This window comes from Streptomyces marispadix (assembly GCF_022524345.1).
Taxonomy (GTDB): domain Bacteria; phylum Actinomycetota; class Actinomycetes; order Streptomycetales; family Streptomycetaceae; genus Streptomyces; species Streptomyces marispadix.
Window position 1 is genome coordinate 5,721,372 of the sequence record NZ_JAKWJU010000002.1, and the last position, 115,343, is coordinate 5,836,714.

Annotated in this window: 87 protein-coding genes and 3 pseudogenes (2 of these 90 cut by a window edge); 59 read left to right on the plus strand and 31 right to left on the minus strand. The window is 70.6% G+C overall.

Features of this window, described 5'->3' with window-relative positions; genetic code table 11:
• The 3 genes from gcl to MMA15_RS23825 form a co-directional block, all read right to left on the minus strand.
• A protein-coding gene (gene gcl / locus MMA15_RS23815; protein WP_241062183.1) for a glyoxylate carboligase crosses the window boundary here: on the minus strand, positions 1–1,539 show its 5' portion. 180 nt of this gene lie to the left of the window's left edge; the window shows 1,539 of its 1,719 coding nt (coding positions 1–1,539); it begins with the start codon at positions 1,537–1,539; its stop codon lies off the left edge, out of view.
• Between the two features lie 3 nt (positions 1,540–1,542).
• On the minus strand, positions 1,543–2,448 hold the full coding sequence (locus MMA15_RS23820) for a 2-hydroxy-3-oxopropionate reductase (protein ID WP_241062184.1): 906 nt from the start codon (positions 2,446–2,448) through the stop codon (positions 1,543–1,545).
• 122 nt (positions 2,449–2,570) lie between these two features.
• Positions 2,571–3,407 (minus strand): TIM barrel protein, encoded by an 837-nt coding sequence (locus MMA15_RS23825; protein WP_241063420.1) that lies wholly within the window; start codon positions 3,405–3,407, stop codon positions 2,571–2,573.
• Positions 3,408–3,665: 258 nt separating this feature from the next.
• Between MMA15_RS23825 and MMA15_RS23830 the strand changes: the two are divergent.
• Positions 3,666–3,911, plus strand: a pseudogene (locus MMA15_RS23830) (hypothetical protein); the annotation flags it as partial.
• A 188-nt stretch (positions 3,912–4,099) separates the two neighbouring features.
• Positions 4,100–4,438 (plus strand): helix-turn-helix domain-containing protein, encoded by a 339-nt coding sequence (locus MMA15_RS23835; protein ID WP_241063421.1) that lies wholly within the window; start codon positions 4,100–4,102, stop codon positions 4,436–4,438.
• A gap of 58 nt (positions 4,439–4,496) precedes the next feature.
• On the opposite strand, the pseudogene MMA15_RS23840 reads toward MMA15_RS23835, so the two are convergent.
• Positions 4,497–4,652: pseudogene (locus MMA15_RS23840) on the minus strand (2Fe-2S iron-sulfur cluster-binding protein); the annotation flags it as partial.
• Between the two features lie 10 nt (positions 4,653–4,662).
• Between MMA15_RS23840 and MMA15_RS23845 the strand changes: the two are divergent.
• From MMA15_RS23845 to MMA15_RS23895, 11 genes and pseudogenes are all read left to right on the plus strand, one after another.
• Positions 4,663–4,809 carry a hypothetical protein gene (locus tag MMA15_RS23845; RefSeq protein WP_241062190.1) on the plus strand — a complete coding sequence of 49 codons (147 nt, stop codon included), beginning with the start codon at positions 4,663–4,665 and terminating at the stop codon, positions 4,807–4,809.
• 140 nt (positions 4,810–4,949) lie between these two features.
• Entirely contained in the window at positions 4,950–5,477 is a 528-nt protein-coding gene (uraD, locus tag MMA15_RS23850) for a 2-oxo-4-hydroxy-4-carboxy-5-ureidoimidazoline decarboxylase (RefSeq protein WP_241062192.1), read from the plus strand.
• Positions 5,474–5,910, plus strand: a pseudogene (uraH, locus tag MMA15_RS23855) (hydroxyisourate hydrolase). The gene uraD and the pseudogene uraH overlap by 4 nt, the downstream one beginning before the upstream one ends.
• 5 nt (positions 5,911–5,915) lie before the next feature.
• On the plus strand, positions 5,916–6,860 hold the full coding sequence (gene pucL, locus MMA15_RS23860) for a factor-independent urate hydroxylase (protein WP_241062193.1): 945 nt from the start codon (positions 5,916–5,918) through the stop codon (positions 6,858–6,860).
• A gap of 144 nt (positions 6,861–7,004) precedes the next feature.
• The gene (locus MMA15_RS23865) at positions 7,005–8,426 is read left to right on the plus strand and encodes an 8-oxoguanine deaminase (RefSeq protein ID WP_241062196.1); all 1,422 of its coding nucleotides are present in this window, start codon (positions 7,005–7,007) and stop codon (positions 8,424–8,426) included.
• A 536-nt stretch (positions 8,427–8,962) separates the two neighbouring features.
• Positions 8,963–10,315 (plus strand): nucleobase:cation symporter-2 family protein, encoded by a 1,353-nt coding sequence (locus tag MMA15_RS23870; protein WP_241063423.1) that lies wholly within the window; start codon positions 8,963–8,965, stop codon positions 10,313–10,315.
• A 174-nt stretch (positions 10,316–10,489) separates the two neighbouring features.
• Positions 10,490–11,065, plus strand: a complete 576-nt coding sequence (locus tag MMA15_RS23875) for a metallophosphoesterase family protein (RefSeq protein ID WP_241062197.1) — start codon at positions 10,490–10,492, stop codon at positions 11,063–11,065.
• A gap of 131 nt (positions 11,066–11,196) precedes the next feature.
• Entirely contained in the window at positions 11,197–12,051 is an 855-nt protein-coding gene (locus MMA15_RS23880; protein WP_241062198.1) for a maleylpyruvate isomerase family mycothiol-dependent enzyme, read from the plus strand.
• Between the two features lie 225 nt (positions 12,052–12,276).
• Complete coding sequence (locus MMA15_RS23885; RefSeq protein WP_241062200.1) at positions 12,277–13,392, plus strand: hypothetical protein; 1,116 nt, start codon at positions 12,277–12,279, stop codon at positions 13,390–13,392.
• A 151-nt stretch (positions 13,393–13,543) separates the two neighbouring features.
• Positions 13,544–14,125 (plus strand): putative glycolipid-binding domain-containing protein, encoded by a 582-nt coding sequence (locus MMA15_RS23890; protein ID WP_241062201.1) that lies wholly within the window; start codon positions 13,544–13,546, stop codon positions 14,123–14,125.
• Positions 14,126–14,277: 152 nt separating this feature from the next.
• Positions 14,278–15,177 (plus strand): MerR family transcriptional regulator, encoded by a 900-nt coding sequence (locus MMA15_RS23895; protein WP_241062203.1) that lies wholly within the window; start codon positions 14,278–14,280, stop codon positions 15,175–15,177.
• A gap of 19 nt (positions 15,178–15,196) precedes the next feature.
• On the opposite strand, the gene tgmC is transcribed toward MMA15_RS23895, so the two are convergent.
• The 3 genes from tgmC to MMA15_RS23910 form a co-directional block, all read right to left on the minus strand.
• Positions 15,197–16,333, minus strand: coding sequence for an ATP-grasp peptide maturase system methyltransferase (gene tgmC, locus MMA15_RS23900; protein ID WP_241062205.1), 1,137 nt, complete (start codon positions 16,331–16,333; stop codon positions 15,197–15,199).
• A complete protein-coding gene (locus MMA15_RS23905; protein ID WP_241062207.1) occupies positions 16,330–16,692 on the minus strand; it encodes an MvdC/MvdD family ATP grasp protein in 363 nt (120 codons plus the stop codon). Before MMA15_RS23905 ends, tgmC begins: the two co-directional genes overlap by 4 nt.
• A gap of 688 nt (positions 16,693–17,380) precedes the next feature.
• Complete coding sequence (locus MMA15_RS23910) at positions 17,381–18,625, minus strand: BtrH N-terminal domain-containing protein (protein WP_241062208.1); 1,245 nt, start codon at positions 18,623–18,625, stop codon at positions 17,381–17,383.
• Between the two features lie 542 nt (positions 18,626–19,167).
• Here MMA15_RS23910 and MMA15_RS28325 point away from each other — a divergent pair.
• Positions 19,168–20,664 carry a mannitol dehydrogenase family protein gene (locus MMA15_RS28325; RefSeq protein WP_241062209.1) on the plus strand — a complete coding sequence of 499 codons (1,497 nt, stop codon included), beginning with the start codon at positions 19,168–19,170 and terminating at the stop codon, positions 20,662–20,664.
• 260 nt (positions 20,665–20,924) lie between these two features.
• Here the strand turns inward: MMA15_RS28325 and MMA15_RS23920 are convergent, their stop codons facing one another.
• The 4 genes from MMA15_RS23920 to shiA all read right to left on the minus strand — a co-directional run bounded on the left by MMA15_RS23920 (position 20,925) and on the right by shiA (position 26,967).
• Positions 20,925–22,268 (minus strand): M14 family metallopeptidase, encoded by a 1,344-nt coding sequence (locus tag MMA15_RS23920; protein ID WP_241062211.1) that lies wholly within the window; start codon positions 22,266–22,268, stop codon positions 20,925–20,927.
• A gap of 274 nt (positions 22,269–22,542) precedes the next feature.
• On the minus strand, positions 22,543–23,799 hold the full coding sequence (locus tag MMA15_RS23925; protein ID WP_241062212.1) for an erythromycin esterase family protein: 1,257 nt from the start codon (positions 23,797–23,799) through the stop codon (positions 22,543–22,545).
• A gap of 394 nt (positions 23,800–24,193) precedes the next feature.
• Positions 24,194–25,240, minus strand: coding sequence for an extracellular catalytic domain type 1 short-chain-length polyhydroxyalkanoate depolymerase (locus MMA15_RS23930; RefSeq protein WP_241062214.1), 1,047 nt, complete (start codon positions 25,238–25,240; stop codon positions 24,194–24,196).
• 386 nt (positions 25,241–25,626) lie between these two features.
• Complete coding sequence (gene shiA / locus MMA15_RS23935) at positions 25,627–26,967, minus strand: shikimate transporter (protein ID WP_241062216.1); 1,341 nt, start codon at positions 26,965–26,967, stop codon at positions 25,627–25,629.
• A gap of 248 nt (positions 26,968–27,215) precedes the next feature.
• On the opposite strand from shiA, the gene MMA15_RS23940 reads away from it, so the two are divergent.
• Entirely contained in the window at positions 27,216–28,199 is a 984-nt protein-coding gene (locus MMA15_RS23940; RefSeq protein ID WP_241062217.1) for a zinc-dependent alcohol dehydrogenase, read from the plus strand.
• A gap of 293 nt (positions 28,200–28,492) precedes the next feature.
• Here the strand turns inward: MMA15_RS23940 and MMA15_RS23945 are convergent, their stop codons facing one another.
• Positions 28,493–29,431 carry an aldo/keto reductase gene (locus MMA15_RS23945; RefSeq protein WP_241062218.1) on the minus strand — a complete coding sequence of 313 codons (939 nt, stop codon included), beginning with the start codon at positions 29,429–29,431 and terminating at the stop codon, positions 28,493–28,495.
• A 1,242-nt stretch (positions 29,432–30,673) separates the two neighbouring features.
• Between MMA15_RS23945 and MMA15_RS23950 the strand changes: the two genes are divergently transcribed.
• From MMA15_RS23950 to MMA15_RS23985, 8 genes are all read left to right on the plus strand, one after another.
• Positions 30,674–33,574 carry an AfsR/SARP family transcriptional regulator gene (locus MMA15_RS23950; protein WP_241062224.1) on the plus strand — a complete coding sequence of 967 codons (2,901 nt, stop codon included), beginning with the start codon at positions 30,674–30,676 and terminating at the stop codon, positions 33,572–33,574.
• Positions 33,575–34,023: 449 nt separating this feature from the next.
• Positions 34,024–35,451, plus strand: a complete 1,428-nt coding sequence (locus MMA15_RS23955) for an aspartate aminotransferase family protein (RefSeq protein ID WP_241062226.1) — start codon at positions 34,024–34,026, stop codon at positions 35,449–35,451.
• A gap of 56 nt (positions 35,452–35,507) precedes the next feature.
• On the plus strand, positions 35,508–36,557 hold the full coding sequence (locus tag MMA15_RS23960; RefSeq protein WP_241063424.1) for an NAD-dependent epimerase/dehydratase family protein: 1,050 nt from the start codon (positions 35,508–35,510) through the stop codon (positions 36,555–36,557).
• A complete protein-coding gene (locus MMA15_RS23965) occupies positions 36,557–37,879 on the plus strand; it encodes an endonuclease/exonuclease/phosphatase family protein (RefSeq protein ID WP_241062233.1) in 1,323 nt (440 codons plus the stop codon). The genes MMA15_RS23960 and MMA15_RS23965 overlap by 1 nt, the downstream gene beginning before the upstream one ends.
• Positions 37,880–37,945: 66 nt before the next feature.
• Entirely contained in the window at positions 37,946–39,082 is a 1,137-nt protein-coding gene (locus tag MMA15_RS23970) for a glycosyltransferase (protein ID WP_241062234.1), read from the plus strand.
• Positions 39,083–39,105: 23 nt separating this feature from the next.
• On the plus strand, positions 39,106–40,131 hold the full coding sequence (locus MMA15_RS23975; protein ID WP_241062236.1) for a UbiA prenyltransferase family protein: 1,026 nt from the start codon (positions 39,106–39,108) through the stop codon (positions 40,129–40,131).
• 618 nt (positions 40,132–40,749) lie between these two features.
• A complete protein-coding gene (locus tag MMA15_RS23980) occupies positions 40,750–41,760 on the plus strand; it encodes a glycosyltransferase family 4 protein (RefSeq protein ID WP_241063426.1) in 1,011 nt (336 codons plus the stop codon).
• On the plus strand, positions 41,753–42,724 hold the full coding sequence (locus MMA15_RS23985) for a lysylphosphatidylglycerol synthase domain-containing protein (protein WP_241062237.1): 972 nt from the start codon (positions 41,753–41,755) through the stop codon (positions 42,722–42,724). The genes MMA15_RS23980 and MMA15_RS23985 overlap by 8 nt, the downstream gene beginning before the upstream one ends.
• A gap of 949 nt (positions 42,725–43,673) precedes the next feature.
• Here the strand turns inward: MMA15_RS23985 and MMA15_RS23990 are convergent.
• Entirely contained in the window at positions 43,674–44,957 is a 1,284-nt protein-coding gene (locus tag MMA15_RS23990; RefSeq protein WP_241062238.1) for an ABC transporter substrate-binding protein, read from the minus strand.
• 430 nt (positions 44,958–45,387) lie between these two features.
• On the opposite strand from MMA15_RS23990, the gene MMA15_RS23995 reads away from it, so the two are divergent.
• Positions 45,388–46,422 (plus strand): LacI family DNA-binding transcriptional regulator, encoded by a 1,035-nt coding sequence (locus MMA15_RS23995; RefSeq protein ID WP_241062240.1) that lies wholly within the window; start codon positions 45,388–45,390, stop codon positions 46,420–46,422.
• A gap of 149 nt (positions 46,423–46,571) precedes the next feature.
• Here the strand turns inward: MMA15_RS23995 and aceB are convergent, their stop codons facing one another.
• Both aceB and MMA15_RS24005 read right to left on the minus strand, forming a co-directional pair.
• Positions 46,572–48,197, minus strand: coding sequence for a malate synthase A (gene aceB, locus MMA15_RS24000; protein WP_241062241.1), 1,626 nt, complete (start codon positions 48,195–48,197; stop codon positions 46,572–46,574).
• 435 nt (positions 48,198–48,632) lie between these two features.
• The gene (locus MMA15_RS24005) at positions 48,633–49,268 is read right to left on the minus strand and encodes a nucleotidyltransferase family protein (RefSeq protein ID WP_241062243.1); all 636 of its coding nucleotides are present in this window, start codon (positions 49,266–49,268) and stop codon (positions 48,633–48,635) included.
• A gap of 246 nt (positions 49,269–49,514) precedes the next feature.
• Here MMA15_RS24005 and MMA15_RS24010 point away from each other — a divergent pair, with 246 nt between their 5' ends.
• Positions 49,515–49,853 (plus strand): DUF5955 family protein, encoded by a 339-nt coding sequence (locus tag MMA15_RS24010; RefSeq protein WP_308290585.1) that lies wholly within the window; start codon positions 49,515–49,517, stop codon positions 49,851–49,853.
• Between the two features lie 184 nt (positions 49,854–50,037).
• Positions 50,038–50,898, plus strand: a complete 861-nt coding sequence (locus MMA15_RS28330; protein WP_241062247.1) for a cellulose binding domain-containing protein — start codon at positions 50,038–50,040, stop codon at positions 50,896–50,898.
• 68 nt (positions 50,899–50,966) lie between these two features.
• Here MMA15_RS28330 and MMA15_RS24020 read toward each other — a convergent pair whose 3' ends face one another.
• Positions 50,967–51,800, minus strand: a complete 834-nt coding sequence (locus MMA15_RS24020) for an IclR family transcriptional regulator (protein WP_241062253.1) — start codon at positions 51,798–51,800, stop codon at positions 50,967–50,969.
• A 267-nt stretch (positions 51,801–52,067) separates the two neighbouring features.
• On the opposite strand from MMA15_RS24020, the gene allB reads away from it, so the two are divergent.
• From allB to MMA15_RS24035, 3 genes are all read left to right on the plus strand, one after another.
• Complete coding sequence (gene allB / locus MMA15_RS24025) at positions 52,068–53,417, plus strand: allantoinase AllB (RefSeq protein ID WP_241062255.1); 1,350 nt, start codon at positions 52,068–52,070, stop codon at positions 53,415–53,417.
• 106 nt (positions 53,418–53,523) lie between these two features.
• The gene (alc, locus tag MMA15_RS24030; RefSeq protein ID WP_241062256.1) at positions 53,524–54,702 is read left to right on the plus strand and encodes an allantoicase; all 1,179 of its coding nucleotides are present in this window, start codon (positions 53,524–53,526) and stop codon (positions 54,700–54,702) included.
• A gap of 62 nt (positions 54,703–54,764) precedes the next feature.
• Positions 54,765–55,193 (plus strand): guanyl-specific ribonuclease, encoded by a 429-nt coding sequence (locus MMA15_RS24035; RefSeq protein WP_241062258.1) that lies wholly within the window; start codon positions 54,765–54,767, stop codon positions 55,191–55,193.
• Between the two features lie 47 nt (positions 55,194–55,240).
• Here the strand turns inward: MMA15_RS24035 and MMA15_RS24040 are convergent, their stop codons facing one another.
• The 5 genes from MMA15_RS24040 to MMA15_RS24060 form a co-directional block, all read right to left on the minus strand.
• Positions 55,241–56,632, minus strand: coding sequence for a glycoside hydrolase family 30 protein (locus MMA15_RS24040; RefSeq protein ID WP_372498371.1), 1,392 nt, complete (start codon positions 56,630–56,632; stop codon positions 55,241–55,243).
• 253 nt (positions 56,633–56,885) lie between these two features.
• On the minus strand, positions 56,886–58,271 hold the full coding sequence (locus MMA15_RS24045) for a GH1 family beta-glucosidase (protein WP_241062266.1): 1,386 nt from the start codon (positions 58,269–58,271) through the stop codon (positions 56,886–56,888).
• Between the two features lie 339 nt (positions 58,272–58,610).
• Positions 58,611–59,624, minus strand: coding sequence for a carbohydrate ABC transporter permease (locus tag MMA15_RS24050; protein ID WP_241062267.1), 1,014 nt, complete (start codon positions 59,622–59,624; stop codon positions 58,611–58,613).
• Positions 59,617–60,627 (minus strand): carbohydrate ABC transporter permease, encoded by a 1,011-nt coding sequence (locus tag MMA15_RS24055; protein WP_241062268.1) that lies wholly within the window; start codon positions 60,625–60,627, stop codon positions 59,617–59,619. The genes MMA15_RS24050 and MMA15_RS24055 overlap by 8 nt, the downstream gene beginning before the upstream one ends.
• 9 nt (positions 60,628–60,636) lie before the next feature.
• Positions 60,637–61,956, minus strand: a complete 1,320-nt coding sequence (locus tag MMA15_RS24060) for an ABC transporter substrate-binding protein (RefSeq protein ID WP_241062269.1) — start codon at positions 61,954–61,956, stop codon at positions 60,637–60,639.
• A 138-nt stretch (positions 61,957–62,094) separates the two neighbouring features.
• On the opposite strand from MMA15_RS24060, the gene MMA15_RS24065 reads away from it, so the two are divergent.
• The 4 genes from MMA15_RS24065 (at position 62,095) to MMA15_RS24080 (ending at position 66,036) form a co-directional block, all read left to right on the plus strand.
• Positions 62,095–63,405: an ROK family transcriptional regulator gene (locus MMA15_RS24065; RefSeq protein ID WP_241062270.1), complete on the plus strand. Its 1,311-nt coding sequence runs from the start codon at positions 62,095–62,097 to the stop codon at positions 63,403–63,405.
• A 68-nt stretch (positions 63,406–63,473) separates the two neighbouring features.
• Positions 63,474–64,442: a sugar kinase gene (locus tag MMA15_RS24070; protein WP_241062271.1), complete on the plus strand. Its 969-nt coding sequence runs from the start codon at positions 63,474–63,476 to the stop codon at positions 64,440–64,442.
• A 48-nt stretch (positions 64,443–64,490) separates the two neighbouring features.
• Positions 64,491–65,147 (plus strand): bifunctional 4-hydroxy-2-oxoglutarate aldolase/2-dehydro-3-deoxy-phosphogluconate aldolase, encoded by a 657-nt coding sequence (locus MMA15_RS24075; protein WP_241062272.1) that lies wholly within the window; start codon positions 64,491–64,493, stop codon positions 65,145–65,147.
• A 349-nt stretch (positions 65,148–65,496) separates the two neighbouring features.
• A complete protein-coding gene (locus MMA15_RS24080) occupies positions 65,497–66,036 on the plus strand; it encodes a GNAT family N-acetyltransferase (protein WP_241062273.1) in 540 nt (179 codons plus the stop codon).
• Between the two features lie 73 nt (positions 66,037–66,109).
• On the opposite strand, the gene MMA15_RS24085 is transcribed toward MMA15_RS24080, so the two are convergent.
• A complete protein-coding gene (locus tag MMA15_RS24085; protein ID WP_241062274.1) occupies positions 66,110–67,339 on the minus strand; it encodes an L-talarate/galactarate dehydratase in 1,230 nt (409 codons plus the stop codon).
• Positions 67,340–67,657: 318 nt separating this feature from the next.
• On the opposite strand from MMA15_RS24085, the gene MMA15_RS24090 reads away from it, so the two are divergent.
• From MMA15_RS24090 to MMA15_RS24100, 3 genes are all read left to right on the plus strand, one after another.
• Positions 67,658–68,995 carry a gluconate:H+ symporter gene (locus MMA15_RS24090; RefSeq protein ID WP_241063428.1) on the plus strand — a complete coding sequence of 446 codons (1,338 nt, stop codon included), beginning with the start codon at positions 67,658–67,660 and terminating at the stop codon, positions 68,993–68,995.
• Between the two features lie 155 nt (positions 68,996–69,150).
• On the plus strand, positions 69,151–69,975 hold the full coding sequence (locus MMA15_RS24095; RefSeq protein WP_241062275.1) for a class I SAM-dependent methyltransferase: 825 nt from the start codon (positions 69,151–69,153) through the stop codon (positions 69,973–69,975).
• 800 nt (positions 69,976–70,775) lie between these two features.
• Positions 70,776–71,123: a VOC family protein gene (locus MMA15_RS24100; protein ID WP_241063429.1), complete on the plus strand. Its 348-nt coding sequence runs from the start codon at positions 70,776–70,778 to the stop codon at positions 71,121–71,123.
• Between the two features lie 70 nt (positions 71,124–71,193).
• Here MMA15_RS24100 and MMA15_RS24105 read toward each other — a convergent pair whose 3' ends face one another.
• Complete coding sequence (locus MMA15_RS24105) at positions 71,194–72,192, minus strand: Gfo/Idh/MocA family protein (RefSeq protein WP_241062276.1); 999 nt, start codon at positions 72,190–72,192, stop codon at positions 71,194–71,196.
• A 247-nt stretch (positions 72,193–72,439) separates the two neighbouring features.
• Between MMA15_RS24105 and MMA15_RS24110 the strand changes: the two genes are divergently transcribed.
• The 10 genes from MMA15_RS24110 to MMA15_RS24155 all read left to right on the plus strand — a co-directional run bounded on the left by MMA15_RS24110 (position 72,440) and on the right by MMA15_RS24155 (position 82,634).
• Positions 72,440–73,162 carry a GntR family transcriptional regulator gene (locus MMA15_RS24110; protein ID WP_308290628.1) on the plus strand — a complete coding sequence of 241 codons (723 nt, stop codon included), beginning with the start codon at positions 72,440–72,442 and terminating at the stop codon, positions 73,160–73,162.
• Positions 73,163–73,365: 203 nt separating this feature from the next.
• Entirely contained in the window at positions 73,366–74,376 is a 1,011-nt protein-coding gene (locus MMA15_RS24115; RefSeq protein WP_241062277.1) for a sugar ABC transporter substrate-binding protein, read from the plus strand.
• Between the two features lie 121 nt (positions 74,377–74,497).
• Positions 74,498–75,547, plus strand: coding sequence for a sugar ABC transporter substrate-binding protein (locus tag MMA15_RS24120; RefSeq protein WP_443732566.1), 1,050 nt, complete (start codon positions 74,498–74,500; stop codon positions 75,545–75,547).
• On the plus strand, positions 75,544–76,680 hold the full coding sequence (locus MMA15_RS24125) for an ABC transporter permease (RefSeq protein ID WP_372498295.1): 1,137 nt from the start codon (positions 75,544–75,546) through the stop codon (positions 76,678–76,680). Before MMA15_RS24120 ends, MMA15_RS24125 begins: the two co-directional genes overlap by 4 nt.
• Positions 76,677–77,618: an ATP-binding cassette domain-containing protein gene (locus tag MMA15_RS24130; protein WP_241062278.1), complete on the plus strand. Its 942-nt coding sequence runs from the start codon at positions 76,677–76,679 to the stop codon at positions 77,616–77,618. Before MMA15_RS24125 ends, MMA15_RS24130 begins: the two co-directional genes overlap by 4 nt.
• Positions 77,619–78,024: 406 nt before the next feature.
• Positions 78,025–79,179, plus strand: a complete 1,155-nt coding sequence (locus tag MMA15_RS24135; protein ID WP_241063435.1) for an ROK family glucokinase — start codon at positions 78,025–78,027, stop codon at positions 79,177–79,179.
• Positions 79,176–79,742 carry a hypothetical protein gene (locus tag MMA15_RS24140; protein ID WP_241062279.1) on the plus strand — a complete coding sequence of 189 codons (567 nt, stop codon included), beginning with the start codon at positions 79,176–79,178 and terminating at the stop codon, positions 79,740–79,742. The genes MMA15_RS24135 and MMA15_RS24140 overlap by 4 nt, the downstream gene beginning before the upstream one ends.
• An 81-nt stretch (positions 79,743–79,823) precedes the next feature.
• Complete coding sequence (gene pcaDC, locus MMA15_RS24145; RefSeq protein ID WP_241063437.1) at positions 79,824–81,071, plus strand: bifunctional 3-oxoadipate enol-lactonase/4-carboxymuconolactone decarboxylase PcaDC; 1,248 nt, start codon at positions 79,824–79,826, stop codon at positions 81,069–81,071.
• A 131-nt stretch (positions 81,072–81,202) separates the two neighbouring features.
• Positions 81,203–81,844, plus strand: coding sequence for an MBL fold metallo-hydrolase (locus MMA15_RS24150; protein WP_241062280.1), 642 nt, complete (start codon positions 81,203–81,205; stop codon positions 81,842–81,844).
• A 10-nt stretch (positions 81,845–81,854) separates the two neighbouring features.
• A complete protein-coding gene (locus MMA15_RS24155; protein ID WP_241062281.1) occupies positions 81,855–82,634 on the plus strand; it encodes an exodeoxyribonuclease III in 780 nt (259 codons plus the stop codon).
• 129 nt (positions 82,635–82,763) lie between these two features.
• Here the strand turns inward: MMA15_RS24155 and MMA15_RS24160 are convergent, their stop codons facing one another.
• Positions 82,764–84,584 carry an SGNH/GDSL hydrolase family protein gene (locus tag MMA15_RS24160; RefSeq protein ID WP_372498296.1) on the minus strand — a complete coding sequence of 607 codons (1,821 nt, stop codon included), beginning with the start codon at positions 84,582–84,584 and terminating at the stop codon, positions 82,764–82,766.
• A gap of 197 nt (positions 84,585–84,781) precedes the next feature.
• Between MMA15_RS24160 and MMA15_RS24165 the strand changes: the two genes are divergently transcribed.
• Complete coding sequence (locus MMA15_RS24165; RefSeq protein WP_241062282.1) at positions 84,782–85,222, plus strand: DUF6278 family protein; 441 nt, start codon at positions 84,782–84,784, stop codon at positions 85,220–85,222.
• 205 nt (positions 85,223–85,427) lie between these two features.
• Here MMA15_RS24165 and MMA15_RS24170 read toward each other — a convergent pair whose 3' ends face one another.
• Positions 85,428–86,213, minus strand: a complete 786-nt coding sequence (locus tag MMA15_RS24170) for a hypothetical protein (RefSeq protein WP_241062283.1) — start codon at positions 86,211–86,213, stop codon at positions 85,428–85,430.
• Between the two features lie 219 nt (positions 86,214–86,432).
• Here MMA15_RS24170 and ggt point away from each other — a divergent pair, with 219 nt between their 5' ends.
• The 7 genes from ggt (at position 86,433) to MMA15_RS24205 (ending at position 96,389) form a co-directional block, all read left to right on the plus strand.
• Complete coding sequence (gene ggt / locus MMA15_RS24175; protein ID WP_241062284.1) at positions 86,433–88,262, plus strand: gamma-glutamyltransferase; 1,830 nt, start codon at positions 86,433–86,435, stop codon at positions 88,260–88,262.
• Positions 88,263–88,403: 141 nt separating this feature from the next.
• A complete protein-coding gene (locus MMA15_RS24180) occupies positions 88,404–89,822 on the plus strand; it encodes a hypothetical protein (protein WP_241062285.1) in 1,419 nt (472 codons plus the stop codon).
• A 228-nt stretch (positions 89,823–90,050) separates the two neighbouring features.
• A complete protein-coding gene (locus tag MMA15_RS24185) occupies positions 90,051–90,893 on the plus strand; it encodes a nitrilase-related carbon-nitrogen hydrolase (RefSeq protein WP_241062286.1) in 843 nt (280 codons plus the stop codon).
• The gene (locus tag MMA15_RS24190; protein ID WP_241062287.1) at positions 90,893–92,233 is read left to right on the plus strand and encodes an aspartate aminotransferase family protein; all 1,341 of its coding nucleotides are present in this window, start codon (positions 90,893–90,895) and stop codon (positions 92,231–92,233) included. The genes MMA15_RS24185 and MMA15_RS24190 overlap by 1 nt, the downstream gene beginning before the upstream one ends.
• Positions 92,230–93,636, plus strand: coding sequence for a dihydropyrimidinase (gene hydA, locus MMA15_RS24195; protein ID WP_241062288.1), 1,407 nt, complete (start codon positions 92,230–92,232; stop codon positions 93,634–93,636). Before MMA15_RS24190 ends, hydA begins: the two co-directional genes overlap by 4 nt.
• 27 nt (positions 93,637–93,663) lie before the next feature.
• On the plus strand, positions 93,664–94,671 hold the full coding sequence (locus MMA15_RS24200) for a TIGR03842 family LLM class F420-dependent oxidoreductase (protein ID WP_241062289.1): 1,008 nt from the start codon (positions 93,664–93,666) through the stop codon (positions 94,669–94,671).
• A gap of 161 nt (positions 94,672–94,832) precedes the next feature.
• Positions 94,833–96,389 (plus strand): NCS1 family nucleobase:cation symporter-1, encoded by a 1,557-nt coding sequence (locus MMA15_RS24205; protein ID WP_241062290.1) that lies wholly within the window; start codon positions 94,833–94,835, stop codon positions 96,387–96,389.
• Between the two features lie 151 nt (positions 96,390–96,540).
• Here the strand turns inward: MMA15_RS24205 and MMA15_RS24210 are convergent, their stop codons facing one another.
• Complete coding sequence (locus tag MMA15_RS24210) at positions 96,541–102,510, minus strand: WD40 domain-containing protein (protein WP_241062291.1); 5,970 nt, start codon at positions 102,508–102,510, stop codon at positions 96,541–96,543.
• A 93-nt stretch (positions 102,511–102,603) separates the two neighbouring features.
• Between MMA15_RS24210 and MMA15_RS24215 the strand changes: the two genes are divergently transcribed.
• Positions 102,604–103,791 (plus strand): SLC13 family permease, encoded by a 1,188-nt coding sequence (locus MMA15_RS24215; protein ID WP_241062292.1) that lies wholly within the window; start codon positions 102,604–102,606, stop codon positions 103,789–103,791.
• A 51-nt stretch (positions 103,792–103,842) separates the two neighbouring features.
• On the opposite strand, the gene MMA15_RS24220 is transcribed toward MMA15_RS24215, so the two are convergent.
• From MMA15_RS24220 to MMA15_RS24235, 4 genes are all read right to left on the minus strand, one after another.
• Positions 103,843–104,832 (minus strand): inositol monophosphatase family protein, encoded by a 990-nt coding sequence (locus MMA15_RS24220; RefSeq protein ID WP_241062293.1) that lies wholly within the window; start codon positions 104,830–104,832, stop codon positions 103,843–103,845.
• A complete protein-coding gene (locus MMA15_RS24225; protein ID WP_241062294.1) occupies positions 104,813–105,511 on the minus strand; it encodes a hypothetical protein in 699 nt (232 codons plus the stop codon). The genes MMA15_RS24220 and MMA15_RS24225 overlap by 20 nt, the downstream gene beginning before the upstream one ends.
• A complete protein-coding gene (locus MMA15_RS24230; RefSeq protein ID WP_241062295.1) occupies positions 105,508–106,458 on the minus strand; it encodes a hypothetical protein in 951 nt (316 codons plus the stop codon). The genes MMA15_RS24225 and MMA15_RS24230 overlap by 4 nt, the downstream gene beginning before the upstream one ends.
• Before the next feature lie 121 nt (positions 106,459–106,579).
• Entirely contained in the window at positions 106,580–107,872 is a 1,293-nt protein-coding gene (locus tag MMA15_RS24235) for a PP2C family protein-serine/threonine phosphatase (protein WP_241062296.1), read from the minus strand.
• Positions 107,873–108,230: 358 nt separating this feature from the next.
• Here MMA15_RS24235 and MMA15_RS24240 point away from each other — a divergent pair, with 358 nt between their 5' ends.
• Positions 108,231–109,361 (plus strand): methyltransferase domain-containing protein, encoded by a 1,131-nt coding sequence (locus tag MMA15_RS24240; RefSeq protein WP_241062297.1) that lies wholly within the window; start codon positions 108,231–108,233, stop codon positions 109,359–109,361.
• Between the two features lie 193 nt (positions 109,362–109,554).
• On the opposite strand, the gene MMA15_RS24245 is transcribed toward MMA15_RS24240, so the two are convergent.
• On the minus strand, positions 109,555–110,355 hold the full coding sequence (locus MMA15_RS24245; protein ID WP_241062298.1) for an SIR2 family NAD-dependent protein deacylase: 801 nt from the start codon (positions 110,353–110,355) through the stop codon (positions 109,555–109,557).
• Positions 110,356–110,724: 369 nt separating this feature from the next.
• Here MMA15_RS24245 and MMA15_RS24250 point away from each other — a divergent pair, with 369 nt between their 5' ends.
• The 3 genes from MMA15_RS24250 to MMA15_RS24265 form a co-directional block, all read left to right on the plus strand.
• The gene (locus MMA15_RS24250) at positions 110,725–112,128 is read left to right on the plus strand and encodes a hypothetical protein (RefSeq protein WP_241062299.1); all 1,404 of its coding nucleotides are present in this window, start codon (positions 110,725–110,727) and stop codon (positions 112,126–112,128) included.
• Positions 112,129–112,472: 344 nt separating this feature from the next.
• The gene (locus MMA15_RS28065) at positions 112,473–113,690 is read left to right on the plus strand and encodes an oligopeptide/dipeptide ABC transporter ATP-binding protein (RefSeq protein ID WP_277400526.1); all 1,218 of its coding nucleotides are present in this window, start codon (positions 112,473–112,475) and stop codon (positions 113,688–113,690) included.
• 93 nt (positions 113,691–113,783) lie between these two features.
• On the plus strand, positions 113,784–115,343 hold the 5' portion of the coding sequence (locus MMA15_RS24265; protein WP_241062300.1) for a gamma-glutamyltransferase family protein. It continues 288 nt past the right edge of the window; 1,560 of the gene's 1,848 nt are visible here — the first part of the coding sequence; the start codon lies at positions 113,784–113,786; its stop codon lies off the right edge, out of view.

Consider the following 115,343-nt stretch of genomic DNA (forward strand, 5'->3'; position numbering starts at 1 on the left):
TGCCTCCATGAGCTTGACGTTGTCGGTGCCGAACTCGTCGTAGTGGATGTCGACTTGGTAGTTCATGCCGTAGCCGATCTCGGCCTGGCGGATCAGGCCCAGATACTCGTTGTTGAGCATGATCAGCACATACGGCACGTTGTACTGGGCGGCGACCGCCAGCTCCTCGACCAGGTACTGGAAGCCGTAGTCGCCGACGATGCCCACGACTTCGGCGTCCGGCCGGCCCATGCCCTCCAGTGCCTTCTTCACGCCGATCGCCGCCGGCACCTCCCAGCCCAGCGGCCCCGCCTGCCCGCACACCTGGTAGTGGCGCGGCAGATACGCCTTCTGATGCTGGCCGCCCCAGATCTGGTAAAGCCCGATCGCGGTGACGAAGTAAGTCTCCTCGTCGAAGGCCTCGTTGATCTCCTTGTACGCACGCGGCGCCTTCACCGGCGTGGAGTCGAAGTCCTCGCGGCGCACCAGCGTCCGCTTCAGCTCCTTGCAGCGCTCCACCCAACTCCCCACCTGCGCACGGGCCTTGCGCTTGCGCGCCTCGGCCAGCAGCGCCGAGAGGAAGAGGCCCGCGTCGGAGACGATGCCGAGGTCGGGTTCGAAGACCTTGCCGATCTGGCCGGGCTCGATGTCGACGTGTACGAAGGTGCGTTCACCTCGGTAGACGCCGATGTCGGCCCCGGTGTGCCGGTCGCCGAAGCGCGCTCCCACCGCGAGCACGAAGTCGGCCTCCAGGAAGGAGGCGTTGGCGTACCGCTGTGACGTCTGGATGCCGGTCGTGCCGAGGTTGAGTTCGTGGTCGTCCTCGATGACGCCCTTGCCCATCAGCGTCACCTGGAAGGGCACCCGCAACTCCTCGACCAGCTCCCGCAGTTCGCGTCCGGCGTCGGCGAGTATCACTCCGCCGCCCGCGAGGATCAGCGGTCGTTCGGCTGCCAGCAGCATGTCCAACGCCCGCTCCACACGCGGAAGATGGGGTTCGACGGCCGGTACGGGCAGCCGCGTGTCGATCTCGGCGTCGTAGGTGATCTCGCCCTTGGCCAGGTCGAGCGGCAGATCGATCAGCACAGGCCCGGGACGGCCCGTACGGGCCACGCGGAACGCCTCACGGAAGACCCACGGGATCTGCGCAGGCTCCTTGATCTGCACCGCCCACTTGGTGACCGGCCTGGCGATGTCCACGATGTCGACGGCCTGGAACGCCTCCTGGTGCAGCTTCGGCGAGACCGCCTGCCCCGTGAGGCACACCATGGGGATGGAGTCGGCCTGTGCGGTGTACAGCCCGGTGACGAGGTTGGTCGCGCCGGGACCCGAAGTGGCGATCGCGACGCCGACCTTGCCGTTGGTGCGGGCCCAGCCGTCGGCCATATGGGCCGCGCCCTCCTCGTGGCGCACCGTCAAGTGCTCGATACGGCCGTCCACTTCCATCGCCTTGTACAGCGGGAGGATCGCGGCGCCGGGGCAGCCGAAGGCGATGTCGACGCCCTCGTCGACCATGATGGCGACGGCGGCGTTCATCGCGGGCATCTTCTTCGGGGCCATGTCTCAGTCCTCCGTCTTCTCGCCGGACAGGCGCCTGACGCCGCGCACCAGCGCCGAGTGGTCGAGGCCGCCGTCGCCCTGCTGACGCAGCGCGCCGACGAGCTGGGCCAGCAGCGCACCGGCGGGCACGGCGGCGCCGACGTCGCGGGCGGCGTCGGTGACGATGCCCATGTCCTTGTGGTGCAGATCGACCTTGAAGCCGGGGCGGAAGTCGCCGGCGAGGATGTTCTGCCTCTTGCGGGCGAGCACGGTGGAGCCCGCGAGGCCGCCGCCCAGCACGTCGAGCGCGGCGGCCAGGTCGACGCCGGACTTCTCCAGGAAGACGACGGCCTCGGCTACGGCCTGGATGTTCACGGCGACGATGAGCTGGTTCGCGGCCTTCACCGTCTGCCCCGAACCGTGCGGTCCGCACAGCACGATCGTCTTGCCGAGCGCCTCGAACACGGGCTTCGCCGCGTCGAAGGTCTCCTGCTCGCCGCCCACCATGATGGACAGCGCGCCCTCCACCGCGCCTGCTTCGCCGCCCGATACGGGGGCGTCGAGCACTTCGACTCCCCTTTCCGCGGCGGCCTTCGCCACCTCGACGGACGTCTGCGGGGTGATGGAGGACATGTCGATGAGCAGGGCGCCGGAACGCACGTTCTCGAGGACGCCGCCGTCGTGCAGCACGACCTGTTCGACCTGAGGCGAGGCCGGGACCATCGTGATGACGACGTCGGTTTCGCGCACCGCCTCGGCGACGGAGGCGGCTCCCTTGCCGCCGTCCTTCACGAAGGCGTCGACCTTGGCGCGCGTGGGGTTGAACGCGGTCACGTCGTAACCGGCCCGCAGGAGGTTGCGCGCCATCGGCGCGCCCATGATGCCGAGGCCGATGAAGGCGACCTTGGTCTTTTCCGGGGTGTAGCTCATGGACTTCTCGCCTTCCGATTTCTTGGCGTACGGGGGTGGGGCGCGGGCCGGGGAGTGCGGCGATCCCGCCACCGGTCTCAAGGACCCGCCCGTGGAGGGGACTTGGACCGCCTCGGTCCGGCTCAGGCTCCGCGCAGTCCGCGCGGCAGCCAGCCGAAGCTCTCGGCGCTCGGCGCTTCGCCGGGCTTGTACTCCAGCCCGATCCGGCCCTCGTATCCGGCCTTGGCGAGGCGCTTCAGCAGGTCGGGGAAGTCGAGTCCGCCGGTGCCGGGAGCCCCGCGGCCGGGGCTGTCGGCGATCTGCACATGGCCGGTGCGGTCCGTGTAGGCGTCGATGACCCGGTGCAGGTCCTCGCCGTTCATGGCGAGGTGGTAGAGGTCCATGAGGAACTTCGTATTGCCCAGCCCCGTCGCCGAGTTGACCTTGTCGACGACCTCGACGGCCTTCGGCGCGCTGACGACCGGGTAGTGCGGCGACTCGACGGCGTTGAGCGCCTCCACGAGCAGCACGGCACCGACGTCGTGCGCGGCACGCGCCGCGAACACCAGGTTCTCCAGAGCGAGTTCGTCCTGCTCGGCGGGTGTGGAGCCCGTGACGCGGTTGCCGTAGAGGGCGTTGAGGGCGGTGCAGCCCGTCGACCGTGCGAAGTCCGCCGCGACGTCGACGTTCCTGCGGAACTTCTCCGACTCCTCACCGGGCAGGGACAGCGCACCGCGGTCAGGGCCGGGGAGCTGCCCGGCGTAGAAGTTGAGGCCGGTCAGCCGCGTTCCCGCGTCGGTCAACGCCCGCCGCAGCGCGTCCAGTTCGGCCTTCTCGGGTACGGGTGCGTCCACCCACGGCCACCACAGTTCGACGGCGTCGAAGCCCGCCGCGGCTGCCGCCGCGGGACGCTCCAGCAGCGGCAGTTCGGTGAAGAGGATCGACAGGTTGACGGTGTAGCGGTGATCGGTGCCGCCGATGCCGGCGAGTTCACTCAGGGGCGCCACGGCGATCGCTTCCCTTCGGGTCCGTGTGTTCGCGTCCGTGTGTTCAAGGTGCGGTCCGCTTGGAACCGGTGCACGGTTCCATGATGCCGTCCGCTGGGCGTTAGTTTCGTATCGTGGAAGCAGCTTTCTACTTTATGGAAGACTGCTCTTGTCCTCCCGGGTCTGTCAAGGGGATCGCCCTCGTGAACCGCTGGATGGCCGCCGCGGACGCCGTTCGCGTAGGTTGACGACGTGCGATTGCGAGTTGAGTTCACGACCGAGCCGTTCGATCTGGACGAGGCCCCGCAGCATGCGCTGGTGGCCCGTGAGGTCGTGCAGGGCGCGCCGCTGGACTCCGTGGACGTCGGACCGTTCGGCAATACGGCGGAGGGTCCCGCGGAGGTGGTGCTCCGAACCGTCCAGACCCTGCTCCACGACTCGCTGGACGCGGGCGCGACCCGGATCTCGCTCCAGCTCAACGTCCTGCCGGAGGGCGACGCGGCCGGGGACGACGACGCGGACGCGGAGAGGGGTACGGGGCCCGAGACGGGCTCCGTTGGCCCCGACGCGGACACCGCCGGAGGCGGCGCATGAGCGGCACCGGCGCGAACGGCGCACGAGGCGGAGACGGCGCGGACGCCGACGGCAGCGCCTTCGCCGACGCGGTGAAGCCCCTCGTGGACGCCATGGGCGGCGAGATGGTCACGCCGGAGGAGGCGCAGGGCGACGACGTGGTGCTCGCATGGGAGGGCCGTGACGTCGTGGCCGTACGCCTGCCCCACCTCTCCGAATCGCTCGACCACATCCTGGCCGAGCTGGAACGCCGCCACGGGATGCCGCTGGCCGAACTGGACCGCAAGACGAAGCAGTCGGTCGTGCGCATCCTGGAGACGCGGGGCGCCTTCTCCGTCCGGCACGGCGTGGAGACGGTCGCCGGCGCACTCGGCGTCAGCCGCTTCACGGTCTACAACTACATCAACGCCCAGGAGGAGAAGCGGGCGAAGAAGCGCCGCGGGGAAGGCTGACGCGTCGCGTCCCGACTGCGGACGCAGTCCGGGAACCTGCCGGTGAGCCACTCGACCGTCAGAGGTCGAGGACGAGCCGGGCGTCTTGGAGCGCCCGACGCAGATCATCATCGTTCTGCCCCGGGCGCGCTCCCGTTCGTCGAGGATTCGAGTCGCGGTGATCCGGCGTGGTCCCTTCGAGGACCCGGGTCTCACAGGTGCCGCAGAAGCCCTCAGGAGGACTGATGCGTGAGACGAACTCGCTGACCGTGCTCGACGGGGACGGGACCGTCTACGTCGCCCGCGTCCAAGGCTCCCGCATGCTCACCGTCTCCATCGCGGTCGGCACCCTGTCGTACGCGGTGCCGCCAGCCGCTGCGGGCCGCCCGTAGGGCCGCCCGCCCGCGGCCTCGCCGCATCCGCAGCCGCGTGGGCGGGCACGAGCCGTGGCACCGGAATTTCAACAAAGTGTTGACGTCATCTGTCGGCGCCGCTTAGCTGTTCCCAGCCCGAACACTCTTCGGAGGCACATGTGACGCCTTCCCAGCCGCCCCCGGCGACAGTTGCGGCCTGGCTCAACTCGGCCCCTGAGCACGACGTCCGCGCCGCGCTCCTCGACGTATGCGCGTCCCGTGAGTGGGCCGGTGCACTGCTCGCACGCCGCCCGTACGCGGACCTGGCCGGACTGCTCGCCGCGAGCGACGAGGCCATGGCGGAGCTGACCGCCGGGGACCTCGCCGAGGCCATGTCGGGGCATCCGCCCATCGGCCGGCCCCGTCCCGGCGACCCTTCGTCGGCACGCGAGCAGCGCGGCATGGCCGGAGCCTCCGACAGCCTCAAGGAGGAGATGCTGGAGCTGAATCTGGCGTACCAGGAGCGGTTCGGACACGTCTTCCTGATCTGTGCGACGGGTCTCAGCGGGGAGCAGATGCGCGACGCGGCCCGGGAGCGCATCGCCAACTCCCCGGACGAGGAACGGGAGATCGTCCGCACCGAACTGACGAAGATCAACCGGATCCGGCTGAAGGCACTGGCGGACAAGGAGACCGAACGAGCATGAGCAGCGCACCCCCCGGCACGGCGACGGAAGCGGACGCCGCCGCGGCGACGGTGTCGACCCACATCCTCGACACCAGCGCCGGCCGCCCCGCGGCGGGCGTCGCCGTCGAACTGTCCGTACGTACGGGCCGCGAAGCGCAGTGGTCCGCCCACGGCACATCGGTGACGGACGCCGACGGACGCTGCAAGGACCTGCCCGCACTGCCGCCGGGCGCCGCGCACGCCAGGCTCACCTTCGCCGTCGAGCCGTATCTGAAAGCGAACAGCCCGCGTGCGGCCGCACGTAGGCAGCCGCGGACGACACGCACGAAGCGGAGGAGCAGGACGGCTTCTTCCCGGAGGTGGCCGTGGTCTTCGCGGTCGCCGGGGGCGAGCACTATCACGTGCCGCTGCTGCTGAACCCGTTCGGCTACTCCGTATACCGAGGGAGCTGACATCCATGACGGTGCCGACCACGATTCTCGGCCAGAACCAGTACGGCAAGGCGGAGAACCGCGTAGTCAAGATCACCCGGGACGGGGCGACCCACCACATCAAGGACCTCAACGTCTCCGTCGCCCTCAGCGGCGATCTGGACGAGGTCCACTACTCCGGCTCCAACGCGAACGTCCTCCCCACCGACACCACCAAGAACACCGTCTTCGCCTTCGCCAAGGAGCAAGGCGTCGAATCCGCCGAGGAGTTCGGCATCGCGCTCGCCCGCCACTTCGTGGACGCCACCGAGCCGATCCGCACCGCGCGCATCCGCATCGAGGAGTACGAGTGGGAGCGCATCGACCTCGACGGGGGCGCCGCACCGCACTCCTTCGTACGCCGCGGCCAGGAGATCCGTACGGCGCAGATCCGCTACGACGGCACGGACGTCCAAGTCCTCAGCGGACTCAAGGGACTTACGGTCCTCAACTCCACCGACTCGGAGTTCTGGGGCTACATCAAGGACAGGTACACCACGCTCAAAGAGGACTACGACCGCATACTCGCCACCGAGGTCGGCGCGGTGTGGCGGCACGGCCCGGCGGGCTCGCCCGGCGCGGAGTCCGGCTCCGGCTCCGGCTCGACGGACACGGACTGGAACGCCTCGTACGGCGCCGTGAAGCAGCAGATGCTGCGTACCTTCGCCGAGACCTACTCACTCTCGCTCCAGCAGACGCTGTACCAGATGGGTTCCCAAGTGCTCGGCCACCGGCCCGAGTTGGAGGAGATCCGCTTCTCCATGCCCAACAAGCACCACTTCAAGGCCGACTTGGCGCCCTTCGGCATCGCGAACGAGGCCGCCGACGGCGCCGTCTACATCGCCGCCGACCGTCCCTACGGCCTCATCGAGGCCACGGTGCTGCGCGAGGGCGCGGAGGCGCTGATACCCCCGGACATGACCAACCTGTGACCGGCGCCCGTAGCCGGCGGGACCGGCCGGGCCCGAACTCCCGGCCTCACACGCCGACTCGGTGCCACCGGCGTGGCGCTACGAACCGACCCGCGCACACGAGCGACTCCGCGTATACGACCGGCAGCGAGGAACCCACCACCCATGACTGAACCGGCAAACGGCAACGGCCCCACACACGGCGACGGCCGCGTGCGGCGCATCGTCATCGAGAACTGCGCCGTCGCGACCGTCGACGCCCACGGCACCGAACACACCGACGGGCACGTCGTGGTGGCGGGCGATCTGATCGAGTCCGTGGGCGAGGGCCGCGCGCCCGCGGGGCTGGAGAACGTCGTACGGCGCGTCGACGGCAGCGGGCACCTCGTCACGCCCGGACTCGTCAACACGCACCACCACTTCTACCAGTGGCTCACCCGCGGACTCGCCCAGGACGCCAGCCTCTTCGACTGGCTCGTCGCCCTCTACCCGGTCTGGGCACGCATCGACGAGGACATGGTGCGCGCGGCGGCGCGCGGTTCGCTCGGCATGATGGTGCGCGGCGGAGTGACCACCGCCATGGACCACCACTACGTCTTCCCACGCGGCTGCGGCGATCTGCTGGGCGCCGAGATCGACGCCGCCCGCGAACTCGGCGTGCGCTTCAACCCCACACGGGGATCGATGGACTTGGGCGAATCCGACGGCGGGCTGCCCCCGGACTTCGCCGTCGAGTCGACCGACGACGCGCTCGCCGCCACCGAGGAGGCCGTCGACCGCCACCACGACCCGTCCTTCGGCTCGATGCTGCGCATCGGCGTCGCACCCTGCTCGCCGTTCTCGGTCACCACCGAACTGCTGCGGCGGGCAGCCGAGTTGGCGCGGCGCAAGGGCGTACGGCTGCATACGCACGGCTCGGAGACGGTGGAGGAGGAGAAGTTCTGCCACGAGCGTTTCGGCATGGGCCCCACCGACTATCTGGACTCCGTCGGCTGGCTCGGCGACGACGTATGGATGGCGCACTGCGTCCACATGAGCGACTCCGACATCGCCGCCTTCGCACGTACGGGCACCGGCGTGGCCCACTGCCCGTCCTCCAACGCACGTCTCGCCGCGGGCATCGCGCGGGTGCCGGACATGCTGGCAGCCGACGTCCCCGTCGGGCTCGGCGTCGACGGCACCGCGTCCAACGAGTCCGGCGAACTCCACACCGAGCTTCGTAACGCACTGCTCGTGAACCGCCTCGGCCCCCGCAAGGAGAAGGCCCTCACGGCACGCGAGTCGCTGCGTCTCGGCACCTACGGCGGTGCCCGAGTCCTCGGCAGGGAACGGGAGATCGGCTCCCTGGAGCCCGGGAAGCTCGCCGACCTGGTGCTGTGGCGCGTCGACGGGATCGGGCACTCCTCGATCGCCGACCCGGTCGCCGCGCTCGTGATGGGCGCTCCGGCTCCGGTGACGCTGTCGCTGGTCAACGGCCGTACGGTCGTCGAGGACGGCCGGCTCGCCAACGCCGACGAGGACCTGATCGCCCGCGAGGCGCGTAACGAGGCCGGGCGCCTCGCACGTGCCGCCGGAAGCGAGGGCTGAGAGGCCCGCGCAGGGCGGGCCCGCCACGACGCGGCACGCGGCGGCCCGCCCGCACGACAACCCACATACTCCGGCCGGGAGGGACGGCTCCCGGCCGGTGCCCAGCACCACCAAGCCGTTCCCGGGACGTGGCCCAACCCCTCACGCTCCCGGGACGGTCCGGCACCACCGGGCGTAACGGCAGCGCACAACACCACCGTCGAACGCGAACCGACGCGCACCGATGCGGAATCGACGCGAACGACGTGAGCCGACGTGAGCCGAGCGCGTTCTTGCGCGCTTCGACGCGACCTGTGAACACCGACAGGAGGACAGCCGTGACCGAGACGCCCGCACACGACGACCAGCCCCAGCGCAGTGACGATCAGCCGCAGCGCAACGACGACCAGCCCCAGCGCAACGACAATCCGCCGCAGCACCCGCACAGCGGCGACCGGCAGCCTCGGCGGCCGTCGGGGCCGGAGGCCGGGGGCCGGGAGGCCACCGCCTCGGACGCCGGAGACCCGCAAGGCTCCGCTCCGGACGGCAGGCACCCGGTGGACCGGACCCTCCCGCCGCTGAAACTGCTGACCACCGGTCTCCAGCACGTCGCGGCCATGTACGCGGGCGTGGTCGCACCGCCGCTGATAATCGGCACCGCCGTGGGGCTGTCCGTCTCCGAGCTGACGTTCCTCACCGGCGCGAGCCTCTTCCTCGCGGGCGTCGCCACGCTCCTCCAGACCCTCGGCGTATGGCGAATAGGCGCCCGGCTGCCGTTCGTCAACGGGGTCACCTTCGCGTCCGTCGCGCCGATGCTCGCCATCCATCACTCCGAGGGCTCCAAGGACGCCCTGCCCGTCATCTTCGGCGCCTGCATGGTGGCGGCGGCCCTCGGCTTCGTACTCGCCCCGTACTTCAGCAAGCTGGTGCGCTTCTTCCCACCGGTCGTCACCGGCAGCGTCATCACGCTCATCGGCGTCTCGCTGATGCCCGTCGCGTTCAACTGGGCGCAGGGCGGCGACCCTGAGGCCCCCGGCTACGGCGCCACCAAGAACATCGCCATGGCCGGCTTCACCCTCCTCGTCGTGCTGCTGCTGAGCCGCTTCACCCGCGGCTTCGTCAAGCAGATCGCGGTACTGCTCGGGCTCGTCGTCGGCACGGTGGCCGCCGTCCCCGTCGGCATCACCGACTTCGGCGCGCTGGGCGACGCGGGCATCGTCGGCTTCCCCACGCCGTTCCACTTCGGCGCACCGCAGTTCGCCGTGGCCGCCATCGTCTCCATGTGCATCGTCATGCTCGTCTCGATGACGGAGTCCACCGCCGACATGCTCGCCCTCGGCGAGATCGTGGACCGCCCCGCCGACGAGAAGACCATCGCCGCCGGACTGCGCGCCGACACCCTCGGCTCCTTCGTCAGCCCCTTCTTCAACGGCTTCCTGGCCACGGCCTTCGCACAGAACATCGGCCTCGTCGCGATGACGAAGATCCGCAGCCGCTACGTGGTCGCCGCGGGCGGCGGCATCCTCATCCTGATGGGGCTCTGTCCCGTCGCGGCGGCCCTGATCGCGACCGTTCCACAGCCGGTGCTCGGCGGTGCGGGCGTCGTACTCTTCGGCTCCGTCGCGGCGAGCGGCATCCGCACCCTCGCCCGCGCGGATCTCGCCCAGGACGGCAACATCGTCATCGTCGCCGTCTCCCTGGCCGTCGGCGTCATCCCGGTCGCCGCCCCCGACTTCTACGACGTCTTCCCGGGCAGCGCCCGCATCATCCTGGACTCCGGCATCTCCACGGGCTGCGTCACGGCGGTCGTACTGAACCTGCTCTTCAACCACTTGGGGAGGAAGGAGCCGGTGGCCGGTGAAGGCGCCGGTCCGGTACCGGGGCCGCGGGCGGGCGACGCGGCGGGGTGAGCAGACGTCGCGGGGTGATGCACCGCGGCAGGTGATGCGCCGCGGCGGGGTGGCGTCGTCGCGTGCCGTCGAAGGCGGAGCCTCAAAGCGCCCACCGTGCCGACCGCCGCTGAGGCGCGGCCCCTTTGAGCCGCCGTCGACGTGCAGGAGAAGACCTCCGTTATCGTCGCCGACGTGCGACTTCTGCTGACCTCCGACACCCATCTGCCCAAGCGCGCCAAGCGGCTTCCCGACCCGCTGCTCGACGAGTTCGACGCCGCCGACGTCGTCTTCCACGCCGGTGACTGGGTCGACACGGCCACCCTCGACCTGTTCGAGGCGCGCGCCCGGCGGCTCGTCGGCGTGTACGGCAACAACGACGGGCCCGCGCTGCGAGCCCGCCTGCCCGAGGTCGCCGACGCCGAACTCCTCGGCGTGCGCTTCGCGGTCGTCCACGAGACGGGCGAGGCACGCGGCCGCGAGCGCCGCTGCGCCGAGCGCTTTCCCGAAGCGGACGTGCTCGTCTTCGGCCACAGCCACATCCCCTGGGACAGCACGGCCGAGCGGGCGGACTTCCCGGCGGCGGCCGGGGCCGGACCGCCGGACCGCGTCCTGCGCCTTCTCAACCCCGGTTCGCCTACGGACCGCCGCCGCCAGCCCTACTGCACGTACATGACGGCCGAGGTCACCGACGACGGCCTCTCCCAGGTCCAGCTCCACCGGCTGCCCCGCCGCGTTCAGACGCCGGGCCGGCGCGACGCCGGGGCATGACGCAGCGCCGCGGTGGCATCACGAAGACGCCGACGCACGGCGGAGACGCCGCGACATGACCGGGCTGCTGCCGCCGGTCCGCCGGGTCATCGGAGGACGGATTGTCAGTGGTGCGCCCTACCGTTCCCGGTGTGAGCAGATTGAGCTACGACCGCCACTGTGCGGAGATCGTCACCCAGGCCCGGCTTCTCCGCTCCTGCATCGACGGAGCGGACCTCACCACGCCCGTGCCGTCCTGCCCCGGCTGGAACGCCGGGCAGTTGGTGAGGCATCTGGGCGGCGGCATGAGCTGGGTCGAGGAGATGGTGCGCACGCGCGCTGCCGCTCCGCTCCCGGACGACCACTTCCGCGACCTCTCCGCCTACGCCCATGAGGACCCTGCCGTCGTCGGCCCGTGGCTGGAGGCGAATGCGGAGCGACTGGCGGCGACGCTGCGGGAAGCCGGTCCGGACGCCGCCATGTGGACGCCGCTGTCCGGAGGGACCGTGCGGTTCTTCGCGCGGCGCTTCGCGCACGAGACCCTCGTCCACCGTGCCGACGCCGTCCTGGCGCTGGGTCAGGAGTTCACAACGGAGCCGGACGTCGCCGTGGACGCCGTCGACGAATGGATGGAACTCGGCTCGCTGCCCGAGATGTTCGACTTCCATCCCGAGCGCCGTGAACTGCTGGGCCCCGGCCGTACGATCCGCTTCCGTGCGACGGACGTGCCCTCGGCTGCGCACGCGGAAGCGGAATGGCCGCGAGCACAGTGGATCGTCGACCTCACCGGCGACGCGCTCTCCTGGCGCCGCCCGCCCAAGGACGCACCGGGGGAGCGTGCGGCCGTCACCGTAAGCGGTCCGCTCACCGCCCTGTTGCTGTTGATCTACCGCCGTCGTACGGCTCCCGCACAGCCGTCGATGCCCGGTGCCGCGGGGGAGGGCATAGAGGTCACCGGCGATGAGCAGTTGCTCCACTTCTGGCTGGACAGGGTCGGATTCAACTGATCCGCACCGTCTGTCGTGAATCCCCGGCGCCCTCCGGATGCTCTCTTTTGCCGATGACTCATCCGCAACGTGCGGCACGCCGCGGGCGAGTACGGTGACGTTTCACCGACCGACCCCGCGTTGGCTGACACCCCGGGGATTCATGGGGCCGGCACACCGGCTCCGCGGCTGAGGGCAGTGAGGAACGGTGTTTCGGTGACTGCGGACCATCAACAGGAAGATGTCATGCCAGAGACCTCACTCGAACGTGACGAGGGAGAGGCGGCCACCGTGCCCGCCGAGGCGGGCCCGCCCCCGGGTGCCGCACCTCCGCGGCCCGGTGCCGGTGCGCCGTCCAAGGACGTACCGGCGCAGTCCCGGGCGGGCCGTTCCGCAGGGAGAGCCCCTTCGCCCGGCGCGGGCGCGGCGCCCGAGGCGTCCGAGCCCCGCGAGGCGCGCGAATCACGTGAGGCAGGTGCCGCCCGCGAGACAGCCAAGTCCCCGGCGGGAGCGGGCTCTTCCGAGACCGCCGCGCCGCCCCCCTCCGCCCCGGGGCCCTCGCCGGTCCCCGTTCCCGCCCCCACCGGGGCCCCCGAGCGCGCGGTGCCCCTGAGACCAGAGGTGCTGTGGGCGCTCGCTGCCGCCGCCTCCTATGCGCTCACCCTCTTCGTGGCCAGCGACGACTTCGTCTTCCTCGCGATACCGGGGCTGCTGGGCTGCGTACTGCTGGAGATCATCGCGGTGCGCTACGTGCTGCGCAGGCCGTCCCGCGGCACCCCCGCCCCGTACGCCACCGACGGCACCGACCGCAAGGGCGCGGTGAACTTCCTCTACGCGGCGCTGCTGAAGCGCTATGTCGTGCTCGTGCTCTCCTTCCTCGCGATCATGGCGCTGCCGCTGGTCACCAGAAGCACATGGGCGACGTATCTGATCCCGCTCATCGGCGTGGGCCTGTTCGGCGTCGTACTGGCGACCATCTACTGGTTCGACCAACTCCGCTGGGTACGCCAGTGCGCCCGCGTACTCAACGTCTACGGTTTCGAATTCCGCACCCCCGTCTACGGATTGGACCTGTGGCGCAACGGACGGCGCTTCCTGGTCATGGGCTGCGACGGGCTGGAGTCCCCGGAGATGCACGCCCGTGAACCGATGGGCCATCCCCGGTGGCCGGACCGCATCGCCGAGGGCGCCTGGTTCGCCGGTGACGAGGTCTTCGGCGGGGTGCTGCTCGTGCCCGGCACGGGCGAACTGATGTGTATGCAGCCCCTGGACTGGGACGAGTTCAAGCCATGGCGGGACGAGGCGGGGGAGGAGCGTCAGGCGAGGGCGAAGCGCGCCGGACTCGACCGCCACTCCGTCTGACCGCGGCGCCCTCCGAGCCGTTCAAGTCCCAGCCGTCGAAGCGTCCGGTGCGGCGGCCTCCGTGCCGCCGCACCACTCGGCGAGCCGCCTCGGCGTGCCCATGGCCGCAGGTCAGGATGGTGCCCCGCGATCCAGGAGGAGGGCGCCCGGCATGGACTTCCGTGACCCGCCGAAGACCGCCGCGTGGCAGCACATCAAGGCCCGTTCGGGCTTCGAGGTCGTCTACTTCGAGCCGTCCGACGACGGTCTGAACATCTACGGCTGCACGACCGCCGTGGAGGACGGCCGTACCTGGATCGTCGACTATCAGCTCGAACTCGACGCCGCCTGGGCCGTACGCACCGCCCACATCTCCGGCCGCTCCGCATCCGGTCTCCGCAGGACGTCCATCGTCACGGACGGCGCCGGCCACTGGCAGATCGACGGCCGCGTCTCACCCGACCTCGACGGATGCCGCGACGTCGATCTCGAATCCTCCGCGATGACCAACTCGCTTCCCGTCCGCCGCCTCCGCCTCACCGACGGCTCCCCGACCCAGGCCCCAGCCGTGTACGTACGCGCGGCCGACCTCACCGCCGAACGCCTCGACCAGACCTACGAGCCCCTCAGCGCCAAGTCGGGCCACCACCGCTACGAATACGCCGCCCCCGCCTTCGACTTCGGCTGCCGCCTCACGTTCGACAGCTCGGGCCTCGTACGCGAATATCCGGGGATCGCGATTCGCGTCATGTGAGGCGGCCGGGCTCGTGGCAGCTCTGCACCGGCCCGTAGCAACGCATTCGCGCTCGTACGGCGGGAAGCGGAGCCCGTGGCAAAGGCCGCCGGGAAAGAGGGCCTGCCGCCGGGACTTGAGTCTCCAGTCGCTGGAAGGTCCACACTCCCCGTATGAGTGACGAACACCCGGAACCTCTCACGATCGGGCAGCTCGCCGACCGGACCGGCGTCGCCGTACGGACGATCCGCTACTGGTCGGACGTCGGCGTGCTCACACCCGAGGGGCGGTCCGAGGGCGGCTACCGGCTCTACGGCCCCGAAGCCGTCGCGCGTCTCGAACTCGTATGCACACTGCGCGAGTTGGGGCTCGGGCTGGACGAGGTCAGCCGGATCGTGCGCAGCGAGGCCACGGTCGCCGAGGTCGCCGCCGCGCATGTCGCCGCTCTCGACGCCCGGATACGCGCCCTGCGGCTGAGCCGGGCCGTCCTCTCCACCGTCGCACAGCGCGGTTCGACCGCCGAGGAGACAGCACTGATGAACCGACTCGCACGACTCTCAGTCGACGAACGCCGAAAGATCATCGAGGACTTCATGAGGGAGGTGTCCGAAGGGCTCGATATGGCACCGAAGATGGCCGACCGGCTGGAGCGCTCACCCATCGAGCTGCCCGAGAACCCCACCACGGATCAGGTCGACGCCTGGCTGCGTCTGGCCGAACTCATCCAGGACGAGGACTTCCGCGCGGGCATGCGCAGGATGCTCGAGCTGAGCCCGCCGCGCTCGGACGGCGGCCACATCTGGTTCACCAGACGCGTGGTGGAGGTCGTAGGCGTGGCCCGCGAGCGGGGCGTGGACCCCGAAGGGCCGGACGCGGCAGCGGTGTTGACCGACCTCTTCCGTGACGCGGATCGCGCCGAAATCCTCGAAGCCCTGGAGGCGGGCCTGGACGCGGGAGCGGAGCGCTTCCGGGAACTCTTCCTCACCGTGAGGGGGCGAGGTCCCCACTCGTCCCGAGCCGAGGAGTACGCCTGGCTGCGGCGGGCGTTGCGGGCGGAGCTTCAGCAGGCGTGACGGGGACCTTCGAGGTGGATCAGGTCGGAAGGCGCCACCGAGGGCCGTCGTCCGGATCGCCCAGCCAGACGGTCTGTTCCCACTCCGTGACGGTCATGCCGAACGCCGCCTGGTCCGGCGAACCCTGCTCCTGCCAGGCCGTCAGGGCATCCTCGACCTGATCCCACAGGCGTAACGGGCCGTCCTGGTGGACCTGCCATCCGTCGCCGTCGGGTTCGGTCCACGCCTGCGATCCGGACGCGACGTCGACAAGGGCGGCGCCGCCGTCGCTGGAACGCGTCAATTCGGCGGAGGGCGCGCCCAGTTGGGCGACGAAGTGCGCGGTCCAGTCGTCCAGCAGATCCGGCGCGATGTCCGTACGCCGGGTGGAGCCGGGATGTTGGTAGAACGTGGGCCGCGGCGGACGTTCATGCGGCCGGGCCAGCATGTATGTGACGGGATCGCCGGTGAACCGGCCCCGGGCGACGCCTTCTTCGTCGAGAGCGAGACGGATCAGACCGGAGGCGAGCATCCAGCCGCTGATGGTCGTGGTGATGCTGCCGCCGTCGTGAAGCTGCCAGAGCCACGACGGGGGAATGCTGCGGACGGCGCACGTTGCGATGATCGCGTGGTAGTCGGCGCCGTTCTGGTGGCCGCGCAGGCCGTCGCCGACCACGCAGTCGGGGAAGTACCCGGCGGAGTGGAGGCGTTGGGCCGCCGAACCGGCCAACTCGGGGTCGTACTCGACGGAGTGGACGAGCCGGTCTCCCAGTCTGTGGCTCAGGATCGCCGTGGAGTAGCCCGTGCCCGTACCGATCTCCAGCACCTTCTCCCCGGCGCCGACGCCCGCGAGTTCGAGCATCCGGACGACCAGCGACGGCAAGGTACTGGAGGAGGTCGGCCGCCCGGAGAGCGGTCCCGATGCCTCCGCGGCGCCGATGCCGTCGATCTGCGTGACCCAGGTGCTGTCCGAGTACGCCAGGCGCAGCCATTCCTCGTCGCCGAGCGCGTTACGGCGGAGGGGCTTCCACCGGGTGCCGTCGGGCCTGAAGACGGCGTCTCCGAGGAAGAGTTCACGGGGCACGGCCTCGACTGCCGCCCGCCACGCGGGATCTGTGAGGTGTCCTCGGGTCGCGAGTTCGTCGACGAGTTCCTGGCGCAGGGTGATGCTGCTCATGGGCGTTCCCGGTCCGGATGCTGAAGATGGTCGGCGATAGTGGCGGTGATCCTGCCGGTGATGGCGTCAGGAAACCAGGCGAACTGCCCGTTCGGGTTGCATTCGTACCAATGCCAGACACCCGTGGCATCGAGTCCGAAGTCGAAGGCGCCGAAGGCGAGACCGAAGACGTCCAGATAGTCGCGCACAGCCATCGCCACCTCCGGCGGCGTGCTGATCAGGGTGTAGGTGAGGTCGTCGTAGTGACGTCGCCAGTCCACACCCGGAGAACCATCGATCCGCACCGCGAACATCCGGTCGCCGACCACGGTCAGCCGGATGTCAGCGACCTTGTCCACGTACTGCTGGAACAGATGCATCGTGTGGCCGACTCCGGCGTCCAGTTCCGCGGGTTCGACTGCCTCGACCCAAACGGTGAGACCGTGTCCGTTCCAGCACGACTTCCGCGGCACTCAGAACAGCCGTGGCCGGAAAGCGCTTCATCCGGGTCAGCCCCCAGGGTCTGCGAGTTCGCGTACTCACCGGGACCTCCCGTCTCTGCCTGATATCCGAGGCCCCAGTGTGTGGCGTGGCGTGGTGCCGCGACAGGCCCCTTCCGGCCGATCACACCGGCCTCCGCACGGGCGCCTGCCCCCGTGGCGCCGGAGCTGCGGGGTCACGACTGGGACGCGTGCAGACGACGCTGCTTTGCGGGCAGATCGGGGAAGACGTGCCGTTACTGGACGAGAGATTTCCCGGAACTTCCGTCGCGAGCTGAGGGGGCGTCAAATAGCAGGACGCACGCTCACTTTGTCGCGAGAAGGCGTCACTGCCGCAGATTAGCGGAAGGGGACGCTGCTGAATGTGTACGGGACAAGGCGGCCGGATCTGAACTCCGGACCCGCTTCAGGTGCGGAATTGATCTTTCCGGGAAGCTGCTTGGTCCTGCTCTTCTCTTCCCTTCCCTGGACTTGTGAAGTCCCGTTACCCGGAGGGCGGCCGGCTTTGGACCGCGGCGCGGCCGGCCGCCCACGCTGGCAGCCCGGCCGCGCCGGCGAGCCCAAGCACTCAGCCTTCCGCCAGCACCCGCACCCCCTCCCGCTCCAGCGCCGCGCACGACTCGACGATGGCGGCCATCTCGTCGAACAGTTCGCGACGTGCCGCCTCGTCCAAGTGGCCCTGCTTCTCGGCGAGTTCGTCCGCGCGTAGCTCCAGGGCGCGGAGTCGGCCGGGGTCCGGGGACTCGTGGGACATCAGGAGGCGCATACGTTCCTCGCAGATCTCGGAGTAGTCGCCCGCCTCCGAGACGGTCTTCAGGGCGAGGGCGGCCAACTGCTCCCAGCCGCGGCCCGATTCGCGGAACAGCTTCGCAGCCTCCGTTCGGCCGGTCTGTTCCAGGAAGCGTGCGTACAGGGGGCGTGTACCGGCGGGGGCCGTGTACTCGGTCTCCAGGCACTCGTACAGGCGTTGTACGGCGCGGCCGAAGGGTGCCGCGCGGTTGAAGCGGCGTTCCCAGCCGGTCTTCGTGCTGGTGTCGCGGAGCTGGGCGGCGAGCTTGTCCATGCCGGAGAAGCCGAAGTTGGCGTCGAAGCTGTTGCCCAGCACAGGGCCGGTCAGATGTGCTGTCGTCGTCGCGACGGCGCCTGCGACGTCGGGCTCGCCGGTCGGCGGGCCCGTGGGCACGATCATCTGGTGGCGGCCCTTCTTGTGTGCCGACCAGGCAGCGCCGAACTCCTCGGTGCCGATGGTGTGCGGCGCCGCCGACTCGTCGTCGACGTACAGGGTGTCGCCCTCGTACCCGGCGAGCACCACGTTGTACGGGTCCTGTCCGAAGCCCGATTCCATGCCGTGCCACGGAAGGCGTGACTTGTCGACCGTGCAGAAGACCGGGTGGCCGTCGTCCAGGGCGGCACGTACCCGGTCCCAGCGGGGCTTGCCGCTGTGCTGCTCGGTGTAGGGGACGCCGAGGCGGTCGAGGGCGGCAGGGACCCATGGTTCGGGGTGGTGCTGGGCGACGATGGTCAGCATCGGCGGCGTGTTCTTGTACTCGAAGACGAAGTACATGAAACCGATGCCGCCGGCCAGCCCGGCGATCAGCGCCTCGTCGTGCGTGCTGCCGAGCGCATGGCGGATCAGGGACGCGTCGTGGTGCTGGTCCGTTCCGAACTCGGTGTAGAGCGCGCCGCCGGGCAGGGCGGGCGCCTGGGCCCGCGCGGCGTGGGCCAGTACGTGCCGGCGGGCGGTCGTGTACGTCTCGCCGGTGCGGGCCATCCGCTGCCGCACCAGTTTCTTCAGCGCTCGCTGCTCGGTCATCGCGGGTCCTTTCAGGGCGGACGATGCGAGCCCCTCACGCGAACCCGCCACCGTCGCCGAGGAAAGGAGTGGAGACAACGAGGCAGAGCGGAAACCCGCGATGACAGGGAGATCACCTTCGCCTCCGCGCCGCCCGGCAGCGTGAGTGCCGGGTCAGGAGGTCGGGCGCACGGGTGGCGCCGGGGCAGCAGTGTAGACAGCCGTTCCGGTGGAGCGCGAGGGTCTGTCCGTATCCGTTCGACCGGCCCCGAGGCGGACCGCTGGCGTGCCGCCCCTGATCACGCCGCGAAGGAGCGAGCTGCTGGGGAGCGTCGAGGACCGAGCGGCGCCCAGCATCGTTCAAGGCTCCGGCATCCCGGCATCCCGGGGGAGGTACGTCCATGGGGGCCGGTCCGTGACAGTGAAGCCCCGCCTGCGACGGTCGAACCCCCGGCCTGTAACGGCGAACCCGGCCCGCGACAGCGGACTTCCCACCCGCGACAGTGGACTCCCGCCCCGTGCAAGGCGACACAGCACCACCCACACGTCGATCCGGAGACCCCGTGACTGCCTTTCGACTCGACAACACCGCCTCCATCACCACCGGCGAGGAAGGCGCCCCCGAAGCACCGCGCTACGACCGGACTCAACTCACCGCGGGGATCGTGCACTTCGGCGTCGGCAACTTCCACCGCGCCCATCAGGCCATGGCGATCGACCGGCTGCTGGCCGACGGGCTGGCCCGCGACTACGGGATCTGCGGCGTCGGAGTCCTGCCCTCCGACGCACGCATGAGGGACGTCCTCACCGCGCAGAACGGCCTCTACACGCTCGAACTCCGCCATCCCGACGGCTCACGCGAGGCCCGGATCATCGGCTCCCTCATCGACTACCTCTACGCCCCGGACGACCCCGGCGCCGTCGTCGAGCGCCTCGCACGCCCCGAGGTGCGGATCGTCTCCCTCACCGTCACCGAGGGCGGCTACCACATCGACCAGACCACAGGCGAGTTCGACCCGTCCGACGAGAACATCCAGCACGACCTCGCACATCCCGGAGCCCCCCGCTCCACATTCGGGCTCATCGTGGCGGGGCTGCGCCGCCGCAGGGCCGCCGGACTGCCGCCGTTCACCGTCATGTCGTGCGACAACCTCCCCGGCAACGGCCATGTGGCACGCGGGACGATCATCGCCTTCGCCCGCCTCCAGGACGCTGACCTGGCCGACTGGATAAGCGCCGAGGTCTCCTTCCCCAACTCGATGGTGGACCGCATCACCCCGGCCACCAGCGACGCCGACCGCGAGCACATCCGAAGCGCCTACCACGTCGACGACGAGTGGCCCGTACCGGCCGAGCCCTTCTTCCAGTGGGTCCTGGAGGACGACTTCGGCAACGGCCGACCGCCGTTCGAGCAGGCCGGTGTCGAAGTCGTCGACGACGTCACCCCGTACGAGCTGATGAAGCTCCGCCTGCTCAACGTCGGCCACCAGGCCATGGCCTACTTCGGATATCTCGCCGGCCACAGGTACGTCCACGAGGCCATGGCCGACCCGGATCTGCGGGCCCTCGTCCGCCGCTACATGGATCAGGAGGGGACACCGACCCTGCCCGTCACGGGAGTCGACCTCGGCGCCTACAAGGACACCCTCTTCGAGCGCTTCTCGAACGTGGAGGTCGCCGACACGCTCGCCCGTCTCTGCGCGGAGGGCAGCGACCGCATTCCGAAGTGGCTCGTGCCGGTGATCCGGGAGAACCTCGCCGCGGGCCGCAGCATCCGCATCTCCGCCGCGATCTGCGCGAGTTGGGCACGCTACGCCGAGGGGATATCGGAGGACGGCGAGCCATTCGGGATCGTCGACCGGCTCGCCGCCGAACGCCAGGAGGCCGCACGGCGGCAGCGCGCCCACCCCGTCGCCTTCATCGAGAACCAGTCCCTCTTCGGGGACCTCGCCGCCGATCGGACCTTCCGCGCCGCCTACACCGACGCCCTCGCGATGCTGCACGGCGAGGGCGCGCGGGCGACGTACCGGAAGATCGTCCAGAGGGCGACCGGTTCGTGACGCGGTCGAGCCGGAAGCCCCCGGTGGGCAGGGCCGGTTCGCCCAGGCCGTTGCTCTGATCACGTAGGCGTACACCTCGTGCTCGGCAGCCTGGGGCCCGGCCACCCTCGACGCACGGCACGACCTGGCCAGGGCTCAACGGGAGGCCGGGGACCTGGACTACGCGGTAGCGCTGTACGAATGCGCTTGTGCCCGGCGAACGGACGAGGGGCCGGGCATGTGAAGCACGTGCCCGGCCCCTCGTCCTCGTCGCCGGCGACTCACTTGTCCTTGCAGTACTTGTCTTCCTTGCCGATGGACCGGTACATGCAGTCGGCGTTCTCGATCAACTGAAGCACCGCGTCCCGGTTGCGGCTCGTCTCGCGCTCGATGACCTCGTCGGGCGGGTAGAAGCCGCCGTCGCCGATGCCCGTCGGATACATCTCGAAGGTGTAGGCGAAGACCTTCTGGTCACCCCACAGCCAGTCGTCGATCGATCCGTCCGTGATGTAGAGGTCGCTGGACTGCTCGGCGGTGTACTCGTTGCTCTTGCCCATCTTCTTGCCCACGGCCTCGAACGCGTCGTGGTCGTCCTGGGTGAGGCCCTCGGCGGTGTCGTCCTTGGTCCACCCGTAGGGCCAGAGCACCAGCTCGCTGTAGGTGTGGAAGTCGATGGCCGCCTTGAGCTGCTGCTTGCCTCCGACCACCCGGGAGCGTGCGAAGTCGGCGACGACCTTCACCTCCGGTGCGGACTCGCCGGACTTGCCTCGGTAGGTCTCGTCGCCGGGGTCGTCCGAAGAGCCGCCGCAGCAGCCGAACTTGAAGTCCCAGTTGCGATTCAGGTCCGTGCCCACCTGATCGGAGCCGGAGTTGGGCTGCCGGTTCTTGCGCCAGCTCTCATAGGAACCGGACTTGATGTCGTACTCGCCGCCGTCCGGATTGAGGTCGGGGACGATCCAGATCTCGCGGCCGTCCACGGCCTTCTTTATCCGGTCGTCCGAGCCGTAGTCCTCACCGAACTCACGCATCAGGTAGAGCGCCATCTCGACGGTGAGGTGCTCGCGGGCGTGCTGGTGGTGGGTGAAGAGGACTTCGGGCTCATCCTCGTCCTTCTTGACGTTGTCACTGATCTTGACGGCGATGAGGTCCCGGTCCTCGTGGGACTTGCCGATGACCTTCTTGCTCATGATCTCGGGGTGCTGCTCGATGCGCTTGTCGATCTCTTTCATCGCTTCGGCGTACGTGTGATAGCCGGAGTCGTCGGGCGGGAAGTCGCCGGGCTTGCGGGCCTGTCCGCCTGTACGGGCCGGAGGCCCGCTCAGCTTCTTCAGCTTGTGCCCGAGCTTGCGCAACTTGCCGGCCTGGGCCGAGTCGGCGCTGACGACCACGGAGTGATCGTGGACTTCGTCCAGCGAGACGCCGGTGGCGGCGAGTGCCGTGCGGTCGGCGGCGCTGGAGGGCCCATGGATCTCGTACTGCCTGATGTCTTCGTCCGCGGCCGTGTTGGACGGCCGGTCCGGGGGCGAGGCGGTGGCGTTCGCGGTGGCTATGAGCGTCCCCGTGAGAACCACCGCCAGCAGCGCGATGAGGGTGTTGGTCGGTTTTCGGAATATGCGAAATCGCATTGCAACTCCTGGATCGGGAGTGGGGGGTGCCCCGAGGTGCGCGGATGGCGTCCGCGCGCTTCGGGTCTGGCGATGCGTGTCGTGCATAGATCCTGACTCAGAACAAGCTGCGGAGCAGCTTGTTCGAGGAACCGGCCATCGGGTCCTGGGCCTTCTCGCTCGTGGCGTTGGCCACGAGAGCGTCACGGAACTCGGTGGGGGAGGAGTCCGGGGGGCCCGGTAGAGAGCGGCGACGCCGTCCGCGCGGTGAGGGGATGGTGACGTGGCTGGCCGATCAGGACGTCTCTGCCCTGGCCCGCGCGTCCACCTCAAGTGCCGGGCCCGGCAGTGAGGTTCCGTTCGAACCCGAGCGCGTAAGCAGGTCCGACGCCTTGATGCGTTGCAGGTGGATCAAGACGTCGTAGGACCGTCCCAGCGTGACCATGTTCTCGGGGTCGGGGTAGTCCGTGCCGATGCTGCGGGTGGGCCGGGCTTGGTCCAGCCAGGCGCGTGCCGGGGCGGGCGCGGTGCGCATGTCGAGGAAGTAGTCCTGGGGACGCACCCGGTGCAGGGTGTGCTCGTTGTTGCCGGCCTTCGCGGGTCCGACCGTGAAGGGCTTCCAGTCACGGTCCGCTCCCATGGCGTTGAACGAGCCCTCGTTGAAGGTGAATCCGGCACTGACGTATCGCGTGCCGAGACGCTCGCGCAGGAAGGCTCCTTGCGTCTTGGGGTACCACTCGGGTCGGTCGCTCTGGTAGGCGACGTGTCCGTTGTGAGCGGACAGCAGAATCTTGTGCCCGGTCTGCCGATGCCACCAGACGGTGTTGTCGGCCATGGCCTCGTCGCGATACCGCAGGGCCCGTTTCAGCCCGTCCGTGGTCTCCAGATCGTAGGAAAGCCAGGTGGCGGTCTGGGCGATGGAACGCGCGTGCTGCACGGTCGAGGCGAACTCCTCCGGATCCGAACCCGGATACCGTTGCAGGAGTTCCAGCGCCTGGCGAACCCGACCGGCGATCGCCCGGCGCTGGAACAGCGGTTGGCGCAGGTATGCGTTCATGTCGGAGAAGGCTTGGAACTTCTTGTACAGGGTGTCGAACGCCGGCAGTTTCGTCGGCGCGTTGCGCTCGATGTAGGCGGTCACCCTGTCGACGAGTTCCTCACCCAGGGTGGGGTAGTTGATGTCGTCGCCCATGAACCGGACCTTGTTCCCGCTCCGGGCGTTGTGGGTGCGCATCCATTCGACGAGGTCCAGGTATTCGCGGGTGTTCCACGGTGTCTGTTTCGGGAACTCCTCACGCATGATCTCGCGCGGGTCGCCCTTTCCGTGAAGGACGTAGTCGTTGAGCCGTAGTCCCGCGCTCCAGCCCGTCTCGAGCGCGAACGTCGTGAACCCTTTCTCCTTGACCAGGTACCGGAAGACACGGTGCTTCATGGTGAAGAACTCCCGTGAGCCGTGCGTGGCTTCGCCCAGTCCCAGCACCGGGGCGTCACCGACCATCCGGCCGAGGGGCTCCAAGTCGCCGACGTCGCCGTCCGGTTCGGTGGATCGCAACGTGTGAGCGTGCCGGTTCAAAGCAGGCACGGGATCGTCCCCGGCAGGGCTCGCCTGTGCGGGGAGTACTGTCGCCACCATGCCCGTGCACGCCAGCACCGGTGTGAGCAGCAGCGGCAGGAACCGACGTCGGTCGAGCTGATACGGCATCCAATGCTCCCTGGTGTCGAGTCAAATCCAGCACCGTTTCCCCGGATTCGACTCCATTTCCCCGGCTTCGAACGCGATAGGGGAATCGGAGACGGAGATCCCATCCGGCGGCACCTGACGGCTGGATTTCGAGCGGGAACCCTGTCCTATTCGCGGTCTTTTTCGCGCTGGGCTCTGACGATCAGCCCGGGTCGCCCGGTGGTGTCCCCTGCCGGGTGCCGCCCGGCAGGGGACCGTCGACCGGTCAGCCTCCCAATCCCCAGTCCTTCGCGATGTACTGGCTGGAGCAGATGGTGTCGAAGAAGTTCGCGCCGGTCTTCCCGCACCCTTCGCTCGGCTTCACGGGGGTGCCGTGCGCCATGCCGTCGATGATGTAGCTGCGCACGACGACGTCACCGTTCCCGTCCTTGTAGTCGGACCTGGTGGTGCCGCCCGGCAGTGACTCGGTGCCGTCGGCCTCCTGATCGGCGCCGAGCACGTTCGTCCACTGCTTCACCGACTCCGTCGCGTTCTTCGGGACCACCTTTGTGTCCGCGGTGCCGTGCCAGATCGACACCTTTGGCCGGGGGCCCGAGTAGCCGGGGTCGGCCTTCTTGGCGATGTCGCCCCACTGGTCCGCCGACTTGCTGACGCCGGGACTCATGCAAGTCCACGCTTCCCCCGAGTTGTTGGCGCAGCCGTGCGGCAGTCCGGCTATCACGGCGCCGCCAGCGAAGACGTCCGGGTAGGCCGCCATCATCGACGCCGTCATGCCGCCGCCGGCCGAAAGCCCTGTGATGTAGACCTTCTTCGGGTCCGCCTTCAGATCGGAGACGGTCTTGTCCACCATCTGCTTGATCGACTGCGCTTCGCCCTTGTCCCGGCCGACATCGCCGGGCTCGAACCAGTTGAAGCACTTGAGGCCATTGTTGGTCAGTTCCTGCTGAGGTGCGACGACGGAGAACTTGCCGGCGTCCGCGAACTTCTGCCAGCCCGCGTTGTCGAAGTACATGGTCGCGTCCTGATTGCAGCCGTGCAGCGCGACCACCACGGGGCTGCCTTCGGGCAGTCCGTCCGGCTTGTAGCGGTACATGCTGAGCGCTCCGGGGTTGGAGCCGAAGTTGCCGACTTTCTCCAACCCCGCGGCTGCCTTCCCGTCCGTCACTCCCGCGTTGCTCGCATCGGACAAATCGGTGGACTGGCCACCGTCGGCTCCGTGGTTGACGGCCTGTGAGGTGCCCACCAGGGTGGCGAGTCCGACGGCTGTGACTGTGGTTATGAGCAGCGCTGCCTTTCGAAATGCGACTTTCATTGCGACTCCTTCTGTGGGAATCCCGTGGGGGGTTCGTGGTGACCGTAAGGGCTTTCCAGGTCGGGGCCGAACGTGGCGTACGTCCAAATGTGACGGGCCGTGAGTGTGGATCCGACACACTGGGCGGACAGGTGCCAGCTTGGCTCTGGGGCATGAAACCGCAGGTCACGCCCGCTCGAATCCCGCCTTCTCGGCTACGGTCGGCTACGGGCAGTTCGTCACAGCCTTGGTGGGGGACCGCGAACTCCCGGAACGACAGTCGGGAGGATGTGCGGTCTGAGTCGCCGTTGAACGGATCAGACGCGGACTTGGGCACTCTGGAGATCCGGTTGCGGGGTGTGGGCAGGTGAGTGGCTGCCGCCGGTTCAGTCAGGGTCCGCGGGTGGTCAGGTGTTGCTCGCCGGGACCTCGCCGACCGGGACGGTGGAGGTCCCCGCGGGTGCCGGCCTGCGGAGGGTCAGGGCGACGAGGGCGGATACGGCGCATCCCCCGCCGAGATATGCCGCTACCCAGTACCAGCGACCATCGCCGAAGGCGACGAGCGCCGTGGCGATGAACGGCGTGAAGCCGCCGCCCACCGCGCTGGCGACCTGGTACCCGAGGCCTGCGCCGCTGTAGCGGTACTCGGCGCCGAACATCTCGGTGAACAAGGGCTGTTGGACGCTGACCAGCATGTCGTGCGAGACGTTGACCAGGACGACGGAGGTGACCACGAGGAGGATGGCGGATCCGGATTCCATCGACATGAAGTAGGGGATGGCGCCCAGCACGCCCACTATGGCGCCGGCGAGGAAGACCGGCCTGCGGCCGAACCGGTCGGAGAGCCACGCGAACGCGGGGATGGACACGATCCCGACGCCGCCTACGAGCAGCCCGATGTTGAGCATGAACCCCGATTCGAAGCCGTGCTCGGAGGTGGCATAGGAGAGTGCGAAGGTCGTGACGACGTACATCGTCACCAGCTCGCCGAGGCGCATGCCGATGATCTGGAAGAAGGCGGCCGGCTGCTCGCGCAGGGCCTTCACCACCGGCAGCTTCGGCCGCTTCGCAGCCTTGCGCCCGACCTCTTCCTCGAACACCTCGCTCTCGGGGACGCCGATGCGAATCCACAGCGCGAGGACTACGAGCAGAGCGCTGATCAGGAACGGGACGCGCCAGCCCCACTCCTTGAATGCCGTCTCGCCGCCGATCGTTTCCATGAGGGCCACGGCTCCTGTGGCGAGGATCAGGCCCACGGAGTACCCGACCTGCACGCCGCTGCTGTAGAGGGCCTTGAGCTTGGACGGTGCGCTTTCGACTGCCATGAGGGCGGCGCCGCCCCACTCGCCGCCGACTGCGAACCCCTGGATGGCCCGGAGGATCACCAGAAGCAGCGGCGCCCACCAGCCGATGCTTCCGTAGGTCGGAAGCAGTCCGATCAGCATGGTGGAGATCCCCATCACCAGGACCGTCCACACCAGCATCCGCTTGCGTCCGAGCTTGTCCCCGAAGTGCCCGAAGAAGAGACCGCCGAGCGGGCGGCACACGAAGCCGACGCCGAACGTGGCGAAGGCGGCCAAGGTGCCGGCCAGCGGGCTGACTTCGGGGAAGAAGGCCTTGTTGAAAACGATGGCGGCGACGATTCCGTAGAGCAGGAAGTCGTACCACTCCACGACCGCCCCGATGGAGCTGCCGAGGGCGGCTCGTGTCTGCTTACCCGTCGTTGGCTGCTGAGTTGTGCTCTTCATCGAGACCCCTGTGCGCTTGGTGCACAAACGTGCGTGACTTGCACGGCATAGTGAACGGGCTTCTGCGGCAAGGTCAAGGGTTCGTTCCGGATGAACTGCCAGGTGGCAAATGTTGATCTCAGGCGGTGCATCGGATGCGTGGTTGTGCGGCGCCGGCTTGGCGGCACATCGGAGGGGATCAGCTACGAGACCCTCCGCTACCATGTCGCTATGCGTACGACGGTGCGTATAGCGCACAAGGAGGCTTGATGAAGGCAGCAGCACTCGTTGCCCCTGGCTGTGTCGAGACCATCGACGTTCCCTGCCCGGAGTACGGAGCGAGCGACGTCCTCCTGCGGATGACGGGCGTCGGCCTGTGCGGGACGGACGTCGCACTCGTCGGCGGCGCGCGGCTCGCGCCTGGCCTGCCCTGGATACTCGGGCACGAAGGCGCGGGCGAGATCGTGGCTGTCGGCAGCGCCGCCGGGGGACGTCGCGTCGGTGAACGCGTGGCCGTCGAACCGAACTACTGCTGCCGCCGATGTTCGGCGTGCACGCGTGGATTCACCTCCGGCTGCACGGACCGGGTGGCCGTCGGGCTCGCGACCCCCGGCGTGCTCGCGGAGTACGTCGCGGTGCCGGCCGCGTTCGTCCACGCGGCTGCCGACCACGTGAGCACCGCGGACCTGGTATGCGCCGAGCCGCTGACCGTCGCACGCACGGCGATCCGCCGCGCCAAGATCTCGAAGGGGGACAAGTGCCTTGTGGTGGGAGCCGGTTCACAAGGGCTGCTCGTGTGCGCCTGTCTGGCCGCAGCCGGAATCACGCCGTATGTGCAGGAGCCCCATGAGGGGCGCCGGGCACTGGCGGCGTCGCTGGGTGCCGTGCCTCTGGAACGTTCGGCATCGGACGTCGACCAGGTCTTCGAGACCTCAGGTGCGCCCGCGGCGCTGAGGGCGGCACTGAGGCACGTGGTGCCCGGCGGGCGCATCACGTTCATCGGGATGAGCAGCGCGTCCTTGGAACTCAGCCCGCACGAACTGGTCAGCCGGCAGCTGACGCTGACCGGCTCCTTGATCTACGACCACCCGCACGACTTCACCGGCACCATCGCGGCCCTGGAGGACGGCGCGATCAACCCGCACCGCGTACTGAAGGCGGAGTTCTCCCTGGAGGACGCCGGGGCCGCATTCGCCGCCGTGGCGTCGACGCCGGGCAAGTGCTGGATCAACTTCGGGAGTAGCGCGAACTGAAACGCGGGTTCACCGCCCGGCCGCCGCTCCATCGCAGGATGGCGCGGCGGAATCCGGCGATCGTGCGGGTCAGTTGCCTGCCGACGGCTCCCGTTTCCTTGCCGCGCCTTCCTTGGGACGGGAGGTTCGTCGGTTCGTTCAAGTCGCTTTTCTTTCTTGGGAGTTCTCTCAGTGTTGGTGGAGTCGAGCGTGGTCCAGCAGCGGTATCCAGGCGGTGCTTGCAGGTCGGCGACCAGCTCGGCCGTCGTGGTGGCCAGGTCAGCGTGTAGCTGGCGGTCGGCCTCGCGTCTGGCCTATGCGCTATCCAGCGCTGCCAGTTCATCCTCGGTGAGGACGGTGGATGCGCCTTCCACGGCCTGCTCGACCTGTTCGACGCTGCTGACTCCGACGATCGGGGTCAGCGCCGGGCTCCCGGAGACCAGCCACGCGAGCACCACCTGGCCCGGTCGGAGTCCGCGATCAGTGGCGACTCGGGTCAGCGCCGCCAGCCGTCGTTCGGTGCCGGGGTGGCGGTACTCGGTCTCGAGCGGGCGGTCGTCGCGGTCGTATCGGCCCTGGAGGGTGGCGGTGTAGACCCAGCCGTCGAACGACGGGTTGCGTCGCAGGAAGTCGAGGCCGTCCGGTGACAGCATTCCCAGCGGGATCGGCTGGCCCTCCACGGCCATGCCGCCGGCGGGCTGGAGGTAGGAGTAGCGCTCCTGGTACGCGTCTGGTTGCGGGTGACCGGCGTGTTCGGCGGTGGCCCGGATCCGTTCGAGCAGCCACGACGGGTGGTTCGACACACCCCAGCGAGCGGTCAGGCCGTCACGGACCAGGCCACCGAACGTCTCGACCAGGTTCTCCACCGGGACGGTCGGGTCTTCGACGTGTGCCCAGTACAGCTCCACACCGTCTACGCCCAGCCGTTCCAGGCTCTTTGCCATGGCTCCGCGAACGACGTCCTCGCGCAGCCCTTCTAAGTGGTCGGGGAACCCGCCGACCCGCGTGGGCTGGGCGCCGACCTTGGTACTGAGGCGGACGCGCACCCCGGGGTTGGACGCCAGCCAGCGGCCCAGCAGCGCCTCGCTCTGGCCGCCGAAGCCGGTGTCGGAGGTCCAGAAGCTGTAGTTGTCGGAGGTGTCGATGAAGGAGCCGCCCAGTTCGGCGTACCGGTCGAGAATCGAGAAGGCGGTCCGTTCGTCCACCTTGGTGCCGAAGTACATCGCCCCGAGGGCCATCTTGGGTGTGATCATGGCGCCAGCCTCGTGCTGGAGCGCGCTCCCGGTCAAGCAGCGAGTTCACGAGAGCTGCGGATTTGTGACGGAGGCTCAGGAAACGCGTTCTGTCGCCGTGACAGGCGGTGGCGCACTCTGGTTTGCTCACGGAAGTTGAGCCAGAACCGAAATCCGTGGGGCGAACCAGAGTGCGTCATCTCTGCTGCCGGGGCCCGTTGTTGAGCGCTCCTGATTGGTTCTCGGTTCGCACTTCGTGCAGCTTCCAGTCAGTCGGGCCGTTCCTCGCCAGTTCGCTTCGCGTCTGGGCACGAGTTGCTTGCTTTCAAGCGCCGGAGCTGATGCTCGCCATCGCCGGGCCTGTCGGGTGGCTCCCATTCATGGCGGTGGTGATCGCCGCCAACAGGCAGGTGAGCAGCGTGGCTTGGAAGGACCCGCCGGTGCGGTGCCGCTTCATCGAGGGGGCAAGTCGGCCTGGCGGGCCCGCACTTCCGGGACACCGAGGGTTCGCGGCCCCGTCACTGTCCCAGCATGCCCGGGTGTACTGGACGTTGTGCCGTATGTGATCTGCGGGCTGCTGGAGCGGAGCGGGCAGCAACCGGGATGCACAATCTCTCTCCCGCGGAGCGCGTCGCCAGCAAGCCCGGACACCTCCCTGGAATCCGGTTGCAGCGTGGCGTGCGCCCCTTGTAGGACAACGCTCATGCCTGACACTCCAGCGACTGGTCAGTGCCTGGGGCCGGTGGACACCGACCGGCTCGGCCGGTCACAACGACCCGTCACCGCAGAGGCGTTCACCCAGCAGGGCCGTCCTCACAGAGGAGTCGAGATCTCGCACGCCATGCCAACGAGTCCGGTCACGCTGCGATTACGAGACAGGACCCGTTGTTGTTCGGTAGGTTCTCCGGGCGTTCGGTCGCTCCGGTTCCGAATTCGGATGTCAGGGCCGCAGCAGCCTGTGCGGCGTGCGTGCCCGGTGTACGGGAGACGCGCGGCACAGGGCAGGGGGGCACGCGGAACTGCGCACGAAGTGCGCGAGGGCGGCTGAACGAGCCGGCTTTCCCGCACAGACGGCGGCCGGATGGGCGGAGGGGAGCGGGGCATCGGGACCCGGTGCACGGTCGGCTCCAGGTCGCCCGCAGCCGGACACAAGCATGAAACGGCAGATGTCAGTGCCGGGCATTAAAGTGCCATATTTCACGGGGGGACGGGGGTTTCTGCTCTATGCGCTCATCGGTTTCGGCCCCGCCTGGAGAGGCGGCGGTGTGCAATGACTTCGACTTCCGGGTGCTGGGGCCACTCGAAGTGGGCCACAGACAGGGCGTGGTGAAGTTACCCGCAGGCCGCCTGCGTGTGCTCCTGTCCTGCCTGGTGATGTCGCCCAACGAGGTCGTCTCCAGCGACACGCTGATCGATCGATTATGGGCGGACACCCCGGTGGAACGGGCACGGGGCGCGCTGCACACCTGCGTGAGACGGCTGCGCCGCCTGCTCTGCCCCGATCTGGTGCAGACGAGACCCGGCGGGTATGCCCTGGGGGTATCGGTCGACAGAGTGGACCTGCTGCGGTTCCGGGATCTCGTCCGGCGCTCGGAAGCCGCCGGAGACGACTCCGGCGAGAAGCTGGTTCTGCTGCGCGAGGCTCTGGCGCTCCGTCGCGGCGACCCGTTCGCCGATGTCGCCTCCCCGTGGCTGGACCACGAGGTGGTGCCCCGGCTGAACGAGGAATGGCAGAGCGCTCTGATGTGCCGCATCGACCTGGAGATGGCGGCGGGACGGCACCATGAGTTGATACCCGAGCTGCGCGAGCTGACGACCGCCCACCCGCTGCACGAGGCGAGCTGGCAGCGTCTGATCCTGGCCCTGCACCGGTGCGGTCGCCGCGCCGAGGCCCTGGAGGCGTACCAGCAGGTCCACGCGATCCTCCGGGACGAGTTGGCGCTCGATCCCAGCGACGAGCTGCGAGAACTGCACCGGTCCATCCTCGACGGCGGCGCGACCCCCTCACCTGGCGGCGGCGTGGGTGAGCAGGAGCCGGTCGCCGGCACCATCGTCCATCCCGCCGTCGATCCACCTGCGCAGTCGCCGCCGATACGCCCGCAGCAGCTTCCGCCGGGCATTCCCTGTTTCACCGGCCGCACCACGGAGCTGGCCACACTGGACGGCCTGCTGCCCGCCGAAGACGGTCAGTCCCCGCAGAGGACGGCGATCGCCGTGGTCGACGGGGCGGCGGGAGCCGGCAAGACCACCCTGGCGGTGCACTGGGCGCACCGCGTGCGCGACCGGTTTCCCGACGGGCAGCTCTACGCCGATCTCCGCGGCTACGGCATGGGCGCTCCGGTGGAGCCCACCGCGGTGCTGGAGATGTTCCTGCAAGCGCTGGGCGTCCCTGCTCAGCAGATCCCGCCGGAACTGGACGGCCGCTCCGCGCTGTTGCGCAGCACTCTGGCCGACCGGCGGGTGCTCGTGCTGCTGGACAACGCGCGCGACTCCGCGCAGGTGCGTCCGCTGCTGCCCGGCTCGCACTGCCTGGTCCTGGTCACCAGCCGCAGCCAGCTACGAGGGTTGGCCGTGCGGCACGGCGCCTACCGCGTCAGCCTCGACTGGCTGTCCGTCGAGGAGTCGGTCACCTTGCTCGCCGGTGTCCTGGGCGAGGACCGGATCGCGGCCGAGCCGGACACCGCCGTGCAACTCGCCGGTCTATGCGCTCATATGCCCCTTGCCCTGGCCCTGGCCGCCGAACGCATCCACCACCTGCCGGGCCCGGGTAACCGGACGGGCGCGGCGGCCGGGCACTCCGTCCCGCTGCACGACCTCGTCGCCGAACTCGCCGTGGAGCGGGACCGGTTGGACGTGCTCAGTGTGGGCGACGACGAGACCTCAGCGGTTCGCGACGTCTTCTCCTGGTCCTACGACGCACTCGACTCGGCGGCGGCCGCCGGCGCGTTCCGCGTCCTCGGTCTGCACTCCGGGCCCGACATCAGCACCGAGGCGGCGGCCGTGCTCATCGGCGTCGGCCCGGACCAGACGCGGCGGCTGTTGGAGGGGCTGGCTGACCGTGGCCTGCTGGAGCGGGCCAGCCGGGACCGGTACCGGTACCGGTTCCACGACCTGATGCGCCTGTACGCGGCGGAACGGGCCGAGGCGGAGGAGAGCGAGCCGACCCGGCTGGCCGCGCTGCATCGGGTCCTGTCCTGGTATATGCACACCGCCGATGCGGCCGAGCGGATACTCAACCCCGGCCACCAGCACCTTCCGCCCGACCCGCCCGAGGAGGGCTGCGAACCGCTTGCCTTCTCCTCGCACGAGGAGGCGCTGCGGTGGTGTGAGACAGAGCGCGCCAACCTGATGGCCGCTGTCCGGCTCGCCTTCGAGGTCGGCGAGTACTCCATCGCCTGGCGGCTCCCGACCGTCCTGTGGGGCTTCTTCAACCTGCGTAAACACTGGGGCGACTGGATCGAAAGCCACAGAGTGGGCCTCGCCGCCGCCCGTGCACAGGGTGATCGGTACGGCGAAGCCTCGGTGCTGACCAGCATCGGCCTCGCCCGGTGGGACCAGCGGCGGTTCACCGAGGCGCTGGAGTGGCTGGAGGAGGCGCTCGTGCTGCGACGCGAGATCGGGGACCGCTGGGGGGAGGGCATCGCGCTGACCAGCCTCGGCCGGGTCCGCGGGAACCTTGGTGAGCACGGGCGCGCGTTGAAGCACCACACGGAGGCTCTCGGCATCTTCGAGGAGATCGGGAACCAGTGGGGGCAGGGCATCGCCCTGGCCGGTCTCGGCCGCGTCTGCCAGGACCTGAATGAGTCCGAGCGTGCCCGCGAACACCTGCTGAGGGCGGTCGGCGTCTTCCGGAGGATCGGGAACCGCTGGGGGGAGGGCATCGCGCTGCGGGACCTGTGCCTGACGTACGCCGCCCTCGGCCGGCACGAGGAGACCATAGCCTGGTGCCGACGCGCCCTCGCGCCCTGCCACGAGACAGGCTCCCGGCACACCAGGGCCCGCATCCTCAACCTGTTGAGCCGAGCCCTGTGTCAGACGGGCCGGTCGGAGGAGGCGCGGCAGGTGTGGGAGCGGGCCACGGCCATCTTCGAGGAGCTGGGGGACTCGAACGCTGCCAGAGCAGGCGATCTTCTCGGTGCGGCAGCGGTCGGCGCGGGCTGGTGACGCCGTCATGTCGCTGACACATACCTGTCACCGGCTGCGAGGTTTCTGACAGCGGCCCTGTGCTCCACTGAGGCATCCGCGCAGGGGAACCGGGCCGCACACCTCCAAGGCACGGCAAGAGTCTCGTCCGCGGGGCGCCCGGTCACACATCCCCTGGGCCGAGGGACACGGGAACGGGGGCACATCGAGCCACGGATACACGGCGGTTTCTGATGCCCGGGGCCGTAACTCTCCGAAGCCGTCCGGAAGACGCGGCGGTGAGAGCGGCGGCCACGGGCGGGGACGGACGGCAGCGGGACACCGGCCTCCCCGGATTCCCGGCTCGTCGAACGGGGTGGCGCCGGGTGCGGAATCTCGCGGCCGAGGGCCGCAGTGACAGCGACGGGTCAGGGACACGACACCTTGACGTAGATGTCGGAGCGCCCCGAAAACGTCGATCGGAAGGACCCATGGCACATCTCATCAGCCTCGAAGAGGCCGAGAAACTGGACGTCGAGCACGTACACGACCTGTACCGCACGTACATCAACAAGAGTCAGGTCCGGCTGATGACCTCCTTCGGCTTCGGCCGGGAGCTCATCGACCACGCCGAGGGTGCCTACGTCCACACACGTGACGGTCGCAGCATCCTGGACTTCACCGGCGGTGTCGGTGTCCTCAACCACGGACACAACCACCCGCGCATCCTCGCCGCCCGCCGACGCTTCCAGGAGCAGCGGCGCATGGAGGTGCACAAGACCTACTTCTCGCCGTACCTGGCGGCGCTGGGGCACAACCTCGCGGCGGTCCTCCCCGGTGACCTGAACCGTTCGTTCCTGCCCAACTCCGGGGCGGAGGCGGTCGAGGGCGCCGTCAAGCTCGCGTACAAGTACCACGACGGGAAGCGGCAGACGATCCTCCGCGCGGACTGCAGCTTCCACGGCAAGCTGCTCGGTTCCGGCGGGCTCACGGGCAGCGCGCAGAACACCTTCGCGTTCCCCACGATCCCCGGCATCCGCACCTTCGAGTACGGCGACATCGCATCCGTCCGCGAGGTGATCGAGGAGACCCGCGGCGAGCGCGGACGCAGCGACGTCTACGCCCTGCTGATCGAACCGTTCAGCGCGTCCACGATCCGCTGGTGCTCCGAGGAATTCCTGCGTGAGCTGCGCGAGTTGTGCACCGCCGAGGACATCGTCCTGATCTTCGACGAGATCTACACCGGCTGGGGCAAGACCGGCAGCATGTTCCACTTCTCCCGGTACGAGGGCCTGGTGCCGGACGTGGTGACGACCTCCAAGTCGTTCGGCGGCGGCAAGTCCTCCGTCTCCGCGTACGTGGCACGCGAACCGGTCTTCCGCAAGGCCTACGACAACATGGCCGACGCCATGATGCAGAGCACGAGTACGACGTACTACGGCTTCGGCGAGGAGACCGCGACCGCCATCGAGGCCGTCGCCGTAGCGGTAGAGGACGACTACCCGGCACGCGCCCGCGCGCTGGAGGCCGTGCTCCGCCCGGGACTGGAGCGGCTCCGCGAGCGGTACCCGCAGCTGATCTCAGAAGTACGCGGCGCCGGCGCGCTGTTCGGGGTCTTCCTCGCCGGCGGCCCCAAGGTGCTGGACCTCATCGGCAAGCTGCCGGCGGGCGATCTGGCCAAGGACCCGCTGATCCGTACGAAGATCGTCACCGCCGCGGTGATCCACACCCTGTACCGCAAGCACGACGTGTACACCTACAACACCCTCAACGGCCGGAGCCCGCTGGTCGTGAGCCCGCCGCTGGTGGCGGAACCGGAGGACGCCGAGCGGTTCCTCAAGGCCCTGGACGCGACGCTCGGCGAGGGCATGAACCGGCTCCTCGCCCGCTTCGTACGCGAGCGGGTGAGCTCGTGGTGAAGGACACGGACGGCCCCGACAGACCGCCGTCGCCGGAGAGTTCGGACCTCCCCGGCCTGCCCGTCCATGTCGCCGTGACCGGCGCGGCCGGTGTGCTCGGCGGCCGTCTCGTGGACCGGCTGCTGGAATCGGGCGCCCAGCTCCGCGCGTTCGACCTGCGGGAGGTGCCCGCGAAACCCGGACTGAAGACGTTCACCGGCGACATCCGTGATCCGCGGGCGCTCGCCGAGGCGTTCGAGGGCGCAGACGCCGTCGTGCACTGCGCCTCTGCGCTGCCCAGCTACCCCGAGGCCGACATCCGGTCGATCGTCGTCGACGGCACCACCACGGTGCTGGAGGCGGCCCGTGCCGCGGCGGTGCCGCGGGTGGTGCACGTCTCCTCCACCGCCGTGTACGGGCTGCCGAAGCTGGTGCCGACGCCCGAGGAGCACCCGCGCGAGCCCGTCGACCCGTACAGCCGCGCGAAGGCGGCGGCGGAGGAGGTGGCCGAGCGCTTCCGGGCGGACGGGATGTGCCTGGCGGTGATCCGGCCGAAGACCTTCGTGGGGCCGGGCCGGATGGGCCTGTTCGACATGCTCTTCCAATGGGCCGAGGAGGGCCGGCACTTCCCCGTGCTCGGGAAGGGCGACGTCCGTATCCAGATGCTCGGACTCGACGACCTCGTCGACGCGCTGCTGGAGGTGCTGCGCGCCCCGGACGACGTGGCCTGCGACACGTACAACATCGCCGCCGCCGAATTCGGCACGCTGCGCGAGGACTTCCAGTGCGTGCTGGACGCGGCCGGGCACGGCCGCCGTGTGGTGCCGCTGCCCGCGGGCCCGGCGGTCGCCGTGCTGCGCACGCTGGAGCGGACGAGGATGTCCCCCGTGTACGGCCGGCTGGTCTCCAAACTGCTCGCCGACTCGTACGTCAGCGTCGACAAGGTCCGCGACAAGCTCGGTTTCCGTCCGCGACTGTCCAATCAGGACGCCGTGCTCCGTACCTACGACTGGTGGCGCACGCAGCGCGCGGCGGCCGCGGACGCCTCGGCGGGCAAGAGCGCCGGACGGACCAGTACGGACCCGTGGAAGCAGGGCGTGCTCGGACTAGTGAAGGTGTTCTTCTGATGGCCGCTTCGGACGCACCGGGCGGCGACTCGTCCGCACGCACGGCCGACAGGGCCACGCAGCGGGACACCGCACCGGAGCCGGCACAGAACTCGGAGCCGGCACAGGACACGGAACAGGAGCCGGAGTCGGCGGAGGAGCCGGCACAGGAACCGGAATCGGCGGGGGAGCGGGGCTCGGGGCCGGCCGGTGAGGAACCGGCCGCCCGCCGCTGGTGCTGGGGAACGCGACTGCTGGTGGCGGGCACGGCGCTCTGGGCGGCCTTCCTCGTCCTGCACATCACGCTCACCGGCCGCTGGCGGCCATGGCTCGTCGTCGAGATCGTCCCGCCGCTGACCGCGGTGGTAGTGCCTCTGCTGCTGCTCGTAGTCGTACCGTTCGCGGCGCCGGTGCGCCGCTGGCTCTCCGCGGTCCTGGTGCTCCTGCTGCTGGCCGGGGCGCATCTCGCCGGCTTCGGATGGACGGGCACCACCTCGGACAGCGCCCGTGGCGCGGAGGTCAAGGTCTTCGCCTGGTCCACGGACTACTGGCAGATGGCGGCCGGCGACAAGGACGCCTTCTACGACTTCCTGCGCCGCCAGGACGCCGACGTGTACCTCCTGCACGAATACCTCAACTGGAACTACTCGAACAGGGACGAGCAGCAGATATGCACCAGTCCCGTCCGCATCGACGACACGGCCCGGCTGCGCAGGGAGTTCCCCGGCTACCGGCTGCTAGTGCAGGGCGAGTTGCTCACTCTGACGCGGTTGCCCGTCGTCGCGGCGCCCGATCAGCGCGTCCCGGCCAAGGGTGAGGACTGGTACTGGAAGGGGTCGAAGTCCCAGCGCACCGATATTCGCGCGGGCGGGCGCACGGTCTCCTTCTACAACGTGCATCTGCCGATCCGCTTCCGGCCCTGCGACATCCGCTACGGGTGGGGCCGGTTCCGCCAAGCCTCCAAGGCCCAGGAGGACTGGTGGATCAGGGAGCTGCGCAGGCTGCGCGCGGATCTGCGCAGCAACTCCCACCCGGCCGTGGTGGCCGGGGACTTCAACGCGGCCTGGATGGATCGCTACCCGCTCGGAGCGGGCACGCGGCCCCACAGCCCGGGCGGCTCCCTGCTTCCCGCCCGCACCTGGCCCGCCTGCGAAGGCACCTGCTCACTGCCCCAGTCGTGGCGCGTGCTGCCCCAACTGTGGCGTTTCGACTGGCTGTTCACCAGCGGCGACCTGGCGGTCTCCAGCTACCGGCTCCGCGGCGGCGAGGCCCTCTCGGACCATGCGGCTCAGAAGATCCGCCTGGTCGTCCCGCGCAAGGAGTCGTCCGCGCACGCCCGATGACGTCCCGTACCGGGACCGCATCGCACCACTCCCGCGCCACATCCCATGACCAAGGAAGGGAACACCGTGCTGCAACCTGACAGATTCGACGTGACGGTGATGCTCGACTACTACACGCCGTACGTCAGCGGACTGACGGAGGCGGCACGGCTGACCGCGGAAGGGCTCGCCGCGCGCGGCTGGAAGGTCGCGGTCGTCTGCTACCAGCACGACCCCGAACTCGCCCGGCACGAGGTCGTCAACGGCGTCCACGTCTTCCGGGCGCCCGTGCTCGCGCGGATCAGCCGGGGCTTCATCAGTCCCCAACTCCCGTTGCTGGCAGGGCGGCTCGCGGCGCGCTCCGACATCCTGCACATGCATCTGCCCAACCCCGAGGCCGGGTTCGTCGCCGCGCTCAGGCGCCGGGCCCGGCTGGTCGTGACGTACCACATCGACGTCTTCCTGCCCGACAACCCGGTGAACCGCTTCGGGATGTGGGCCGTCGACCAGAGCTGCAAGTCGGCCGTACGCAAGGCGGACCTGGTCATCACCAACAGCGAGGACCAAGCGCACGGTTCGCGCATCTGGCCGACGATCCGGCACCGCCGACTGGCCCCGATATCCTCCCCGTGCGTGGACCGCACCGGCGGTACGCCCAGCATGCGGGACGGCGACGGGCTGCACGTCGGCTTCATGGGCCGGATCACCGTGGACAAGGGCATCGAGTACCTCATCCGCGCCTTCCGCTCCCACGACGACCCCGACGCGCGGCTGCTGATCGCGGGCGACTACGCGACCGTCGCGGGCGGCAGCAACATCGACCAGCTCCGGGCCGAGGCCGGCGACGACTCGCGCGTCCGCTTCACGGGGCTGCTGCGCGGCGAGGCCGTACGGGACTTCTACGCCTCGATCGACGTGTTCGCGCTGCCCTCGATCTCGGAGTCGTTCGGCATCGTCCAGGTCGAGGCGATGATGGCGGGAATCCCGCCGGTGAGCACCGAACTTCCCGGCTCCCGCTACCCGGTGGCGGCCACCGGCTTCGGCCGGCTCGTACCGCCGCGCGACCCGGACGCCCTGCGCGAGGCGATCGTGGAGCTGGCCCGGATGCCGGCCGAGGACCGGGAGGCCGGACGGGAGGCGGCGACGAAGCTCTTCGGCGGCGACGCTTTCCTCGACGCGCACGAAGAGGCGTTCCGCCAGCTCCTGAGCGGCAGCCGGTCGTGAAGCGGCCCGGCGGCGGGGACACCATGGGAGAGCGGCGCGGGCCGGCCGCGGCCGCCGTGCCCGGTCAGCGGCAGGTCGTCGTGCCGGCCATGGCGCTGGTCCCGGATTCCGTCCGCTCCGGGAGCGCTGCGCACGGTCTGTCGGAGGACGGCCCGTCCCTCGCCGCGGCACCCCGGACGCGAATACCCGCGGCGCTGGTGCTCTTGCGCCCCCGCCAGTGGGTGAAGAACGTCTTCGTGCTCATCGCGCCGCTCGCGGTGGATCCGGCGGCGGTCCTCCGGCATCTGACCTGGGCGCTGGCGACGGTCGTCACGTTCACGGCGGCGTCGGCGGCGGTCTACGTCATCAACGACTGGCTCGACCGGGAGCAGGACCGGCTGCACCCCCTCAAGCGGCACCGCCCGCTTGCCTCCGGGAAGGTCGGACCGCTGGGCGCGCTGCTGCTGGGCGCGGGCTGTCTGGCGACGCTGGCGGCCACCGGAGCGCTGCTGCCCCTGCCCGTGCAGGCCGCCGTCGGCGGGTACGCGGTGCTCAACCTGGCGTATTGCCTGATGCTGAAGCACTATCCGCTGGTCGACGTCAGCATCGTCGCCGCCGGGTTCGTGCTGCGGGCCGTCGCGGGCTGCCTGGTGGTGGCGGCGCCGTTCAACCCCGCCCTGATCATCTGCGTGTACTGCACCTGTCTGCTGATGTCGCTCGGCAAGCGGCGGCACGAACTGGAGACGGCGGCCCTCCGGGGGCAGGCGGCGGCGCAGCGGCCCGCCCTCTCCGGCTACTCGGTCCCGCTGCTCGACCAGCTCATGGCCGTGCTGCTGGCGGCCACGCTGATCAGCTACGAACTGTTCGTCCTCTCCGCGCCGCAACCGCACAGCTCCGTACTGGCCGTCGTCACCGTGCCGTTCGCCGTCTTCGCCCTGTGCCGATACGCGCAGCTGCTGGCGGTGGACCGCAGCGGCGGCGAACCCGGTCAGGACGTGCTCACGGACGTGCCGCTCCTGATCAACGCCGTGCTCTGGCTGGCCTGTCTGACCGTCGGCCGAGTTCTGTGAGCACACCGACTCGGTCCGGGCCCGCACGCATACCCGATCCTTCAGCGCGACCCGGCAACCGTACGGCGGACCGGCGCCTGCGGGCAGTGGCCTGACCGGCCCTCAGCGGTGCGTGTCCCCCAAGCCGATCAGACGTCCTCGGCCCGGCGGAGCCGGCGGAACTAGTGCGGGCCGTCGAACGGCTCACGCCACCAGCCGTGCACCCAGTGCGGCCGAGACGTCACAACCCCACCCGTGAGGGCTGCAAAGAGAGGATGGTCGACTTGAGTCGCCCAAGCCCGTCGAGTCACCCAACCCCGGGCCTCGGCACCGCCCCACCACGCTCCCCGCTGCGCCGGGTGGTGGTGGTCTGCCACCAGTACCCGCCCTGGACCGTGGGCGGCCTGGCGGAGTACGCGCAGCGGTTCGTCCAGTGCGTCCGACGGGAGCGCGACGACGTGCCACTGACGCTGTACACCCTGAACTGCCCGGAGAACCTCCCCCGTCGGGAGCGGAACGGCTCCGTGACGATCCGGCGGCCCTGGCTGCCGCGCTGGCTCAAGCGGCGCATCGTGGCGCCGAAGAACCATCTGGCGCCCAGCGGCCGGGCCCTGTTCGCGCTCTCCCTGCTCGCGTTCAATCTGGCGACACTGCCCACGCTCGTGCGAGCCCATGCGGCCGGGCACGGTGGTGGCCGTGCACGACTGGCAGAGTGCCGTCGCCGGAATTCTCGCGGCCACCGTGCTACGGCTGCCCGTGGTCTATCACGTCCACAACACCGAGATGACCATGGCCGAGCAGCCCGATGTGACCGATCCCTTCCGGCTGATCGAGATCAATCAGCGGCTGCTCGCCAGAGTCGCGGCCCGGGTCGTCGTGCCCACCCCGGAGCTGGGGCGACTGGCCGTCGCGCACGGCTGGCGGGCGGACCGCATCGACGTCGTCCCGCACGGCTGCGAGACCGGCGCCGTCCCGGCCGACGGGGACGCCGACGACGCGGAGCTCGACCACGAGCGGGAGCAGGCGCGAAGCGGGCTCCGTGCGGAACTCGGGCTTCCCCCCGACGCTCCGTTGTTGGTCTTCGCCGGCCGGCTCAGCTCGGTCAAAGGCGTGCCCACGCTGCTGCACGCCCTGCCCGCGATCGCCCGGAGCCACCCCGGCGTTCAGTTGGTGATGCTCGGCGTGGGCCTCGCCGGCACGGACCAGGACGCGGCGACGGACCGGCTGGTCACCGAGCTCGGCATCGGGGACCGGACGCACGTCTACCACCGCTATCTGCCCCAGGAGGAGGTGCGGCGCCACTATCTCGCCGCCGACGCCTGCGTTTTCCCCTCCCGTTACGAGCCGTTCGGGCTTGTCTCGGTCGAGGCGATGGCCCTGGCGGCCCCGGTGGTGCTCGGCTCCGGCTTCTCCGCGCTGATCTCCGAGGACGAGGGCCAGGGCGGTCCAGCGGCGCTGCGGATGCGCGGCGACACCCCCGACGAACTGGCCGCGCTCGTCTGCCAGTTGCTGGAGGACCCCGCCGCAGCCGCACGGCTGGCCGCCCGCGGCCGGGCCCACGCCCGTCAGAACTTCCGATGGCCGGACACCATCACCCGCACTCTCGGCCTGTACGAGAGCGTGACGCGCCGGGAGCCCAGCCGTGGATGACACCAGCCGCCGCGGGCGGCGGCCACGCTGGCGGCTGCTGGCCGGCTGGGCACTGGCCTGCGTCATCGTCGCCGGGCTCGCGATGGCTCTCCGCGGACAGGACTGGTCGGCCACGCGCCCCATGCTGACCCTCCAGGCGCTGCCCTTTCTGCTGATCTCCTGCGTGGTCAACGTGGCGGCACTGCTGTGCGCCATGATGTCCTGGCGCAGCGTCCTGGCCGATCTCGGGCATCCTCTGCCTCGCCGCACAGCGGCCGGTGTCTACTTCGTCGGGATGAGCGCCAAATACGCGCCCGGGGCGCTCTGGGTGGTTCTCACCCATGCGCGGCTTGCCCGGAGTGTCGGTGTCGGAGCGCTGGTCACCGTCGCTGTCTGGCTGCTCAACATTCCGATCGTGCTGCTGACCGGGATGGTCGTCGGGAGCCTGGCCGCGCCCCCGATGCTCGGCGACTGGAGCTGGCTGCTGCTGCTCCCGGCCGCGTCGCTGGCCTTCGTGCTGGCGCGGCCGTCGCTGGTGGGCCGGGCCGCGCAGGCGGGCGCCCGCCTGCTGCGCCGGGAACTGACCACATCCGGCTCGGGACAGCAGATCCGCGCGGCCGTCGGCTGGCAGGTCGCCTGCCGTCTGGTCTCCGGTCTCCATCTGTGGCTGCTCACGCTCGCCATGGGCGCGCCCGTGGGACAGTCCCTGGTGGTCAGCATCGGAGCCTTCGCGCTGGCCACGGGGCTCAGCTCGGTCGTCGTGGTATTGCCCGACGGCGCCCTGATCCGGGAGATGGTCCTGATCGGGACGCTCTCCCAGGTGCTGCCCGTCACCGCGGCCACAGCCGTGGCCGTGGCCAGCCGCGCTGTCTGCCTGCTGACGGATCTACTGGTCAGCGGCGCGTGCGCGCTGACCATGGTGTCCCGACGCTGGCGCCCCGAAGCCATCGCGGACGGTGCCGCCGAGCTTCCCCGCTCGGGGTGACGCAGGACGGCGGGCACGTATTCGCCGGCCGCCTGGGCGCGGGGAGCAGGGCCCCTGAGGAGCAGGCCGCCCCCTCCACCGTGTGCACCTGGCTGAGACCGTTCCTGCTGGCAGAACATCCGCCAACTCAAGGCTGTCTCCTGCGAGTTACGCGCCTGTGGGCCGCAGAGGGCGGGCCCGCCGGCCTGGCGGGCCTGTCTCCGGTATCGCCGAGGAGATGACCGGCGACTCGGCGAGCGGCATCGATGTGGGGGTGCGCGCCAATCGTGCTGAATCCTGGGGCGGTTGTCCTGCTCCCGGCTGCGGGGCGGCGTGAGGGAGTATCCACACCCAGGACGGCATGGGCCGGAGCGGGGGCCGACCGCTGGCGCAGTCGGCGGTCTTGCAGGCGCAGGGCGGTGGGGGCGCAGGATGGGCGGCGTGGGGGCGCACTTGGCCGCTGCCGGAGTCGGCCTCATGGCTGTCGAGGAGATGGCGGAGGTGCTCCGCAGTGCGATCAACGGCTGTTCAGCGGGTGTTGGTGGCGTAGGTAAGGTCCAGCGACCCGCGGCGGCGGGCCGAATCCGAGGCGCCGCCGCGGGCAGTCGGTGATCGAGACTCAGCGCGGCGGATGCCGCAGTGCGGGCTCCGCGTGGCGCGGCGGCTCCAGCCGATCGGCCAACGAGCGCAGCGAACGCGCCAGCGCTCGCCGTAAGAGGCGCGGTCCGCGGGGTGCTTCGTCAGCTACGGGCGCGTTCGGCAATGCAGAATCCGCCTCGTGCATCGCATTCACGATCATGGGGCCTTCGATGGGGATCATGTCATCTCCTCCAAGCCGAAGAAACGGGGTGGCGGCCCGGTCCGTGCCCGGACCATGAGTTCGAGGTCGGCCTGGAGCTGACGCAGGTCCGCCCGTACGCGTTCGCCGTTTGAGCGCAGCGTGTCCACGCGGGGCACCGCCACCGGCGGATCAGGGCTTGAGGGCGTCGAGTTCCTTCTGAAGGCTCTCAAGTGCCGCCGCGGAGCTCTTCTTTCCGGTCAGCGCGGCGTGCACCTCCTGCTGGATGACTTTGGTGGCATCTCCGTAACGCACCACGCGCGGTCTCGGCTCGGCGCCGACGATGGACTTCTTCAGCACCGGCAGCCACGGGAAGTCTTCCGCCAGCTTCGGGTCGTCGTACGGTTTCGCGAAGACGGGCGCCTGCGTCGCCTTGGTGAGCCGCAGCCGCGCGCCCTCCTCGCTGGTCATGTAGCGCATGAAGTCCAGCGCGGTGGCCTTGTTACGGGCGGTGGAGGACAGGGCGAGATTGTGTCCGCCCAGGGAGGAGGCTCCTGTGCCCTTCTCACCGGGTATCGGAGCGACGCCGAACTTGCCGACGACCTTGTTGCCCTTGGCCTTCGTGTTCGAAAGGCCATACTGGTAGGGCCAGTTGCGGTAGAAGAGCAACCGCCCCTTCTCGAAGTCCCGTCGGCCGTTCTCCTCCATGAACGTGATGCCGTTCTTGGGTATCGTGCCGTCGCGGAAGCCCTTGATCAGGTTGTCCAGGCCGCGCTTGGCCTCGGGCGTGTCCAGGTGCGGGTTCCCCTGGGCGTCGGTGACCTGGCCGCCCGCGGAGTTCACCGCCTCGGAGAAGTTGACGGTCAGCCCCTCGTACTTCTCGAACTGGCCCCCGTAGCAGGACATCTCCTTCTGCTTCGGCAGGATCTTGTCGCAGACCTCACGCATCTCGTCCCAGGTCTTGGGCGGCTCGACGTTCGCCTTCTCCAGCAGGTCCTTGCGGTAGTAGAGCATCGCGCCGTCCGAGGCGTACGGCATCGCGAACAGCTTGTCGCGGTACTTGACCGTGCCGTTGATGGGGCCGAGCGTCTTGTCGAACGGGAAGGAACTCTCGGGTATCTCGTCGATCCAGCGGTTCGCGGCGAACTCGGCGGTCCACACGACATCGAGCGTGAGCACCGAGTAGGTGTCCGCCTTCAGATGCGCGTTCCGGATCATTTTCGCCCGCTGCTCGTCGGAGTCCTCGGGCAGTCCGATGAAGGTCACCTTCTCGCCGGGGTGCCTGTCGTTCCAGCGGTCGATCAGCTTCGGGACCACTCCAGAGGTGTTCTTCCCCGAGACGAACGTGATGGGCCCGCGCTCCTTCGCGTCGACTGCGCTCTCGTGGCTCGCGGCGCTCGGACCGCAGCCGCCGACGAGCATGAGTGCGGCGGTGACGGCAGTGCACGGCAGCAGTCGTCCTTCGTTGGCACGCACATGATCTCCTCTTGCATTGCCGTGCCCTGGAGGTGTGCGGCTCGGCTCCCCTTCGCGGACGCCTCAGTGGAGCACAGGGCCGCTGTCAGAAACCTCGCAGCCGGTGACAGGTGTGTGTCAGCGACATGACGGCGCCACCAGCCCGCGCCGACCGCTGCCGCACCCGGGAAGATCGCCTGCCCTGGCAGCGTTCGAGTCCCCCAGCTCCTCGAAGATGGCTGGTATGCGCTGCTTGTACGCCGCTCGGCTCCCGGACTTCTCCGGCGCCGCCCGGCCCGCATCGACCCCACCTGGACCGCCGGCGCGAGCGCGGACGAACCGCCCGGAGCACGAACGGCGTTGCGGGGGAATTGTCGGCTCAAATTGGCATTGACACACATGAGATGTGCGGGTGATCATCGCCGATCACAATTCCTAGGGGGTCTGCTTCATGCCGTCGTTACGGGTTACACAGGCCGATGTCGCACGCCACGCGGGCGTCTCCCGGTCGGCGGCCTCGTTCGTGCTCTCTGGTCGAGAGGGCGTGCGCATACCGGTCGAGACGCGGCAGCGAATCATGGGAGCCGCACAGGAGTTGGGCTACCGCCCCAACCGCACCGCTCAAAGCCTGCGTACCCGCAAGACACAGACCATCGCTCTGATCTTCGACGACATCGGCGCCACCCACTACGCGGGGGAGATGATCCAAGGGGCACTTGAGGCCGCGCTCGAGCGGGATCACCTGCTCTACATCGCCGAGACCGGCAGCGATCCCGTGACGGAGGAGAAACTCGTCCAGGAAATGACCGACCGGCAGGTGGACGGAGTAATCCTCGCTGCGATGTCGACCCGCACGGTTCGTGTTTCCGAACAGATGCGGCGCAATCCGACCGTGCTGCTCAACTGTCTCGACGAATTCGGTGAGTTCGCCTGCGTCGTCCCGGACGAGGAGACGGCGGGCCGACATGCGGCGCGGCTGCTGTTGGACGCTGGTCACCGTGAAGGAGTCCACGTCGTCGGAGGTCACCACACCACCGGGGGCACGCCCGAAGGCGTATTCGCCGCGCAAAAGCGCATGAGCGGCATCGAGGCGGCGATGGAGGCGGCGGGGACCCGGCTTGCTGGAATCATCGAATGCGACTGGTCGGCCCCGGAGCACGGCTACCGGGCGACGCGATCATTGCTGGAGTCTGCTTTCGTGCCCACGGCCGTCATCTGTTGCAACGACAGGCTCGCCATCGGCGCATGCCAAGCCCTGCGGGAGAGTGAGTTGCGTATCCCCGAGGACATCTCGCTCGTCTCCTTCGGGGACCCCGGACTGGCCTCCTGGCTGCGGCCCCCCGTGACCTCTGTCGACCTGCCCCACCACGAGCTCGGCCGCACAGCGGTTTCCTTACTCCTGTCGGACGATGCGACACCGGCGATCCATCGGATACCTATGACACTCAGCCGACGGGGATCGATCACAGCCGCCAGAGATGCGTGACGTGAACTGCCCTGCCCCCAAAGGGATATCGCGTGTAGAGGTTGGTTCCGGCTCTCCAGGAGGCAGAGAAATACGCGGGCCTCCAAGCGCCTCCAAGCGCCGCCGTGCCGAGGCCGCGCACTCCCTGTGGTGCGTCGCTCTGCCCTGATCTAGAGCAGCTCGTACGCCGGTAGCGTCAGGAACTCCTCGTACTTCTCGTCCAGGGCGACCCGCAGCAGCAGATCGTGCGCCCGCTGCCACTCGCCCGCCTCGAAGGTCTCGTCGCCCAACTCCTCGCGCAACTGCGCCAGATCCTCCTGTGCGACTCGCCGCACCAGTTCCGGGGTGACGCGGACCTCGCCCTCGGGGGCGTCGGGCAGCACCACCTGGGCGTCCACCCACTGCCAGATCTGCGAACGGGAGATCTCCGCCGTCGCCGCGTCCTCCATGAGCCCGAAGATGGCGACGGCTCCCATGCCGCGCAGCCAGGCCTCGATGTAACGGGTGCCCACCTGCACGGCGTTGCGCAGACCCGCGTAAGTGGGCCGTGCGCCGGTCGAGTCGACGGCGATCAGCTCGGCGGCGGTGACCTCGACGTCCTCGCGCAGCCGCTCCTTCTGGTGGGGGCGGTCGCCGAGCACCGCGTCGAAGGACTCCTGCGCCACGGGCACCAGGTCGGGGTGTGCGACCCATGAGCCGTCGAAGCCGTCGGCGGCCTCGCGGTCCTTGTCGGCCCGTACCTTCGCCAGGGCCTGCTCGTTGGCCTCCGGGTCGCGGCGGTTGGGGATGAACGCGGCCATGCCGCCGATCGCGTGGGCGCCGCGCTTGTGGCAGGTGCGTACGAGGAGTTCGGTGTAGGCGCGCATGAACGGGGCCGTCATCGTCACCGAGTTGCGGTCCGGGAGGACGAACTTCGCGCCCGCGTCGCGGAAGTTCTTCACGATGGAGAACAGGTAGTCCCAGCGTCCGGCGTTCAACCCCGAGGCGTGGTCGCGCAGTTCGTAGAGGATCTCCTCCATCTCGTACGCGGCGGTGATCGTCTCGATCAGCACGGTGGCCCGTACGGTGCCCTGCGGGATGCCGCAGTAGTCCTGGGCGAAGACGAAGATCTCGTTCCACAGCCGCGCTTCGAGATGCGACTCGATCTTGGGCAGATAGAAGTACGGGCCCTTGCCCATGTCGATGAGGCGCCGGGCGTTGTGAAAGAAGTAGAGCCCGAAGTCGACGAGTGCGCCCGGCACTTGGGCGCCGTCGACGCGCAGATGGCGCTCGTCGAGGTGCCAGCCGCGGGGCCGCATGACGACGGCGGGCATCGTCTCGGCGGGCCCGAGGTCGTAGGTCTTGCCGGAGTTCTCGTCGGTGAAGCCGATGGTGCGCTCGTAGGCGGAGATCAGATTGAGCTGACCGCCGACGACGTTCTCCCACGTGGGGGCGGAGGCGTCCTCGAAGTCGGCGAGCCACACCTTGGCGCCGGAGTTGCACGCGTTGACGGTCATCTTGCGGTCGGTGGGGCCGGTGATCTCCACCCGGCGGTCCTGCAACGCCTCGGGGCAGGGGGCCACTTGCCAGTCGCTCTCGCGTACGTCCGCGGTGTGGGGCAGGAAGTCCAGCGTCGAGGTCCGGGCGATCTCCGCGCGCCGCTCGGCGCGCTGGGCCAGCAACTCGTCGCGGCTGGGCGTGAACCGGCGGTGCAGCGCCGCGAGGAAGTCGAGTGCCTCAGCGGTCAGCACCTCCTCCTGGCGCTCCACGGGAGTCGCATCGACGATCTCGACGGCGGAGGGCGCTCCTGCGGGCATGGTGGGTCACTCCTTAAGGCGGCGGCGTGCGGTCACGGCCGCCGGATCGCGTGCGTACCGGCACGGGGTGCCGCCTGGCGGGCGGCGCTCGTGGAAGCGGTCCTGACTCCCTCCAGGAGAGCCCAAACGCTTCTGAACAGTGGAGACTAGTTTCCTTATGGTGGAAGAATCAAGGGTCTGTTGACATCGAGACATCCCTCACCAGGTCATCGGGCTCAGGGATGGCCCGGAGTGCCAGCCCCGGCCGCGGCGGGGCGGAACGGCCGAGGGGCGCCGGGCAGAGCCCGTGCCCAACACCCTTGCGGATGCTGGGTTTCGCGAGCGGGGACGGCGAAACACCCGGGTCCGAAGCGACGGTCTTCCGTATGCGTGCCGGCGGCGTCCCGAGGGCTCTCCTACGGGCTTCGGAGCTCTACGGGCCACCTCGGCGACCGCTCACGGGCGGGCGCGCCTGAGCCGCTCCAGGTCCTGCGGGGTGTCGATGTCCGAGGGGTCGGCGATGTCCCGGCACTCGACCAGTTCGATCTCGTCCGGCCGGGCACGCAGATAGGCGCGCGCCCCCTGGTCGCCCTCCGCGCTCTTGGCGATCCCCGGCCAGTGGTCCGCCCCGAAGAGCACCGGATGACCCCGCCGCCCCTCGTACGACGCCGCGGCCAGCGTCGCGGTGGAACAGCACAGCGAACGCACCCGCGCGACCGCGCCCGACCCCACGCCCGGCTGGTCCACGAGCAGCACCAGCGCCGCATCCGTGCCCGTGCCGATGAGCGAGTCCAGACCGAGCCGCAGCGAGGAGCCCATTCCCGACTCCCAGTACGGGTTGTCGAGCACCGTGCAGCCGGAGAGTTCGGCCCGTGCCCGCACCTGCCCGGCCGCGGCGCCCAGCACCACGTGCACCTTGTCGCAGCCGCCCGCGCGCAGCGTCCGCACGGCGTGCTCGACCAACGGCCGCCCGCGCAGCGGCAGCAGCGCCTTGGGCCGCCCGCCGAGGCGCCGCCCGCCCCCTGCCGCCAGCAGCAGCCCCGCTACCACGGGGGCGGCCGAGCCCTCCGCCTCGTCCCGCTTGGTCGTCATAGGACCTCTCCTCGGTCGGCACTCGGGCTCCGGCGAATCCGATCCGGCGCTTTCCCCCTCGGCCCTCTATTCCGCCCGATTGTGTACGAGCAGTGCAAGGCGTTGCGAACTTGGCGCTGTGCGCCCCGAATTTCGCCCTCCGTGTGGCGCGGTGTGCGGAGAGTGGCGTTTACTTGGTCGGGCCGGTGGCGTTCGATCCTGTGGGGGATAGACGCACGGCGCCATCTCTGTGGGGGAGAAACTGTGGTGCGAAGCGATGCTGTGGGGCAGCGTGCTATCCGAGTGCCGGACGCCGCGGAGGATGATCCGCGCGTCTGCGGGCTGAGCGCTGCCGTGGCCCGGCTGCGGGCCGAACTGGACGCCTACCCCGCCCGGTTGCACGACAGGCGCACCGCCGAGGACGAACTGGACGCGCTCGACGTGCAGATCGCCGAAGGCGTCCCGTCGTCCGACGGTCTGCGCCACTCCCTGCTGCTGATCGTCGCTGCCGTCGGCTCGGTCAGCGCGCTCGCCGACGCCCTCTCAGGTCTGCGCAACGCGGTCGAACTCTTCGGTGAGGCACAGGAGTTCCGCCGGGTCAACTAGGACCTCGCGTGCCGTCCCTCGCCGTTCCCGGCCAGTCGACTACGTTCCCCGCCGGGAGACCATGCAGCGTTCGTGCGGGACAGGCTCCAAGGCGGCAGGGACAGACGTAAGGGATTCGTTCGAGTCCTTACACGCCGATGACGCGACAGGCCTGACGGGTAGTACCCGGCGAGCGGTTGGGCGAGTGTTCCGGACGGGGCAGGCGACGAAGGTCCGCCGCCCCGCGTCGCCCACGATCGTCTCGGTGCCGCCGGAGGGGCTGATGGTGATGGACGATTTCAGCGCCGGACACCCGTATCCGCACGGTGCCGGGCCGGACGGGGGCACACCCGCCCGACGAGGCGCCCTGCGGCGCAGGTTGAGCGATGGTGCCGCGCGCTGTGTGCGGGCGGTGCGAGCCGTGCCGGCGGGTGCGGTCGTCGCCAGCCTGGTCACGGTCTCGGGGATGACCGTGGTTCTGCAACTGGCGGGCGCTTGGCCGTTCGCCCCTCACGACGTGCCCGACTCGGTTCCCGGCGCCAGGCTGCCCCTGCCGCCGTCGGCCGTCGACGCCGGAGGCTCACCGTCCGGACGCGGGAGCGGCGAGGGGCGTGACGCGGACCGGCCCGAAGATGTGGGCGGCGGAGGCGGGAAGCAGACGAGTGCTCCCGCCGGGGCGGACGACGGGGACCAGGCGAAGGCTCCGCCGACTGCCGGGCAGGGCATGACAGGCCGTACAGGTGAGGCGGGCAATGGCGGCACGGGGAACCGAGGGTGCCGGGCCTCATGGCACGTGGACGGTCAGTGGGAGGACTTCAACGCCACCGTGACGGTCACCGCCACGGCCGGGGAGCGCCTGCGCGGCTGGGAGGTCACCTGGACATGGGCCGACGGGCAGCGACTGGTCAAGGGATGGAACGGGGAGTTCCGGACGTCGGGTGCGGAGGTCGGCGTGCGCAACAGCAGCGGCAGCGCGGGGATCTCACCAACCGGCGAGACCACGTTCGGTTTCCAGGCCACCGGGAGTGGAAGCCCCGCCCCGCGTCTGACCTGCCACTGCCGTTGAGCGCCAACCGTCGTGGAGGGGGCGGCGCTCCACGCCCCCCGGTCCCCTGCCGGACGCGGCGGCGGGTCTCAGCCGCCCGAAGTGCCGTTGCTCGCCAGGGCCTTGGACAACTGCTCCGCCACCTCGTGCATCAGCGGTACGAACTTGTCCGTGGCCGCCTCGGTGACGCGTCCCGCCGGTCCGGAGATCGAAATGGCCGCGGCCGTGGGGGAGTCGGGCACGGGGACGGCGATGCAGCGCACCCCGAGCTCCTGCTCGTTGTCGTCCATCGCATAGCCCGCGGTGCGCACGTGCTCCAGCGCGGCGAGGAAGCCCTCCGGCGTGGTGATGGTCCGCTCGGTCGCCGCGGGCATCCCCGTACGGGCGAGCATCGCGCGCACCTCCTCCGGCGGGTGGCCGGCGAGCAGCGCCTTGCCGACGCCCGTCGAGTGGGGCAGTACGCGCCGTCCGACTTCGGTGAACATCCGCATCGAGTGCCGGGAGGGCACCTGGGCGACGTAGACCACCTCGTCGCCGTCGAGCAGCGCCATGTTGGCGGTCTCGCCCGTCTCTTCGACCAGCCGCGACAGATAGGGGCGCGCCCAGGTGCCCAGCAGCCGGGAGGAGGACTCCCCGAGGCGGATGAGCCGGGGGCCGAGTGCGTAGCGGCGGTTGGGGTGCTGGCGTACATAGCCGCAGGCGACGAGGGTGCGCATCAGCCGGTGGATGGTGGGCAGCGGCAGTCCGCTGCTGCCGGACAGCTCGCTCAGCCCGACCTCGCCGCCAGCGTCGGCCATCCGCTCCAGCAGGTCGAAGGCGCGCTCAAGGGACTGGACGCCGCCGCTCGACGCGGCCGTGGAGGCGCGGGCGTCGCTGGAGGCGGGGTCGGCGGTGGCGGAGTCTCGCCGGTCGGACGACGGCACGTCGCGTTCCTTTCCTGCGGCTTGGGCGCATGCTACCGGCATGGCGGAGGCGGTCCCTTCGACCGCCGCCGGCGCTGATCTCCCGGCAGCGTCCGGCAGATCGCTCAGCAATCCGCGCGGTGGGTATCCGATAGCGGGCTGTGAATTCTGCAAAGTGGAATGGTACTTCCATTTCGTGGAATCTGCCATGCTCTGCGTCTTGACGAGGCGGGAATCCGGCAAGAGGATCTGGCGTCAACAGATTGTTGAAGCGAAGAAGGTGGTCAGGTGCCCGGCGTCCAACTCGTACTGCGCTCGTCACGCGTCGTCACGCCCGAGGGTACGCGGGCCGCCACGGTGAGCGTCGCGGACGGCCGGATCACCGAGGTCGGGCCGTACGACGCCCCCGTGCCGCCAGGGGCGCGGCTGGTGGACACCGGCGACGACGCCGTGCTCCCCGGACTCGTCGACACCCACGTACACGTCAACGACCCGGGACGCAGCGAGTGGGAGGGCTTCGCCAGCGCCACCCGCGCCGCGGCGGCGGGCGGCATCACCACCCTCATCGACATGCCGCTCAACTCCCTGCCGCCGACGACCACCACCGCCCACCTGCGTACGAAGCAGGAGACGGCCCGCCCGCAGGCGCACATCGACACCGGCTTCTGGGGCGGCGCGATACCGGGCAACGTCGGTGAACTGCGCCCGCTGCACGAGGCGGGAGTGTTCGGCTTCAAGTGCTTCCTCTCGCCGTCGGGCGTCGAGGAGTTCCCCCAACTCGGGCCGCGCGAGCTGGAGTCGGCGCTCACCGAGATCGCCGGCTTCGGCGGGCTGCTGATCGTCCACGCCGAGGACCCACAGCGGCTGGCCGCCGCTCCGCAGAAGGGCGGCCCCGCCTACGCCGACTTTCTCGCCTCCCGTCCGCGCGCAGCGGAGAACGACGCGATCGACCGGCTGATCGCGCTCGCCCGGCGGCTCGAAGCGCGCGTACACGTGCTGCATCTCTCCTCCGCCGACGCGCTGCCCGCCATCGCGGGCGCACGCCGTGAAGGGGTGGCGCTGACCGTGGAGACGTGCCCGCACTTCCTCACCCTCGCCGCCGAGGAAGTCCCGGACGGGGCGACGGAGTTCAAGTGCTGCCCGCCCATCCGCGAGCGCGCCAACCAGGACGCGCTGTGGCGGGGCCTCGCCGACGGCACCGTCGACTGCGTCGTCTCCGACCACTCGCCGTGCACCGCCGACCTCAAGGACGGCGACTTCGGCACGGCCTGGGGCGGCATCTCATCCCTCCAACTCGGCCTGCCCGCCGTCTGGTCCGAGGCCCGCCGCCGAGGGCACACCCTCGACGACGTCGTGCGCTGGATGTCCTTCGGGCCCGCGCGGCTCGCCGGGCTGGAGGGCCGCAAGGGCGCCGTAGCGCCCGGCCACGACGCGGACTTCGCCGTCCTCGCCCCCGAGGAGACCTTCACAGTCGACCCGGCGAGGCTCCACCATCGCAATCCGGTCACCGCGTACGCGGGCAGGACGCTGCACGGCGTCGTACGTGCCACCTGGCTGCGAGGCCAGCCGATAGCCGAGGGCGGCCGCCCGCTGCGGCAGGCCGGACGGCTCATCGAGCGGACCGGGGCGAGCGCATGACCCGACGGGACGCTCACCCGGCACGTCAGGGCCTGGAAGCCCCACGACTGCTGAGGACGACCGAGACGCCCGTGAGGACGACCCAGACGACCGAGAGGCGCGACGCATGACGGCCACACATCCAGCCGCCCCCGCCCCCGTACGCTTCACCGGCGACGCCAGCCCGTACGCGGGCGGCGACCCGTATGCCGACTACCGCTGCGCCGAACTGCCCTTCACCCACCACGTCGATCTGGCCGACCGCCGCCTCGGCGCCGGAGTCATGGCCGCCAACGACGAGTTCTTCGCCGAGCGCGAGAATCTGCTGGAGCCCGGCCGCCCCGAGTTCGCCCCCGAACGCTTCGGGCACAAGGGCAAGATCATGGACGGCTGGGAGACCCGTCGCCGCCGCGGGTCCCGCGACGCTCCCCATCCGGCGCCCGGCGACCACGACTTCGCGCTGATACGACTTGGCGCCCCCGGAGTCGTACGCGGAATCGTCGTCGACACGGCGCACTTCCGCGGCAACTATCCGCGTGCCGTCTCGGTCGAGGCCGCCTGCGTGCCGGGTGCCCCCTCACCGGAGGAACTGCTCGACGACGGTACCGAGTGGACGGTGCTCGTCCCGGAGACCGCCGTGGGCGGGCACGCGGCCAACGGCTTCACCGTCGACGACGGCCGCCGCTACACGCATCTGCGCCTCAACCAGCACCCCGACGGGGGCGTCGCACGGCTTCGCGTGTACGGCGAGGTCGCCCCCGATCCCGAGTGGCTGGCGGCGCTGGGCACCTTCGACGTAGTGGCGCTGGAGAACGGCGGCGCGGTGCTGGACGCCTCCGACCGCTTCTACTCGCCGCCCGGGAACACGATCCTGCCGGGACGTCCACGGCGGATGGACGACGGCTGGGAGACGCGCCGCCGCCGCGACAGCGGCAACGACTGGATCCACTACGCGCTGACCGCACAGTCGGCCGTACGTGCCGTCGAGATTGACACCGGATATCTGAAGGGCAACTCGGCGGGCTGGGTGGCACTTTGGGGCAGGGACGGTGAGAGCGCCCCGTGGCGTGAACTGCTGCCCCGCACAAGGCTCCAGCCCGACACCGTGCACCGCTTCCTGCTCGGCGAAGGCGCCGGCGCCGATGACGGCGACGCCGGGGGCGACGGCCCCGCGCCCGCCACCGAGGTGCGGCTCGACATCTTCCCCGACGGCGGCATCGCGCGACTGCGCCTGTACGGCTCACTCACCGCGGAGGGGGCGCGCGACCTGCGCGAACGCCACCGCAACCGAGCTGCGGGGACGTGAACTGCCGGGAAAATTCCCCGACTTGCCGTTGACATGTCATCTACGCGCGTCAGCATGGAGGCATGAGAATCCCCCCACGAATGGCGCGCGTCAGCGCCCTCAGCGCACTGTCCCTGACCCTCCTCATCGGCGGTCCCGCCGCGATCGCGCAGGCGACCGCGGACGCCCCGAAGGCGTCGGCTCCGGCAGCCGCCGCGCCCGCCGACGTCGGCAAGATCTGCGAGTCGAAGCTGCCGAAGGAGGCCCACGAGACCCTCGACCTCATCGACAAGGGCGGTCCCTACCCGTATCCGCAGGACGGGACCGTCTTCGACAACCGCGAAGGCATCCTCCCCGACCAGGAATCCGGCTACTACCACGAGTTCACGGTGGAGACGCCCGGCTCCCCCGACAGGGGAGCCAAGCGCATCGTGACCGGTGAGGAGAAGCAGGAGGACTACTACACCGAGGACCACTACGAGTCGTTCGACAAGGTCGACTTCACCTGCTGACGGCCCTTCGGCGGCCGTAGCGGCAGCGGTGGCAGCAGCAGTCGCGGTCAGCCGGTGGGTGCCGCAGGCCAGGTGAAGGTCGCCACGGCGCCTGCCGGAAGCTCGTACGCCAGCGAGTGACCGGACTCCGTCACGGAGAACTTCCGTGGCGAACCGGCGGAGTTGAGGACGACGGCGGCCCTTGAGCCGTCCGGGTTCTCGAAGACGACGTTCTCGACTCCGCCGGGCTGCTGCGTCGTCGAACCGATGCGACGGGCCCCTCGGTCGACGAACTTGGAGACGTGGCCCAGCGAGTAGTACTCGGCGTTCTTCGCGACGCTGCCGCCGTCGATCTCGACGACGCCGTTGCACCTGGTGCCGCAGTTGCCGAAGTGCGGTCCGCCGTTCTTGTCGAGCGCCATGTTCCACAGCACCACGGTCTCCGCGCCCGAGCGGAGGCTGCGCACGACAAGGTTCTCCGTCTGCCACTTCAGGCTGTCGGCGAAGGTGTTCGCGGGCTCGTCGCTGTCGGTGCCGGAGCACTCGGTGAAGAAGACCCGTCCGCCCGCGTCCCGCACCTGCTGCTGTGCCTCGGGCTCGCCGCCGTAGCAGTGGAACGCGGCGCCCTGCACCCGCTCGATGTCGTCCGTCTTCTCCAGGACTTCGAGCGGATACTCCGGCTTGTCCCAGTTGTGGTCGTAGGCGAACAGCTCGGTGTCCAGCCCCGCCGCGCCGAGCTTCTGGTCCAATACCCGCAGGAAATCGGCCTGTTGGGCCGCGGACATCCCCATCGACGGGTAGGTCGTCTCGAAGAGCGGCTCGTTCTGCGCGGTCAAGTCGTGTACGGGGACGCCCTCTTCGGCGTACGCCCGCACCGCCTTGACGAGGTAGTCCGCATACGCCTCGTAGTTCTCAGGCTTCAGGCTCCCTCCCTCCAGCTTTCCGCTGTCCTTCATCCACGCGGGCGCCGACCAGGGTGTGCCCATCACGCGGATGCCGGAGTTGATGCCGAGCGCCTGGCGCAGCAGCGGCAGGATCTCCTTCCTGTCGCGTTCGACGGAGAAGGAGCCCTGTTCGTCCTCGTAGCTGTAGTACGGGAGCCGGGCCACGAAGTCGGAGCCGCCCAGCGGCTGGCGCAGATAGTCGAGGCCGATGCCGTCTCCGTCCGTGGAGAACAGTCCCTTCATCAGCTTCTCCCTCTCGCCGCCTGGCAGTCGGGAGATCAGACCGGCCGACGCCTCGGTGAGGGAGGCGCCCGCGCCGGTGAACTGCTGCCCCCGTGCGGACGCGTCGACGGCGATGTCGACGTCCTGCTTGCCGCCGTCGAAGGAGACGTCCTCGCCGCGCTCCAGCCGTTTGCCGCCGTCGGCGGTTGTCACCCACACCTGGGCGGTGGCGGCGGCCTCCGGGGCGCCCCAGCGGGAGCCGTGGCCGTCGGCGTGTGCGGCGCCCTCGTCCACGAGGACGTGGGTGCCGGCGAGCAGCGCGAGTGCGGTCGCCGAGGCGGCGAGTCTCGGTCTGTGTGTCACGGTGCGGCTCCTTCGTGTGCGGCGGTCGGTCGGTCGTATGCGATGCGGGTGAGTCGTCTGCGGGGCGGGTGGGGGCGTTTGCGGGCGCTGCGAGGGCGGGCGCCTGGCGGGACCGTGGCCCGGCGAGGCCACGGTCCCGGGCCGGCGCCGTGCCGTACCGGCGTCCGGCTCTGCGGCTGCCTGCTCAGGCCGCGCGGCGTCCCCGGCGCCGGTGCCGGCGCACGATGTCCGCGTACCGGTGCCCGCTGCTCTTGATGGTGCGCCGCTGCGTCGCGTAGTCGACGTGGACGAGGCCGAAGCGCTTGTCGTAGCCGTAGGCCCATTCGAAGTTGTCCATCAGCGACCAGGCGAAGTAGCCCGCGAGGGGCACCCCTTGCCGCACGGCGTCCGCGCAGGCCGCCAGGTGCTCGTCCAGGTAGCGCACGCGCTCCGGGTCGTCGACCTGCCCGTCGGGCCCCACCACGTCGGGGTAGGCGGAGCCGTTCTCCGTGACGTACAGGCAGCGCGCACCGTAGTCCTCGGTCATCCGCACCAGCGTCTTGGTCAGGCCCGGCGCGTGGACCTCCCAGTCCATGTGGGTGCGGCGGGCTCCGGCCGGTACGACCTGGCGGGCGCGGGGCAGCGGGCCCGTGGGGTCGTCGGCGACGAGATTACGGAAGTAGTAGTTCAGGCCCAGCCAGTCCAGCGGCTCGGCGATGGTGGTCAAGTCGCCCGGCCGCTCGGGGAGTTCGACCCCGTACAGCTCCAGCATGTCCTGCGGGTAGCCGCGTCCGTGTATCGGGTCCATCCACCAGCGGTTGGTGTGCCCGTCGGCGCGGCGTGCGGCGGCCACGTCGGCCTCCCTGCCGGAAGCGGGCTCGCAGTGCGTCAGATTGTTGACGATGCCGACCTGGGCGCCGGGCACGGCGGCCCGTATGGCCTGCACGCCCAGCCCATGGCCCAGGTGCAGATGGTAGGAGGCGCGCACCGCGGCCTCGATGTCGGTGAGGCCCGGGGCCATGTGCCCTTCCAGATGACCGATCCACGCCGAGCACAGCGGCTCGTTGAGGGTGGCCCAGTGCTTGACGCGGTCGCCCAGGCGCTCAGCGACGAGCGAGGCGTACGCGGCGAAGCGCTGCGCGGTCTCGCGCACGGGCCAGCCGCCGCGCTCCTGCTGCGCCTGCGGCAGATCCCAGTGGTAGAGGGTGGGGAAGGGCGTGATGCCCTCCTCCAGCAGCGCGTCGGTCAGCCGGTCGTAGAAGGCGAGCCCGGCCTCGTTGACGGCGCCGCCGCCCTCGGGCACGACGCGGGGCCAGGCGATGGAGAACCGGTAGGCGTCGACGCCCAGTTGCTTCATCAGCGCGATGTCCTCGCGCCACCGGTGGTAGTGGTCGCATGCCACGTCCCCGTTGTCGCCGTTGGCCACCGCACCGGGCATGCGGCAGAAGGCATCCCAGATGGACGGGCCGCGCCCGTCCTCGAAGGCGGCGCCCTCGATCTGGTACGAGGCGGTGGCCACGCCCCAGCGGAAATCGGTGGGCAGTGCGAACGGCGCCGCGGTGGCGGTGGAGGCTTCGGTCGCTTCGGACACGGGCTTCCTTTCATACGGGACGAACCGGCGCCAAATGGCTTCGGCGGTACGGCTCGTGGCGGAACTGGATTTGTCCGGCGCGCACGAGGGCGTGACGGACCGACGGCACGGCTTCGTGCCGTGACGGTGGCAGGACGGGACGACGGGACGGGTGCTACGTCGGCCGGGAGGCCGTCCGCCGGGCCGGGGCGGCGGGGCCGAACGGCCCGGCGGTCGGGGTGGGTTGACGGTGCGAACCAGGGACCGGCCGCGTCACGGCGCTGGTTGGGAACGCGGCGCCCGATGAGGGGTCCGGCGTGGGTCCGGGCGGCGGTCCGGTCTGGGCTCTCTAGGCGTTGTTCACTTGACGGCTCCCGCGGTCAGGCCGGTGACGAGATACCGCTGAAGCAGCAGGAATCCGGCGACGATCGGCACGCTCGCGACGAGCGATGCGGCCATGACCTGGTTCCAGTAGACCTGTGTCTGTGTGGCGTAGCCCTGGAGCCCGATCGCGAGGGTGCGTGTGGTCTCGTTCGTCATCACCGAGGCGAAGAGGACCTCGCCCCACGCCGTCATGAACGAGTAGACGGCCACGGCGACGATCCCGGGCACCGCGGCGGGCACCACGACGCGCATCAGCGCGCCGAGCGGCCCGCAGCCGTCGGTGAGCGCCGCCTCGTCCAGATCGCGGGGGATGGAGTCGAAGTACCCGATCAGCATCCAGATGGAGAAGGGCAGGGTGAAGGTGAGGTAGGTGACGATGAGCGCGCCGCGCGACCCGTACAGCGCGATGCCCGTCGCGTTGCCGAGGTTGACGAAGATCAGGAAGAGCGGCAGCAGGAAGAGGATGCCGGGGAACATCTGCGTGGAGAGGATCGTCACCGTGAACAGGCGCTTCCCGCGGAAGCGGTAGCGGCTGACGGCGTAGGCCGCGAACGTCGCGATCAGCACCGAGCATCCGGTCGCCGCGCCCGCCACGATCAGCGAGTTGACGAAGTAGTCGGCCAGCGGGACCGTGCTCCAGATGTCCACGTACGGACTGATCGTCAGCACGCTGGGGATCCAGCGGAAGCGGTCCGTCACATCCTCCAGCGGCTTGAGCGAACTGCTCACCATCACCAGCAGCGGCGTCGCCGCGAACAGCGTGAGCAGGGTCAGCACGACCCGCCGCGTCCATACGAAGGACAGCGGCGGCGCCGTCGGGGAGGCGGCGCGGGAACCGGTGCGTCCATAGCCCCGGCCGCCGCGCGAGCCGGAGCCCCGCGCGGTGCCCGTTCCGCCGTCGTCCGCACCGGCCGCGGGTGCGGGACCGCCCGGTCCGGCCTCGTGCCGGGAGCCGCCCGCGGGGGCGGTCGTCGCCGTGGCCTCAGACATCGCGCTTCCTCCCCGCGCCGGTCGCCAGCAGATAGCCGCCCGTCACCAGCAGCAGGAAGAGCAGCAGCAGCACGGACATCGCCGAGCCGGAGCCGAAGTCCCAGGTGACGAAGGACGCTTGGTAGATGTGAATGGAGATCAGGTCCGCCGCCTCGGGTGCCGACTTGCCGAACAGGATGTACGGCACGTTGAAGTCGTTGAACGTCCACAGGAACAGCACCAGCACCAGTACCTGGTTGACGGGGCGCAGCGAAGGCAGCGTGATCCGGCGGATCTGCTGCCGTATGCCTGCCCCGTCGACCTGCGCGGCCTCGTACAGCTCCTTCGGGATGTTCTGGAGCGCGGCCATCAGGATCAGGAAGGCGAACGGCCAGGTACGCCACACCGCTACGACGACGAGCGCCACGAAGCTGTTGTCGCCGATGAGCCAGAACGGCTCGGAGTCGGTGAGCCCCAACTGGTCGTGTATGACGTGGTTGACCATGCCGCCGTCGCGCTGGAGCAGGAACGACCAGGTGATGACGGCGGTGTAGACGGGCAGCGCGTACGGCGTCAGGAACAGCGCGCGCAGCACGCCCCGCCCGCGGAAGGACTCCTGCATCAGGATCGCCGCGGTGACGCCCAGCAGCCAGGCCAGCGAGACGGCCAGCACCGTGAACGCGCAGGTGACGAGGAACGAGTGCAACAGGGCTTCGCCGACCGGGGCGTTGACGTCCACGGCGATGCGGAAGTTGTCCGCGCCGGTCCAGGGCGCCTCGCCCCAGTTGCGGATGTACTGCTGCGTCAGCTCCTTGAAGCTCATCACCACGCCGACTGCCATCGGCGCCAGATGGATGAGGAGTTCGAGGACGAGCGCCGGCAGCAGCAGGAGATACGGGAGTCCGGCCCGGCGCAGGCGGTCGGGGAGGATGCGCCTGCGCCGGGGGCGTGAGGGCCCGTCGTCGGCCGCGCCCGCCGAGGGGGCGGCGGCCTCGGAGCCCGGTGGGGGGCTGAGAGTGGTCATGGTTCCGGCTTACTTCCGCATCTGCTGCTGCGCGGCGGACAGTTCCTTCTTCACGGACGCGGTGGTCACCTTGCGTCCGGCCGCGGCGTCGGCGAAGAGTTCCTTCGTGGCGTTGCCGACCAGCGTCTCGAACTTCGACTCGTCGGGGACCTGCGGCAGCGGAGCGGAGGAGGAGCTGAGCACCTCGCGCAGCACCTTCAAGTCCGGTGTGTCGAACGCCTTGTCGCTGCGTGCGGCCTTCACCGGCGGGATCGATCCATAGGCGGCGTTGAGGGTCCGCTGCTCCTCGTCGGAGGTCATGAACTTCGCGAACTTCAGCGAGCCGTCGATGTTGTCGGTGTTCTTGAAGACGGCCAGGTTGATGCCCGCGACCATCGACCTGGTGCCCTTCTCGCCCGAGCCCTTCGCCTGCACGGGTACGGGGGCGACGCCGTACTCGTCGGACTTCATGCCGTTGGACTTCAAGCTGGTCGCGGCGGCCTGCCACAGCAGCATGGCGGCCTTGCCTGTGGCGAAGTCGCGTACGGACTCGCGCTTGGCGTACTCGGCGTTGCCCGGGGGCGCGATCTTCTCGGCGGCCAACAGGTCGACGTACTGCTTCACGGCCTTCACGGCGCCGTCGGAGTCGAACGTGGGCTTGCCGGACGGGTCGAAGAAGTCGTGGCCGTGCTGCTTGCCGAGGATGAAGGCGTGGTGGGAGTTCTCGACGGGGTCCCCGCCCTCGACGGCGATTCCGTACTTGCCGTCGCCGGTGAGCTTCTTGCCGTCCTTCACCAACTCGTCCCAGGTGGCGGGGGGTTCGTCGATCCCCGCGTCCTTGAACATCTTCTTGTTGTAGTAGAGCCCGTAGGCGAGGGAGTAGATCGGCAGGGCCGCGGGGTCCTTCTGCGGTGCTCCGGCGGCTGCCAGCGCCGACGGCTGGAAGCGCTCGGCGCCCCCGACCTTCTTCATGTGCTGCTCGTCCCAGGCCAGCAGCGCGCCCGTCGCCTGGAGCGACGCGGACCAGGTGTTGCCGATGTTGAGCACGTCGGGGCCCTGACCGGAGGACGTGGCCGCGAGGATGCGGTCCAGCAGGCTGTCCCACGGGATCACTTCGAGCTTGACCTTGATCCCGGTCTGCTTCTCGAAGCGCTTCAGCTCAGGTGTCAGCACCTTCTTGTCGTGGGCGATGCTGGTGCCCTGGTTGCTCGCCCAGTACGTCAGCTCCTTCGGGTTGTCGTTGCTGCCCTCTCCGTCGGTCGTGCTGCCGCCGCCGCAGCCGGCGGTGACGGCTGTGAGTGCGGCGGCGAGTGTGACGGCGGCTGCGTTGCGTGCCCGGCTTCTGCGCATGGCGACGGCCCCTCCCCGAGGCTCCTGCGTTCGGACCCTGAATGGTCCGAACCATTAATTTCACGGCGTGAGTTAAGTAGTGAGAGAAGTGGGCGTCAAGACTTCTGACAGAGGTAGATTGGCCGGGGAGGGCAGCACATGCGCGGACAGGACAGTCGTACGGTGCGCGACCTGCGGCGGAGCAACCGCGCGGCCGTGCTTCGCCGACTCTATTTCGAAGGCCCCCTCAGCCGGCAGGAGTTGGGCCCGGCGACCGGTCTCAGCTCCGGGTCGATAAGCAATGTCGTCACCGAACTCCTCGCGGAGGGCGTGCTGGAGGAGGCCGGGTCCGTCGGATCCGACGGCGGGCGCCCCCGCACACTACTGCGCGTAGCGCCGCACAGCGCCTGTCTCGTCGGGGTCGACGTCGGCGAAACCCGCGTGCGCGTCGAGCTGTTCGATCTGATGCTCAGTGAAGTGGCGCGCAGCGAACAGCCGTTGGACGACGGCGGGCACGACGCGTCGCTCGTCGTACGGCTCATCGAGAAGGGCCTCGCCGCGGTGCTCGCCAGGGTCGACGAGTCGACGGGGCCGCTGCTCGGCGTGGGCGTCGGCGTCCCAGGCATCGTCGAACGGCGCGCGCACCGCGGGGCGTTGGTGCACGGTCAGACCGTCGGCTGGGACGCCGTGCCCCTGGAGGAGATGCTGCGGGAGTCCGCCGGGCTCGCCGGGAGCGGCGGCGCGGGCAGTGTCCTCGCCGGGCTGGGCGCACCCGCCCGCCACGGCGCGCCGTCGGTCCCGCTGCACATCGGCAACGGCGCCAAGACGCTCGGTCAGGCCGAGATGTGGTTCGGGGCGGGCTGCGGGGCCCGTGACGCCGTGATCGCGCTGATCGGCTCCGGGGTGGGGGCGTGCGTGGTCACCGGCGGCGAACCCTACGGCGGTGCCTCCAGCGGCGCCGGGGAGTGGGGCCATACGGTGCTCGCCGTCGGCGGCAGGCGCTGCCGCTGCGGTGCGAGCGGTTGTCTGGAGGCGTACGTCGGAGCGGGCGGGATCATCGCGCGCTGGCGCGAGGCCGGGGGCGAACCGGCGAGCGCCGACGAGGAGTCAGCCCTCGCGGAACTGCTGGCCACCGGGCAGGCCGAAGGGCCGGAGGCGCGGGTCGCGAAGGCCGTGCTGGAGGAGACCGCGGAGTATCTGGGAGCGGGCATCGCCGATCTGGTCAACCTCTTCAATCCGGAACGGATAGTGATCGGCGGCTGGGTCGGACTGCTGCTGGGCCCACGCCTGCTGCCCGCTGTGCGTGCCGCCACGGACGCGTACGCTCTCCGGTATCCGGCTGCCCGTACGGCCGTGGAACTGTGCAGACTCGGCCCGGACGCGGTGACGGTGGGCGCGGCCACGCTGCCGCTGCGCCGATTCCTCGACGCGGGAGGAAGTCCGCCCCCGGGGGTGGCATTGTCCGTATGAACGGGTAACGTCTCCACAGAGAGTGATGCCATGGTGGCAGATGTGAGGAGACTTCTAGGGGGAAATGGGTGGTAAACGGACCGGAGGCCATTACGTGCGGTGAGGCGATGCTGCTGATGCTCGCCGAGCCCGGCATGCCGCTGGACCGCGCGACCTCCTTCCGCCGCTCCGTAGCGGGCGCCGAGTCCAATGTCGCGCAGGGACTCGCGCGCCTCGGCCACTGGGCACGCTGGATCGGCAGGGTAGGCGACGACCCGGCGGGCGAGGCCGTTCTGCGCGAGCTGCGCGCCGACGGAGTCGATGTCTCCGGCGCCGAGATGGACCCCACGGCCCCGACCGGGCTGCTGCTGCGTGACAGCCACGCACGGCGAGCGATCGACGTGCAGTACTACCGAGCGGGCTCCGCCGCCTCGTATCTCTCCCCGGACCAGATCCGCACGGAGATGCTGGAGGGGGCGCGGGTCGTGCACGTCTCGGGCATCACGCCGATGCTCTCCGAGCCCGCCGCGCAGGCCACTTGGGCACTTCTCGAGCGTGCCCGCCAGGTCGGCGCCGCGGTCTGCTTCGACCCGAACGTACGGCGGAAGCTGGGCACCGAGCACGAGTGGATCCGTACGGTGGGGCCCCTGCTGCGCGAGGCCGACCTCGTCATCGCGGGCGAGGACGAGCTGGAGCTGCTGCTCGGCGGCGGCGCCGAGGAGACCTCCAAGGCCCTGCTGACGATGGGCAGGGCCCGCACCGTCGTCGTCAAGCGCCGCGACCACTCGGCCGCCGCCCTCGGCCGCGACGGCGAGTGCACACAGGAGCCGTTCGACGTCCCGGTGAGCGACCCGGTCGGCGCGGGCGACGCGTTCGCCGCGGGCTGGCTCTCCGCGTGGCTGCGCGGGCAGGAGGCCGAGCAGTGTCTGGCCGAGGCGGCGTGCGTGGCGGCCCTGGTCGTCCAGGCCCCCGGGGACACCGACGGGCTGCCCACGGCCTCCGCCCGCGACCGTGCCCTCGCGGGATTCCGCCAGGGCTCAGACTCCGTACACCGCTGAGATCCCTCCCGGGCACCGCCCGGACGAGAAGAGAGGCGGCGAACTGCCGTGTACCGATGGGAAATCACCCGTTCCGCTCTTGAGCAGCGCGTATTCGCCATCGTCCGCAGCGACAGCTACGAGCGAGTCACGGCCCTCGCCGACACCCTTCTCGGCGCGGGCATCACCAGTCTGGAGATCTCGCTCACCACGCCCTACGCCCTGGACGCCGTAGCCACCCTGCGGCGTGAGACAGGCGAGGACTGCATCATCGGAGCCGGCACCGTCCTGGACGCCTCAGCCGCACGCGCCGCGGTGGACGCGGGCGCCCGCTTCCTCGTCTCGCCCGCGCTCGACGCGGAGGTCATCAGCACCGGCCACCGCTACGGGGTGCCGGTCTTCCCCGGCGTCGCCACCCCCACGGAGATGGTGCGGGCGCTGGAGCTGGGCGCCGACGCGCTGAAACTCTTCCCGGCCTCCGGGCACGACCCGGGGTGGCTGAGGGACGTACGGGCCGCGCTTCCGCAGGCGCCGCTGCTGCCGACGGGCGGCGTCACCGTGGAGAACGCACCGGAGTGGATCGCCGCCGGGGCCGTCGCCTGCGGCATGGGGTCCGCGCTGACGGAGGGCGACAGGGAGGCCGTGGCCAAGCGCGTCACGGTGCTGCTCCAGCGGCTGGAGGAGGCCGCCGTTCCGGACCGGGCGCGCGGCAGACGCGGGCACTGAACGGGGCGCCCGCGCCCGCCCGTGTGCCACCCCTGGTGCGTCCCACGGGCGGATCGCCCCTTCGGTCCGCCCGGAGCTCCGCTCCTTCGGTCCGCCTCAACGGGCCCGCGACGTACGGGACTTACGCACCCTTCGGCGCCGTTCGCACCCGTACCGGCGGGCGTCGAACCGTACCGCCGCTCCTGGTCGTCGAGTCCGTCCCAGGGGGCGGGCCATGGGTTCCGGACGTAGCCGGGCGCTCACCCTCCGACTGCCTGTACGACTCCACGACGGAGGACCCGCATGTTCCGCCTCACATGCCTCCCGAACCCCCACCTGACGGGCACATGAGCGACTTAGTCTGTGCCCAATGAGAATCAGGGAGTGCAGGGAAGAGGATGTGGCGGTGCTCGACGAGCACATGCCCTCTCCCGGTGCTGCCTCCGGCCACGCCTCCCGCTTTCTGCGCCACCGCGAAGGCGTCAGCACGCTCCTCGTCGCCTGGCGCGACGACGGACGCCCCGTCGGAAGCTGCGAGGTCCTCTGGGAGGGCTGCCAGGCGCCCGAGGTCAGGGCCGTACATCCGGAGTGCTCGGAGATCAGCGGGCTCGGCCTGTGGCCGGAGGCCCTGCGCTCGCAGTGCGTCGGCACCGCGCTCATCGACGCCGCCGAGCAACTCGTGCTGCGCCGGGGCCGGTCGAGCGTCGGCGTCGGTGTCGAGAAGAACAACCCGCGCACCCAGGACCTCTACAAGAGCCTCGGCTACCGCCCCTCGACGCCGTATCTCGACTGCGGTTCCTACGAGGACAGCGCGGGGCTCGTCCACCGGGTGGCCGACGCCTGTACGTTCATGGTGAAGGATCTTGCACCGGTGCCGTCCGGCGAGGAACCGGCGGTAAGGGGAACGTAGGACCAGCCGCGGGCCCCGCCGCCCCCGGGTGAGGACAACCCGGTCGTCCAAGGCGCGGGACCCGGGCGGCGATTCACGGCACGTCGCCGAACTCGCAGCGCTCGACGGTCCATTGACGCGCCTTCTCGCTGAGGCTGATGCCCAGCCCGGGGCGCGCGGGCAGCCGCATCCGGCCGCCGCTGATCTCCAGGCGCTCCTCGAACAGCGGCTCCAGCCAGTCGAAGTGCTCCAGCCATGGCTCGTACGGATAGGCCGCCGCGAGGTGCAGATGGATCTCCATCGCGAAGTGCGGTGCGAGCTGGAGGTGTCGATGCTCGGCGAGCGCGGCCAGCTTGAGGAACTGCGTGATGCCGCCGATGCGTGGTGCGTCGGGCTGGATGACGTCGGCCGCGTCGTTCCGTATCAACTCCCAGTGCTCGGCGACGGACGAGAGCATCTCACCGGTGGCGACAGGGGTGTCCAGGGCGGCGGCCAGCGAAGCGTGGCCCTGTGCGTCGTGGGCGTCCAGCGGCTCCTCCAGCCAGACCAGTGCGAACTCCTCCAGCGCACGGCCCATGCGCAGCGCCGTCGGGCGGTCCCACTGCTGGTTGGCGTCGGCCATCAACGGCACGTCGTCGCCGAGGCGTTCGCGTACGGCCGTAAGCCGCCGCAGGTCCTCGCGGTGGTCGGGGTGGCCCACCTTGATCTTGATGCCGCCCACGCCGTCGGCCAGCGAGGCCGAGGCGTTCTCCACCAGCTCCTCGACGGGTGCATGCAGAAAGCCGCCCGAGGTGTCGTAGACGCGGACCGAGTCCCGGTGCGCACCGAGCAGTTTCGCCAGCGGGAGCCCCGCACGACGGGCCTTGAGGTCCCACAGGGCGACGTCGAACGCGGCCAGCGCCTGGGTGGCCAGGCCGCTGCGGCCGACGGAGGCGCCCGCCCACACCAGCTTCGTCCACAGCCGGTCGATGTCGTTGGGGTCCTCGCCGATCAGGTCGGGGGCGACCTCCCGGGCGTGGGCGAACTGTCCCGGTCCGCCTGCCCGTTTGGAGTAGCCGAAGCCGATGCCCTCGTGGCCCTGTGCGGTCGTCAACTCGGCGAAGAGCAGGGCGACTTCGGTCATCGGCTGCTGTCTGCCGGTGAACACCTTGGCGTCGCTGACCGGCGTGCCGAGGGGCAGGCGTACGGACGAGAGCGTGACCGAGCGGATCGTGTCGGGGTGCGTGGCGGCGTCGCCGTCCGGCAGATCGGCCGCGTGGCCGGCCGCATCGTCGTCGGCGTGGTCGTCGGCGTGGTGCGTCGTGCGTTTCGTGTTCACGTTCATGTCCCGGGCGGCTATGGGGCGTTGCGCGCGACTGCCGACGCGCATCGTCTCCATATGTAGACGCTGTTTCATATCCAAGACAAGGGGGAGGCGCCGCGAACCCTCAGCCGCAGCGGTTCGGGCCCGCTGAACTCATGGGCGGCCGGCGAGCAGTTCACCATGCCGGGCCGGGACCCAGGCCCGTGGTCACGTCCCGATGGGCAGGAAGGCCGCCCATGCTCGAACTTCCGGTACGTGCACACCCATTGACCCGCCCTCACCACCCCCTTAGCCTCCATTCTCATACATGGACGCCATCCCGATATGGAGACAGTGATCATGCCTCTCGTCGTCGTCGGACTCGGTGTCCTGACACTGCTGTTGCTGATGACCCGGCTGAAGCTCAACGGCTTCGCCGCCCTCCTGCTGGTCGCCGTGGGCGTCGCCCTCTCGCAGGGCATACCGGCGGCCGAGATCCCGGAGGTGCTCGCGGGAGGCATCGGGGACCAGATCGGCGACACGATGCTGACCATCGGACTCGGCGCCATGGTCGGCAGGGTGATGGGCGACGCCGGAGCCGCCCAGCGCGTCGCCGGCAGGCTCGTCGAGGCCTTCGGCCCCGCCCGTGTGCAGGTGGCCATGGTCGTGACGGCCATGCTCATCGGCGTGACGATGTTCTACGAGGTGGCGTTCGTCATCATCGTGCCCGTCGCCTTCACCATCGTCCGTGTGACCGGCAGGAATCTGCTGTGGGTCGGTCTGCCCATGTCCATCGCGCTGTCCACCATGCACAGCTTCCTGCCGCCCCACCCGGGCCCGACCGCCGTGGCCTCGGCGTTCCACGCGTCGGTCGGAACGACCCTGTTCTACGGGCTGTTCATCGCCGTACCGCTGGGCGCGCTGATCGCCCTGGTGTGGCCGCGGCTTCCGTTCGTCAGGAAGATGGACCCCTCCATCCCCGAAGGTCTCGTCAGCGACCGGATGTTCACCGAGGAGGAGATGCCGGGCATGGCCTGGTCGCTGTCGGTGTCACTGCTTCCCGTGGTGCTCATCGCGGGCGCCGCGGTGACCGACATGGCCGTCTCCGGATCGAGCCCGCTGCTGCACTTCGTGGCCTTCATCGGATCGGCGCCGATCGCGCTGCTGCTGACGCTGGCCGTCGCCGCCTGGGCCTTCGGACCTCGAATAGGCCGCAGCCTGGCGGACGTCAGCGCCTCCTGCGCCTCGGCGGCCCAGGCGATGGCGATGATCCTGCTGGTGATCGGCGCGGGCGGCGCCTTCAAGCAGGTGCTCGTCGAGGGCGGCATCTCGGACTACATCAAGGACGTCACGCACGGCTGGTCCATATCCCCGATCATCCTGGCCTGGCTGATCGCGGCGATCCTGCGCATCGCACTGGGCTCGGCGACGGTCGCCGTCGTCACCGCCGCGGGAGTGGCGCTGCCGCTGCTCGCCGGAGGCGGAGTACACCCCGAGGTGATGGTGCTGGCCGTCTCCTGCGGCTCCATCGCCTTCTCACACGTCAACGACCCGGGTTTCTGGATGTTCAAGGAGTACTTCAACCTCTCCGTCGTCGACGCCATCAAGGCACGCACCACGTATACGACGGTGCTCGCGGTGCTCGGACTGGGCGGCGTACTCGTCCTCGAAGCGGTGCTCGACGCGCTGCACGTCTGAACGCGTCGCGGCGGCGTCCGCCACTGCGTCACTCCGTCAACTACGAGGCCCCGGCGTCCCGTTGTGGCATCATCACCGCGAATGAGAGCCCGTCAGGCGGTGCTCGCCGACGGCCCGGCGCGGCAGGCACGGCACGTGCGAGGAGATCCGACTGCATGCGAACGCCGTTCGACGCCGCCCTCGAATCATGGCGGGCCTGGCAGGACGCCCCGTGGGGCCGACTGCGGTACGCCACCGCGGAGTTCAACCTCGCCCGCCGGCTCGCGCCGCTGGGCGAGGGCCCGTTGAGGGTGCTGGATCTCGCCGGTGCCGACGGAGGCGACGCCGTACGGCTGCTGCGCCGCGGACACCACGTCACGATCGTCGACTTCTCCCCGGGGATGCTCGCCGCCGCTCGTGAACGGGCGCGCCGCGACGGCACGGACGCGGGGCTGGACACCGTAGAGGCCGACGTCCTGGATCTGCCGGAGCCGGTCACCAGCACCCGCTACGACCTCGTGCTGTGCCACAACCTCCTCCAGTACCTCGACGCTCCGGCGCCCGCGGTGCGCTCGGCCGTCTCCCTCGCGCGCCGGGGCGGCGTCGTCTCCGTCATGGCCCTCAACCGGCACGCCACGCCCCTCGGCCTGGCCGTGCGGTCGCTCGATCCCGCCGCGGCGCTCGACGCCCTGGACCGCCGGCGCTCGCACGGCGTGACCTTCGACGCCGAACTCACCCTGCACACGGCCGAGGAGATCGCTCGGCTGCTGACGGCCGCGGGCTGCGCCGCCCTGGAGCACTGCGGCATCCACAACGTCAACGACCACATCACCGACGACGGCCGCAAGCACGACCCGGAGTTCTACGCCGCGCTGGAGGCACTGGAGCTGGCGATGACCGACCGACATCCGTATCCGCACACGGCGAAGATCTTTCAACTCCTCGCCACGGCAGGCGGATCGGACGCCGGAGAGGCTCCCCGGCCCGGCGCTGAGCGGTAGGTTTCCCCGGGCGCCGCACCCGCGCGGGCGGCGCATGCCTTGGGGGAGGGGACATGGAGACCGTGTCGTTCGTCTCGGCTGCCGTGTCGGTGGCGGGGGCGCTGGCGAGCGTGGCGCTGGCCGGAGTCTTCGAGTGGCGGCGACGCCGCTCGGACCGGGAGCTGGCGCGGCGCGACCGGATGCGCCGCTACCGGGAGCCGCTGCTCCAGGCCGCCGCGACGCTTCAGGCGCGCCTCGGCAACGCCGTACGGATGCTGACGGACCAGCCGGTGACCGAGGTCGCGCCGGGCAGCCCGCGGCAGGAGGAGTACAACCGCTACGAGAGCCTCTACCGGTTCGCCGCGTACCAGGGGTGGGTGCACATCCTCTTCCGCGAGGTGTACTTCCTCGACATGGGCAGCAGGCGGCGCAACCGCAGGCTCATCTCGCTGCTCGTCGCCGTGCAGGGCGCCATCGCCGGTCACGACGACCACGGACGCACCGGTGTGCTCCTCGGCGGTGAGCAGCGGCTCGTGGGGGAGCTGATGGTCGCCTCCGAGGACACGGAGGAGGCACGGCTGCGCTGCCGCGGCTACGCGGACTTCCGGGCGCGGCTCGCGGAGGACCCGGAGTACGCGCGGCCGTTCCAGCCCGTGCTCGACTTCATCGACGGGCTGGGCGAGGACACTGAGGGGAAGATCAGACGGCTGGTCCTCGTGCACAACGCGCTCATCGATCTGATCGACTTCCTCGACCGGAGGAAGGTGTGGGTCGAAGGCCCGCGCGAGAAGCTGGAGTCGGAACCGAGCAGGGGAGCTTCGATGTCCGTACGCCGCGTCGTCCCGGACGTGCAGACCGACGCCATGGAGGAGAACCGCGACTTCTACGGACTGCTCGGCCTGGAGGAGGCGATGGACCTGGGCTGGGTCGTCACGCTCGCCTCGCCCTCCAACCCCACGGCGCAGCTCATCCTCATGACCGAGGACCGCACCGCGCCGGTCACGCCCGACATCAGCGTCGAGGTGGACGACGTCGACGCCGTGTACGCGGCCGTGCGCGAGCGCGGGTCGGAGATCGTGGTGCCGCTGCGGGACGAGGAGTGGGGCGTGCGGCGCTTCTTCGTGAAGGACCCCGACGGGCGTGTGGTCAACGTGCTCGGCCACCGCTGAAGCCGCCGCACCGTCCGGCGTCGACGCACCGCACGCCCGCCGCCCGCGCCTCCCGTCGGCCGCCCGGCGCTCAGGCCACGTCGGCCACGGCCACCGGCCGCCCCTCGCGGCGTGAGCGCTCGCACGCCTCGGCGATGCGCAGCGCCGCCAGCGCCTCGTAACCGTCGCAGGGGTTGGGCGCCTCGCCCTCGACCGCCCGTACGAACGCGGCGAGTTCGGCCTCGTACGCCGGGGCGAACCGCTCGAGGAAGCCGGGCCACGGAGTGCCCTGCGATGCGGCCGCCGCGGGCTCCACCGACGTCAGGGGCGTACGGGCGTCGAGCCCGACCGCGATCTGGTCCTTCTCGCCCGCGAGTTCCATGCGTACGTCGTATCCCGCGCCGTTGACGCGGGTGGCCGTGGCCGTGCACAGCACGCCGTCGTCCAGGGTGAGCAGGACAGCGGCGGTGTCGACGTCGCCGTGTTCGCGGAACATCTCCGGACCGGCGTCCGACCCGGCGGCGTAGACGGAGACCACTTCGCGTCCGGTCACCCAGCGCAGCGCGTCGAAGTCGTGGACGAGGCAGTCGCGGTAGAGGCCGCCGGAGAGCGGGATGTAGGCGGCTGGCGGCGGCGCCGGGTCGGAGGTGGCGGCCCGTACGGTGTGCAGCCGCCCCAGCGAACCGGACCTCACGGCCGCGCGTGCCGCCGCATAGCCCGCGTCGAAGCGCCGCATGAAGCCGATCTGGAGCAGGATGCCCGCCTCTTCGACCGTACGGAGGGCTTCGGCGGTGCCGTGGAGATCGAGCGCGATCGGCTTCTCGCAGAACACGGGCACCGAGTGGCCGGCCGCCGCCTGGATCAGCTCCGCGTGGGAGGAGGTCGCCGAGGCGATCACCACCGCGTCGAGGTCGCGGGAGAGGAGTTCGCCGGGGGAGGGGGCATGCGTGGCGCCGAGGTCCGCGGCCACCTCGGCGGCGCGTGCGGCGTCCACGTCGGTGACGAGCAGTTCGCTCACCTCGGGGCGAGCGGTGAGAGTACGTGCGTGGAAGGTGCCGATCCGGCCGGTGCCGATGAGTCCGATGCGCATGGGGGTACGTTCGCCCGTCCGCTCAAGAGCTGTCAATACTTTGTCAGGACAATTGAACGAGCCGTATGGGTGCGGGCGTTCCCGTCCGCTTCCCCGGTCCGGCTCACGGCCGGACCCGGAGGCCGAGGCGAGAGGAACCCGGCGGTCCGCTTTGTCCGGACAACCGAACTTACGCCTTCCAGTGGGCCGCACGGGCCACTACGCTCCACCCGTGGCCAAGAATGATCCCGTGGACCTCGAGTTCAGCGTGGACCGAAGCAGTCCGGTTCCGCTGTACTTCCAGCTCGCCCAGCAACTCGAGACCGCCATCGAACGCGGCAGACTCTCCCCCGGAAGCCTGCTGGGCAACGAGATCGAACTCGCGGGGCGCCTGGGCCTGTCCCGCCCCACGGTCCGCCAGGCCATCCAATCCCTCGTCGACAAGGGCCTGTTGGTGCGCCGCCGCGGCATCGGCACCCAGGTCGTGCACAGCCAGGTGCGGCGCCCGCTCGAACTGAGCAGCCTCTACGACGACCTGGAGGCGGCCGGTCAGCGCCCCGCCACCCGGCTGCTGCGGTACGAGCGGCAGGAGGCGACCGCGGAGGTCGCTGCCGCGCTGTCGGTACCCCAGGGCGCGGAGGTGCGCCTGGTGGAGCGGCTGAGGCTGACCCACGGCGAACCCATGGCCTTCCTGCGCAATCACCTTCCCGGTGATCTGCTCCAGGGGGAGAGCGGCGAGGAGCTGGAATCCACGGGCCTGTACCGGCTGATGCGCGGCCTCGGCGTCACGCTGCACAGTGCCCGGCAGTCCGTCGGGGCCCGGGCCGCCGCAGAGGACGAGGCCAAGCTGCTGGGGGAGGAGGCCGGGGCGCCGCTTCTGACGATGGAGCGCACGACCTTCGACGACACCGGCCGTCCCGTGGAGTACGCGTCGCATCTGTACCGGGCGTCGCGCTACGCGTTCGAGTTCCAGCTCCTCGTACGTTCCTGACGCCCCTGACACCTGACGCTGTCGCCGGGCGCTCCTGGTACGCGCCCGGTGGTCCCGTTACGCCAAGTCCCCTTCCCCGTACGGCAGACGAGGGCGACGCAACGGTGCACGGCAGGGCCCGAAGTTTGTTCGGACAAACTTGCATGGAGAATGTTCGGACAAAGTATTGACGCCTTGCTCCGGGCCCGGCTAGAACTCCGCTCATGGTCCTTCGGCGTAGAGCACGTAGAGCGACAACTGTGGCGGCAGCCCTGACGAGTGCGGCGCTTCTCGCCGCCGGATGCAGCAGCTCCGGCGGCAAGGGAGGCGAGGAGCAGAGCAACGGCGCGGGCGGCGGCAAGGGCGTGAACACCCCGCGCATGACGATCGCGATGGTCTCCCACTCGGGGGACGGCGACACCTTCTGGGACATCGTGCAGAGCGGAGCGAAGGACGCGGCCCGCAAGGACAACGTCCAGTTCGACTACTCGCACGACGAGGAGGCGGGCCGCCAGGCGCAGCTCGTGAAGTCCGCCGTCGACAAGAAGGTCGACGGGCTGATAGTCACGCTCGCCAAACCGGACGCGATGAAGGGCGTCGTGAAGAAGGCCGTCGACGCCGGCATCCCCGTGATCACCATCAACTCGGGCGGCCAGTACTCGAAGGACTTCGGCGCGATCTCCCACATCGGCCAGGACGAGGCGATCGCGGGCGAGGCCGTCGGCGACGAGCTGAACAAGCGCGACCGCAAGAAGGCCCTGTGCGTCATCCACGAGCAGGGCAACGTCTCGCTGGAGGAGCGCTGCGACGGCGCGAAGAAGACCTTCGACGGCGAGATGAGCACGCTCAACGTCGACGGCACGAACATGCCGGACGTGCAGTCCTCCGTGGAGGCCAAGCTTCAGTCGGACGACGACATCGACACCGTCCTGACCCTCGGCGCCCCCTTCGCGGCCACCTCGGCCAAGGCGAAGGAGAAGGCGGGCAGCAAGGCCGAGATCGACACTTTCGACCTCAACGCACAGGTCGTGCAGGGCCTGAAGGACAAGAGCTTCGGCTTCGCAGTAGACCAGCAGCCCTACCTCCAGGGCTACGAGGCCGTCGACGCCCTGTGGCTGCACTCGTACAACGCCAATGAACTGGGCGGCGGCAAGCCCGTGCTGACCGGCCCGCAGGTCGTCACGGACAAGGACGTACCGAGGCTGGAGAAGTACACCAAGCGCGGGACCCGGTGAGCGGCCACCGGAAACCGGTCGCCGATACTGGCGCGGACGTCCGCGCCGGTGCCGGCGGCCACCGCGGGTGCCCGGACGCAGACAAGCCCCCGTACCGAGAGGTCAGCAGCAGGTGTCAAGGCTGGACAGTTTCCGGAACAGCAGCGCGTGGCCGCCCTCGCGCAGGCGTACCGGGACACCCGTCGCGAGGGCCGCGACCGCGGTCCTGCTACTCGTCTCCGTCGCGCTCACGGGATGCAGCGCGACCGGCGGGAAGCGCGCGGAGGAGGCGCGCGACGCGGCGGTGTCGGGCGGCGCGGGCGTCGACACGCCCCGCTGGAAGATCGCCATGGTGAGCCACTCCGGCGAGGGCGACACCTTCTGGGACATCGTGCAGAGCGGCGCGAAGCAGGCCGCGGCGAAGGACAACATCGACTTCCACTACTCGCACGACAAGGAAGCAGGACGCCAGGCGCAGCTCGTCAAGGCCGCCGTCGACAACAAGGTCGACGGGCTGATCGTCTCCCTCGCCAAGCCGGAGGCGATGAAGGGCGCCCTGCGGAAGGCCGAGAAGGCCGGCATCCCCGTCGTCACGATCAACTCCGGCCAGGACCAGTCGAAGGAGTACGGCGCGCTCGCCCACATCGGGCAGGACGAGAAGATCGCGGGCGAGGCCGTGGGACGTGAACTGAACGAGCGCGGCCGTAAGAAGGCCGTCTGCCTGCTGCACGAGCAGGGCAACGTCGGCCATGAGGAACGCTGCCGCGGCGTGCGCGAGACCTTCGACGGGGAGGTGCGCGATCTGCACGCCGACGGTACGAACATGCCCGCCGTCGAGTCCTCCCTGGAGGCCGAACTCCAGTCGGACCGCGACATCGACACGGTGGTGACGCTGGGCGCCCCCTTCGCACCGACCGCCGTCAAGGCGGCGGAGGGCGCGGGCAGCAAGGCCGAGACCGTCACCTTCGACCTCAACGACCAGGCGGCCAGGGGGCTGAAGGACGGCTCGATCGGCTTCGCCGTGGACCAGCAGCCCTACCTCCAGGGCTACGAGGCGGTCGACCTGCTGTGGGCCGAGCGCTACAACGCCAACATGCTGGGCGGCGGCAAGCCCGTGCTGACCGGCCCGCAGATCCTCACGAAGAAGGACGCATCCACCTTGCAGAAGTACACGAAGCGGGGAACGCGATGACGGCTGCATCCACACCCACACCACCGGGCGCCACGGAGGGCACGACCCCCGAGGCCCCCGAAGAGACGGCCACCGGCGGGGGCGTCAGGACCGCGGGGACCGCCGGGACGGCAGGCACCGATGAGCGGCTCGTGCACCGGTCGCTGCTCCAGCGCATGCTGGGACGTCCCGAACTCGGCGCCGTCGTGGGCGCGATCGCGGTCTTCGTCGTCTTCTCGGTCGTCGCCGACAGCTTCCTGCGCGCCTCCAGCCTCTCCACGGTCCTGTACGCCTCGTCGACTCTCGGGATCATGGCGGTGCCGGTGGCACTGCTGATGATCGGCGGGGAGTTCGACCTGTCGACCGGTGTGATGGTCACCAGCTCCTCGCTGGTCTCCTCGATGTTCAGCTATCAGATGACGGCGAACGTCTGGGTGGGAGTGGGCGTATCGCTGCTGGTCACGCTGGGCATCGGCCTCTTCAACGGCTACATGCTCGTACGTACAGGACTGCCGAGCTTCATCATCACGCTCGGCACGTTCCTGATGCTCACCGGCCTCAACCTGGGGCTGACGAAGCTCATCAGCGGCACCGTCTCCACCAAGACCATCTCCGACATGGAGGGGTTCGCCTCAGCGAAGGCGCTCTTCGCCTCCGAGCTGACGATCGGCCCCGCCGACATCCAGGTCACCGTCGTGTGGTGGCTGGTGCTGGTGGCGCTGGCGACGTGGCTGCTGCTGCGCACGAAGGCGGGGAACTGGATCTTCGCCGTCGGCGGCGGGCAGCACACGGCGCGAGCGGTCGGCGTCCCCGTGGCCCGCACCAAGATCGGCCTGTATCTCGGGGTGGCGCTGGGCGCGTGGATCTCCGGGCAGCATCTGCTCTTCAACTACGACGTCGTGCAGTCCGGCGAGGGCGTCGGAAACGAGCTGATCTACATCGCCGCGGCCGTCATCGGCGGCTGCCTGCTCACCGGCGGCTACGGCTCCGCGGTCGGCGCCGCGGTGGGTGCGTTCATCTTCGGCATGACGAGCAAGGGCATCGTGTACGCGCAGTGGGAGCCCGACTGGTTCAAGTTCTTCCTCGGGGCGATGCTGCTGGTCGCCGTGCTGCTGAACGCGTACATACGCAAGCGGGCGGAGGCGAACCGATGACGGCGGACAACGACTCGGAGAAGGGCGCGGACGTGGCGGACGGCGCATCCCGGGAGCACGGCGCGAGCCCGGCGGCACCGCAGACGGCGGCACCGGAGGCGGCAACTTCCGCACCGGCGGCCCCCGAACCGGAGGACGCCGTCCGTACGCCGCTGGTCGAGCTGACCGACGTCAGCAAGTTCTACGGCAACATCCGGGCCCTGGAGGACGTCTCACTCCAGGTCTCCGCAGGCGAGATCACCTGCGTTCTCGGCGACAACGGCGCCGGCAAGTCGACCCTCATCAAGATCGTCGCGGGGCTCCACCAGCACGACTCGGGCACCTTCCGCATCAACGGCCAGGAGGCGCGGCTCTCCTCGCCGCGCGAGGCGCTGGACCGCGGCATCGCCACCGTCTACCAGGACCTCGCCGTCGTCCCGCTGATGCCGGTGTGGCGGAACTTCTTCCTCGGCTCCGAACCCACCAAGGGGCGCGGCCCGTTCGCCCGCCTCGACGTCGACCTCATGCGCCGCACCACCCACAGCGAGCTGCTGCGCATGGGCATCGACCTGCGCGACGTCGACCAGCCCATCGGCACCCTCTCCGGCGGCGAGCGCCAGTGCGTCGCCATCGCCCGCGCCGTCTACTTCGGCGCGAAGGTGCTGGTGCTGGACGAGCCGACGGCGGCGCTCGGAGTGAAGCAGTCCGGGGTGGTCCTCAAGTACGTGGCGGCGGCGCGCGACGCCGGACTGGGCGTGGTGCTGATCACGCACAACCCGCACCACGCCTATCTCGTGGGGGACCGTTTCGTACTGCTCAAGCGCGGCGCGATGGCGGGCAGCCACCGCAAGGACGGGCTGGAGCTGGAGGAGCTGACCCGGCAGATGTCCGGCGGCAGCGAGCTGGAGCAGCTCAGCCACGAGCTGGAGCGGGCGCCCGTGCCGCAGCATCTGAGCTGAGCCGGCGTCCGCGGGCGGGGCCGCTGAGCGGGTGCCGTGGCGCCCGGCCGCCGTGGGCCGGCTCACGTCCCGCTCACGCTCGCCCCGTACGCCGTCCCGCCCGCTGTCCCCCCCCGTCGCGTGAGTCCCCGCGCGTACGTCATCGCAGGTCACATGCCCCGGCTGCCCGGCGCCCCGGCCGCGCACCGCCGGTGCCCGGCATCGTCGCTGGTGAGAGCCCTGTGGCGTCGTCGCCTCGCGCGGTAAGGCAGAATCGGCCAGTGGGCAGGGCTTGGTACGGGTCGCTGTACGGACCGCCGTACTGGCCGCCGCACGGACCCGGCCCGCGACCACCGACCGTCAGCCGTACGACCGACCCGTGGCCCGCAGCCAGCAGCCGCGCACAGAGGAAGGCCGCGCAGTGAGCATGTACCGAGAGCGCGCGGACCGCGACCGTCTCTACCGCCGCTCCGCGCCGAGTGCCAGCGTCCTGCGCACCGTCAGCACCCGGGAGCGGCGTTCGCCCCTGTCGGCGCCGAGGGTCCCCACCGTCGGCATCGACATCGGCGGTACGAAGGTGATGGCCGGGGTCGTCGACGCCGACGGCCACATCCTGGAGCAGGTGCGGGCCGAGACACCGGAGAAGTCCAAGAGCCCCAAGGTCGTCGAGGACACCATCGCCGAGCTGGTGCTGGACCTCTCCGACCGGCACGACGTGCACGCCGTGGGCATCGGCGCCGCCGGCTGGGTCGACGCCGACCGCTCCCGAGTGCTCTTCGCCCCGCATCTGGCCTGGCGCGACGAGCCGCTCAAGGACGCCCTCACCGCACGTCTCGCCGTCCCCGTCATGGTCGACAACGACGCCAACACGGCCGCATGGGGCGAGTGGCGCTTCGGAGCCGGACGCGGCGAGGACCATCTGGTGATGATCACTCTCGGCACCGGCATCGGCGGTGCCATCCTGGAGAACGGCCAGGTCAAACGCGGAAAGTACGGCGTGGCGGGCGAGTTCGGGCACATGCAGGTCGTGCCCGGGGGCCACCGCTGCCCCTGCGGCAACCGCGGCTGCTGGGAGCAGTACAGCTCGGGCAACGCCCTCGTGCGCGAGGCCCGCGAACTGGCCCTCGCCGAGTCGCCCGTCGCCTACGGCATCACCGAACGCGTCGGCGGCCACATCTCGGAGATCACCGGCCCGCTCATCACCGAACTCGCCCGCGGCGGCGACGCCATGTGCACGGAGCTGCTCCAGGACATCGGGCACTGGCTGGGCGTCGGCATAGCCAATCTCGCCGCCGCCCTCGACCCGGGCGGCTTCGTGATCGGAGGCGGCGTCAGCGCCGCCGACGAACTGCTCATCGACCCCGCCCGCGAGGCGTTCAAACGCCATCTGACGGGCCGGGGATACCGTCCGGAGGCCACCATCGCCAAGGCACAACTCGGCCCCGAGGCGGGCATGGTCGGAGCCGCCGACCTCGCCCGGCTCGTCGCCCGCCGCTTCCGCCGCGCCAACCGCCGCCGCCTGGAGCGGTACGAGCGCTACGAGCGCGCCGCGGACAACCTGCGCCGGGCGGTGGGCCAGTGACGACCACGGCGACCCCTCAGACCCTGCGCCCGTCGCAACGGCCGCCGCACCGCCCGCGCCACCGCCTGCTCACGCTGCTCATAGTCGTACTGCTGATCGCGGTGCCCGGCGGATACCTCGTCAGGTCGGCCTTCCAGAGCAGGGACAGCGGCGAGGACAAGGAGCGCAAGGCCGCGGCCACCAACCTCACCTACGGCTGGCCGAGCAAGGTCCAGCGCAACGTCTACGACGTGCCGCTGCCTTCGAAGTCCAGCCACTACGCCTTCTACGAGGCCAACTCCTGGCAGACCAGCTCCCTTTACGTGCAGTTCCGCGTGCCGGAGAAGCAGCTCGGCGACTTCCTCGACGACGTGGGCACCAGCTCCTCCGCGCTGCGGGACGGGCAGGTCACCATCGGCGCCGAGCACGCCGGAAAGGTCGGCTGGGACCTGCACAAGGAGGGACACGACTACGCGGGCACCACGTACCGGCAGCAGGACAGCCGTCCGGACGTGGCGATCACCGTGGACCGCACATACGAGGACATGCCGCGTGTGTATGTCGTGTCCACCGTGAAGTTCTGATGTACACAGCGACGCCCCCGAGGCCGCACCCCTCAGACCCGTGGGTAGCGTGGCCGCGTGAGCGAGAAGCAGAGTGACCGGATGTTGCAACACCGCCTCGACGGCCCCGACGACGCGCCCGTGCTGGTTCTCGGGCCGGCCCTCGGCACCACCTGGCACATGTGGGACCGGCAGATCCCCGAACTGACCCGCAACTGGCGCGTTCTCCGCTTCGACCTGCCGGGACACGGCGGAGCGCCGGCGCACCCCGCCGACTCGGCGACGGCGCTCGCCGAACGCGTCCTGGCCACCCTCGACTCGCTGGGCGTGCAGCGGTTCGGCTTCGCCGGGTGCTCCATAGGCGGAGCGGTGGGCATCCAGCTCGGGATGCTCGCCCGTGAACGGCTCTCCTCACTCGCCCTGATCTCCACCTCGCCGCGCTTCGGCACGGCCGACGCCTGGCGCCAGCGTGGCGTCGTCGTACGTACCAACGGCCTCGACCCCATCGCACGCTCCACGCCCGAGCGCTGGTTCACCGAGGGCTTCGTCGAGGCGCAGCCCGCGATCGTGGAATGGGCCGTGCAGATGGTCCGCACGACCGACCCGGGCTGCTACATCGCGGCCTGCGAGGCGCTCGCCGCCTTCGACGTACGCAGCGAACTCGGCGGGATCGGCGTGCCGACGCTTGTCGTCGCCGGAGCCGAGGACGAGGCGACGCCCCCGGCGGACGCCCGAGCCCTCGTCGCCGGGATACCGGACGCGAGGCTGGCGATAGTGCCCGGCGCCTCCCACCTCACGCCCGTCGAACAGCCGGGCGCGGTCACCGAGTTGATCATCCGGCACTTCACCACGAGCTGGCAGGAGTCGTCCGCCGGTCCGCCCGCGCCCGCTCCCGTGATCGCCCCGCAGCCCGTGAGATCCACCGGCGCCATCGCGGAACTGGAGTCCGGGGAGGCCGTCGCGATCCGCACCGACCCCTACGACGCCGGGATGAAGGTACGCCGCGAGGTCCTCGGCGACGCCCATGTCGACCGCGCGCAGGCCAAGGCCGACGACTTCACCCAGGACTTCCAGGACCTCGTCACCCGCTACGCATGGGGCGAGCTGTGGACCAGGCCCGGCATCGACCGGCGCACCCGCAGCGTGATCACCCTCACCGCGCTCGTCTCGCGCGGCCACTTCGACGAACTGACCTTCCATCTGCGGGCGGCGCTGCGCAACGGGCTGACTCCCGAGGAGATCAAGGAAGTCCTCCTCCAGACCGCGGTCTACGCGGGTGTCCCGGCGGCGAACTCCGCCTTCGCGGTGGCTCAGGACGTCATACGCGAGGAGACGACCCCGGAGGAGTAGCCGACGGGCACAAACGGTCCGGCAGGCACGGCGGCCTTGGCCGTCGCTCAGCGAACGCCCTTGTGCCGCGCCGCCTGCCGCCCCGGTCCCGTACACCCGCCCGCGCCGGAGGCGAAGGCACAATGGGGCACATGAAGCTGATCAAGAAAGGCCACGCCTGCGTACGGATCGAGCAGGACGGGCGGACGCTCGTCATCGACCCCGGAGGGTTCAGCGAGGGCGACGCCGCCGTCGGGGCGGACGCGGTGCTGGTCACGCACGAGCACCAGGACCACTTCGACGAGGGCAGGCTGCGCGCCGCCATGGAGGCCGACCCGGCGGCGCAGATCTGGTGCCCGCGCAGCGTCGCGGAGCAGATCTCAACGACCTTCCCCGGCCGGGTGCACACCGTCGGCGAGGGCGACGCCTTCGAGGCCGCAGGCTTCGAGGTCGAGGTGCACGGGCAGTTGCACGCCGTGATCCACCCGGACATTCCGCGCATCGCCAACTGCGGCTATCTCGTGGACGGTTCGCTCTTCCACCCGGGCGACGCCCTGACCGTCCCGGAGGGCCGTGACGTGGACACCCTGCTGCTCCCGGTGCACGCACCGTGGAGCAAGGTCTCCGAGGTCATCGACTACGTACGGGAGGTCGCCCCGCGCCGCGCCTTCGACGTGCACGACGGTCTGCTCGCCGACCGGGCACGCCCCGTCTACGACCGGATGATCGGCGATCTCGGAGGCGTGGAGCACGGCCGTCTGGCCCCCGGCGAGAGTGTCGGTGTCGCGCGGTAGATTTCACGGCATGCGTATCGCGACCTGGAACGTGAATTCCATCGGTGCCCGGCTGCCGCGGCTGCTGGAGTGGCTGAAGTCCGCCGACCCCGATGTGGTCTGCCTCCAGGAGCTGAAGTGCTCCAAGGAGGCGTTCCCCGACGCCGAAGTCGCGGCGCTGGGCTACGAGTCGCTGGTCAACGGCGACGGGCGGTGGAACGGGGTCGCGGTGCTCTCCCGCGTCGGCCTGGCCGACACCGTCCTCGGACTCCCCGAGGGCCCGGACTTCGACGGCGGGCCGGAGTCGCGGGCCGCCGCCGCCACCTGCGGAGGCGTACGCGTCTGGTCGGTGTACGTGCCGAACGGCCGCGAGGTCGGCCACCCGCACTACGACTACAAGCTGCGGTGGCTGGAGGCGCTCCGTCTCACCGCGAGGCACGAGGTCTCCGGCGACCTCCCCTTCGCGATACTGGGCGACTACAACATCGCCCCGACCGACGAGGACGTCTACGACCGCTCCGCCTTCGAAGGCTCCACGCATGTCACCGAGCCCGAGCGCGCCGCCCTGAAGGCGCTGCGCGAGGAGGGCCTGAGCGATGTGATGCCCCGCCCCCTGAAGTACGACCACCCCTACACGTACTGGGACTACAGGCAGTTGTGCTTCCCCAAGAACAGGGGCATGCGCATCGACCTGGTCTACGGCAACGCGCCGTTCGCGGCCGCCGTCAAGGACGCCTACGTCGACCGGGAGGCACGCAAGGGCAAGGGCGCCTCCGATCACGCGCCGGTCGTCGTCGACCTACAGCAGTGAGCGGGCGCGGGCCGGGAGCGCCGTGCCGCCGGTTCGCGGCAGCGCCCCCGATCCCGCGCCCCCGGCCCTGTGCCCTGCGTTCCGTGCCTCGGGGCCCGGGCTTCGAGCCCCGGCCCCTGTGCGCCGGCGTTACGGCACCAGCTTGTTCAGCTCCACCGATTCGCCCATCGCCTTCAACCCCTCGTCCCCCGGGTGCAGATGGTCCCCGCTGTCGTAGGCGGGCAGCATCCGCTGGGGGCGTGCCGGGTCCCTGATCACCGCGTCGAAGTCGAGCACGGCGTCGAAGGTGCCCTGGTTGTCGCGTACGAAGGCGTTGACCGCGTTGCGCTTGGCGTCCACCTCGGGGAAGCAGTCCTTGTAGCCCTCGCACGGTGTGAGCGTCGCGCCGACGACGCGCAGCCCCCTCTCGTGGGCCCGCCGGGCGAACTCCTTCAGACCGGCGATCACCTCCTCCGGACTCGCGCCCCAGCGCACGTCGTTGATGCCTTCGAAGACGACGACGGTGTGAGCGTTCGTCTGCGCCAGTACGTCCCGCTCCAGCCGGTGCAGGGCGCTGACGCCGCCGGTGTCGGTGCTGACGCCGTCGCCGGGGTAGCGGTCGGAGACCACGCGGTTCGCCGAGATGCCCTGGTTGAGCACCCCGTACTGCGGCACCTCCGTCTGTGCCCGAAGGCGGCGCGCCAGTACGTCGGGCCAGCGCCGGTTGGCGCCGGGAGTGGAGCGCACCCCGTCGGTGATGGAGTCGCCGAAGGCGACGACCGACCCGGGACCGCCGCGCACGTCGACTGCCGTGAGGAACGGCCACACCTCCAACGAGCCGGTGAACGCGGTGCCTTCGGTGTCTCCCGTACGGTCGCCGCTGCCGCCCGCGCTGACGTAGCTGTGCTGCTGCGCCTCGCTGTGCACGGGGGCGGCCTCCACCCGTCCCGGCAGATGGATGCTCACCAGGAGGTTGCTGTCCGGCGGCACTTGGAGGCCGACGGGATCGCTCACGGCGTGTGCCCCAGCGGGCAGTGTCACGCCGTCGCGTCCGCCGAACTCCAGCCGTACCGGCCGCCCGCGCCCTGTCGCGCCCTCGCTCTGTACGACGACCGAGGCATGCCCTATACGCACGGGTCCCGAGGCGAAGGTGTTCGCCAGCTTGACCCGCGTACGCGACCCTCCGGCCGAGGTGTGCACCACGAGCCGCAGCGTCTGGTTCTCCCAGGGGCCGACCGTGGTGTACCCGGCGGTGCTGGTCGTCCAGCTTCCCGTCCAGGCCGACTCCTGCCTGCGTACGGAGGCGGCGAAGACGTGCAGATCGCTGTCCGGGCCCGCGTCGCGTGGCAGCGTCACCGAGCGGATGCTGCGCCCCTCGTGTACCGGCACGGTCACCGCGTACAGCTTGGCCTTCTCGGCGAGCGGCCCGCCGGAGCGGGTGTTGATGTGGGGCAGCGCGACGGCCTTGGTGGCGAGTGGGCCGCCGCGCCAGTCGGGGGCGGAGAGCGAGTAGGCGGACGTGGTGCCGTCCCAGTAGTGGACGGTGCCGCTTCCGGTGACGTCGCCGCCGGGGCCGCCGCGGGAAGTGCCCGCCACGAGGAGGGAGACGGCGTTGCCGCTGCCGCTCACCCGTACCTGCTGCCCGTCGGCTCTTACGTTGTCGGGCTCCCCGGGACCGGTGTGCGGCCAGCGGAGCGCGGCCGAGTCCAGTCCCAGGAGGCGACCGGGCTCCCAGCCCGCGGCCCGCAGGTCCTGGGAGGAGATGGAGTTGCCCGCACCGTCGAAGTCGGCTTCGCCGGGGCGCGCGTCGTCGCTCACTGCACGATTGTCGAAGAGCCGCTCCAAAGGGAGCGGCTCCGTTGCGGTGGGGGTCTTCGTCGTTGTCGTACGGTCCTCCGCGACTGCGGCCGCGGGGGCTGCCGCCAGGGTCACCAGGATCACGAGGGGAACACTCAACAGACGTCCGCGCACGCCGACGGTCCTCTCTTTTCGTCCGGCCCAACACCCTTTCCGCGCCTCCCGATTCGAACGAGGCCCGGTGAAGGTAGGGAGACGGCAAAGCGGCGTCAAGGTGTCCAGTCGGGACACGACCGTTTTTTCCGCCCGCCTGTCCGCGCACACAGCGTGCCTGTGGTGCTCGCCCATGCGGGGATGACACCCTGAACCGTATGCACATCCCCTTCCTGGACAACTGGCGTAAGAGGCACGGCGGCGAGCAGGCCGCGTCGCTCTCGGACGCCGTGTCCGGCGATCCCGAGGGCGCCGCGCAGCTCCTGTCTGAGTGCGAGCTGCTGCGGGACCAGGCGGAGGACGCGGGTGTCGAACTCGACGACTCAGCCGAGTCGTTGTCCGCCCTCGACCAGTTGCTGCCGCGCTGGCGCGACGATCCGGAGGTCGCACCCTGGCTCGGCAGCGACGCGGGCCTGTATCTGGGGACGGTTCTCGTACGTACGGTGCCGGGAGCCGGATGGCGGCTGCGGCCGGACGGCCAGCCGGTGGTGCGGCTCGGGTCGGGCCGGGAGCTGGATGTGCTGGAGGAGGGCACGTCGTGGGCGGAGACCGGCACGCCGGAGCTGTCGCAGCTCTACGCGGAGTACTCCGAGGGGTGAGCGCCTAGGCGGGCGCTCCGGCCGGGCCGCACTCGCGAACGGGCGGGCACAGCACGGCACTTGCGGCTCGCGAGGGAAGTCGAGGGGCTCGTGCGCCGGTTCGCCCCCGTGCGCGAGGACCGGCACTCCGTACGGGCCCGGCCGTTCACCTCGGGGCACAGCCCCGGTTCAGGGCGAGTTCAGCTCTTCCCCGGTTCTGACGAGTTCAGCTCTTCGCGCGTCCGCGCCGCCCGGTGCCCTCGGAGTCGATGCTCTTCGGGATGGTCTTGGGCGCGGGAGCGGTCGCCGCACGCGTGACGTCGGCGACGAGTTCGACGACGTCGGCCCCGTACGCCTGGGAGTTGACGACGCGCAGCAGCAGGCAGAAGTTGCCGTTCGTCCCGTACTTGCGCGCCAGCCGCGCGTGGTGGCGGGCCAGATAGCGGGCCGCGGCCTGATTGGTGACGGAACGCTGGCCGCACAGAAGGAAGACGGGGCGGGCCGTGTCGCTCTGCCCGGCCGTGAGCCGGGCGAGGAGCACGTGCTCGCTCACCCCGGACTCCAGCAGATGCCGTTCGCCGCCGATGGTGAAGGCACCGCGGTCCGGGCTGTTGCCGGTCTCGGTGTCCATGTGGACGCCCGGCAGCAGGGACTGGAGATGCGCGGCCATACGGCGGTTGGAGACGGGACCGCCGATGCAGAACTCGGTGCGTTCGCCGAAGCCCTGCTGCGCCATGTCGTGCGATATGAGGTCGCCGTTGGCGCCGCACTCCTTCACCACGGCCGACAGCTCCAGCAGCGCGTAGACGTCGTTGCGGGCCACGGACCACTCGGCGGTCGCCGCGTCGCGATTGACCACCAGCAGGCACTCGGAGTGCTGCGGCAGGCCGAAGAAGCGCTGTTTGCGGGCGAGTACGCGCTGCCACACATAGGTGCGCGCGAACCAGCCGAGGGCGACGGCGACCGCCAACGCGAGCACGCCCGGCACGACCACGGGCAGGTTCCCTGTCATGGGGCGGCAGCGTACATCCGCCGACGCGGGGGGCCTACAGGAGTTGTCCGGGAGCGCACGCCTGGACGGCGCCCGGCGGCGGCCCGTACGGCAGCGCGGGCGGGCCCGCTCCGGTGCCTGTGCCGTCTCGGTTCCGGTGCCCGCACCGTGCCGTACCGGGGCTGACGTGTCCGCGACGGCGGGCTACCCTTCGCTGATCCGTCACGTCAGGAGGTCTCCATGCGGCGCATGACCAACCGCCGTTCCGCCAGACTGCTCGCGGTGCTCACCGCCACGGCCGCCATCGCCGCGGCCGGTGCGGCAGCCGCACCCGCCCTCACGGGGAGCGGCGACGGCCCGTCAGGGCAGAAGCAGTCGAAGAAGCCGGTCGCGGTCGGTTACGGCGGAGCCGTCTCAAGCGTGGACGCCGACGCGTCGGCAGCCGGCATCAAGGTGCTCAAACAGGGCGGCAACGCCGTCGACGCGGCCGTGGCGACCGCCGCCGCGCTCGGTGTGACCGAGCCGTACTCCGCGGGCCTCGGCGGTGGCGGCTACTTCGTCTCCTACGACGCCGCCAGCGGCAAGATCCGCACCATCGACGGCCGTGAGACCGCCCCGAAGAGCGCCGACGAGAAGCTCTTCCAGGAGGACGGCAAGGCACTGCCGTTCGACGAGGTCGTCACCAGCGGGCTGAGCGTCGGCACCCCCGGCACGCCCGCCACCTGGGAGAAGGCCCTCGGCGAGTGGGGCACCAAGCCGCTGGGCAAGGTGCTCGCCCCGGCGGAGAAGCTGGCACGCGAAGGGTTCACCGTCGACGAGACCTTCCGTAAGCAGACGGCGGAGAACGAGGAGCGATTCCGCAAGTTCCCCGACACCGTCGACCTGTTCATGCCGGGAGGCAAGCTGCCGGAGAAGGGCAGCACCCTGCGCAACCCGGACCTCGCCCGTACGTACGACACCATCGCGCACAAGGGCACCGGCCCCCTCTACGACGGCGCGATCGCCGACGACATCGTCAAGACGGTGCGCAAGCCTCCCGTGGACCCGGACTCGAAGAAGGTGCGCACCGGGGATCTGACGCGTGAGGACCTCAAGGCGTACGAGGCCGGGCGGCAGGCCCCTTCGCACACCCGCTACCGGGGGCTCGACGTCTTCGGCATGGCGCCGTCCTCCTCCGGCGGCACGACCGTCGGCGAGGCGCTGAACATCCTGGAGCGCGGCGACCTCGGCAAGCTCAGCAAGAAGAAGCTGCTGCACCGCTACATCGAGGCCAGCCGGGTCGCGTTCGCCGACCGGGGACGCTGGGTCGGCGACCCCGCCGCGGAGGACGTCCCCACCAAGGAGCTGCTGTCCCAGCGCTTCGCCGACTCGCGCGCCTGCCTGATCAAGGACGACAAGGTGCTCAAGAGCCCGGTGGCGCCCGGCGATCCGCGTCATCCGTCCGACTGCGGCTCGGGCGACAAGGCCGCGCCCACCCCGTACGAGGGCAAGAGCACCACGCATCTGACGACGGCCGACAAGTGGGGCAACATCGTCTCCTACACCCTGACGATCGAGCAGACCGGCGGCAGCGGCATCACCGTCCCCGGGCGGGGCTTCCTGCTCAACAACGAGCTGACGGACTTCTCCTTCGAGCCCGCCGACCCGGATGTGCACGACCCGAACCTGCCCGGACCCGGCAAGCGTCCCCGCTCGTCGATGTCGCCGACGATCGTGCTGGACGACGGCAAGCCCGCGTTCGCGCTCGGCTCGCCGGGCGGGGCCACGATCATCACCACCGTGCTCCAGAGCATGATCAACCACGTGGACCGGGGAATGCCGCTGCCCGACGCCATCAACGCCCCCCGCGCCAGCCAGCGCAACGCGGAGAAGACCGAGATCGAACCGAGGCTGTGGAACAGCGACCTGAGGCCCCGGCTGGAGGATCTCGGGCACGAGTTCACCAAGATCGACGAACTCGGGGCGGCCACCGGCGTACAGCCGCTGCCCGACGGCCGCTGGCTCGCCGCGGCCGAGAAGGAGCGGCGCGGCGGCGGCTCGGCGATGGTGGTGCGGCCGTCGAAGAAGTAGCGGCCGTAGCGCGTCCGCCGGTCGGCAGGACCGGCGGAGTCGGCCGGACCTGCCGGTCGGACGGTCGCCGGGAGCGGGACGAAAACCGCCCGTAGCCTCCCGGTAACACCCGGCGTAACACAACGGGTGTGGAATGCGGGCATGGCAGACATGCTCGTTTCGGCCGCCGACCGGCAGCCCTCCGGCGCCGTACGTTCGTACGCCGTCGAACTCCTCGCGCTGGTACGGCGGTTGGACCCTGCATACGGCTGGTTCGCCGTCTTCGCGGAGCACGATCCGGACGGGCTGCGCGAGTGTCTGTGCGGGCGGGAGATGCCGCCTTGGGACGTAGTGGCCTCGCTGCTGGACGACCTGGGGCGGCTGCACGGGCCCGACGCGGCGCAGCGGGCCGAGGAGCGGCTGCGCCCGCTGCACGGTGCGGCCGTCGCCGAATACGACCTCCACGCCGGAGGCGAGCCTGTGCTGCGCCGCCGACTCGCCGCGGCGGCGGGGGAGTTGGAGGAGGCGGCGGCGCACCTTCGCACGCTGGAGGCGGACGGCGGCGCGGAGCAGATGTGGGCGCGTGACTATCTCGAACGCGTCGAGGCGCGCTGCGCGGAGTTGCGTGGCCGTCTCGCGGCCGTCGCGGCGGTGCCGGGAGACGCGCGCCCTCCGGAGCGCCCCGCACACGATTCCGCTCCCGCGCCGGGCCCGGATTCCGCGGCCGATGCGGCCACCCCGCCCGGCGCGGCCCCCGCCCCGCCGCCGCCCAAGCGGCGTGCACGTACGGGGGGTTCGCGGTTCGCGGGTGCCCCCGGCCAGTACACGGAGGACGCGCGCCCGGCGGCGATCGTGCCGCCCGGTGCCCCCTCGCCCGATCTCGCTCCCCGCAGCGGTGATCCCGCCGCGGACGACGCCGCCGCGGCGGCTCCGGGCGGCGAGCCCGCGAGCGGTGAACTCACCCCGCGCGGCGCGCGGTTCGCCGGGGCGGTGCCGCCGCCCCCCACCGCACCCGGGCCTTCCCGTGAGCAGACGGCGGCCGCCCGTGTGCTCGCGGACCAGGCCGCGGCCCGGCTGATACGGCTGCGGCGCGCCGGAAGCGGCGGTGAGGCTCACGCCCTGCTGTGCGAGGCCGCGCACTGGCCGGCCCTCCGACTCGCCGTACTGGTTGACGAGTTGCACGGGCGCGGCCTCTCGGCCGACGCGGACACCCTGCTGTGGGAGGCCGCCGCCCTGCCCTCCGACGCGTTCGCCGCCGCCGCCTCGGCCCTGGCCGCGCTGGGACGGGGCGAGGACGGCGCCCGGCTGCTGCGGCAGGGCGTGGCCCGCCCACCGGGCCAGATCGCGGACGCGGCCCTCGCCCTGCACGGCGACGGCCGCGACCGCGAGGCCAAGGAGCTGCTGGCGGCTGTGATCCGTACCGGTACTCCCGCCGGTGCCGCGCAGGTCGTACGCGCCGCGCCCGCGGTGCTCGTGCGTCTGCTGCTGGAGGCTGCCGGCGCGATGTCCCACGAGCAGTGGCGCAGGGTCGCAAGCGCCCTGCGGACGGCGGAAGTTCCCGGGGTGCCGAGGGCGCGGTGAGCGCCGGTGACCAGTCGGCCGCGGATGCCGCCGACGCCGGGTCGTGCCTGGTGGATGCCGTGCGGACGGCCGTGACGCCTCGCTGCTGCGCCGCAGGCCGGCGGGTGATCGATCGGGCGACGTGACGCAGATGCCCTTGCCACCGTGCGAGAGCCGACCTACGGTCACATTCTCACGCTGATCTACGCGTGTCGAATGGCCTTGACCTCCCGTTCAAAGGAGCTGCTCATGCCCGACGTTGTGCGCGCCGCCCTGGTGCAGGCGACATGGACAGGCGACACCGACTCGATGATCGAGAAGCATGAGCAGTACGCACGCGAGGCCGCCCGGCAGGGGGCACGCGTCATCGGCTTCCAAGAGGTCTTCAACGCCCCGTACTTCTGCCAGGTCCAGGACCCCGAGCACTACAAGTGGGCCGAACGCGTGCCGGACGGGCCGACGGTGCGGCGGATGCAGGAACTGGCCCGCGAGACGGGCATGGTGGTGGTCGTCCCGGTCTTCGAGGTCGAACAGTCCGGCTTCTACTACAACACCGCCGCCGTCATCGACGCCGACGGCACGGTGCTGGGCACCTACCGCAAACACCATCTGCCTCAACTGCCGGGATTCTGGGAGAAGTTCTACTTCAAACCCGGCAACCTCGGCTGGCCCGTCTTCGACACCGCCGTCGGCCGCGTCGGCGTCTACATCTGCTACGACCGCCACTTCCCCGAGGGCTGGCGCGCACTGGGTCTCGCCGGGGCCCAGCTCGTCTACAACCCCTCCGCGACGTCCCGCGGACTCTCCAGCCATCTGTGGCAGCTCGAACAGCCCGCCGCGGCCGTCGCCAACGAGTACTTCATCGCCGCCATCAACCGCGTCGGCACCGAGGAGTACGGCGACAACGACTTCTACGGCACGAGCTACTTCGTCGACCCGCGCGGCCAGTTCGTGGGCGACGTCGCCAGCGACAAGGACGAGGAACTCGTCGTCCGCGACCTCGACTTCGACGTCATCGACGAGGTCCGCCAGCAGTGGGCCTTCTACCGCGACCGGCGGCCCGACGCCTACGACGGGCTGGTGCGCCCCTGATGAACGCCAGGCACACCGCGGACCCCGAGTCGCTGTTCCAGCGCCACCGCGCCGTACTGCCCGACTGGCTCGCCCTCTACTACGACCGCCCGCTGGAGATCACCCACGGCGAGGGACGCCACGTCTGGGACGGCGAGGGCAACCGCTACCTCGACTTCTTCGGCGGCATCCTCACCACCATGACGGCGCACGCGCTGCCCGAGGTGACCAAGGCCGTCAGCGAGCAGGCCGGCCGCATCCTGCACAGCTCGACGCTCTATCTCGACCGCCCCATGGTCGAGTTGGCCGAACGCATCGCAGCCCTGTCCGGCATCCCCGACGCCCGGGTCTTCTTCACCACCTCCGGTACGGAAGCCAACGACACGGCCCTGCTGCTGGCCACCACCTACCGCCGCTCCAACCAGATCCTGGCGCTGCGCAACAGCTACCACGGGCGTTCCTTCTCCGCCGTGGGCATCACCGGCAACCGCTCCTGGTCGCCGACGAGCCTCTCGCCGTTGCAGACGCTCTACGTACACGGCGGGGTGCGCACCCGCGGCCCCTACGCGGCCCTGGACGACGCGGAGTTCATCGACGCCTGCACCGCGGACCTGGTGGACATGCTCGGACAGACCGGCGGCGACGTGGCGGCCCTGATCGCCGAACCGGTGCAGGGCGTCGGCGGGTTCACCTCGCCGCCCGACGGCCTGTTCGCCGCGTTCCGCGAGGTCCTGCGCGAGCACGGCATCCTGTGGATCAGCGACGAGGTGCAGACGGGCTGGGGCCGCACGGGCGAGCACTTCTGGGGCTGGCAGGCACACGACCAGGCGGGCCCTCCCGACATGCTCACCTTCGCCAAGGGCATCGGCAACGGCATGTCGATCGGCGGCGTCGTCGCACGGGCCGAGGTCATGAACTGCCTTCCGGCGAACTCCATCTCCACCTTCGGCGGCAGCCCCGTCACCATGGCCGCCGGCAACGCCAACCTCAACTACCTGCTGGAGCACGACCTTCAGGGCAACGCCCGCCGCGTCGGAGGTCTGCTGCTGGAGCGGCTGAGGGCCGTCTCGGCGGGACTGGGCGTCGTACGGGAGGTGCGCGGGCGCGGCCTGATGGCCGGAGTGGAACTGGTCGAACCGCACAGCGGCGCCCCGTCGCTCAGGGCCGCCTCGCTGGTGCTGGAGGCCGCACGCGAACGCGGCCTGCTCATCGGCAAGGGCGGCGGCCACGCCACCGCCAGCGTGCTGCGCATCGCGCCGCCGCTGAGCCTCACCGTCGCGGAGGCGGAGGAGGGCGCCGAGATCCTGGAGCAAGCCTTGCGCACGGCCGACAACGAGCTGGGAGGGGAGAGCACACAATGACGCACTCACGTACGGTCGTTCGCGGGGGACTCGTCATCACCGCGTCCGACGAGACCCACGCCGACGTCCTCGTCGAGGACGGGCGGATCGTCGCCACCGCCGCCACCGGAAGCAGCGTCGCCCAGGGCTGGACGGCGGAGCGCACCATCGACGCCACCGGGAAGTACGTGCTGCCGGGCGGCGTCGACGCCCACACGCACATGGACTTCCCCTTCGGAGGCACCTTCTCCTCCGACGACTTCGAGTCCGGCACCAGGGCGGCGGCCTGGGGCGGCACGACCACCATCGTCGACTTCGCCGTACAGACCAAGGGCCACGCCCTGCGTGAGGGCCTGGACCGCTGGCACGCCAAGGCAGACGCGCAGTGCGCGATCGACTACGCCTTCCACATGATCCTCTCCGACGTCAACCAGGGCACCCTGAAGGAGATGGACATGCTGGTGGAGGAGGGCATCACCTCCTTCAAGATGTTCATGGCCTACCCGGGTGTCTTCTACAGCGACGACGGGCAGATCCTGCGCGCCATGCAGCGCACCGCCGGCAACGGCGGGCTGATCATGATGCACGCGGAGAACGGCATCGCCATCGACGTCCTCGTCGAACAGGCCCTGGCCGCGGGCAAGACCGACCCCCGCTACCACGGCGAGGTGCGCAAGGCCCTGCTGGAGGCCGAGGCCACCCACCGCGCCATCCAGCTCGCCCGCGTGGCCGGTTCACCGCTTTACGTCGTGCACGTCTCCGCGGAGGAGGCCGTCGCGGAGCTGGCGTCGGCACGCGACATGGGCCTGCCGGTGTTCGCCGAGACCTGCCCGCAGTATCTGTTCCTCTCCACGGACAATCTCGCCGAGCCCGACTTCGGCGGCGCCAAGTACGTCTGCTCCACGCCGCTGAGGCCCAAGGAGCATCAGGCGGCGCTGTGGAAGGGGCTGCGCACCAACGACCTCCAGGTGGTCTCCACCGACCACTGCCCCTTCTGCTTCGTCGGCCAGAAGGAGCTGGGCCGCGGCGACTTCTCCAAGATCCCCAACGGGATGCCGGGCGTGGAGCACCGGATGGACCTGCTGCACCAGGCCGTGCTCGACGGGCACATCTCGCGGCGCCGCTGGATCGAGCTGGCCTGCGCCACCCCGGCCCGCATGTTCGGGCTCTATCCCAAGAAGGGCACGCTTCAGCCCGGTTCGGACGCCGACATCGTCATCTACGACCCGGAGGCACCGCAGACCCTGTCCGCCGAGACGCACCACATGAACGTCGACTACTCGGCGTACGAGGGCAAGCAGATCACCGGCCAGGTCGAGACGGTGCTCTCCCGCGGCGAGACCGTCATCGACAGGCGCACCTACACAGGACGCGCGGGGCACGGGCAGTACACCCCCCGCGGTCTGTGCCAACTCCTCGACTGAATCCGGCGGTTGAAAGGACGGACAGGCATGGACTTCGGACTCGTACTCCAGACGGACCCGCCCGGCTCCCGCACGGTCGGGCTGATGCGCAGAGCCGAGCGGCAGGGGTTCCGCTACGGCTGGACCTTCGACTCGGCGGTGCTGTGGCAGGAGCCGTTCGTCATCCACAGCCGGGTGCTGGACAACACCGAGCGGATGATCGTCGGCCCGATGGTCACCAACCCCGGCACCCGCGCCTGGGAGGTGACCGCCTCCACCTTCGCCACCCTCAACGAGATGTACGGCAACCGCACCGTATGCGGCCTGGGCAGGGGCGACTCGGCGATGCGCGTGGCCGGGCGCAAGCCCAACACCCTCGCCAGGGTCAGCTCCGCGATGACCGCGATCCGCGATCTGGCGGAGGGCCGTGAGGCGGTCGTCGACGGTACGCCCCTGAAGCTGCCGTGGGTGAAGCAGGGCAGCAGGCTGCCGGTGTGGATGGCGGCCTACGGTCCCAAGGCGCTGGCCATGGCCGGGCGTGAGGCCGACGGCTTCATCCTCCAGCTCGCCGACCCCTATCTGACGGAGTCGATGGTCAAGGCGGTGCGCGTCGCCGCGGCACAGGCCGGCCGCGACCCGGACGACGTCACGGTCTGCGTCGCCGCTCCGGCCTACGTCGGTGACGACATCCAGCACGCACGTGAGCAGTGCCGCTGGTTCGGCGGCATGGTCGGCAACCACGTCGCCGATCTCGTCGCCCGCTACGGGGAGGACTCCGATCTCGTACCGACGGCTCTGACCAGCTACATCAAGGCCCGCCAGGGCTACGACTACGCCCACCACGGCCGTGCGGGCAACCCGGACACCGAGTTCGTGCCGGACGAGGTGGTCGACCGCTTCTGCCTGCTGGGCCCGGCGGAGGCGCACATCGAGAAGCTGCGGACGCTGCGGGACCTCGGTGTCGACCAGTTCGCGGTGTACGCCATGCACGACGCCACGGAGTCGGTGATCGACGCCTACGGGCGTGATGTGATCCCCGCGCTCGCCGACGGCTGAGACCGCCGCGGCACCACGGCCGCTTCTCGACTGCCGGGCGCCGGGCGGGTGTTCGTTCCGCTTCTCGCGGGGCGCCGCCCGGCCGCCCGCACCGTCCGGACCGCCTGCCACCTGCCTGCACCACAACCGAAGATCAGCACCGAGCCGAAGAGGTGTGTGCCATGACCGGGACCGTTCCCACCTCCGCACCGGGCCCGCAGGACGCGCCCGGCAGCGGCACCGCTGACGAACTGACGCACCCCGACGGCCGGGTGGAGCTGCCCGAGGGCGCGATACCCGACGGCAGCCGGTTCGCCAACGCCGACCTCCGCCCGGTGCCGCTGGCCAAGCGACGCTGGACGACCTACAACTTCGCCGCCGTATGGATCGGGATGGCGCACAACATCCCCTCCTGGCTGCTCGCCTCGGGCCTCGTGGCGCTCGGCATGGACTGGAAGCAGGCCGTCTTCACCATCGCCCTCGCCAATGTGATCGTGCTGCTGCCGATGCTGCTGACCGGGCACGCGGGCCCCAAGTACGGCATTCCCTTCCCCGTGTTCGCCCGTGCCTCGTTCGGGCTGCGCGGCGCGAACCTTCCCGCGCTGATCCGTGCCGCCGTGGCGTGCTGCTGGTTCGGCATCCAGACCTGGATCGGCGGCCAGGGCATCTTCGTACTGCTGGGGAAGATCTTCGGCGGCTGGACCGAGGCGGCGAAGATCGGCGGGCAGCCGTGGACGCTGTGGCTGTGCTTCCTGCTGTTCTGGGCGCTCGAACTCGCCATCATCTACCGGGGGATGGAGACCCTGCGCCGCTTCGAGAACTGGGCGGCGCCGTTCGTCATCGTCGGTGCGTTCGTGCTGCTGGCGTGGATGGCGGTCAAGGCGGGCGGCTTCGGGCCGCTGCTGGACGAGCCGTCGAAGCTGGGCTGGGGGCCCGAGTTCTGGCCGGTCTTCTTCCCGTCGCTGATGGGCATGATCGCCTTCTGGTCCACGCTGTCGCTCAACATCCCCGACTTCACCCGCTTCGGTGCGGGCCAGCGCGCCCAGGTGTGGGGCCAGTCGCTGGGCCTGCCGACGACCATGACGCTCTTTGCGCTGCTGTCGGTGTTCGTCACCTCCGGCTCGCAGGTCGTCTACGGGACGTCGATCTGGGACCCGGTGAAGCTCGCGGGGAAGACCGACAACATCTTCGGGCTGCTCTTCGCGCTGATCACCGTGCTCGTGGCGACGATCTCCGTGAACCTGGCGGCGAACGTGGTCTCACCCGCGTACGACCTGGCCAATCTCGCGCCGAGGTTCGTCAACTTCCGTACGGGCGCGCTGATCACGGGCGTCGTCGGCGTGGTGATCATGCCGTGGAAGCTGACGGAGACTCCCGAGCTGTACATCTACACCTGGCTCGGCACGGTCGGCGGCCTCCTCGGCACCGTCGCGGGCATCCTCATCGCCGACTACTGGCTGGTGCGCCGCACCCGCCTCCACCTCGCCGACCTCTACCGCGAGGGCGGCGCCTACTGGTACGACGCGGGCTGGAACTGGCGGGCGGTCGCGGCCTTCGTGGTCGGCGGCCTGCTGGCGGTCGGCGGCTCCTACTCGGCCAAGGGCAAGGGCCCCTTCCCCGCCGACGGCCTGATCCCCTTCCTCCAGCCGCTCGCGGACTACGGCTGGGCGGTGGGCGTGGCCAGTTCGCTGCTGCTGTACGTGGCGCTGACGAGGGTGAGCCCGCCCAAGGGGACGTAGAGAAAAGCGAGTTGACGCGGTCGCGTCGGGCCGCTCGGGGGACCGGCGCCGGGGCGGCGGCGCCGGTACCGCGCCGGACCACCGCGCTCGGCGCCGCACCCCGTAGGCCCACGCGCACCCGGCGGCCACGGCGGCCACCGGGTACGCGACGTCACAGCTCCGCGTCGAGGGAGAGGCGGTGCACGCCCGGCAGATAGGCGTCGAGTTCACCCGGCGCGAAGCGCGTCATGCCGACGACGTGCCAGAACTCGCCCGTCACATCGCCCTCGTACTTGTAGCCGCCGCCGGGCGTCAGCGCCGCCCAGCCGCCGGGGACGCCGATCAGCGTGGCGCGCGGCGCGGGGGCGACCCGGCCCCCGGTCTGCGCCCCGGCGTCCTCTCCGTCCTCTCCGGGCTCTCCGTGCTGCTCCTCGTCACCGGTGAGGGACCACAGCCGTACCGTGCCGTCCTCGCCGCCGCTGGCGAGCTGCGAGCCGTCCGGGCTGAAGGCGAGCGCATGGACCCGCCCCGTGTGGCCCGTCAGACGCGCGGTCAACTCGCCGCTGTCCGCGTCCCACAGGCGGATCGCACGGTCGTCGCCCGCGGTCGCGAGCAGCGGCAGCCGCGGGTGTGCCGCCGCGGTCCACAGCCGTCCGTGATGCCCGCGCAGGACGTGCCGCTGTCTGCCGCCCTCCCAGATCACGGCCGTACCGTCCCAGGACGCGCTCAGCACCGAGGTGCCGCCGCGGCAGAAGGTGACGGCGTACACGCGGTCGGAGTGGCCCTCGAGTTCGGCGATGAGACGTCCTGTGCGCGGCTCCCACAGCCGTACCAGGCTGTCGTCGCAGCCGGTGGCGAGGACTTCGTCGTCGTCGCGGAAGGCGATGGAGCGCACCCGGCCCCGGTGCAGCTCCAGGGTCGTGACATGTGCCCCGGTGCTGCGCCACCACAGCCGTACGGTGTCGTCGTCGTTGGCGGTGGCGAGCAGTTCGCCGTCGCCGCTGAACGCCTCGGCCCACGTGTGGTCGGTCTCGACGTCGATCTCGCGCAGATACTCGCCGTCGGCGGCGTTCCACAGGTAGACGTCGCCGTCGTTGCTGGCGGTGCCCAGCACCGGGCCCGCCGGGCTGAAGACCGCGGAGACCAACCGGTCGCCGCGGCCCGCCAGTTCGGCGGTGCGGCGGCCCGTGCGCGCGTCCCACATCCGCACTATGCCGTCGTTGCCGCCGGTGGCCATGCGGGTCCCGTCGGCGCTGAAGGCGAGCGTGTTGACGCGGCGCCCATGGCCGCGCAGGATGCGCCTGCCCTGGCCCGTACCGGCGTCCCAGATCTGTGCGCCGCCGTCGTTGCCCACGGTCAGAAGCTGCCGGTCCTGGGGGCGGAAGGCGCAGGCCCATGCCGAGCCCCGGTGCTCGACGGGCTGCTGCGGCAGCAGCGACACCCGCGCCCCTGCGGCGCCGTCGGAGGAGGCCACCCGCCACATCCGTACGGTGCCGTCGCTGTCGCAGGCGGCGAGCAGCCTGCCCTCGTCGCCGAAGAGCACCTGGTAGACGGCGCCGGTGCAGCGCTCAAGCGACCCGGCGGCACTGCCGGAACGCGGATCCCACAGCCGCACCTGGCCGTCGGTGTCGCCGCTGACGAGCAGACCGCCGCCGGGATGGAAGTCGAGGGTGTAGACGGGACCGGAGTGACCGGTGAACTCATGCAGCGCGGCGGGCTCTTCGCCGCTGCCGCCGCCGGTGCCCCTGCCCTCGGTGAGGGCGCCCGTGTCCCAGACGCGTACCATGCCACGGCCGTCCTCGCCGCGGTCGCCGGTGGCCAGCAGGCTGCCGTCCGGGCTGAACCTCGCGCGGTACACCGCCCCCCGGTGTGCGCGCAGTTCACGCAGGCAGTGCCCGGTGCGGGTGTCCCAGACCCGCAGGCCCGCCCCGGCGTCCCCCGTGACGAGGGTGTGCCCGTCGGGGCTGAAGACGGCCGTGTAGACGGGCGCGGTGTGTCCCGGCAGGCGGTGCACGGGCGTGCCGTCGGCCACGTCCCAGAGGGTCACCAGCCCCTCGGCGTCTCCGGTGGCCAGCAGCCGTCCCGAGGCGTCGAGGGAGACCGGCCACACACCGTCCGGGTGGACCTCGATCCGGTGCAGGCAGCGGCCCGACACCGGGTCCCACAGCCGTACTTCGCCGTCGGCAGCGCCCGTCGCCAGCACGTTCGCCCGGAACTTCACGGCGTAGACGCGGCCTTCGTGCCCGTGCAGCGTACGGGCTGCCCTGCCGGTGTCCGCGGCGCAGACCAGCACGCCGCCGTCCTCGCTGCCCACGGCGAGTAGTTCGCCCTCGGGGCTGTAGGAGATGGGCTCGGGCAGCCGGCTGGTACGCATGTCGAAGCCGTAAGGCACCCCGACCGCCGAGGGACGCAGCCCCGCCTCGACCGGCATGCCCGGCGCGACCGAGGCCGTGGCCAGCTCGGGCGCCGACTGCTGCGGGCCGTCGGTGACGGCGTCGACGAGAGCGGCCCGATTCCACCTGCTGCCCGCCAGACAGGCGCCGCGAAGATCGGTACGTACGAGCCGGGCGCGGCGCAGATCGGCGCCCGTGAGGTCCGCTTCGGAGAGGTCGGCCTCGTCGAGCCGTGCACCGACGAGGCGGGCGTCGCGAAGCACCGCACCGGAGAGATTGGTGCCCAGCAGCCGGGCGTCGGTCAGGTCGGCACCGCTGAGGTCCACACCGGAGAAGTCACGGGCCGAGAGGTCCTCGCCGATGAGGCGGGCGCCGCGCAGATCGGCGTCGGCGGGCACCCGCAGCCGGTCGGTGATCCGTACGGCGTTGGCGCGTGCGGCCTCGCTCGTGCCGGGCCCGGGGGCGTTGAGCATGCCCTGCACCCACGCGGTGCAGCGCGCATGGTCGGCGAGGTCGCAGAAGAACTCCACGGCGAGCTGCGTCAGCGGACGAGCGGAGAGCAATGTGCTGTCGCCGCGGGCGAGTTGGGCCGCCGCCTCGCGTGCGACGAGCCATTCGACGACGGAGCCGTGGATGAACTGGAACAGCCCGTCCTCCGTGCGTACCAGGAGGCTGCCCGCGCCGACGGCCTGCGCGCTCTCCAGGTTGGACATGGTGCTGCTGCCCGCGAGTCCGCTGAGGGTGTCCGCGACGGTCTCGGTCAGCTCGTCGAGTCGCAGCGCGCTGCGCCCGCTCTCCCACAGCCGCTGTGCGAGCGCGGTCACGGCGGCCCACAGATGCTCCGTGCTCAGGCCGGGCGCTGCGCCGGGCCCGCCCTGGCCCCGGCGCTCTTCGAATGCGAGCCACGCGCTGAAGACGTCCTCGTAGAGACCGGCGGGGCTCAGGGCGCGCCCGGCACCGGCCACCGCGCGAAGCTGCTCCGGCGCCAGGTCCGCCACGAAGCTCAGCAGGCGCGGATTGGCGCACAGCTCCAGCAGGTCGGGGATGTTGCGCAGCATGCGGAAGCGTTCGTCCGCGACGGCCTCGTCGCCGTAGCGGTTGACGAGGTAGTTGCGGATCTGCGCCGGTACGAAGCCCTCCAGGGACAGCACGCGCCGCCGCGGCAGCATCCCCACGCGTTCGCCCAGCGCCGTGAGGATCTGCGCCTGCGACTTGAAGTGCTGGGTGCGGCTGCTGACGACGATCTTGGCGTTGTCGACGGACGCGTCGAGGAGGACCTGGAGGTGGTCGGCGGCACGGTCGTAGCTGACGCGGTTGACGAGTTCGTCGAAGCCGTCGAAGAGCAGCACCACCCGGCCCTGCCCGAGCATGTAGCGCAGCGCTCGCAGGTCGATGGTGTCGACGCCGTGCCCGGCCAGATGCGCGGCGACGAGCCCTTCGAGGCTGTGCGCACGGTCGAGCGTGTTGAGGGGGATGAGCAACGGCGTGAGATGGGGGAGCTGTTCGGGGATGCGCCGGGCCAACTCCCGCAGCGCGAAGGTCTTTCCATGGCCGAAGTCGCCGAGCAGCAGTATGAAGCGGCCGTGGTCCGCGGCGAGCAGGTCGAGCATGTTCTCCACGAGCCCGTCGCGTTCCTCGCCGTCGGGGCGTTCGGCGTCGCGGTAGCGCCCGGGGAGATAGAGCCCGGGAGGGTAGCGCCCGTCGGCGGCGAGCCTGGCGGTCTGCGCCTCGACGTATGCACGGAGGTCGAGCAGGCCCTGGAACTGAAGGAAGCTGCGCACCCGGATGCCTCGGCGGCTCGCACGCTCCCTCAACTCCCGTTCCGGCGCGGGGCCTTCGTGGACGATCTCCGCCTCGGAACCGGTGTCGGTGGCGTGCGCCTGCGCGATGAAGCGTTCGACGTCGTCCTCTGTGGGCGTGCCGGGGTGTACGGCGATGCGCTGCTGCCGTACCACCCCCTCCTCGTGCCAGGTGGCCATGATCTGCGGCATGTCGCCCGGGTCGCGGCGGGGCACGTCACGCAGCCGTACGCCCTCCCGTCGCGCCCGGCACACCTCGCGTACCCGCTCCACGAGGGAGTCGGCGGGCTCGTCGAGGGGCCGGTTGTCGCTGTCGTCCTCGGACGCGGCAGCGGCGGGCAGCGGCGCGGCCGTCTCCTCGGGCACGGCGAAGATCCGCTGAGCGGCGCGCCATTCGAGGGGGAACTCCCTCGGTTCGGCGCCTGCCTCGTCCGTCCAGCGTGTGATGCCGCCCGCGCCGACCCGCAGCAGCTCGCAGCGGGCCGGTGCCGCCGAGCCGAAGAGCGGCAACTCGCCCGCGGGCGTGCTCAGTTCGCCGTACGACGGCTCGGAGGAGGTGGTGCGCGGGCCTCCCGTGGGGCCGTGCAGCACGAAGTGCAGACGGCGGGCGGTGAGCCTGGCGAAGGTGTCGGCGTCGCGCAGCGGGCCCGGGCCGCCGGGCGCGTCGCCCGGCCGTTGCCGCCCCTCGGTGAGGGGATGGCGCAGCACGCCGATGCGCAGCCAGCCCTCGTCCTCGTAGGTGCGCAGCGCCTCGGAGAACCATGTGGCCTGATCGCGGCCGAGGAAGCCGTACTGGTCGTCGGTGCGGTGGCTGAAGGCGATGGAGGAGTTGAACCCGGCGACGACGGTGTGCAGTTCGGGCACGGGGAAGAGAGTCCAGGGCTGGTCGCTCTCGAAGACCGTGTCCATCCCGTGGTACAGGCCCCTGAACAGGCGTGTGTAGTGGCGCCACTTGGGCCAGTACGGAGGCTGCGGCGGCACCTCGTCGGCCTCGCAGGTGTGGAAGTAGCCCAGGCAGGCGGCCTGGCTGACGTCCTGCGTGCCCGGTACGACGACCAACCGCTGTGGAGGCAGGTCGAGTTGGGAGCGCAGCCCGGTGAGGAAGCTCAGGGCCTGGTCGCATTCGCGTGGACTGCCCGAGGCGGTGAGATCGCCGGAGACGACGAGGAGATCGGGGGCGGGAGCGCCCGCGTCCTTCAGCTCCACCAGGTCGCTCCACATCTCCCGCAGCAGCGACTCCGGTTCACGGCCCCGGCCGAAGTTGGGGCCCGCCACGTGCAGTACGGACAGGGCCTCCTGCGGCCCGCTTCCGCCGGGCGCCGCCGGATAGTGCGGAGCCCTGGCGGGACGGCGGCGCCCCGGCCAGCCCGTACGGCCCAACGGGCGCGGCCCGTCGCCCTGTTGGGCCTCCACCGGCACAGGCACCTCATCATGAGGCGTACGCGGCCCCGGCACACCGGAGAGCGCGGAGCCGCCCGGGTAGCCGGGACGCAGCCCCGGCCGGGCATGGCCCTCGACGGCCTGGCCGACGCGGGTGAGCAGCATGCTGCGTGCCGTCTCCGTGTCGGTCACGCCCACCAGGTCGACATAGGTGATCGTGGCGAGCAGCCCCTCGATGGGGATGTCCTCCACGCGCACGGTCAGCAACTTCCGCTCCGGGGCCTCCGGTTCGGCGCGCAGCGCGGCCTGCCACTCCATGCGCCCGTACGTGGAACGCCCGTAGTGGCTGGAGAGCACGGCGATGACGGCCACGGACTCGCTGACGCCCCGGTCCATGAAGTCGATGAAGTTCGTGCCCGGCACGAAGTCCCACGCCTGGATCACCGTGCGGTAGCCGGCCTCCTCCAGCGTCCAGGCGATCCACGAGGCCCACTGCTCGTCCGCGGGGGAGTAGCTGATGAAGAAGTCCAAGTCCCGCGTGTGCGCTGCCAGTTCCCCGTTGTCCGTCATGGGGGCATCGTAGGTTCCGCGGCACAGGACGGGCATCTCGGGTACGACAGGCAGCGACCTGCCCCTCACATCGTGTGTGCGATTCTGTCGGACGTGCGAATCGTGAAGAGTGTGCATCCGCTGGACTGGCTGGCCGCCGGGCTGCTCGTCTGCGGGCTCCTGCTGGTGGCCACCGGACTGCTGCCCACGGGTCCCGCCGGGGACGCGATGACCCGCATCGGGCCGCTGCTCGTCTTCCTCGCCACGGCCATCGTCCTCGCCGAACTCACCGGCAGGGCCCAGGTGTTCGACGCCGTCGCCGCATGGGTCGCGCGCACCGGCAAGGGCAGCTATCCGCTGCTGTTCGGGCTGTGCGTGCTCTTCGCGTCCGTCACCACGATCACGCTCAACCTCGACACCACGGCCGTGCTGCTCACTCCCGTGATGCTCGCCCTCTCCACCCGTGTGGGCATCGCGGCCGTGCCGCTTGCCATGACGACCGTGTGGCTGGCGAACACCGCGAGCCTGCTGCTGCCCGTCTCCAACCTGACCAATCTGCTCGCGGCCGACCGTGTCGCGCTGTCGCCCGTCGAGATGGCGGCCACCATGTGGCTGCCCCAACTCGCCTCGATCCTGGTGACGATGGCGTGCCTGTGGGGCTTCTACTGGCGGCGCGGGAGGCGCGGCTCGGAGAGCTACATACCCCCGCAGCCGCTGCGCCCAGCCGACCCCGTGGTCTTCCGGGTTTGCGCGCTCGCGTGCGTGGGGTTCCTGGTGGCGATCCTCGTCGCCGACATGCCGCTGTGGTGGGCTTCCACGGCTGCGGCGCTCGTCGTCGTCGGAGTGTTCGCGCTCAGGCGGAGATCGGAGCTGCGGCTGTCGCTCATCCCATGGCGGCTGATGATGCTGGTGCCCGGGATGTTCCTCGTCGTGGAGACGGTCAACGCCAACGGCCTGCACGACGTGCTCACCGCGGCCGTCGGCTCCGACGGCGGACTGCTCGGCATGCTCCGCTCGGCGGGCGTCGGCGCGGGCCTGTCCAACGTGCTCAACAACCTCCCCGCCTACCTCGCGGGAGAGGCGGCCGTGCCCGTCGAGAACAAGCACCAGCTGCTCGCGCTGCTCATCGGCACCAACGTCGGCCCGCTGGTGACCCCTTGGGCGTCACTGGCGACCCTGCTGTGGTTCGAGCGCTGCCGCACGCACGGCACGCGCATCCCGCTGCGGCGCTTCATGGCGACGGGCCTCGTGCTCGCCGTGACGGCGACGCTGGCGGCGACCGTCCAACTCGCCCTCGTCTGACGGCGTTCGGCCGGGGCGTTCCATGCGAGCCCGGCCCGCGTGCCCGCCGTCTCAGGGCGCCGCCGCGGAGACGAGGTCCACCAGATGCGGAAGCGTCTCCCCGCGTGCCGCGACGAAACTGCGCCCCGAGTCCGGCCCGTCGAAGCCCACTTGGAACGCGCCGCCCGCCAACGTACGGAATTCCACGCCCGCTTCGGCCGCCAGCAGCGCCCCGGCCGGGAAGTCGATGCCCTCCGCCCGGTAGCCGACGTACCCGTCGATGGTGCCGCTCGCCAGCATCGTCCAGCCCAACAGCGGTGCCCAGAGCTGGAGTACGCGCCGCGAGTGCAGCTCCAGCGTGCCGCGCAGCGCCAGCGCACGGGCATCGCCGCGGCTCACCGCATGGCCCTGCGTCCACGCCAGTACGGGCCCCGAGCGCGGAAGCCGCCCGCAGGGGCCCTCCAGTCGCGCCGAACCGCACCACGTGCCCTGCCCGAGGGCGGCGCGCCACGTACGTCCCGTCACCGGCTCGTGCACCACGCCTACGACGGGCGAGCCGTCCACGCACAGGGCGATCCCGACCGCGTAGGCGGTGAGCCCTATCGCGACGTTGTTGCTGCCGTCCAGCGGGTCGACCAGCCATGTACGGCTGCCCTGCGCGTCGAGCAGCCCGGCCTCCTCGGAGACGATGCGCTCGTGCGGGAAGTGCGTGCGCAGCCGGTCGAGTACGACCTTCTCCGCCGCCAGATCCAGATCGGTGACGACGTCGCCGCCGTCGCCCTTGCTGCGTACGGTGTGCGCCTGCCGGAATCCGGCGCGCAGCAGCGCACCGGCCTCCTCGGCGGCCTCGACGGCCACCTTCTGCTCGTAGGAGTACGAACCGGCGTCCGGGGCGGCGCCTCCGGGCGTGCCGGTGTGCCCGTCGCCGTCCGCGTCGCCGCGTGTGCCGGGCTGCTCGCCGGTGCTCGACTCGGCCTGTGCGCCTGCTCGTTCGCCGGACCGCCCGCCGGTGGTCTCGCCCGCCCGTTCCGCCCCGCCCGTCTCACTCCGGTCTTCCTGCATGGACCCTCCTCAGCGCCGCCCGCACGGTCCTTCGGGTGTCTTCTGCCCCGCAGAGCCGCCGCACAGTGCGGTGACCGCCGCCTTCCAGCGGTCCGAGGAAGAGATCGGTGCGTCCCGGCAGCGTCCTGCCCAGCACCAGGGTGGCGGCGGGCTCGCCCCGCTTGACGACGGTCGAGTGGAACTCTCCCGCCGCCAGCGTGTACGTCTCACCGCCGCCGCTGGTCTCCTCGGGACCCGGCTCACTGCGTACGAGACGCCGGGTGGGCCGCAGTTCGTCGGTGCCGTCCGGGGTGCTGTGCACCTCGAAGACACGGTGGGTGGGGCCGGGCGCGGGCGCGGGTGCCGGATCGGCCACCCGCACCGGCACGTTGGAGACGTGCCCGTAGAGAACGTGGCTGAGCAGTTCCCAACTGTGGGCGTGCACACCGGACTCCGCGGGCCGCCGCCCGGCCGTCGCCGCCCCGTCGAAGAGATGGACGCACACTCCGCGTCCGCCCTCCCGCACCACGGGCAGACACAGGAATCCCAGCGGATGCAGCACCGCACGCAACTCCCGCTCGCCGGAGGCGATCTCACCGAGTACGCCGGCGACGGCCTCGCGCGGCGCGGCCGTCGTGGGCCCTCCGCTGCGCAGTGCGTCTTCGAGCTCGTCGTAGTCCATGGCGGCGGCGGGGGTCACCTCCGGTAGGGGTCGTCGGCGTGGAGCGCCTTGTCAATGATCTCGCCGACGTCCCCGTCGGTGAAGACGGAGGGGAGCGGAAGGCTCAAATGGTCGAAAACCGCCCGTACTTCGTCGACGGTCGGCTCGTCGCTCAGCGGCGGCAGCGCATGCAGGTCGAGCCGCTCGGCCTGCTCCCTGCTCTGGTGCAGCTCGGTGACGTAGTAGTCGTAGAGCGGCTGGTCACGGGCGACGAGCAGGTTGACGCGATTGGGGTCGTCCTGCGTGATGACAAGGCAGGATTCGGACAGGTCGAAGCGGAGAGTCGGCACGCCGGAGGAGAGGTGGACGCTGATCTCCAGGGTGTCCAGCCGCTGCCTGTACCAGCAGGCGGCCAGCACCGTCGCATACGACTCCTTGCGGGTACGGGTCGTCGTCCAGGCGTTGGCCGCCTCGGTGTTGCGCTGCCGTGCGAAGGTCTGCCGGAAGCGCGCGTAGTCCGAACAGGTCTTCTCGCTGCCGGGGTTGATGATGTCGATCTTGATGCTGAGCGGCGTGCGCTGCCGGGTCGCCGCCTCGACACAGCGCGGCAGCGTCACCGCACGCAGATAGGTGCCCGTACCGCCCTTGAAGTACCAGCGGTTGGTCTGCTCCCGTGCCTTGCTCAGCGCCTCGCCGACCTCGCTGCCCGACAGGGAGCGCACCATCGCCAGATCCTCAAGGGCGCGGCGGGTGTCCGCCGACACCTCCTGGATGTCCGAACGGCGGCGCACACGCTCGGTCATGGAACCCACCGCGAGCGCGCCGAGCACCAGCAGCGTCGCCCCCGACGAGACGTCCTCGCTGACGACCTCTCCGAAGACGTCGAGGAACCCGATCGTCAGGCCGAGCCCTACGGCGATGACGACGTCCAGGTTCCTGATGACCCAGCCGATGCCGGACTCCAGACGTCCGGGACGCTGTGCCACGAAACCACCCCTCCCCGTGATGACCAGCATCGTAGGAGGAGCGGCGGGCGGCCCGCCAGGCGGGTCCGCTCCGGGGGACGGCCCCGCGCCGCGCCCGGACGGGCCGTCAACCGGCCGCGGCTTACGAGGAGTTCTTGAAGTCCAGGCAGAGCGCCGTCGCGTCGTCGCGCGGATCGTGGCCCTGGTCGGCCAGTACGGAACGGGTGAACGCCTGCACCGCCTCACGAGGGTGCTCGGAGGCGGTCGCCTCCAGCAGGCGGCGCAGACTGCGGTCCTCCTGCGTCGGCTCCAGCATGCCGTCGGTGAGCAGGAGGAGCCGGTCGCCGGGGCGCAGATCGAGGCTCTGAAGGCGATAACCGGACTCCGGAAGGATTCCGAAGGGGATGTCCACGAGCGGGGTGAGCTGTTCCGCTCTGCCGTCGCGCAGCCGCAGCGGAAACTGGTGCCCGGCGTTGACGAAGGCGTTCTCCCCGGTATCGAAGCCGATCCACATGAGCTGCCCGGTGACCATGGCCTGCGCACCGTGCTCGGCCAGCGCGCCGCGCACCTGCTCGGTCTGTTCGGTCACGGCGTCGTGCTCCTGCACGGCGTGCTCCACGACGGCCTGGTTGGCCGCCCTGGCCTGGTCGATCAGGCCCTGGCCCGTGCGGCGGGCGTTGCGCAGCGCGGCGACCACCACCGTGGCGAGCTGCGCCGCCCGTACGTCGTGGCCCATGGCATCGGTGAGGGACACGGTGATGCCGTTCTCGCCCAGCGCGTAGTCGAACGTGTCACCGCCGACCTGCGCGGCGGGCTCCAGCGAACCGGCGAGGGTGACCGGGCCCGCCTCGCACGTGTACGACTCCGGCAGCAGCTGATGCTGTATCTCGGAGGCCAGCGACATCGGAGTGGTGCGCCGCCCCCACTCGTAGAGGTCGGTGAAGCGCCTGTTGACGATCACGACATAGGCGAGGGCGTGTGCGGCCTCGGTCATGTGGTCGAGCTGTGCGCGGTCGGGCGGCTCTGGCAGCGTCAGCTCCAGCAGCCCGATGGCGTCACCGCGGTGGGTGACCGGTGCGATGACCTTGGTCAGCCCGGAGTGCGGCTCCGACTGCTGCGCGGGTCCATGCGACAGGACGCCCATGGCGTCGACCGCTTCGAATTCCAGGGACCCGATCCAGGGCCGCTGCGAGCGGACCACGTGCCCGTAGACGGTCCCGGCGAGCGCCAGCGGCTTCGGCCCGTCCCCGCTCGCGACGTTGTCCCCGGTCAGCCGGACGACGGCCTTGCCGCCGAGGTCCGTGATCAGGAAGGACACGTCGACCGCCTGGAACTCCCGCTGGAGTATCCGCGCGAGCACGGCCACCGATCTCACCGGCCGCTCGATCTCCACGGCGGACAGCAGCTCGGCCACCCAAGCACGCCGGTCACCCATGTACCGCGCCTTTCGCTCCCGTCGGGCACAAACCCGGACCCGGTCCCGCCCCCGCGGACGGCCCGTTGCGGGGGCGGGCCGGTGGACGGTCCTTCCGGTCAGCGTGCTGCCTGTTCACGGGAGCGGCCCGGCGGGCGGCCCCGTACGGGTGAGCGGGGGTGAGCCGAGAGTGAGCCGGGGGGTGAGCCGGGGGGCGTCCCGATTCCCTGGTCCCCCTGGTCCGCCCCGGTCCTCAGCTTCCCCCGGCCTCCCGGCTTCCTCGTCCTCCGGCTTTCCGGCTGCGCCGCCCCCCCATCCCCTCAAGCCCAATAGGCTGCGCTTCGTCGCCTGTCTCCCGCGAAGTCACCAGGATCACGCGATGCCCGACGTCTCACCGTCCGCGCTCGACAGCGCCATCGCCGCCGTGCCCGCGGAGCGGTTCCTCGGCGTGGACGGCCGTGCCGTACGCCCCTGCACGCCCCCCGACGTCACCTACCGCCATCTGCACATGCTCGACGTCCCACCGGGAGCGAACGTCCTGGACGTCGGCCTCGGTTCGGGACTCTCCGCAGCGCTGCTCGCCCGACTGGCCGGTCCCGGCGGGCAGGTGACCGCCGTCGAGATCGATCCGCGGCTGGCCGCGCGTGCCAAGACCCTCTACGGCGAGCACGCCCACCGGGTGGGTGTCGTCGTGGGCGACGGGCTCCCCGGCCACCCTCCTTGTGCGCCCTACGACCGCATACTCGCGGGCGTCACCCCGCCCGCCGTACCTGACGTCTGGCTGCGCCAACTCAAGCCGGGCGGCGTGCTGTTGTGCGGTGTACGCATCAGCGGCCTGCCCGGCGGCCATGCCATCGCCCGTATCACCGCCCGTGCCACCGGCCCCGGCCCCGGCCCCGGCCCCGGCCCCGGCCCCGGCCCCGGCCCCGGCCCCGGCCCCGGCCCCGGCCCCGGTACCGGCACCGGCACCGGCCCCGACGAACGGCACGACCCGTACCAAGTCACCGTCCACCAGGGCGGATACATGCCGATGACCGTCCCTGAAGGGTGGGCGGACGTCGGCGGGGACGCCGTCACACGCGCCTCCGACCCCGAACGGCCGCAGTGCTCACTGACCCTCCTCGGCGCCCACGACCCCGCCACCGCCGCCGCACTGTGCGCCGCGCTCACCTCCGCCCCGCACATCGAGGCCGCTCCCGTGACGGGCGGCGACTGGCACCACTTGAAGAACTGGCTCATGGCCACCGCCCCCGACGGGCTGCTCGAAGCGACCCTCGACCAGGGCACGGGCGTCGGCATCGGTCTCACCGGACCGGACGGCGCGCAACACGCCGCGCTGGTCACGGGTTTCGACCTCATCGCCGACGACGCGGACTCGCCCGCCCTCGAATCGCTCACCGGCCTGATCCGCCGCTGGCGGGCCCTCGGCGCTCTCCGTACGCACGAACTGCCCGCACGGGCGCACCGCGAGGGCGACGTGTGGCACATACGGTTCGAAGCCGGGGAATGACAGCGGGGAGTGATACGGGGGCGCCGAGGCCAGCGAACGGAAGAGGCACCAGGCGAACGGAAGAGGCGCGGGGCGCGAACGGGGCGCCGGCTGCGGACAGTCGCTCCGTCCGGGCACATGGCGCCGCCCGGTCTCCCACCCCAACTCCCTTACGTCAGCGCCTCGTCTGGTCCCGGTCCCCACCCGGCGGCGTTCAGTCCGTGTGCAGCCGCTCCAGCAGCGCGGGCAGCGCCTCGCCGATCGGTTCCCGCACGACCTCGGACGCCAACTCGTCATACGGCGTGGGCTCGGCGTTGACGATGACGAGACGCGCGCCGTGCTCCACGGCGATCCCCGCGAGCGACGCCGCGGGCTGCACCTGTAGCGACGTACCCACCGCCACGAAGACGTCGCACGCCTTCGCCACGGCGACCGCCCGGCCCAGCACGTCCGGATCGAGGGCCTGTCCGAACATCACCGTCGCCGACTTCAGGATGCCCCCGCACTCCAGACAGGCCGGATCCTCCTCGCCCGCCTCGACCCGCTCCAGCGCCTCCGCCATCGGGCCCCCGGCCTCGCACCGCGTACAGACCACGGATCGTGAACTGCCGTGCAGTTCCAGCACCTTGCGGTCGGGCAGGCCCGCGAGCTGGTGGAGTCCGTCGACGTTCTGTGTGATGACGCGCACCGGCCTGCCGGACCTCTCCAGCTCCGCGACGGCCTCGTGCGCGGCGTTGGGCCGTGCCTTCCAGGTGGGGCTGGTGCGCCGCATCTGCCATGACCTGCGGCGGATGTCCGGGTCGTTCATGTAGTAGTCGTAGGTGACGAGCTTCTCCGCCTCCGGATCGCTGCGCCAAAGCCCTTGCGGGCCGCGGTAGTCGGGGATGCCGGAGTCCGTGGAGATCCCGGCACCGCTGAGGATCGCGACGAGCGGGCCACGGGGCGAGGAGGCGCCCGGCGTCTCCGGCGCGGGCTCGGCGGAGGGGCGGGGCGCGGGCTCGGGGGAGGCGGTCATGCCCGTCAAGGGTAGTGCGGCACACGCACGGGAAGCACCGGGCCGCCGGGGCGGTCGTCGGCTCCGCGCTGAAGGCCCCGCAGGGAGGCCGCCGGGTTCGGCGAGCCGATCAAGGCAGCCGTCGAAGCCGCCGGGGGAGAACGGGAGTTGTTGTCCTGGCTCCTCGTGACCGTTCCGCCGTACGGCGTTCCGCCTCTGTGCGCTCGGCGAACGTCCACGGGCCGACCCCGCGGTCCGGTTTGTCCGCGGGAAATGCTCGCATCGGGACAGGTGTGCGCCGGAAGCCTTGGAAGGCGGGTGACCCGGTAGTAGCTTTTGCCGGTCCCACCCCCCACGGGCCCTGCGCCCGCGCGAGCGAAGAGGTTCCACGTGAAGCGTGTTACTAGCCGCGCCTATCTTGCCGCGATCTGCATATCCGGTCTGCTGGTCGCCGGGAGCGTGGTTCCCCACGCCGCGGGCACCACGGCCAAGGAGGGCACCGAAGCGTCAGCCCCGAACGGTTCGGCGGACGACGGCCGAAGACACGAACTCTCCGTCAGAGCCGGTGATTCCGACTCGGCGAGGATCAACCGCCCAGCGGACCGCGGCGGCCCCAACACCCTGAAGAAGACCGACGTCACGCTCTCCTCGTACGACGCCGAGGAGGGCCGCGCCGTTCTCAGCCGGAAGGACCGCGGCGGCGAGGCCGGCGCCATCGACGTCCGCGAGGGCGATGTGATCGCCAGTCCGCCCACGAAGGCCGCTCCCGCGGGCGCGCTCGTCAAGGTCGAGGACGTGGGCTCCACCGACGGCGGCAAGGCCGAACTCCGCACCTCCCGCGCCGACCTGACGGAGGTCTTCGGCGGCGCCGAGGCCGACGGGAAGGTGCCCGTGCCGTCCTCGGAGTGGAAGGTCGACCCGATGGTCGAGGGCCTCGATGTGACCCGGGGCCCGTCGAAGAACTCCCGCGGCGCATCGGACACTTCGGGGAAGGCCGGACGCGAGGCCGACGTCGGGGACCTGCACTTCGACTTCGGCACCCGGCTGCCCGACTCCGGAGACGACCAGGAACCCGAGCCCCCGGCCGAGGTCGGCGGCTATCTGGAGATCTCACCGAAGGTCGACTTCTCCTACGACGGGCACGGCTCGGCCGACCCGGCCGAGGCGACCGCGTCCCTCGGAATCGGAGGCGACTACAAGGCCGGCTGGCGCGTCAAGGGCGTCGTGGAACCCCGCGCCGCGGACCGCCTTCCCCTCGCCGAGATGACCGCACACCCCGTGATCATGGTCGGTCCGGTGCCGGTCGTCGTCACCGTGAAGCTGACGCTCGTCCTCAAGACCCGCGCGGACGGCCGCCTCCAGGTGGACGTGGACCAGGACGTGACCGGGTCGGTGAAGGTCGGCACGCGCTACGCAAAGGACACGGGCTGGGAGTCCGACTCGCACGCCGACGGCTCGGCTCTCCCGGGCGGCAAGGCCGACGTCTCCGGTCAGGGCGAGCTGCGAACGCTGCTCGGCCCCGAGGCGAACCTGAGCCTGTACGACACGGTGGGCGTGGAGGCGTTCTTCGGCCCCTATCTGCGGGCCACCGCCCAGTTCGCCGAGCAGGGGCAGGGAGCGCCCGCCGAGGGGAGCGGTTCGTGGAAGCTCTTCGGCGGTCTGACCCTGGAGAGTTCCCTCTTCGCCCAGCTTCCGTTCGTGGTCATCGGAGACCGTCCGTCGAAGCGGATCAACTTCCCGCCGATCAGCCGCGAATGGTTCATCACGGAGGGCAAGCTCCCGGCCGGCTCCTGACCTCCGGGAGATCAGCGGAGGTCCCACCCTCGGGCCGCTGCACGCACAGAGGTCCCGAGCCGCGGCGATGAACGCCGGTCCCTCGGGCACGCAGTCGTGCCCGAGGGACCGGCAAGCCGCACGTCGCCTGCGGTCCGCCGGGTCTGCCCGCGGCACGCGCGTCGGCCGGTCGCTTCACCGGTAAGTCCCGGCGCAGCGCCGGATGTTCACGGCCCGCACGGCCGCCGACGGCACGACCCGCCCGACGCTCCGTCCAGAAGGCCCCGCCGGGGACTAGTCACGCGGAATGTATACGACATACAGTCGCCCGCGTCCCGGTCGTTCGGCTTCAAAGGTGGGCAGCCTTGCGCCTTCGCGTACGAGGTTCCTCGGGTGCCGCGTTCCGTTCTGCGGCGCTGCCCACGGCCGTACTCGCGCTGGGCGGGACCGGCTGCGCGTCGCTGACGACGTCGGCGACCGAGGTGGGCGGAGTGCGGATGACCGACGAGCGGCCCATGCGCGACGGCGGCTCGCTCACAGTGGCGTTCAAGTCCGATCCCGACAAGCTCGATCCGAGCCTCGGCAGCACTCTCGTGGGGCGCAGCGTCTTGGCAGCGATGTGCCAGAAGCTCTACGACACCGACGCACGCAACCACATACGGCCCCAACTGGCCGGGAAAATGCCCGAGGTGAGCGACGGCGGCCGCAAGGTGGTCATCGAGGTCCGCAAGGGCGCCCGCTTCAGCGACGGCACGCCGCTGGACGCGAAGGCCGTCGAGACCTCGCCGCGCCGTCACCGCGATCTGCCCGAGTCGGCACGCGCCGGCGAACTCGAACCGGTCCAGAGCATCGAGGCCGTCGGCGGCGACAAGGTCGAACCGCGCCTGAAGGAGCCCTACGAGCCGCTGCTGGGCGCGCTCGCCGACCGCTCCGGGATGGTGATGTCGCCGCGCGCACTGAAGAGGTACGGCAAGGACTTCGCCGCGCAGCCCTCGTGCGTCGGGCCGTTCCGCTTCAAGCAGCGGGTGGCGGGCGACCGCATCGTGCTGGAGAAGGACCTCGGCGACCGCATCGCCGTGATGTACCTCGGCGAGATCGTCGAAGTCGCCCCGGCCGCCGAGCTGTTCGCGGTGCCGAAGCACCCGTACACGCAGGCCCTGCTCTCCGCGGTGCCCGTACCCGATCCGCCGGCGCAGCGGGCGCGGCAGCGGATCGTTCTGGAGGGCGACCTGACCGGGCCCGTCTTCCCCAAGGCCGGGGGAGGGACGCAGACTGTCGACCACTGCCGCTTCCACACACGCTGTCCCCTCGCCTACGACCGCTGCCGTACGCAGGCACCCGAGCACCGCACGCTGCCGGGCACGGGCCCTGACGGCTCGGACGGCGGGCGCACGGTGGCCTGCCACCTCGTCGAGGACGACGGGACTGCCCCCCGACGCGGCGGTGCCGCCGTCCGGCGTCCGGCCCGCGGCGACCGCCCCCTAGCCCCGCTCGCAGCGACCACCCGACAGCGACCACCCGACAGCCACCACCCGACAGCCACCACCCCGCAGACCCCGGCCCCGCAGACCCCGACCCCGTGACCCCCGACCCCGTGACCCTGACCCGATTCCCGGCGTCCGCCCGCCCGACCCCGAGCACCGCCCGAGCCTCCCGAATCAGGAGCCGCACAGCCCGTGTTCACGACCCGCCCCACCCTGCAAGGCACCTTCGGCATGGTCTCCTCCACCCACTGGCTCGCCTCCCAGACGGCGATGGCCGTGCTGGAGGACGGCGGCAACGCCTATGACGCCGCCGTCGCCGCCGGCTTCGTGCTGCACGTCGTCGAGCCGCACCTCAACGGGCCCGCCGGTGAGGTGCCCGCGCTCGTCGCGCCCGCCGGAGGCCCCGTGAAGGTGCTGTGCGGCCAGGGCGTCGCACCGCGCGGCGCGAGCATCGGGCACTACACCTCGCTCGGCCTCGAACTGGTCCCCGGAACGGGCCCGTTGGCCGCCGCCGTACCGGGCGCGTTCGACGCGTGGATGGTGCTGCTGCGCGACCACGGCACCCGGTCGCTGGAGCGGGTGCTGGGATACGCCATCGGCTACGCCGAGCGCGGCCACCCGGCGGTGGAACGGGTCGGCGAGACCGTGGGGACCGTACGGGAGCTGTTCGAGACGGAGTGGACCACCTCCGCCGCGCTGTACCTCGCCGGCGGACGCGCACCCGCGCCCGGCGCCCTGCTGAGGAACCCGGCGCTCGCCGCGACCTGGCGCCGGCTGCTGGAGGAGTGCGCCACCGCCGGTCACGGGCGTGAGCAGCGCATCGAAGCCGCACGCCGCGTCTGGCGCGAGGGCTTCATAGCCGACGCCCTGCTCGCAGCGTCGGCCAGGCCCACCATGGACACCTCGGGCGAGCGCCACACCGGCACCCTCACCGGCGACGACCTCGCCGGCTGGGAGGCCGCATACGAAGACCCCGTCACCTACGACTGGAACGGCTGGACGGTCTGCAAGGCGGGCCCCTGGTCGCAGGGCCCCGCACTGCTCCAGCAGCTCGCGCTGCTCCCGGACGAAGTCACCGCCGCCGACGTGCACTTCGGCGACGCCGCCACCGGCTCCCCCCACTCCGACTCGGCCTTCGTGCACCGCCTCATCGAGGGCACCAAGCTCGCCATGGCCGACCGTGAGGCGTGGTACGGCGACGCCGAGGGCGCCGACGCCGTACCGGTCGAGACGCTGCTGTCCGCCGCGTACAACGACGAGCGGCGCGCACTCATCGGCGAGGAGGCCTCACGCGAACTGCGGCCCGGCAGCCCGGACGGCCGCGAGCCCCGCATCTCCGCGCACGCCGCAGCGGTGGCGGCAGGCGAGGGCGGCTTCGACCCCCTCGCCGTCTCCGCGGGCGCGGGCGAGCCGACCGTCGCCCGCGACGGCGCCACCCGCGGCGACACCTGCCACATCGACGTCGTCGACCGCTGGGGCAACATGATCAGCGCCACGCCCAGCGGCGGCTGGCTCCACTCCAACCCCGTCATACCCGAACTCGGCTTCCCCCTCGGCACCCGCCTCCAGATGACCTGGCTGGAGCCCGGCCTGCCCAACTCCCTTACGCCGGGCCGCCGTCCGCGCACGACGCTCACCCCGTCGCTGGCGCTGCGCGGCGGAGAGCCGGTGCTGGCGTTCGGCACTCCGGGCGGAGACCAGCAGGACCAGTGGCAGCTCCACTTCTTCCTCGCCGCCGTGCTGCGGCCGCAC

Excerpts from the sequence above, each read along its gene's own strand:
- MMA15_RS24125 (WP_372498295.1), top strand. The coding sequence starts at position 75,544 with ATGACGGCTGCATCCACACCCACACCACCGGGCGCCACGGAGGGCACG.
- aceB (WP_241062241.1), bottom strand. The coding sequence starts at position 48,197 with ATGCCCGCAGGAGCGCCCTCCGCCGTCGAGATCGTCGATGCGACTCCC.
- MMA15_RS23930 (WP_241062214.1), bottom strand. The coding sequence starts at position 25,240 with ATGAAAGTCGCATTTCGAAAGGCAGCGCTGCTCATAACCACAGTCACA.
- MMA15_RS24155 (WP_241062281.1), top strand. The coding sequence starts at position 81,855 with ATGCGTATCGCGACCTGGAACGTGAATTCCATCGGTGCCCGGCTGCCG.
- MMA15_RS24085 (WP_241062274.1), bottom strand. The coding sequence starts at position 67,339 with ATGAACGTGAACACGAAACGCACGACGCACCACGCCGACGACCACGCC.
- MMA15_RS23905 (WP_241062207.1), bottom strand. The coding sequence starts at position 16,692 with ATGCATCTGTTCCAGCAGTACGTGGACAAGGTCGCTGACATCCGGCTG.
- MMA15_RS24060 (WP_241062269.1), bottom strand. The coding sequence starts at position 61,956 with ATGCGCAGAAGCCGGGCACGCAACGCAGCCGCCGTCACACTCGCCGCC.
- MMA15_RS23895 (WP_241062203.1), top strand. The coding sequence starts at position 14,278 with ATGAGTGACGAACACCCGGAACCTCTCACGATCGGGCAGCTCGCCGAC.
- MMA15_RS24055 (WP_241062268.1), bottom strand. The coding sequence starts at position 60,627 with ATGACCACTCTCAGCCCCCCACCGGGCTCCGAGGCCGCCGCCCCCTCG.
- MMA15_RS24080 (WP_241062273.1), top strand. The coding sequence starts at position 65,497 with ATGAGAATCAGGGAGTGCAGGGAAGAGGATGTGGCGGTGCTCGACGAG.
- MMA15_RS23865 (WP_241062196.1), top strand. The coding sequence starts at position 7,005 with ATGACTGAACCGGCAAACGGCAACGGCCCCACACACGGCGACGGCCGC.
- MMA15_RS23885 (WP_241062200.1), top strand. The coding sequence starts at position 12,277 with ATGCCAGAGACCTCACTCGAACGTGACGAGGGAGAGGCGGCCACCGTG.
- pcaDC (WP_241063437.1), top strand. The coding sequence starts at position 79,824 with ATGTTGCAACACCGCCTCGACGGCCCCGACGACGCGCCCGTGCTGGTT.
- MMA15_RS24130 (WP_241062278.1), top strand. The coding sequence starts at position 76,677 with ATGACGGCGGACAACGACTCGGAGAAGGGCGCGGACGTGGCGGACGGC.
- ggt (WP_241062284.1), top strand. The coding sequence starts at position 86,433 with ATGCGGCGCATGACCAACCGCCGTTCCGCCAGACTGCTCGCGGTGCTC.
- MMA15_RS24115 (WP_241062277.1), top strand. The coding sequence starts at position 73,366 with ATGGTCCTTCGGCGTAGAGCACGTAGAGCGACAACTGTGGCGGCAGCC.
- MMA15_RS23890 (WP_241062201.1), top strand. The coding sequence starts at position 13,544 with ATGGACTTCCGTGACCCGCCGAAGACCGCCGCGTGGCAGCACATCAAG.
- MMA15_RS24100 (WP_241063429.1), top strand. The coding sequence starts at position 70,776 with ATGTCCGTACGCCGCGTCGTCCCGGACGTGCAGACCGACGCCATGGAG.
- tgmC (WP_241062205.1), bottom strand. The coding sequence starts at position 16,333 with ATGAGCAGCATCACCCTGCGCCAGGAACTCGTCGACGAACTCGCGACC.
- MMA15_RS24105 (WP_241062276.1), bottom strand. The coding sequence starts at position 72,192 with ATGCGCATCGGACTCATCGGCACCGGCCGGATCGGCACCTTCCACGCA.
- MMA15_RS24135 (WP_241063435.1), top strand. The coding sequence starts at position 78,025 with ATGTACCGAGAGCGCGCGGACCGCGACCGTCTCTACCGCCGCTCCGCG.
- MMA15_RS24220 (WP_241062293.1), bottom strand. The coding sequence starts at position 104,832 with ATGCAGGAAGACCGGAGTGAGACGGGCGGGGCGGAACGGGCGGGCGAG.
- MMA15_RS24200 (WP_241062289.1), top strand. The coding sequence starts at position 93,664 with ATGGACTTCGGACTCGTACTCCAGACGGACCCGCCCGGCTCCCGCACG.
- hydA (WP_241062288.1), top strand. The coding sequence starts at position 92,230 with ATGACGCACTCACGTACGGTCGTTCGCGGGGGACTCGTCATCACCGCG.
- MMA15_RS24170 (WP_241062283.1), bottom strand. The coding sequence starts at position 86,213 with ATGACAGGGAACCTGCCCGTGGTCGTGCCGGGCGTGCTCGCGTTGGCG.
- MMA15_RS24090 (WP_241063428.1), top strand. The coding sequence starts at position 67,658 with ATGCCTCTCGTCGTCGTCGGACTCGGTGTCCTGACACTGCTGTTGCTG.
- MMA15_RS24205 (WP_241062290.1), top strand. The coding sequence starts at position 94,833 with ATGACCGGGACCGTTCCCACCTCCGCACCGGGCCCGCAGGACGCGCCC.
- MMA15_RS24240 (WP_241062297.1), top strand. The coding sequence starts at position 108,231 with ATGCCCGACGTCTCACCGTCCGCGCTCGACAGCGCCATCGCCGCCGTG.
- MMA15_RS23965 (WP_241062233.1), top strand. The coding sequence starts at position 36,557 with ATGGCCGCTTCGGACGCACCGGGCGGCGACTCGTCCGCACGCACGGCC.
- MMA15_RS23975 (WP_241062236.1), top strand. The coding sequence starts at position 39,106 with ATGGGAGAGCGGCGCGGGCCGGCCGCGGCCGCCGTGCCCGGTCAGCGG.
- MMA15_RS24210 (WP_241062291.1), bottom strand. The coding sequence starts at position 102,510 with ATGACGGACAACGGGGAACTGGCAGCGCACACGCGGGACTTGGACTTC.
- MMA15_RS24245 (WP_241062298.1), bottom strand. The coding sequence starts at position 110,355 with ATGACCGCCTCCCCCGAGCCCGCGCCCCGCCCCTCCGCCGAGCCCGCG.
- MMA15_RS23945 (WP_241062218.1), bottom strand. The coding sequence starts at position 29,431 with ATGATCACACCCAAGATGGCCCTCGGGGCGATGTACTTCGGCACCAAG.
- MMA15_RS24235 (WP_241062296.1), bottom strand. The coding sequence starts at position 107,872 with ATGGGTGACCGGCGTGCTTGGGTGGCCGAGCTGCTGTCCGCCGTGGAG.
- MMA15_RS24185 (WP_241062286.1), top strand. The coding sequence starts at position 90,051 with ATGCCCGACGTTGTGCGCGCCGCCCTGGTGCAGGCGACATGGACAGGC.
- pucL (WP_241062193.1), top strand. The coding sequence starts at position 5,916 with ATGACGGTGCCGACCACGATTCTCGGCCAGAACCAGTACGGCAAGGCG.
- MMA15_RS24095 (WP_241062275.1), top strand. The coding sequence starts at position 69,151 with ATGCGAACGCCGTTCGACGCCGCCCTCGAATCATGGCGGGCCTGGCAG.
- MMA15_RS23910 (WP_241062208.1), bottom strand. The coding sequence starts at position 18,625 with ATGACCGAGCAGCGAGCGCTGAAGAAACTGGTGCGGCAGCGGATGGCC.
- MMA15_RS23820 (WP_241062184.1), bottom strand. The coding sequence starts at position 2,448 with ATGAGCTACACCCCGGAAAAGACCAAGGTCGCCTTCATCGGCCTCGGC.
- MMA15_RS24190 (WP_241062287.1), top strand. The coding sequence starts at position 90,893 with ATGAACGCCAGGCACACCGCGGACCCCGAGTCGCTGTTCCAGCGCCAC.
- MMA15_RS24150 (WP_241062280.1), top strand. The coding sequence starts at position 81,203 with ATGAAGCTGATCAAGAAAGGCCACGCCTGCGTACGGATCGAGCAGGAC.
- MMA15_RS23845 (WP_241062190.1), top strand. The coding sequence starts at position 4,663 with ATGCGTGAGACGAACTCGCTGACCGTGCTCGACGGGGACGGGACCGTC.
- MMA15_RS24180 (WP_241062285.1), top strand. The coding sequence starts at position 88,404 with ATGGCAGACATGCTCGTTTCGGCCGCCGACCGGCAGCCCTCCGGCGCC.
- MMA15_RS23955 (WP_241062226.1), top strand. The coding sequence starts at position 34,024 with ATGGCACATCTCATCAGCCTCGAAGAGGCCGAGAAACTGGACGTCGAG.
- MMA15_RS24005 (WP_241062243.1), bottom strand. The coding sequence starts at position 49,268 with ATGACGACCAAGCGGGACGAGGCGGAGGGCTCGGCCGCCCCCGTGGTA.
- alc (WP_241062256.1), top strand. The coding sequence starts at position 53,524 with ATGACGGCCACACATCCAGCCGCCCCCGCCCCCGTACGCTTCACCGGC.
- MMA15_RS23920 (WP_241062211.1), bottom strand. The coding sequence starts at position 22,268 with ATGCGATTTCGCATATTCCGAAAACCGACCAACACCCTCATCGCGCTG.
- MMA15_RS24165 (WP_241062282.1), top strand. The coding sequence starts at position 84,782 with ATGCACATCCCCTTCCTGGACAACTGGCGTAAGAGGCACGGCGGCGAG.
- MMA15_RS24050 (WP_241062267.1), bottom strand. The coding sequence starts at position 59,624 with ATGTCTGAGGCCACGGCGACGACCGCCCCCGCGGGCGGCTCCCGGCAC.
- MMA15_RS23940 (WP_241062217.1), top strand. The coding sequence starts at position 27,216 with ATGAAGGCAGCAGCACTCGTTGCCCCTGGCTGTGTCGAGACCATCGAC.
- shiA (WP_241062216.1), bottom strand. The coding sequence starts at position 26,967 with ATGAAGAGCACAACTCAGCAGCCAACGACGGGTAAGCAGACACGAGCC.
- MMA15_RS23995 (WP_241062240.1), top strand. The coding sequence starts at position 45,388 with ATGCCGTCGTTACGGGTTACACAGGCCGATGTCGCACGCCACGCGGGC.
- MMA15_RS23835 (WP_241063421.1), top strand. The coding sequence starts at position 4,100 with ATGGGCGGCGAGATGGTCACGCCGGAGGAGGCGCAGGGCGACGACGTG.
- MMA15_RS24035 (WP_241062258.1), top strand. The coding sequence starts at position 54,765 with ATGAGAATCCCCCCACGAATGGCGCGCGTCAGCGCCCTCAGCGCACTG.
- MMA15_RS24065 (WP_241062270.1), top strand. The coding sequence starts at position 62,095 with ATGCGCGGACAGGACAGTCGTACGGTGCGCGACCTGCGGCGGAGCAAC.